Consider the following 115343-nt stretch of genomic DNA (forward strand, 5'->3'; position numbering starts at 1 on the left):
GCAATGGCCGCTCCCAGAGAGCGACCGTAAAAAATGAGCTTTTCGTACTTTGTGTCCAGGTTTGCCCTGGCCCATTTAAGGGTGCATTCGGCATCCTCAAAGAGCCCCTGCTCTGTCGGAGTGCCTGTGCTTTTCCCAAACCCCCTGTAATCGATCATGAGGACATCAAACTGTTTCCGCGTAAAATCAATAGAATAACGACCCCAACGGTTTAAATTGGCGGCATTGCCATGGAAATACACCACGAGGCCCTTAGGACTTTCAGGGGATTTAAAGTGAAGGGCATTTAAACTTTGATGATCAAAGGTAGGGATGAAATGCTCTGAGAATTGGTTCTCGAATACAAATTCATGATCCTTTCTCAGGCGTCGGGGTTGGAAAATGATGGTTTTTTGGAAGAGATATATCGCCGCAATGGAGCCGCCATACAAAAATATTATGCCTGCGAGGATAAGTGTTATGACCATAAAAAGTAAAAGTAGTAAATGCTCCGGTTGAGGCCAAAAAAAGGCTGGTTCAAAATAGAACCAGCCTCAAATAATGTTCATGGGACTAAAAATATTGAAAACACTTAGTCTGGTACAAAGTTACGAATATTATTGCCCGAGTCAATAGTTCAAATGTTAAAAATTCGGTTGCGTAACCCTTTGTATGGTTATTCAACTTCAAAAGTTTTTTCAACGCTGGTTCCGTTCAAATGAATAAGGACTTTATAGATGCCTTCGTAAAGGTAAAATTTTCCATTGGCGGCCCTTTCTATTTCGATTTCCCTGGCCTTGTTTTCATTGCCTTTATTTACAAATTTATTGTACTCAGACAAAGAAATCTTGTCAATGGAGAGGTCGTATTTTGCATAATTTAATCCCTTATTCGTGCGGTGAGTAAAAGCATAAAGCAATTGGCCTTCGTCTGTGCTGATTTCAATCGTTGCATTCCCATTTTCGGAGCTGTAAAACGGGATCTCCATTTCCGGTTCCGTTTCCGAATACCATGATTGACTGCCCCATCGGTTTGAATACCGTTTATTGGAAATGTCAAATGCAAAAAGTTTTTGGACTAAGATTTTAGCTGTTAATTGCTGTAAAGCACTGACATCTGCAAGAAATAAGGAGCGGCCATGGGTTCCGACCACTAGTTTTTTATCTCTTGGGTGTACGATGAGGTCATGAACAGGAACGGCCGGAAGGTTATTATTCATCAGCATGGTGGTTTCGCCTCTGTCCAGGGACACATAAAGCCCGTGGTCTGTTCCAATATAAAGCAGGTTCGGATTCACAGGGTCTTCCTTGATGACATTAACCGGTTCCAGGGGAAGATCTGTAGCTATTCGTTTCCATGTTACACCATAATCCTCTGAAACATAACACATAGGAGTGAAATTATCCCACCGATATCCGTTAAGGGAAACATATATCCTCGAAAGTTCAAATCCTGAAGCGAAAACCCGGCTGATCCACATGTCCTCCGGCAGGCCCGGAGTTATATTTTGCCATGAATGACCACCGTCCCTGCTGCAGTGCACCCATCCGTCATCGGTTCCGGCATACAGTAGTCCAAATTGCAAGGGGGATTCATGTATCGTAGTTAAGGTTGAAAAAGCCACATCGCCTTTTTTACCTCCTTTGGTCAGGTCGGGAGAAATGGGTTCGAAATTTTCGCCCATTGCCATGGAGCGAAATAACTTATTGGCCCCAAAGTATAAAATATCCTGATTGTGGACGGAAAGGTGAACAGGGGATTGCCAGTTCCATCGTAAAGGCCGTTCTCCCAGTTTGTGTTTTGGGGTAATGTAATCCGGTTTTCCAGTAGTCGTATTGACCCTAAAATAGTTCCCGAACTGAAAGCCAGTGTAAACAGTGCTATTGTCCCGGGTATCAACAGCCACTTGCATTCCATCTCCACCAAGAATCATTTCATAAGCGTAATGTCCTGATTGTTGCCAATCACTACTTTCCTTATGGTTATGGGGCCCTTTCCAGACTCCGTTGTCCTGCAAACCTCCATAAACATTGAACGGCTGATCCATATCCACCGCAATGGCATAAAACTGCCCAACAGCAGGTGAATTACATTTGATCCAGTTTTTACCGTCATCGTAGGAAATGTTGATCCCTCCGTCATTCCCCAGGATGAGGTGTTTGTCGTTTGCCGGGTTGATCCATAATTCATGATGATCCCCATGGACATTATCGCCATTTATTCCAATAAAGGTTTTACCGCCATCTTCTGACTTGAGTACAGGAACGCCCATCACGTAAATCTTTTCAGGGTTAATTGGAGAAACCCTGATTTGGCCGAAATAATAGCCATACGAATAGTAAATATCCTCCAGGTAGCCCTCATGGGTTTTTTTCCAGCTTTTGCCCTGGTTATCCGAACGATAGACCTGTAGTCCTACCACAGGTGTGTCGAAAAGCAAAGTATTGGCGTCCTCGACATATTCAACAAGCGCTATGGGTTTGATCTCCTCTTTTTCGATCATTTTTCGAATTTTTTCATAGGAATATTCGTCAGGAAAATTATTGTCGTCGAGGTAGTTTTTTACGGCAGTTTCTTCCAGTTTTAAGAAACTTTCTTTGTCCATGTTGCGCAACTGGTCTTTGGTGATGCCATCCTCTTTTTTTAATTCAGGCGGGCGACGCCCCTGGTGATCGACAGAAGCATAAATTACTGTATGTCCATTATGGGAGGTGATATCGAGTCCGATTCTTCCTGCATCCTGCCCGGTGGGGAAATCTTTTCCCATATCGATCTTTACCCAGTTAGAACCGCCGTCGGTGGTTTTGTAGATTCCACTTCCGGGACCGCTTTCTGAAAAATCCCAGGCATGTCGTTCCCGTTCCCAGGTAGAAGCGTATAAAACCTGTGGATCGTCGGGATCGATCACGAGATCAATGGCGCCTGTATTACTGTTTACAAACAAGGTGCGGTTCCATGTTTTGCCCCCATCCTCGGTTTTGTAAATGCCGCGCTCCATATTTGGAGAATATAGATGTCCTAAGACGGCCACCCATACCACTTCCGGGTTTTCCGGATGAATGACAATCCTGCCGATATGATGGCTTTCCCCAAGCCCCATATGACTGAAGGTTTTTCCGCCGTCCGTGCTTTTGAATATACCCGTTCCTGAATACGAGGAACGGCTCGAATTGACTTCTCCCGATCCCAGCCAGATAATACCATTTTTCCAATCTACGGCAATTGCGCCCAGGGACATAACCATTTCATTTTGAAACATTGGTTTGAAACTGGTGCCGTTGTTGTGGGTTTCCCATAGACCTCCAGAGGCGTAGGCGACAAAAAAATGAGTGGGATCCATGGGGTCAACAGCCACTTCAGATACACGGCCGCTTTGAACCACCGGGCCAATTTGTTCAAATTCAATGGCATTGACTAAACTACTGGCTTCAAGTTTTTTTCTTTGTTCAAAACTCGTGATTCTTTCCGTAGCCGGTGTGAAGGAAGGATGTTCATTTTGCGCCCCCAGGAATTGGGAGGTCAGCAGGAGGCATAAAAGGAAAATTGGTCTGTTCATTTTTGCGGTAAATTACGGAGACAATCCGTTAAAGCAAAAGAATAAAATCAGAAATATAAAAAAGGAAATGCCCTTCCGGAAATCGTTTCCGAAAGGGCATCTGCCTGAAAAGTGCCTTAAGCAGGCTTTTGTTCGATTTTTATTGCTTGATAAAACGTTTTACGATGACATTGTCTTCCGTTTCAATGGAAATAAAATAAATGCCAGGGTTAAGTTGAGAAATATCGATGGTTTCACTTTCATCAGTGATGATAACATCTTTCATCAACAAACCATTGAAGGAGAATACTTTGATCGATTTTACGTCCTTATCCGTGATATAACTCAACCTGTCTCTGGCAGGATTCGGGTAAACGATTGCTCCATCTTCGATTTCCTCCTCAAGGTTAAGTTCCGTTTCATTTTCAACCAGTTTGCTTAACTCATCAATGGTAACACGTGTTTCCCCTCCATTGGCCAATAAACCGGTTGGATTGGAAGCTGTTACCGTTACGGCATCGATGTAAATATAATCGGAGTTGTTACTTGCATCACACTGGAATCTGAATTGTGCATTGCTAGGGAAATTGTAACTGCTGCTGCTAAGCGTCACGGTAGCTGTATAAAACGTATTATTATTGAAACTTGTTCCCGAGGCATAGGCAGCTACGGTACTCCAGCTGGATCCGTTATAATACCTGACCCAGAAATCTTCTCCATTTTCCATGCTGTAGGCATAAAAATAGAAGGTGATATCTACCTGGCTGTATCCGGTAAGATTTAAAGAAGGCGATGTCATCGCTGAAGCAGTTCCGGAGTTGTCGCGCAACTGGATGGAATAATTTCCTTCATAGGATCGTGATCCTGAATAACGCGCACAATCACTTCCTCCGTCGGCCCAGCCGTCCCAGCCTGTTTCAAAATAACTGCCTAACAGTTCTGTAGAACCACCTCCACCGCCACTAAGGGTGGTAACGTTTATAGCCGTAGCAGAAGAAAGGTTACCAGCCGCATCTTTTGCCCTGACGGACATCGCATAAGTGGTGGCTGCGGTTAAACCGGAAACGGAATAAGAAGTACTTGTGGTGGTTCCGACCTGGGATCCGTCAACATATACATTATATCCGGTAACCCCGACATTATCGGAGGAAGCATTCCAGGATAGATTTGCTGATGTCTGTGTGATACTGGAAGCCGTTAAATTGGTCGGAGCTGTTGGCGCCTGGGTATCCGCAGCACTGAGTGTGGTTACGTTGATGGAAGTTGTTCCGGAATTATTCCCGGCAGCATCAAAAGCTCTTACTCCCATTGAGTAAGTGGTGCTGGCGGTGAGTCCGGTGATATTGGCGCTGGTTCCTGTTACGGTACCTACACTGCCCCCGTTAATAAATACTTCGTATCCGGTAACCCCCACATTATCGGAGGATGCATTCCAGGATAGGGTAGTAGTAGTCTGGGTGGTATTGGAAGCCGTTAAATTCGTCGGGTTAGTCGGTGCCTGGGTGTCCCCACCACCGCCACCGCCATCCACACAAAATGCTGTAGAGGCAGAGGATCCAAAACTACCACCCGTGACAATAGTCGTGGTGCCGCTGGAAAGTGTATAAGAACCGTTACCATAAGAACAGCAGATGCCATCCCCATAAGTATCGTTAATGGTGAATGTATAATCGCCGGCTGCCAGGGTAAATGACAAATTGATGGTAGAACCATCGGGCTGAGAAGCATAAGTTCCTCCGGATTGAACCGTAGTGCCACTTGAATTCTTGATGTTCCAGCTGGTTTCTTCCGGGTAGTTGTCAAAAGTAATCGAAAGATCAACAGTTGAGCTTACACACCCAATGGGGCCTGTGTAGGCTGCTCCTACACCCACCGCATACCATGCATTGGTGGTCGCAATAACTTCAGCAGATTCGGCACCGTATAATTCTTCGGCAGCCTGAATAGAATAGGTTCTCCAGTTGGCATACTGTGAAGTAGAAGTTAGGTAGTACCTTTCTGCTCTCCAGGTGATGGCCGCTGCTTTGTCGATGCCAATGCCTGTTACGCTGTAGCTGTCGCCATTGTCATTGGTACCTGATTTTCCAACGGTAAGGATGTAGAACCAGTGGTTGCCAACGCCGCTATTGTAATGAACGCCACCATTATCCCCTGTACCGGTGTACCAGTAGGTTCCATGGTAAGTATCGGGCTGAGAATGAGCATTTGGATTGGACATGGAACGGAAGGTGGTTCCGATTTCTGATCCCAAATTCCATAAATCTTTTGTGGTTCCGTAGTGAACGTTGGTGTAGTTTTCCACACAAGTTCCCCAAATATCACTTAAAGATTCATTCATGGCTCCCGATTCATAGGAATAGTTCAGGTTGGCTGTATATTCACAAAAGGCATGACCAATTTCATGGCCTGTGATGTCTACGGTTGTCAACGGGTTGTAAGTACCTCCTTTTCCGTAAACCATTACATAACCGGTCCAGAAAGCGTTGTCATTGTATCCTGCAGGATAGTTGAAGACCGCTTCTATATCCGTATTAACATAACTATTGATGGCTGCTCCGCTTCCGTTATAGCTATTTCTTCCAAAAGTGGTGTTAAAGAAATCATAGGTGGCTTCAGCTGCAAAATGTGCATCAAATGCAGCATTGTCTTTCGATGCATTGTTGTATTCTGCTGAAGTCCAGTTATTGTCATTGTCGGTGTATTCAGAGGAACCGTTCGGTACACCGGTGGTGCCGTTGGCACTGGTAGCGGTGGTGGCATCCCAGGTGAGGATACCGCTTCCCCTTGAGTAATCTCTCAAACGGAAACTTCCTGAGTTACTATCGGTATGAATGGACTGTGTACCCGAATAACGGGTAGCTGCGGTTCCAATGGCATCTGCCGTATGAATTTTAGAGTTTTCCTTGATGATCTCTCCGGTGATGGCATCCACATATACATCCGAGTTGTACAAAGGATAAGTGGCGTGAATTCCAAATTTATAGGCCAGTTTCGGTGCAGTAAGGCTTTCCTGGTCAGAGACAATGACGAGTTCTCCTTCCGGTCTGGTAAAGCCGGTCATGCCTAAAAAGCCGCCTTCGTCCCAGGCATAACGCTCTGCTCCGACATGGGCAATGGCCAGGTCAAAAGCATCGAGGGCTAAAATGACCGGAGTAGCATTGATCTCTTTGATTTTGCGGTAATTTCCTGTTAAGGAAACTACCCGGCCATTATTTGAGTGAATGCTCACCATGGAACCATCCACTTTTACTCCATTGAAATACTGCTGATACTTTTCGTGTGTGAATCCAAGTTCGTCCTGATCGCTGCTTAGCAACTGCATTTGGTCATGTTCTGATAATTGCAGGTACTCCTGAAACAGGACGTCTTTTTGGTCCGGGCTTGCATTGTAATTAAATTTAACAAAAGTGGGAAATTTTTTGCCTGAATCGGGCTTTGTGGTTTGTGCGAAGATTACAGACATCACAAAAACCGACATGAAAAAAGCAGATAGAAATTTTTTCATACTAGTGTGTTAAATGGTTAATAAATGTACCCTATCATATTAGAAATCCGATCGCAATTGTTTTGAAATATAATAAACAATCGGTATCTGATTGGGAGAATCAAACCCAAAGTAGGTAAATATTTCATTTTACATCATACATAAAGAAGTAAAAATATTTTTTTTATCAAATTTATTTTTTGGGGTGTAAAAAACAGGTAAACGAAAATATTATTGTTTTAATAACACTTTCTATTTTTAATTAAATGAAAACCAATGTATTATATAATTTTTTATTTAAAATAATTACATTAATTCATGTAATTTTATTGTTTGGAGCGTAATTTTTTTATCTGCCGCAAGTTAAATTTCGCTTTGCCGTCAAACAAAGTAGTTATAGACACTCTTTTAATTTTTTACTATGAAATTATATAGACTCCTGACTATTATTTCCTTGACAGCCTTCGGATGTTCGTCCACTATGCCCATCTATGAGAGTACCCTTGAATCTAAATTTTCCGACAACCAGGCGGGGATGCAACTAGATGAAACCAGCGACCTGAGCTGGCAGGTAACCAATGATGACCAATATTTATTTGTGCGGCTGGCTACGTCAAAAAGGACCACCCAAACCAAGATCCTCAGAGCGGGGCTGAAAATATATTTTGATCAGACCGGGCAAAAAGCCGAAACTACTTATCTCAATTTTCCCATTTTCCAGGAACGGCAAAGAACCTCCCGGGAAGAAATGGGTTCCAGACCGGGCAGACCTGGTCAGAATGAGGAAAGGCGGGCCTTTGATCTGTCGGGAATGATCGGGAAGACCCCACCGGATGCTTTGTTCGTAAGGGGAGAGGAACAAATGCCTTTCAATTATCTGTCTGACCAGGAGATTTTTAAGGTTGAACTTTCTGCCGACACTTCCGGCGTTCTTCATTTTTATGCTGCGATTCCTTTTGAAAAAATAAATCCGGAAGGACTTCAGGGCATTTCTAAATTGTCTTTAGGTATTGTTTCCGGTGCCTTTGAAATTCCGGTCAATACAGGAAACGGCATGAATCCTCCAGGAGGCGGGATGCCCGGAGGGAACCCCCGGATGGCCGAAATGCAAAAAAGAATGGCAGAAATGGTTGAGCCCGTCAAAATCTGGTCGGGGTTAAAACTCACTAAATAAATTTTGAACAACTTCAATTCTAAAACGAATTTAAATTTTAATGCAATGAGATATTTACGTTATACAAGAGTATTACTGATGCTGACATTTGCCCTGAGTTCAGTTTTTGTGTTCGGACAAACCAGGGGCGCCCAGGGCATTGTGGTGGGACAGGTTGTTGATCAAGGGACAAAGATTGGCTTGGAATATGCTACGGTTTCCGTATTTTCAGCTATTGATTCTTCCCTGATAAGCGGAGAGGTTAGTGATAAAAAGGGTCAGTTTATCATAAAAGAAATTCCTGAGGGAAGCTATTATATCAAAGTTAATTTCATCGGTTATGAGCCCCTTTTCCTGGATGGAATAATTATTTCCGCGGAAAAAAACCTTTTTGATTTAGGAGAGGTTAACCTTGTAATGGCTTCCGAAAACCTCAATGAAGTTACTGTATTAGGTCGGGCAGATTACGTCGTCAATAAAATAGACCGCAAAGCTTATAATATCAGCAAACTGGCCGTCGCAGAAGGGGGGTCCGCAGAAGAAGTGTTGCAGTTGATCCCCTCCGTTCAGGTGGATATTGACGGAAACGTCAGTTTGCGCGGTAGCGGAAATGTGACCATCCTGATCGACGGAAAGCCTTCAGGCATTTCAGGGGATAACCTGGCTTCTTATCTGGAGTCTTTGCCGGCCAATACCCTTGAAACCATTGAAGTGATCACCAACCCCTCCGCCAAATACGATCCGGACGGCATGGTAGGCATACTCAACATTATTACCAAAAAGAAAAAATTGACGGGAGTTCATGGTACTGTCAGTGCCTCCACAGGGGTGCCGGCCAGTCATAACCTATCGGCAATGTTTAATGCGAAAACCGGGCGCTGGAACTTTATGGTCAATGGAGGATTTAATTACCGTGGTGGATATAATAAAGGAACTACCTATCGTGAAAGTTATTTTGATGGAGATACCACTGTGTTGACTCAAAACACGGATGGCGATCGGACGGGACCCGGCGGAATGGTGAGATTGAGTACCGATTATTCCTTGTCTGACAAAACCACATTATCTGCCGGAGGTTCCTATAACCTTCGTAATTTTAAAATGACCGAAGACATTGTTACAAGAAATGGCTATCTTGGGGAAGATCCGTTCGATATTTATACACGGGACACGGAACGGAAAATGGAGTTTGGAATGTTTCGATACAATTTTGGTTTAAAGCACCAATTTGACACTGAAGGGCATGAACTGGTTGTCGATGCCAGCCAATCCAGGATGACCCATCAATTTTCGGGAACTTACGAAGAAATGCCATTGAGTATAGCGATGGAGCCTCTGAATTATGTTTCTTTCCGCCAAAATAACAGTACCCAGTCGGACGAGACCACCACAACCCTCCAGGCTGATTACACGCTTCCCCTTAAGCAGAATAATGCATTTGAGGCCGGCTATAAGAGTATTTTTAGGAACGACGGAAGTGATTTCTTTTCAGAATCTTATGACTCCCTGAGCAACCAGTGGATGGATGATGTTTTTTTGATCAATAATTTTATTGCAGATGAACAAATTCACGCAGTATACGGGGTTTATAAGCAGAACATCAAAAAATTCGGTTACCAGGTGGGACTTAGGTTGGAACAAGCGGTTCTGGATGCGGAATTGGTGACCACCAATGAAACTTTTCACAATGATTACCTGAGTGTATTCCCTACGATTCACCTGAACTATATACTGCCCCAAAGCCAGCAGCTTAAGGCCAGTTACAGCCGTCGCCTCGACCGGCCAAATCACAGGGTATTGAATCCTTTTGCTGACTATTCCGACCCGTACAACCTCAGGAAGGGAAATCCTTTCCTCCTGCCGGAATACATCGATTCTTATGAGGTGGAATATGAAAAAATTTGGGATAAATTCTCGGTTGGAACTACCGTTTATTACAAGCAAATCAATGGCATGATCAGTTCGATCAAAACCGTTGAGGGGGATGTTTCCACCACTACCTATGAAAACCTGGGAACCGGGATCAATTACGGTTTGGAACTGGTCTTCGGCGGCGACCTTGCAAAATGGTGGAACTTCACCTGGAGCTCAAACGGATATCGTACCGAATTAATTGGAGAAGGAAAAAATTCAGCACTCAGCACCGAAGGATTTGCCTTTAATACCAAACTGCTGACTAACTTTTACCTGCCTAAAAAGTTCAACCTCCAGTTATCTGCAGATTACAGGTCCCCAATGGTCGTGGCTCAGGGCGAGATCAGTGAGGTCTATTCAGTGGATTTTGCTTTGAGTAAAAAGATCATGAATGATAAAGGCTCTCTTTCTCTAAGAGCAAGAGATGTTTTTAATACCAGGGCCTATTCTTTTGTGAACGAAGGGGTTAATTTCTACCAGGAAAGTTATCGTAAAAGACAAAGCCAGTCGGTACAACTTGGATTTACTTATAGCTTTGGACGATTCAAAAATATGAAGGGCGGCAGAATGAATGGAAATGGAGAAGAAAGAGGAGGAATGGAAGGAGGCGAATCGATTGAAATAGATTAATGATCGGCATGTAGTCACTCAGTACCAGTCGGCAGCTAAAAGTGCTGGCTGGTACTGAGGACATACTATGATTAAGCTTTCGGCTTTTCTTCAGGAATTTTTTCAAAAGCATCTCCGCCTTCCACATCAAAATGAAGATCATTCAGATCACTGAAATTGAGATTGCCTTCGAGGCTGAGCATGACAAACTGGTCTTCTCCATCCACAAATAACAATACATTGGAAATTTTATCTCCGTCACTTTTTACCATGGCGCGGATGTTGTCGGTTCCTTCACGGATGCGCAGAATTTCTTCAAACGAATCTTTTTCTACGTCCTTTATGAGCTTGTTGTAATCATTGGATTTGACACCTTCAAATCCATCTACTACCAATACCCGAAGCTGGGAAACTTTTTTAAGGATGTTTTCCGCTTGTTCATCATCGACCTGGCTGCTGGCTAATTTGATCAACCACCCACGAACCTTAACATCGGTGACGTTTTCCTGGTGTTTGTATTTGTTGTAAAATTTATTGATGGATTTGGTCTGGCCGAATGCCGGCACAATGAATAAAAAGGCGAGGGCGATTATTAGGATATTTTTCATATTTTTTTAATTTATGAATGCTCATTTTACCCTTTTGATCCTGGAACAGCCATACTGTTTTTTATCTTGCCTGATGAAGATTCGGCGGGTGAGCATGCTTTTTTGAAGCGGGTGATTAAATGTTGGCCCGGTTCTTATTTTCTAAAAACCGGGCCATGAGCGGGCAGGTGATTACTAACTATTTCTATTTATCAATCTTGTTGATAAAATTAGAGACTTTTTCGAGTTGAATGTTTCCGACGAAACTGATGATGGCGAAGTCCGTATCCTCATCACCTCCGGTTCCGCCCCCGGCAAAGAGCAACATTTCGCGAATACTTTCATCCGGGCCTTGCTTGATGAAGATCTCTACGTTCTGCTTTTCTTTAGTCCTTACGGTCATAAGAACTTCGTAGTCTTTTGTGTTGATCTTTTTGCGGGCTTCATTATAAAATACATCGGGAGTTACGTCAGTAGTTAAAATTCTGAGCTCCTTCATGTCTTTGGCGATTTCCATCACGGCAGCCAATTCATCTTTATCTACATCTCCTTCTTCAAGGTTGAGGTTACTGAAAACCTTATCCATGATGTTGAAAAATTTCGGGCTGATGTAAACAACTGTAAAGCGCTCATCATCAACATATTGTTTGAAATAGGTGTCAATGGCATTGGATTGGGCATTGACCATTAAAGCTACTCCTAAAAAGAAGAGGGTACTAAGACTGATTTTCTTGAAATTCATTTTAATTCATTTTTATGTTTAACAATTGTCGGCTAACAAAAAGCCGGGTGATTTACCTACTTGAGAATTTGTTTCCAGTGAATCCGAGTTTTATTCATTTCCTTCGCTACTGTTCCTGCACCGACATTCATTTCATAGGAGGTTTTAGTGAGTGCCATTAGCGTGGCGCTATAAGCTTCCTCAGCCGTTTTTACCTCGTATTTGCTCCAGTCAATGGGTTTGGAGGCCAGTTCTTTTCCTGTTTTTTGTGGTGCTTCATAAAAATAATATGCCGCTAGAATAAAAAGCAGGGCCGCCGCTATTCGACTGAGGTATTTTATATTCAGATTAAAGCGTTTGGCAGTCCTCTGAGGCATCTCAATGGGGCTATTTATCCTGGCCATCAATTTTTCATCGAAGTTTTCAGGGAGTTGCTCGTCTCCGGCATCTTCAAAAAACCGGAACAAGGGGGCATACTCCTTAAAATCTGGGTGAACATCGCCGTAGGAGAAATAACTTTTCAGTTGTTTTTCTTCCTGCAGGCTTGTTTCTCCGGCAAAATATTTGTCGAGAAGTTGTTCTAATTTTGAGTTATTCATAGAGGCTCGATTTTAACATTTTTTGACGGATCGCTGTCCGTGCTCTGAACAGATAAATTTTCACCTGGCTGAGAGGGATATCCAGGGCGTCACTGATTTCCTGGTAACTGTAATCCTCAATATCTCTCAACTGCATGGCAGATCTTTGTTTTTCGGGTAATTCCTCCATCAGTTTTTTAATGTGGAGTAAGGTGTCTTTAGTCTGCATGATATTTTCCGGCGTATGATTGTCGGAACCATTATAGGTAACATCCAGCTCAACCACTTTTTTATGTTTCGATCTCAACTTGTCAATAGAGAGGTTTCTCGTCATACGCATACACCAGGCTTCCATATTTGAAATCTGATCCCACTCTTGTTTTTTTTGCCAGATCTTCACCAAAACTTCCTGTACAATGTCCTCCGCTTCAGTCGTATCAGACGTAATGCTGAGCGCAAACCTGTACAATTTGTTCTTTATTGGTAAAATAGACGCTGTAAAAAAATCCTGTGACATTTTCCGTAGTTGTTACGATTGAAAGACGATGCTATTTTAAAAAGGTTACAGAAAGATAATAAAAATTGTCGAGAGCAATATTTTGAACATGGAACTTTGAACAATCCCTCAATTTTCATCAAATCACTTTAAATCCAGGCACGTTAAAAATATTCCTCCTCCATCGCCATCGCCTCCGGCTTAATTATTTACCTTTGTTAGCGTTCAAAAAACAAACAATATCTCAATTCCGTTTATAATCAGTAATGAAAAAAATAGACAAATTATTGATCAAGTCCTTTATCGGGCCCTTTATCGTGACTTTCATGATTGCCACCTTTGTATTGCTCATGCAGTTTTTGTGGTTATATGTGGATGATCTTGCGGGAAAGGGATTGGGTATATTGATCGTTTTTGAGTTGTTGGGCTATAAATGTGTGGGACTTATTCCCATGGCTATGCCCCTGGCCATCCTTATTTCTTCGGTGATGGTTTTTGGTAATATGGGCGAGCGTTACGAATTGTCCAGCTTTAAATCAGGAGGAGTCTCCCTTTCCAGGATCATGGCGCCCATTATTTTTCTGGGCATCCTGGCCGCGATGTTTTCTTACTTTTCGAATAACTACCTGATTCCGGTTTCCAACCTGAAATTCGGATCCAGGATGTACGACATTCAACACCAAAAACCTGCTCTCCACCTGGAAGCTAATGTGTTTAATGACGATTTTACGGGTTTTGCCATCCATATCGATAAAAAGCATCCCGACGGGCACACCATTGACGGGGTATTGATCTATGATCACCGGGATGCGGGAAGCGGACTGCTTCGGGAGATCGTGGCTCGGGAAGGAGAAATGTATTCTTCTGAAAATGAAAAATATTTTGTCCTGAATCTGAAAGACGGCAACCAGTATGTTGAGCAGAAATCTGCTGTCAGGAAAGGAAAAAACCAGGGACAGAGCTACCCTTTTATCAGGACAAAATTCAAACGATGGACAAAACTGTTTGATTTGAGTGAGTTCGACCTCAGCCGGAGTGATGACGATGTTTTTAAGAAACATTACAAAATGCTCAACATTTCCCAACTGGCCGAAGCGGTGGATTCCATCGACATTTCCCTGGACAAAAAAAGAGTGAACCTTTCCAATCACTTGTCTACTTACATAAGCATTCTGGAGCGGGATTCCACCTACCTGGCCGAACTGGCGGCCCAATATGATAAACCCGAAGGTCCCCCCGAAGGTGTTGGGATTGAGCCTGATACCGTTTCTTTACCCGCGACGGAAGCACCTGTGATGACAACAGATACTTCCGACAAGCCGAAATCTCTCCAACAGGCCATTCAGGAGGCCCAGGCCGAAAAACTGACTCAATCTGCCCAACCGGCTACCATTAAGAAAGAAAGCGCCTCAGATTTGGCCGAAAGAAAAATTGCCAGGACGGTTCCTCCCCAAACCATTTCAAAGGCAACGCCTCCGACCAAACCGGTGGTGAAGAGGAAAACGAAATATACCGGCCCCATGCCACCGGAGCAGCATCTTGACAGCCTGGAGGCTTATACCTCCTTTATTCAGACTTTTGAAGACGAGGATGCTAAAAGACTTTTTGCCAAGGCGAAGAGTTCTATTCGCAGCATTAGGGGGCAGGCCGTCTCAGCCGTCAGAACGATTGATGACATAAAGGAGACCAAGGTCAAATACATTTTCGACCTGCATACAAAGTACAGCATGGCTGTGGTGTGTTTTATTTTTGTTTTTATTGGAGCCCCGATGGGTGCCATCGTGCGTAAGGGGGGATTCGGGTACCCCATCCTGATTTCCATCGTGTTTTTTATTATTTTTATTGTACTGACTATTTTCTGTAAAAAGATCGCTGAATCCTTTGTATTGGATCCGGTGCTGGCCGCCTGGCTTCCAGGAATAGTGCTTTTCCCCATTGGACTTTTTTTTACAACAAAGGCCATGAACGATTCGAAACTGCTGGATCCCGACCGATTTGCCAATGGATTGAAAAAATGGCTGACTAAAAAACGCCTTTTGAGGAATGAACATAGTTAAAGAAAACCGCTATTTTTTTGTTTTTTTTGGGGTGTTCCTTCTGGTCGCCGGGACATTCTTATACAAAATGGAACAAGGGGATGCGATTCTATATTTTAGTGAAAGGCGGACTGCTTTTGGAAATTTTTTCTTTAAATATTTTACCAAAGTAGGAGAGGAGTGGTCTTACCCCATTGTTCTATTGCTTCTTGTTTATGCATTTTCCCCCAGGAATTACAGACATTTTATTTATGTACCTTTTTTGGGAGGGCTGGTGGCATTAATCAGTTTTTATACTAAAAGCTATTTTCGTCACCCTCGGCCTGTCTTGTTTTTCGAGCACAACGGGACTCTGGATGAAATCATTAAAGTGGCTGATGTTACCTTGTATGGCGGAATGAACAGTTTCCCTTCAGGGCATACCATGTCAGCTTTTGCCCTTTACGCTTTCATGGCTTTTGTGGTGCCGAATAAAAAACTGGGCGGGACTCTACTATTTTTGACCGCCCTCCTGGTGGGGATATCCAGAATCTACCTGGTGCAGCACTTTTTGGAAGATGTTTATCTCGGGGCCGTGATCGGGGTACTGATTGGGATGGTGATGTACGGGGTGATGAATTGGATGGAGGGGAAGGTAGCCCGTGCCAAAAATGGTATATAAACGGAATGACGCTAACAGGGGCAAAGTTGTTTATTCAAAATTGAGGCTCGCTGTCGCTTGTCATCTGTTTCGAATCAACAAGTAATACCCTGCATATTAAGTATCCTGAATTCAGACAAAAAGGCACTTCCATAAAAACATGAGTCATCTTACCTTAGGGGCAGGAAATTAAATTTGGTAAATTTGAAATGAAAAAATAAGGAAGCGGCATAAGACTATAATGAGTCATTTGTCATTAAGACAGTTCGGGATAGCCAGTCCCGCTTCCTTTTCTCTGTTTCACCTCGGACAGTTTGTTAGGCAAAAAGCCTGAGTAAGATAGATGAGGCATAACAGAAGTTATTTTATCAACACAAATTTACCGATTTAGTATGAAACAATCTGATCGTTTTGTAGGAATTGACATATCAAAAGATAGTTTTGATGTCTGCGTTTTATCACAAGGGGCTCTATTAGAAGAAAGCCGTTTTAATAATGATGCTCAAGGTTGGCAAAAGTTTGCTAAAAACCTTAGTGATCAGGACTTATGCATAATAGAAGCAACGGGATCTTATCATGTAGGGTTGGCATTATATTTAGTTGAGCATGATAAACGTGTTAGTGTAGTCAACCCTTTGCGTGTAAAGTATTTTTCTCGATTGAATCTCAAGAGGGCAAAAACAGATAGGGTAGATGCTTATGTTATTGCCCAGTATGGCCAAGTATTTAAGCCTGAAAGTTGGACAGCTCCACCGACACATTTAAGACAACTTCAACAGTTAATGACAGTTTCTGCACAATTAACAAAACAAAAGACGGCATTAATCAATCAACAAAAAAACTTTGAACTTGTACCAGACCCCAGTAAAGAAGCCCTTGAAATAATAAAGTGCCAAATAGTAAAATTAGAGAAACATTTACAAGAAATACAATGCCTTATCAATAATAGCATTAAAGAACATTACAAAGAATTAGAGGCTTCTTTACGATCAATTCCCGGTTTAGGTCCCAAAACGGTAGCCACCTTAATCCTAATAACTGGAGGCTTTACCAAGTTTGGATCATATAAAGCTTTGATAGCCTATGTGGGGTTAGCTCCTCGGACATACGAGTCAGGAGTAAGTGTTAAGGGAGCTTCACACATCTGCAAGTTAGGGTCATCCTATCTTCGAAAGTTACTTTATGAATGTGCTTTAAGTGCCAAAAGGTTTAACCCTGTATGTAAGGAACTATTTGAAAGACTCTATATTGCAAAGAAAAAACCATTTAAAGTAGCCATGATTGCGGTGGCCAATAAGTTGCTGAAAATCGCTTTCACTATAGCTATAACTGGACAAAAATTTGATCCGGAATACAGACTAAAACATTATTTTGCCAAATAAAATTTTCTGATTTTCCGAAAAAAATTTGGAGATGAACACAGTTCATCCCGAATTTTCAAAAACTGTCTGAAATAGAAATTTTTTGATTATTTGAAGTATTTTTTAAATGTAAAAGTGAGTGGGCAAAAGGTTTGGGTTTTGGAAAAAAGTCATTTATTGTCGCAAAACACCTAACCCACGACCCAAACACTTCTAAATTTTGCGGTTTATTTCTTTTGAAAAAGAAAAATCCCGAATTTCATCTGATTAGATGAAATTCGGGATGACTCATGTTTATGTTCAGAAACTATGAAATTTCATTATGAAGTGGCTTTACTCGCCCGAATAGCTTCCAGGTATCGGTTTAATTGCTTCTTGACCACTGGGAACAGGAAGAACAATCCAATCATATTAGGGAAGATCATGGCAAAGATCATTGCATCTGAAAAATCCCAAATGGATTTCATATTAGCGGCAGCGCCGATGACGATGAATGTCAGGAACAACAGTTTGTAAACCAAATCGGCTGTTTTGCCTCTTCCAAATAAAAATTTCCAGGACTGCAATCCATAATAAGACCAGGAAATCATCGTAGATACCGCAAAAAGTACCACGGCAACCGTCAGGAATACGTTGGAATAAGGAATATATCGGGCAAAAGCCTGAGAGGTAATGCCGGCGCCTTCAAAGGAAACCCCATCGATCATAACTGCTCCAGATCCATCGCCGCCATATTCAAAGGCTCCTGAGAAATTGAAAATGATGATCACCAGGGCAGTCATGGTACAGATTACCACGGTGTCGATAAAAGGCTCCAGGAGGGCCACAAGGCCTTCAGAAGCGGAATATTTGGTTTTTACTGCAGAGTGGGCGATGGAGGCAGAACCGGCGCCAGCTTCATTTGAGAAGGCCGCCCTTTTAAATCCGATCAGGATTACTCCAAAAATACCTCCTGCTGCTGCTTTAACATTAAAGGCCTCTTTAATGATTAACGTGATAGCATCATCGAGTAATCCAAAATTACTGAAAATGATGTAAAGACAGGCAAGCAGGTAGAAGATGGCCATAAATGGAACGATCTTTTCCGTTACGGAAGCAATACGCTTTATTCCACCAATGATGATGATGCCCACGAAAAAAGCCAAAACGAATCCAATGATCGTCCCTGCACTCGTGCTTTGCATCCCCAGCAGATCCTTTAAAACGATAGTGGCCTGGTTGGATTGGGCGGCATTCCCCCCGCCAAAAGAACCTCCAATGGCGAATACGGCGAAAAGGACGGCTGCAATCTTTCCAAAGGTGGCAAACCCTTTTGCCTTCAAGCCTTTGGTAATATAGTACATAGGACCTCCGTAAACGGTTCCGTCTGGCCCGATATCTCTGTATTGAACGCCTAGCGTACATTCGACAAATTTGGTGGACATGCCCAATAAGCCGCAAATGATCATCCAGAAAGTGGCTCCGGGACCTCCCAATGCTATAGCGAGGGCAACTCCGGCAATATTCCCATTACCCACAGTGCCTGAAACAGCGGTAGCCAGCGCCTGAAAATGACTCACCTCGCCATGTTTGCTTTCATCTTTTATGGTATCCTTAATATCTCCGTCAATGGGCAGGTCTGTTTCTTCCAGGCCGGCTTCGTCCATTTCGTCGTATTTACCCCGGACAATACTTACCGCAAGGGGAAATTTTGTTACGTTGACAAACCCGAAATAAATCGTAAAAAACAAGGCACTGAATACCAGTAAAGCTAAAACAAAAGGCACGCCAAATACCTGGAAAAATATTAGGCTGGAGAAAAAATTGGAAATGGGCTCAAAGGCTTCATTAATTTTCTCATCAATCCCTTTTTCGGCGGTTTCCTGAGCAAAACTCAACAATGGCAGGAGTGCACCTGCGAATAACAGTAAGATTTTCTTCATGATCAATTTTTTAGTTAACAGGTCAGTCTGTGAATTGTAAATTAGTAAAAGGATAATTTAAAAACCGGATAATGATGAACAGGCATTTTGTGCATTACCGGAGTTTAATTTTGCAAAAAAAAATATTTTTCCTGATTGAATATACAATGGAAACGTTAAGATATTTTATTATTCGTTTTAAACAAAATATGGAGTGAAAATTTTGCATGAATCGCAATGCTCCATGCCGCATTTATTATTTTCCTCTTTTTAATCCGGTCAATTCTGTTTTGGTTTCCAATTGTCCTCTTTTGTTAAAAGTTTCTTGTTTGACCAGCCCAATGCCATTACAGTACCAGCTGACAATGTGATAATTTTTGGTGATCAGCATGTTTAGATTTACATCATAAGAAAATTTGACGCATTCGAAGGTGCCTGCTTCTGTGGTTACTTTTTCCGTGCCTTCGACTGTACGGTTGGTATGGTCAATAGCCATGGTGATGATGGTGATGCCATTTGTACCTGCTCGGATCTCGGTATGTATATCGGGCAATTCCTGTCCGGTGGTCAAGCTGGAGGGGAGTTCAAAAACATCCCCGCTGATGTTGATGTCCAGATTTTCCAAAGAGGTCTTCATGTTCGGAGCCATCACTTCTGTGATGCTCATATTAAGGTTGTTGTGTACACAGGATACTTCATAGGTCCCGGTGGAAATATCTTTTCCTTTTTTATCCTGGTTCAGAATTTGGATGACAGCGGACAAAGAACCGTCTGGATTGTTTTTTACCTCGTCAACGGTGTGGACGGATTTTCCGGTCAACTTCCCTTTTTCATCAAAATAGGAATAACCCAGCACCGTCTCGTTCTTAAAAGGAAAATAAGTCGAACACTGTTCCTGGCTCCAAAGCCGAATCAGGGAAAGAGTGAAAATTACCAGTAGTAACAAACGTTTTTTGAAGATCATAGCATGTAGGTTTAATCAAATGTTAGAGTTCAATATTTATGTAAATGTATGAAAGACAGGGGGATTTTCAAAATATCATTTTGGATTAAAATCGGATAGTCCTTTATGGTTATTCTGAAAGAAAAAGGTTTGTTTTATCTTAGAAATCCTGCCTTGTGTTGTGGAATACCGCTTGGAAAAGGACAAGAAGTCCATTGTATTGAAAAAAAAACTGTCGTCTCGAAAGAACCCCGAAACGACAGCAGCAGCTGGAATTTTCCACTTCATTCTTAATATCTCCAGCCTAATAAATTGAACACCCAATTGACCATGACATAAATCTGTATAGCCGCTTGCTATTACGATTGTAAAAGTAGGTACATTCCACAGGTAAGAAAATGATGAAAGTCAGTATAAAAAAGTGACTTTCATCAATTTTAATAAAAGAGATATTTTACGTTTTGACAATGTTATTTTTATTGCGATTTTTTATGAACTTCGGATAAAGTATAATAGCTTAGATAATTATTGGAAACTTGATTTCCTATTTGATGTAAAGAGCTCATTGTCAGTATATATCGATAAAATCATACCATTATGCGTTACGAAAAAATTGATAAAAATCTGTTTGTCGAGAACAGGAAAAATTTTGTTAAGCGGATGAGCGATCACGCCATTGCCATCCTCTCCTCCAATGATGTCATGCCCACAAATGCAGATGGAGACCTTGAATTTGTTCAGAATAATGATCTTTTTTATCTGAGCGGCATTGACCAGGAAGAAACAGTTCTCCTGATCTATCCGGATGCATATAATGAAGCCTACCGGGAAGTCCTTTTTATCAAAAAAACCGATGCACTCATGCGTCAGTGGGATGGGGATAAATTGTCTCCGGAAGAGGCAACTGAAATTTCCGGCATCCAAAACGTATTGTGGCTGGATGATTTCGAAAAATACCTTCAGTTGTTTGCCTTTGAGGCCGATACTTTTTACCTGGGGCACAATGAACACATCAAACGCATGACCAAAGATATGACTACCCGTGAGGATCGGATGATTCAATGGATCAGGCAAAAATATCCTTTGCATAAACTGGACAGGGTAGCGAAAATTACCCGACATCTTAGACCCGTCAAGTCAAAATATGAGATTGATCTCATAAAAAAGGCTGCGGAAATCAGTGCTTTGGCGTATGATCGGGTGCGCAAAGCGATCAAACCCGGGATTAAAGAATATGAACTGGAAGCGGAACTTGTTTATGCCCTGACCAAAAGCGGAGGGAACCGCCATGCATTTAAACCTATTGTGGCCAGCGGTAAAAACGCTTGTGCCCTGCACTACAATAACAATGATGACATCTGTAAGGACGGAGCGTTGCTTTTACTGGATTTTGGAGTGAACTATGCCAATTATAATTCTGACATTACGAGGTGTCTGCCGGTAAACGGTAAGTTTACGGCCCGGCAGGAGGCTGTGTACCGTTCTGTAAAACACTGTTTGCTGGAAGGCTCAAAATTGTTGAGGGCAGGTACCGTCCATAAAGAGTATGAATCTAAAATGGCCAAACTTGTTGAGGAACAACTGGTGGAACTTAAATTACTGGATGCGACAGAGGTAAGCAACCAGGATCCGGCCAAACCTTTATATAAAAAGTATTTTATGCACGGAACAGCCCATTTTCTCGGGTTAGATGTACATGATGTCGGCCTGTATAGTCGCCCCATGGAAGCAGGCATGGTGTTTACCTGCGAACCGGGCATCTACATCCCGGAAGAAGGTATCGGTTGCAGACTGGAAAATGATTACCTAATCACCCCTGGAGAACCGGAAAACCTGACAGAAGCCATTCCCTTGGAGTTTTAACAATGGCTCATTTGTGCTTCAGGGTTTTTTAAAAAATCCGTTTAAATCAGTTTTATCCGTTCCATCCGTGTTCAATAATGCTTCGATGGAACCTATAAACTGATAAAACAAATTCTAATGAAAAATGAATCCTTCCTTAAAAGGATCTTTTGGGTCAATGACAAAAGTATTCATGCCCGTAATATGAGCCGTGCCTTCCACCTGTGGAATGACAGCCTTAAAACTTCCAAAATCTAATGTTTCGATCACGCTTCCGCGAAACACACTTCCTGTGATGCTTTCGATCAGCATACTGGCTCCTGGCGGCATTTGGCCCCGGGCATGATGAATGGCCATTCTGCCTGAAACCCCGGATCCCGTGGGGCTTCTATCTACTTCTCCTTCTGCGAAAATACAAACGTTCCGGCTGTTTATTCCTGCCGTTACCGGGCCTCCAATAAAAATAGTGCCATACAGGAAACTCAGGTCTTCTTCAAAGGGATGAAGAACGTTTGGGTCGTTTTGCATGACAGCGCGTTTGATGTCCATACCGGTTTTTATGAGGAGGCGGTAATTTTCCGGAATGAGGTCAAGCCCCAGTTGATTGGCATCCACGTAGGCATAAAATGCCCCTCCGTAAGCAAGGTCATAAATAACTTCCTGCCCAAGGGGTTCCACATAGACCTTTCTGTCCAGCCCGACGACAAAAGATGGAACGCAGTGGAACCGAACCGATTGAACGGCACGGTTTGATAAACGGGCGAAAGAAGTGATTCTGCCGCAGGGGGCGTCTATCTTCAGTTCAACTTCCGATCCTTTAGCTTCTACCCAGCCCATTTCCACGGCCAGGGTGGTGATGGCGATAATCGCATGCCCGCACATGGTGCTGTATCCCTCATTGTGCATAAAAAGGATACCAAAATCGGCCTCGTGGTCATTGGGGGGGAGTAAAATACAGCCGTACATATCAGCATGCCCGCGGGGTTCATACATTAGGGCTCTGCGCAAATGATCATAATTTTCCTTCACATACCGGCGATATTCCAGCACATTGTTGCCTTTTAATTCAGGAAAACCCTCCACGATGAACCGCAGGGGTTCACCACCCGTATGCATGTCGATGGTTTTGATGGTTAACCAATCTTCGGGAACTTTAAAGGTTGTTTTAGTCAGGATATTTTTATAGGTATTCATTTTGCCTGTTTTTTGAATTTTTCATAATAATACGTTGCTGCTGCGAGGTCTTCCAGGGCATGGCCAACTGATTTGAAAAGGGTGATCTGGTCATCGTGTTGTCTTCCTGGTTTAATGCCTGCAGACAATTCAAACAAGTCCGCTTTTATATCTTCTGAACTCATAATTCCTTTTTGAATGGGAATGACTATATCGCCTGTTTCCTTCAATCCACCGGAATAATTGTCCAGGAAAATGTCTGATCGGGTAATTGTTTCGTCATCCGCTTCGCGCATATTTGGTTTATAGGAACCTACGAGATCAAGGTGCTGGCCGGGTTGGAGCAGCTTTCCTGGAAACAGCGGAGTTTCGGAAAGGGTGGCGCAGGAAATGATGTCTGCTTTCGGAACGTAATGATCCAGGGAATCTATCGCCTGGATATTAAAACCTTCCTGTTTCAACCGCTCACTTATTGCCTTTGCTTTTTGGTGGTTTCTTCCGTATATCCAAATTTGTCGAATGGGCCTTGTGCTGCAATGAGCGCGCACGAGGTCGGGGGCCAGGCTTCCTGTACCAATCATCAGGAGCGTTGAAGCGTTTTTCCTGGAGAGAAAATCAGCGGCCAGGGCCGAGGCGGCGGCGGTTCGTTTGTTGGTAAGTGTTTTGGCTTCGAGTATGGCCAAAAGGCTACCGCTGGGGGCATCAAAGTATAAATAGGTCCCCTGGATGGTAGGCAAATTTTTATCCCGGTTGTCAGGACTAATAGCTACAATTTTTACCCCGGCATTTTTTTCCGGTTCCCAGGCAGGCATCAGGAGCATGGTCGAATCTTTTGAATGACCGGGATTTGGGAAATCATGGTGATGCCTCATGGGCACTATCATTTTATGCTCAGCGAAAGCTGTTCTTAAAATTTCAACCAATTCTGGAAAAGAGGAATGATTTTCAATAAATGTGCTGTCGATGAAAGCAAAGTCCTGCATGGATTGATTTTGAGTAAAAATACCATTTCTTTTTAGTAAAGCAGATAAACCTCCCCACTCAGCACCTGGTCATAAAGTGTTCCGTCTTTTTGAATACCCTGGAATTCAAGTTGCCAGACATAGGTGCCGCTATTAAGGGCAGAGCCGTTGAAAGTACCGTTCCACTGTTCCTGTTGGTCTGTGGTCTCAAAAAGGAGGTTACCCCAGCGGTCGAATATCGTAAATTTCATGGATAAAATATCGGAACCATAAACCCCAAAAGTGTCGTTGATACCATCGTGGTTTGGACTGAATGCATTGGGAACATAAATTTTCGTGGGGCAGATATTGCGCAGCATAATACTATCCTCCCCGATGCATCCGTGAACGTCGGCAACCTGAACCGCATAACTTCCCTCTAAATCAACGGCGTAGGTAGAACCGACTGAACCGTCCTGCCATTCATAAGAAAAATAACTGCCCGGGTCAAGGGTGAATTGGGCATTGTTATTGCAGTAAATGGTGTCCGGCCCCAGGTTGGGTTTAGGGGTAGGGATAACTTCCACCCCCGTATAAGCAGGGAAGGTGGCACAACCGGAGACGATCCCGATCACGGCGTAATCACCGGACATTCCTGGCTGGGCATTTTCTACTATTGGAAATTGTTGGTCGGAAAAATAACCCTCGGGACCAGTCCATTCGTATAAAGCTCCGTCAATATCCGTGGCACTCAACTGGATGGTTTCTCCCTGGCAGATCAGTACATCATCGCCTGTATTCACAGGTTGCCGAAGGGTGATCAGCAAATCTTTGTACAAGGTATCCGAAACGTTCAGGCAATTATTGGTGAGGATCAAACTGACCGGGTAGCCTCCCAATTCAGGGTAAAAATGAGTGAATTCAGCTTCCGTTGAAGTGGTTCCGTCTCCCAAATCCCAAAGAAAAGAATACCGGATGGGAGAAAGCCCCGTATCGAAAAGGATGGTATCGCCCAGGCACCCTCCATCGGGGATTTTGCTCACATTAATCGTATTATAACTGGCGCCTGCGCTATAGGCATAAGATTCAACCTCTCCATAACCGTAAGCTGTGGCAATTACGCCACAACCCTCTGATATGATGGTATGTGTTCCGCTACTTACGGGTATTTTGGCATACGTAAATTCATCATTTAACCCTATCGTTTGGGTCAGGAAATTATCCCCAATAACGTTTCCGTCCAGAGTAACAAAAGGCACGTCATCGGTGGACATCACCACATTGATATAATTTTCGCTGATATTTTCAAAGGAGGAATTGTACAGGGTAATGGTATCTCTGGTTTGTTCCACACTGTTTAAAAGAACCATCGAGGGGTCTCCGGAATTGTGACCATTACAGCCACTGCCTATAAGGTATTGAGCCACGAGAACTGGGTGATTGGCTTCTATATAGGTGGCCTGGGATCTGGAAAACTCAACAAATTCTCCTGCATTGAGACTATAACTCACTGCCGAAGTTGAATGAACGGTAATGTTTGTGTTGTTTTCAGAGGCCAATATCCTGAAAATACCATAACTCATATAAATGTTGGGAACCGTGACAAATTGCCGGCCCCAGGCGGAAACGGGGTACATTTGTTCGAGGAGGTTATCGCGAGCGCTACATCCGGTAGGTACTTCGGTCCAGCGGTTTCCTCCAAAAAGGGCAAATGGTTTGTCGGCACTGACGTAGGAACCTGTCAGGTCGTCTGCGCCGACTGCCCCTTGTACCAAATAAGTCTCTCCCTGGTTAAGGACAACCTCAAAAGTGGTTCCTGCTGGTTTTCCAAGTTTTGTGTTGGCACTTACGGTTATGTTTAAAACGGTCTCGTCAGCGGTTCCCACCACCAGGAATTCCGAAGGGTAATCCACTCCCTGGATGTTTACCCCGTTGTAACTCATTACATAATAAGTTTCACCAATCGAAACCACTGGCAAAACTACGGATGCCTCAGACCTGAAGTTGTGATACTGATGAATATAAACCGAAACAGGAAGACCCGATGTCAGTCGGATTCCTGAAAAGGTGATTTCCTCCGAAGAAATGACTTCTGCGGAATTAGGCAGGGAAACAAGGGTAACCGTATTCGCAATAACGGAAAACGAAGTACTCCAGTTTTCAAGCGGCAAACTAACAGTGCCGGTAGTATTGTATTTGGAAGTGATCATCACCACTTTGGTGTTTTGATTGTCCCTATGCTGCATAAATCCAAACCAAAAATCTGTTCCTTCATTGGTTTGTGCCCTGAGGGGTCCAGTTGCAAGGAATAAATTTATACCCGCGATAATTAAAGTTATGAGATACTTTTTTTCCATTATTAAAATTATAACATTTTTCCTAAAAAGCAAGGTTTTTCGAAATAAGCCCGGCAGCGGCTGACCATTATATTCCTTCATTGGGGTAACAAAAATAAACAGGGATTGATTTAGGGTTGTAATTTTTATAAATCAATCCTAAAATTTTAATGCCATGAGCAACCTCAAATCATTTTTTTCAATTTCCGTATTTACAATGATGGTCTTATTTGTTTCAAACTGTGAAAAGCCGGAGGATAATCCCGGTCGCAATGAACCAACCATGATCGAACAGACTTTTAGCCTTGACCCAAATGGAACTACCTTGATGGAGACCTCCGAGCCCCGCAATGGTGTAATTAACGTCAGGTGCACAGGGGAAGTACCTATTGTTCTTAAGGTCAAACTAATTGCCGATAATGATGGAACTACCCGTACTGTGGAGAGAACGATAGCACCCGGTGAAGCCCTGATGGAAGAATTTCCCCAGATGCTGTCTATTAAAGCTTTTCTTATTCCCGGTATTCCTGTTCCTCCGGTAGCTACCCTTAATTTTATTGCGGTTTATGTTCCCACCAATGAAGATAATGGCTTTTCCGCTTCTGACTGGCTTTCAACGGGTACGGTTTGTTTGAATGGTGAGGTGGAAAGTGCCCCGGATCAGGATATTGATTGTCTTTGGTACAAGCAGACTCTTTGGTCAGCTGTTGCGGAAAGGGATATAGATCTTAATATCACCCTTACCGGAGCCCATGATATGACTGTTGAAATAGAAGGACCTGTCGGAATTTACCAGTCTTACTCTATTAGTGCGGCGCCGGCATTACCTCAATTCCAGACATTATCGGGAAAATGGGAAGGTGTTGTTGCGGTTCACATCCTTTGTCAGAAATCTCCCGTGAATCCATGTGGCAGTTGTGATTTTTCCTATGATTTGTGCTATAATTAAGAGATGAATCAATAGGTGTTTTCTCATCTGACAACCTGCCGGTCCAATAAAAAACAGAGGGCTTTTCCAAAAAGAAGGGCCCTCTGTTTTTTTATTGCAAAAATACTGGATGAAAAGCTCAAAAATCACCAAAATGTTCGGATAAAAATCATTGTAAAATACTAAAAATATCATTAAGATTGAATATTATTTGAACCGTATCGGTGAGGGTGTTTTTTTATTTTTGATGAACTAGCTAAACCTTTAGGGCGGCAAAAAATCCCATAATTGAACATTAAATTATTTATTCATGAAAAAGCTGATTTTCCTCCTTGTGTTGTTTTTATCCTTCGATGCTTTTGCTCAGGACCATGTTGTATTGAATTCAAATGAAATTATTTATGGCAAAATTTTAAATGATGAATTTGGTGCGGTGAAACTGGTGGTGGATAACGAAGGATTCAGTGATACCATTCAAATCCTTAAAACCCAGATCAGTAAGATCGTTTATTGTCCCGGTGCGGTATTCCACCGTCCGGTTTCTATTGCTTTTTCACCATCTATTACCTTTTTTGGAGTAAGAAGGCAATTAAACGATGTACTGGTGACCAATAATTTTGACGGTCTGTATGATAGCTGGTTGTTCGGACCCACAACCTCAGAGTTCCCTAAGGTTACTTCTTTTCTTTCCCTTGCGGTGGATGGGAATTATCGTGTGGGCAATAGTCTTGGATTTGGATTGAAATTCGGCCTTTTTAACCATATATTGGCCAAAGGATACAATTCAGAAAAGGGGGGGCATATAGCATTCAAATACAGTGATGTAGGGTTGATCCCTTATGTACGTTGGTTTAATTTGAATAATAAATTCCACCTGGATATCGGGCCCAGTTTCAATCTTGTCTCTTTGAGAGGAGAGGGTACCGTACCAGAGGTTTACCAGGAGGGTCCTGCCTCAGATAACCGGCTTTTCCTGGGAATGAATCTGGGGGCCGGAGTAGCTATTTATGAAAAAAGCCATTCCTATTTGCATTTTAATCTGACCTATCAACAAATTTTTGGCAAAGCAACATTGGATCCGGTTTATTACAAAGATTACCTGGAGATGACTAGTATGGTTATTCCCAGCCAGGAGATTCGGATGAGCCAATTTGCCATTGGTTTAAGCTATGGAAGAAAATTCAGGGAATTCTAATGTGGGATTTCCGTATTTTCTTAACTAATTGCTCCAATAATGGGCGCATATTTCCCAAGTGTCCCTTTACGGAGAATGATATCCAGTCCTGCGGATTGGAGGTGGGCTTCAGTCATTGGGGCGAAGTATTCCCAGGCTTTTGTGATTCCGCCTCCGATAACAACTCCCCGGGCCTTGGTACTAGTCAGCCATGGAGCCAAAAACGATGCCAGGTTTTGTGCGAAATCATCAAAGAGTTGCTTCGCTTCTTCATTTCCCTGGGCATAAAGGTCAGCAAGGGGTTTTACCCCTTTGATGGTCTTGCCGCTAAGTTTATGCCATGTATTTTCAAACCATCTCGTGGATAAAGATTCTTCGGCAATTCCTTCTCTGAAGGGCTGGTAATACAAATATCCTCCCTCCGGCATACCGGGACCGGAAAAGGTTGGGGTTCCCTTGACGAGAAAAGTTGACCCAAATCCTGTTCCCAGTGTAAGAATCCATACTCTGTCAATATTTTGGGCGGCTCCGAACCGGTATTCTCCAACGGCAAAGGCAGTGGCATCGTTTTTGAAAATGATATGGAGATTTTGACCGTCAGGAAGGTTATTTTTGAGGTATTCACGCACGTTGACTCCTTTGAGGCTATTGTACTTTGGCACGCCTTCAAATGAAGCAATGCCATTTTCATAATCAAACGGGCCGGGCATGGCAAAACCTATCGTTTGGATTTTTTTATCTTTATTATTTTGAAGAAAAGTTCTAAAAAATTCTGTCCATATCAGGAGAATTTCTTCTTTAGGACCGAGGGGGTCGATAGGTTGCTCGCGGTAGCTGTCGATAATGATCTCGCCGGTATCGCTGTTTACAATAGCTCCTGAAATGTGAGAGCCGCCAATGTCTATGCCAAGTGAGAATTCCATAATTTGAGTTCGTATGTTGATTAAGAACCGTTAAATTACGGAGTTCCCGGCAATTAACAAGGTTCACCCCAAATTTTGTTTTTTAAAATTCGGGGTGAATCCTGTTTCTTATGGAAATAAGCTCAATGATTAGGAAAAAGAGACCATTATCCAGACAATAATGGACAAAATAACCAAAGATGCGCTAATGTCAATCCAGTTGTAACTTAATTTGTTCTCTGTTTTGTGGTCATCAGAAGTCGTGGCAAAGGTAAGTCCGTGTAATTGTGATTCTGAAGGCACACCGGACAATAAACTAACCACTATGGCGATAAAGATACAGGTGAAAAAGAATAATGCGCCAAAAGTCAACCAGTTGAAATCTGCAATTTTATAAAGCAAGGAATCGATTGAATAGGAATTTTTAAATGTTTCAATCATTAATTTTCCCATTCCTAAAACCAATCCTGTCCCTAAGGCCGCAATGGAACCGTTGGCATTGATTCTTTTCCAGAAAATGCCTAATAGGAAAACAGCAGCAATTGGAGGTGCCAGGTAAGATTGGACTTTTTGCAGGTATTCATATAATCCGCTGGACAACATTGAAATAACCGGAATCCAGATGATCCCAAGCACTACCACAATAGCCGTCGCAATTTTGCCTATGTTCACCAGCTCCTTTTCAGGCTTTTCGGGATGTAATCTTTTGTAAATATCCAGCGTAAATAGCGTGGAACAAGAGTTGAATACAGAAGCCAATGAACTCATCAAGGCCGCCATTAATCCTGCCGCAACCAACCCTCTTAAGCCAGAAGGCAAAAGGTGGGTCATGAGCACTGGAAAGGCCTGGTCAGGTGTATCAAAAGAAATCACTCCTTTTTGGGACAAGCCCAAAGCAACGATACCCGGAACCAGGAACAAAAATACCGGGGTTATCTTAAGAAAAGCCCCAAAAATGGTTCCGCGCCGTGCTTCTTTAAGATTTCTGGCTGTCAAAACCCTTTGAACGATAACCTGGTCTGTACACCAATACCAAATTCCCACTATTGTACTGGTAATGACCAATGGCAACCAGGGAAAGTCAGGGTCTGAATTTGGCCTCCACATACTCATGTAATCCGGTGCATTGGCTGTTACCGTATTGACCATGCTAGACCATCCGCCAATTTCATTTATCCCGATAAAAGTCAAAGTTGCCGCTCCCAAAAGGAGAACAATGGCCTGAACGGCCTCTGTATAAACAACGGCTTTCATCCCTCCTAAAATAGTATATAAACCGGTTAAAACCACAGTAGAAAGCGCCCCAATCCAGAAAGGTATCCCCAGTAAGGAAGACACTACAATCCCTCCTGCATAAATAGTTACTGATACTTTGGTCAGCACATAAGCTATGATGGAAACGACAGAAAGTAACCAACGGGATCGGGAATCAAATCTCCTTTCCAGAAATTCAGGCATCGTAAATACTTTACTTCTGGCATAAAATGGCAGGAATAACCAACCCAGCATCAGAACGATCCATGAGTGTAATTCATAAATCAGCAAAGGGAGCTTATTCCCTGCACCGTTCCCTGCTAATCCAACAACATGTTCAGATCCGATATTTGAGGCAAAAATGGATGCGCCGACAACGAACCATCCTATATTTCGACCTGCTAAAAAGTAATCTGTGGTGTTTTTGTTTTTTTGAAGAATTACCCACCAGGCAATACCCAGCAGAATTAGAAAGTACAGACCGATAACGATCCAGTCCAGATTGTCAAGGCTCTTCATTAGTTTGTGTTTTAAGTATTAAAAAAGTCAATATTACTGTCCGTAATAGGCATCCTTTCCGTGTTTACGTTGGTAATGTTTATTGATTAAAGTATCTTTAAGGCGTGCCGCTTTGGGATTTACCTGTAATGTAAGGAAAGCCATCCTGGCGCATTCTTCGCAAACGGCGCTGTTATAAACAGCCTTGGCCACTGTTTTTCCCCAGGAAAAAGGGGCATGGCTACCCACGAGGATCATTTCGACTTCTTCATAGGAAAGTCCTCTTTCTTTCAGGCAATCAATGATCTGGTAACCGGTCATGTGTTCGTAGTCCCCTTCAATGTATTCATCTTTCATGGGAGGGGCACATGGAATATCTACCGTAAGGTGATCTGCGTGGGTGGTTCCAAAAATCGGCACATCTTTTATTGCCTGGGCCCATGAGGTGCCATAAGTGGAGTGTGTATGGACAATTCCTCCGATCTTATCCCATTCCTTATAAAGTACAGCATGAGTTTTGGTGTCAGAGGAAGGTCTCAGGTCGCCTTCAATCACTTTTGCGTCGTAATCGAGAATGACCATCTTATCGGGAGACAATTCTGCATAAGGAACCCCGCTGGGTTTGATGGCAAAGGCGGCCAGGTTCCGATCTACTGCGCTGGCATTGCCAAAAGTAAACAGCACCAGGCCCAACTCGGGAAGTTGCATATTGGCTGCATAAGCCTCCTCTTTGATGTGTTGGTATTTACTCATTTTTGCGTATGAGTTTTAATTTTGCGTTATGTAATGCTCTATTACCTGAGCAAGTTTACAATACTCCTGATAATATTTTTCATATTTCCTGGCATTTTCTTCGATAGGGTAGTATTCCTTGTCAAATCCGGAACCCATGTTCTCCATGGCCAGGCTCACATTTTCATAAAGGCCGGCAGCGGTGGCGGCAAACATGGCCGAACCCAGGGCGCAGGTTTGTTCTGAAGCAGCAATTTTGATGGGAATGTTCATCACGTCGGCCATCATCTGCATAATAAAAGGAGACTTTTTAGCCACTCCTCCTAGCCCTATAAGGCCTTTGATGGGAATCCCTTCCTCGATAAACCGGTCGACGATCTTTTTGGCGCCGTAACAGGTGGATTCTACCAGAGACCTGAAAATTTTAGGAGCATCGCTGCCCAGGTTCAGCCCGCTGATCACCCCTTTGAGTTGTTGGTTGGCATCGGGGGTTCTCCGGCCGTTCATCCAATCGAGGGAGAGGACATTCGATGAACCAATAGGTTCTTTTTCCGCTGCTGCGGAAAGGCGTTCAATCAGCTTTTCCCGTGCTTCTTCAATGAGTTTGGATTTTGTCTCCTCGTCTAAAAGGTCGCTCTCCCGGATCGCTTGTACGATAGGTTGCTCCAAAACCCTTCCAAACCAGGCATAGATATCACCAAAGGCGGATTGACCTGCTTCGAGGCCGAGCATGCCGGGAATGACAGAGCCGTCCACCTGTCCGCAAATACCTCCCACCAGTTTTTCTTCTCCTTCTGTTGGCGCTACGAGGATATCACAGGTCGAAGTCCCCATTACTTTACTAAGGTAATAAGGCTCGATCTGTCCGCCAACGGCTCCCATATGGGCATCAAAAGCCCCAACACCGACTACAACTTCCTTAGAAAGGCCTAGTCTTTCTGCCCATTCGGGAGCGAGTTTACCGGCCGGCACATCAGAAGTATAGGTTTCTTTCTGCATGCGATCCACCAAACCATCAAGAAGGGGGTCCAGTGCTACAAAAAATTCATTGGGTGGCAGGCCACCGAATGATTCGTGCCAAAGGGCTTTGTGACCGGCGGCACAACGGCTGATCTTCATTTGTGAAATATCCTCCCCTCCGGTTAACAGGAAAGGAATCCAGTCACAATGTTCCACCCAACTGTAGGCTGCTTTTCGAACACTTTGGTCCTCCCGGCTCACTTTTAAAATTTTCGCCCAAAACCACTCGGAAGAGTAAATGCCTCCCTCATACATGGTGTAGTCGATTTTCCATTTGGAGCAAAGCGCATTAATCTCTTCTGCTTCGCGGATAGCCGTGTGGTCTTTCCAGAGGACAAACATCGCATGAGGATTTTCGCTGAATTCCGGGAGCAGTGCCAGAGGAGTGCCTTGTTTGTTGACGGCCACAGGAGTGGAACCAGTGGTATCCACGCTTATGCCCACGATTTTCCGGGCTATTTCCTCACCGGCAGCGGACAGGCATTCTTTTATGGTTGATTCAAGACCTTCTATGTAATCCAGCGGATGTTGCCTGAATTGATTGATTGAAGGGACACAGTATAAACCTTCTTTCCATCTTTTATAATAGTGTACAGCAGAGGCTACTTCCTCTCCGTGCTCTGCATTGACAACTAAGGATCTGACCGAGTCACTCCCGAAGTCGACCCCAATCACGTATTTCATACTTCATTTGAATTTTCATGATAAAAGTAAAAGCCATACTCAGGTTCAAATATAAAATATTGTGCCTGAAATATGCACTATTATACAAATAAGTGTGTAAAATACATTTATTATTTAAAAAAATATGCTCTTTTTACCTTATTTAATTCTTCTTTTGCGCAGGATTCCCCTTTTAATGGGTTGCATTTAGGGTATAAGCAGGGGGGGAGTAATGGAAAGAGAGATGTGTTTTAAGATGAAAAGGGAAGATAAATTGGAAAGTTAAAAAAAGTAACTGCTATAGTTTAAACATAAACCCTTCAGACACTTTTCTGTCGTATTTTTCTTTATCGAATTTGTAAAGGAAAGAACCTTTTCTGGAAGATTCCATGTCTTTTTCCTCCAGTTTGATTAGAATATCAAGGGATTTTATTTTGTTGATAAAATTGCGTTTATCCAGTTCAATATTCCAGATGGCTTCGTATAGTTTTTGCAGTTGGCGCATGGTAAATTTTTCAGGCAGCAGCTCAAATCCGATGGGTTTGGTAGATGCCCTTAGCTGCAATCTTTGAATGGCTTGTTCTACCATCTGGTTGTGGTCAAAGATCAGATCCGGTGCTGTCCCCACTTTAAACCATTGGGCTGAATACTGTTGAATAAGTTCCTTGTTGTGGTCTTCAATATTGATCAGTGCGTAATAAGGGATAGAAATGGTTCTCTCACCGGGGTCCCTGTCCACTTCACAAAATGCACTCAGATCTTCCATATATATATCGTGAAATCCTGTGAGGTGATGTAAAATCCTGATCGCCGCATGGTCGAGGGTTTCTTCTTTTTTCAAAAAACCGCCGATCAGAGACCATCGGCCCCTTTCCGGTTCGAAATCCCTTTTAATCAGCAGAATTTTCAAATCTTCCTGGTCAAAACCGAAGATGATACAATCTACGGCCAACAGTACCCTGTCTTCTGATTTATAACTTGATAACATGCGAATAAATTAAGCGGCTCAAGGTAATAAGTTTTTAATAATAAATGTATTCAATAGCGTTTGAATTCTCTATTGCGCTTTTTTAGTTTTAAACACGAATGCCAACTTCGTGTAATTTAGCCCCAAAGGGGGAGCCGTTTTTTTGAAAAAAAAGAGGCTAAAGATGGTCATCAAATCTTTTTTTATAAATATGAAAAAATTGTTTTGTAATTAATTGATAATGTGAAAGTTATATGTGCCGCTTATGGAATTGTCGTTTTATTATGTTGTGAAATGGCTTTAACGGGTTAAATATTAAAGGTCTTTTTAAAAAAAGTCGAAATTATTTTTGGAAAATGGCAAAACCTTTTCATATATTTGGAAGTGTAAAAAATACACTTAATATTATCGTTTAAAATTGTATCAAATGAAAAAGACTAAACGATTGCCTTTTAAAGTCCCATTGTTAAATACTTCTGCGTGGAAGTTTATGATTTTCCACTCTTTTTCATTGACGGGATTATCGTCAATAATCTTTATGATTTTCCTCTTAATAAAATTGAATTCCTTCCCATTTTGAAGGATGTATCAGCTGCAGCCATTTATGGTGTTCCTGATCAACTAACCAGGTATAATTATAAAAAAAATCATTCATTAAAACTTATTATTATGAAAAGAATTAAACTAATGTGGTTTGCCTTTTTTGCAACAGCTTTTGCTGCATTGGGCATAATGGGGTGCGAGAAGTTGGATCTTTATTCAATTGATGAACCCTCTGATCTGCAGAGCAGGATCGATTCCATTGCAGCAGCGAATGCAAGCCAGAATACAGGGGACACTACTTACCTCACTATCGCTACAACGATAGTCGGACCTGAAGATAACAGTGCAGCCTGGTGGACAGCATTCTCTGATTATTTCAGCATTCCTACAAACAAACTATTGCATTTGGAGTTTGTTAATCACTCTTCCGGCGCTAATAACTGGAATAACTGGAATCTTGCTGTCGCCAATTTACCAGATCGTGATGCCGCTGACTATGCAGAGTACTTTGTTATCCGTTCTGATGCTTACGGCTGGGGTAACGGAGATTTTGATCTCAACCTGATGAGCCAAAACTATCCCGACACGGACGGTGATGGCGATATTTGGAACGATTTCCGTGCTACCATGGACGGTGCTTATGTTACGCTCGAAATTGACCACTCTGCTACCGGCAATGTATTTGTAACAGCCACTGCCGTAGGAACAAATGGTACGGTGCTTGTGGAAACGTATAATCAACCGGTTTCTGCCAATGAAGATATCGCGGCTTTCTTAATTTGCGACGGCAGTTATTTCGAGATGAAGAAAGCATATCTTCTTCCTTCTAAAGTAACTTTTGTAGAAGACGTTGACCCGGTTTCAATCGTAGTTGAAGGATATCCTGCCTTTGTTGAAATAGGCAACGAAGACTTCTGGGGTAATGCCATCGCTACGGTTACTTTCGCTGACGGTTCTTCCGCACAAGTAGATAAAGCAGATTTATCATTCACCGTGGTTCCTGATATGACTACAATCGGAGAAAAGACCGTCGTTGTAGCTTATAGCAAAACCAAGCAAGGCGCATATACCCAGGCTGTATCAACCTTCTACACGCTGGAAGTAACGAACTCTGTTACAAGCCTCGAGGTGACTACTTTGCCAGTCATAACCGAATACTATTTCTTCAGTAACGACTCTATAATATTTGACCGAACAGGTATTGTCGTAACAGCAACATATTCCGATGGTTCAACCGCTATCATTGATAATGCAGCCCTTCAGTTTGGCAAGATTCCGGCTGCCGAAGGTGCTCAGGTTGCTGTCATTTCTTATGTTGGAGCAATGAACACAGTAACCACGACTTGCCCGCTAACGCTTGTAATGGGTGTAGGTCAAGTAGGGGCCAATGACTTTTCGACCGGATGGTGGACGGCATTCTCTAATGAATATGCAGTCCCTTCAGGGTCGAGTACGACCATAAAAATGTACTGCTACTCCGACAATCTTGCTAACTGGCACAGCCCCAGCACAATTCTTCGCAAAGCTGACTTGACGGAATATGCTGTAGTTCGCATGGACAGCTTCGGATGGGGTGACGGCTATGGCACAGCTACTCCCACAAGTGACTGGAACTGGGATATATTCACATCCAGCATAAATGGATCTTACATAGAGATCACCGTTACAAACAATGGTGACAATACTGCTGATGTGCTATACAATGTTACCTATGCCAGCGGCGAAACCCATTTCCAGCAGTATTCGGGTATAACGGTAGACAGTGGTGATTTGAATTGCGCACTGGTACCAGAGTTGGCTTATCTCGTAATTGTTGAATAATCACCAGATCAAAAAATATATAAACCTATAATTATGAAATATTTATACATAATCCTGTTGGGATTGCTGGCGCTGACACCGGCAACTTATGCAGAAGGCAACGACAATGCCAATCTGATGTCAATGACTCAACCAGGCGACATAACAGTACAAGGTAACATCGTTGACGAAAACGGAGAACCGCTTACAGGTGCAACCGTAGTACAAAAAGGTACAACCAATGGTACCATTGCCGACATTGATGGTAACTTCTCCCTTTCTGTTCCTTCAGATGCTACGCTAGTCGTATCTTATATAGGATACAAAAGTATTGAAGTAAACGTTGGAGGAAGAACTGATCTGGGCACCATTTCATTGTTTTTGGATTTAACAGAACTCGACCAGGTGGTTGTAATAGGTTACGGTACACAACGCAAGGTTGACCTTACCGGGGCAGTGGCCGTTGTCAACACTGAAGAGTTAAAGAAAGTATCCCACTCAAACATCTCAACAATGCTAGAAGGAAAGGTGCCAGGCGTTCAAATCACAAGTGACGGACAACCGGGAGCCGATCCTGTGGTGCGTATTCGTGGTATAGGTTCGTTTGGTAGCACCGCACCTCTTTACGTTATAGATGGTGTGCCAATGGGAACAACAATTCGCGACTTCTCACCTAACGATATCGAAACCCTTCAGGTCCTTAAGGATGCTTCTGCTGCCGCAATTTATGGTTCAAGGGCTGCCAACGGTGTGGTTATCATCACCACAAAACAAGGAAAGAAGAACCAACCCATGAAGTTGGACTACACCGGCTACACTGGTTTTGATCAGGTGCAGAAAGGAGTGTACGATGTTATGGATGCTTACCAATATGCAGAATACCTTGCCATGGCATACGGTAACAATGGCTTAGAAGTTCCTGCCGGATACAATCCTGCAAGCGCGAAATATATTGATCCGGCCGAAGTTAACACAAATTGGTTCGATGAGGCCTTCAAAACAGGTATTCGTCAGAATCACAACATCAACCTCTCAGGAGGTGGTGCCAGCAATACTTACAACCTCGGGCTGGACTACTATGGCCAGGAAGGAACAATTGTGGGGGCCGGTCCTAACTTAAGCCGTTACACTGCCCGTTTAAACAATACTATGGATGTTAAATTTATCAAATTCCAAACCAGCATAGTGTATAGTTACAGTGATCAGGACAATATGGCTCTCAGTAACGCCAATGAATATGTACAGGGTCTTTATGGTGCACAATATCCCGTAATGGCTTCGGCCCTGCTTACCCCTCCATCCATTAAGGCTTACGATGAATCGACCTGGGTGCTCGATGACCAAATTTCTGCCGCATCAGAATACACTTACGATTCTTATGGTTATGGTACATACTATGACGACGTTCATGGAGACTTGCGTGTAACGAACGTTCTGCTCACGAATAGTTTATTGGAGCGGAACTCAAAAGTTGATCGCATTGTTGCTTCAGGCGCTGTAAATGTTGATTTCCTGGAAATGTTTGGACGCGAAAGCGTCAATCACAAGTTTGGTTACAAACTAAACTTGTCGTACAATAAGACTAATGTAAGGGACTTTACATTTGTGCCTGCATTTATGCAGAGTACGACAAACTACTTATCAAAGAGCAATGAAAAACTTACAGAGGGGTATCGCAGCTATTCTGGCGGTCTCATAGAAAACACTATCAATTACGATGGTAGATTTGGACGCAATCACATCAATTTGGTAGCCGGTCAAACATTCCAGCGCGAACTCTATCACAACCTTACAGGCACAGGTGTTAACCTGCCTGAACCATACTATCTCCAGGTGAGTAACGCCGACGATAGAACTGCAACAAGTTATGAAAGTGAACACGTGTTGGCATCGTATATCGGTCGTGTTATCTACGATTTTGATGAGAAATACCTTCTTTCAGCAACAGTACGTCGTGATGGTTCAAGCCGTCTTTCTGCAGACGATCGTTGGGACTGGTTCCCGTCAGTATCGGCAGGTTGGCGTATTGAGCGTGAAAGCTTTTTCCCTGTTGACGAATCGGTTATCAGTTTATTCAAGGTTCGTGGTAGTTATGGTGAACTGGGTAATGAGAACATAGGCGAATACCAATATATGGATATAATGGCGAGAGGAAACTACACCTATAGCTTTGGAAATAACAAGGTTACCGGCTCGACAATAACAAATTTTGTCAATACAGCCATCAGGTGGGAAAAGAAGAAAACGCTTGACTTTGGTCTCGACCTGAGCATGTTCAACAATAAGTTGGAATTTACTTTCGACTGGTATAAGGCAACATCAGAAGATCTTCTTTACAGTGTAGCAGTTCCAACCAATGCAGGGGCTGCCAACACAACAGTAACGATGAACGCAGCAACCATGGTAAACACAGGTCTTGAGTTCTTGCTTGGATATCGCAATCATGACCACCCTGTTAAATATGGCATTTCTGCAAACTTTTCCATCCTCAACAACGAGGTAACAAGTTTGGGCGTTTCAAACGAACCTCGTACCGATGGATACTGTCGTACAGAGGTAGGTCGTGAAGTTGGAGAATTCTATGGCTACGTTTACGAAGGTATCTTCCAGTCGCAGGAAGAGATAGATAACCGGGTCAACTCAGAAGGAGAATATATCATTCAGAACGGAGCACAACCGGGTGATGTTATATACGCCGATATTAATAACGACGGCCAAATTACCAACGCAGACCAAACATTCCTGGGTAGTGGTTTACCGGATTTCACTTTCGGCTTGAATGCAAATGTTCAATGGAAAGGTTTTGACCTGAGCATATCAACGTATGGAGCTGCAGGGTTCAAAGCGGTAGATTTTGTGGACGTCACATTGCGCAGTTCTTATTTTATACTTAACAAGAGCGTGGATCAATTGAATGCCTGGACACCGGAGAACACAAACACCGATGTGCCTCGTGTAGCCTACAAATCGACAGGTTCAATCACCAATGATATGTTCAGCGAGCGTTTTATACAAGATGCATCCTATTTAAAAATTGCCAACATCGAAATTGGTTATAATTTCCCTGACGGGTGGTTTGGGGGCTATGTTACCGGACTTCGTTTATACGTCTCAGGTCAGAATTTGGCCGTATTGTCCAAATATAGAGGTTACAACGTTGACTTCGCCGGAGGAACATTCACTCCTGGTTACAATTATGCATCGTATCCGACACCACAATCCGTGATGGTCGGAGCTCACGTATCATTCTAAAAATATAAATTTAAAACAATGAAAAGTTTAAATATAATTCTCACAATTTTGGTGCTGATTGGAAGCTTTACAGCCTGCAATAAGGAACTGGATGTCATTAATCCGAACAATCAGACCACCTACGAATTTGGCAATACAGAAACAGATCTGCAGGAGGCTGTTATCGCGTGCTACAATCCTTTGCGTTACGACGGTTCATTTTCCCGCGTAGGCTACACCTTGGATGCTGTGCGTGGCGATGAAGTATGGAACTCCTCTCAACAGTGGTATCTGGAGTACGACAACCTCAATTCTCCAGGTACAATTGGTATAGGTGACGAGTGGATATGGCGCAGTTTCTTCATTGTTGTAAACCACACCAACTTTGTATTGTCGAAAGTCGACGGCGTTAAAATGTCGGAGGAATCTTATAATCAGATAAAAGGACAGGCGCTCTTCCTCAGAGGCTTGGCATACTATGAATTGACCACCTATTACCAGACTGTTCCATTGCTTTTGGACTATGCATCTTATTCAGACATCAATACGATGTTTGCATCAAGCAATACACAGGACGAGGTGTTTGATCAAATTGAGAGTGACCTCACCTCGGCTATGCAATTATTACCCTCTAGGGATGAAGGTGGTGAATGGGCTTCGGGCCGGGCTACAAGCGGTGCTGCTGCAGGATATTTGGCTCGTGCCTTGATGTTTCGTCATAAATTTTCTGAGGCTTATGCCGTATTGAAAGACATCATCGAAGGTAATTACGGACATTATGAACTTACAGCCGACTATGGTGACAACTTTAAAGAGAATACGGAAAATAACTCAGAGAGTCTCTTCGAAATTCAATTTTTGAACTATGGCACAGGCGGCACTGAAGACGAGTGGGTTATAGAACTATTAACCTCGGAAGCAACCCAGGGGCACGCTGTAGAAAGCAATTACGCTTCCCAGGAACTGGGTAGCTGGGGTGACCTGGCTGGCGCACCATGGTTGTATAACCTGTTCAAAAAAGAGCACTGTACAGATGGGCGCCTTGATCCTCGTTTATACTGGACCCTGGTTTCATTCGAAGATGAATATAACAACTATACTGGCCTGAGTACTGCTGCATATCCTGGTGGAGATCCTCGTAGCAACATTGTTTATCAAGAAGAGATAACGGCCACTCCTCTATCCAATACTTCTCAAGGAGGTATATCAATAGCGAAGTTTACTAATGCGAGAAACAACATCTATAGGTCCATTACCAATGGATTGCATTGTGGAGTCAACTTGCGCCTGATGCGTTATAGCGATGTTTTACTGCGTGCAGCAGAATGCGAAAATGAAATCAATGGACCAACACAAGCTGCTATCGATTACATCAACGAAGTACGTCGTCGTGTTGCTCTTGAAGATCTTCAACTTTCAGACTTTCCGACTGCTGATCACCTTTTCGAACAAATAGCAAACGTTGAACGCCCTAAAGAATTCGGTTGCGAAAACGGACGCGGTATCGACTTACTCCGCTGGGGATTCTTCTACGATGCAAATCGTTTTGATCAGTTGGTTAAACATGCTTATTATAAGCTTGATGGCACTGCCTCAACAGAGGAGCTTACCGCTGAAACCGCTGATGCTTCTTCGTTCCAGTACTACTATAAGGGGCATGAATATTTTCCTATATTTCAATCAACCCTTAATGCCAACCCTAACCTGGTAGGTAACTCAGCAAACAATAATGAAGATAATGGACCTGCTTTCTTAGCTAAATGGTCGGTTCATCCTGTTGTAGAGTAGCCACTATTTTCGTAATTTTAAAACTTCCTTATCGGCGTAATTTTAATATGTTGATAAGGAAGTTATTTAATAAAAAAATATTAGAAATGAGTCTTAAGTCCCTACTGATTTTATCTCTTAGTATTGTTACTCTATCGTTTTCAGGGTGCAAAAAGGATGATATTGTACCTAAAGAGGAGGATCCTGATCCCGAAACAAATTTCACTATTCCAACATACGCCGACGACTATTCTTCGATAGCATCTTGGTCAAACCGAAATGAGTGGAATCTGGCTAACCTTCACGACCCGTCGGTTGCCTATTACGATGGATATTATTATATGTACGGCACCGATGCCTCGTATGGTAATGAGGCTGAAGGACATGGACATTTTCAAGGAAAACGTTCAACGGATTTGGTGAATTGGCAATGGATAGGGGGCCCTTTTTATGATGCACCCTCCTGGGTGGCCGACTCGCTCAACGCCATTCGTTCGCGTATGGGGCTCGATGTCATTGCCCAGGACAATATAAGATACGGTTACTGGGCACCGGTAGTACGCCGGGTCAACATTGGAGGACAAGATATCTTGCGCATGTACTACAGTATAGTTATTGATAACTACATCGAAACCGGCAAAGCCAACACATCAGCCAACTTTGATGGAAGTTGGACAGAACGCGCCTTTATCGGCATGTGTGAATCGTCCGATCCCGCCGGAGCTGTATGGACCGATAAGGGTTTCGTTACATGTTCATCATCAGATCGTGGTTTAGATTTCAGCCGCTCCGGTTTGTGGGATTGGAGTGCCTATTTCTACTACAACGCCATCGATCCTACTTATATAGTAACACCTGAAGGGACACATTACCTGATACATGGTTCGTGGCATAGCGGTTTCGCACTATTGCAAGTTGACGCCACAACAGGTAAGCCTCTCAATACCCTTGGCGAGCCTTACGCAAGCAATGTAAGTGAGCTAACAGCCCGGTATGGTGCGCGCATTGGGACACGCACGGCCTCGTCGCGCTGGCAAGGTAGCGAAGCGCCCGAAGTAATATACAAAGATGGTTATTACTATTTATTCATGGCCTACGATGGACTCGATGTACCTTACAACACGCGAGTGGTCAGAAGTACGAACATTGAAGGTCCGTACCTCGATATCACCGGGCGAAACTTTACCAACGGGGAAGGTGACTGTTACCCTATCGTAACCCACCCTTACAAATTCAATCTAAGTTACGGATGGGTAGGCCTATCACACTGTTGTATCTTCCAAAAGGAAAATACGGACGAATGGTTCTACATGTCGCAAGGACGATTGCCTGCCAACGTTGGCGGCAATGCCTACTCTAATGCCATTATGATGGGGCATGTACGCCGTATTGTATGGTGTCCGGCCTCTCCGGGCGAACCCGATAACCTGTGGCCAATAGCATTGCCCGAACGCTACGCCGCTGTGCCTGATTACGGTACTATAACCAAAGACTCTCTTGTAGGAACATGGGAGCACATCAATCTTAACTATAGCTATGCCCAACAAGATCACGCCTCTGCTCTAACCCTCAATGCTGACGGCACCATGTCGGGAGTACTGACAGGCAATTGGAGTTACGATGTGACAAAAAAGCAACTAACATTGGGTGAAGTTATTGTTTGCGTTGAACGTGAAGTAGATTGGGAAGCCACCCCACGTAGGGTAACATTTGTATATGCCGGAACTGAAAAAAATCTAAACGCAACATATTGGGGCAAAAAGACAAAATAACATTCAATAAATTATGAAAAAGCCATTAACGTTTCTGTTTATTATAACGCTGAGTTTCATTTTCCAGGACCTGGCAGCGCAGGAAAATACCATTGTAATGGTAAAACCCCAGGAAGATGCTCCTATCATCAGCAAACATATTTATGGACATTTTGCAGAACACCTCGGTAGATGTATCTACGGGGGGTTCTATGTAGGGGAGGATAGTGATATTCCCAATACGCAAGGCGTTCGGAATGATGTTGTGGAAGCGTTGAGAGCCTTGAAAATACCGAACCTTCGCTGGCCCGGAGGTTGTTTTGCGGATACCTACCACTGGAAAGACGGTATTGGTCCCAAGGAGGATCGCCCCTCCATGCTCAATATCTGGTGGGGCAATATAAAAGAGGACAATAGCTTCGGTACCCACGAATTCCTCAATATGTGCGAATTACTGGATACGGAACCATACTTGTCGGCCAACGTAGGTAGCGGCACGCCACAGGAATTTGCCGATTGGATCAAATATACCAATCATCCTGCTGGTTCAAGCCCCATGCCGGAATGGAGAGAAATAAATGGCAGGGAAGAACCCTGGAAAGTGACTTTCTGGGGAGTAGGCAATGAAGCCTGGGGCTGCGGAGGAAATATGACTCCTGAATATTACGCTAATGTTTATCGCAGATTCGCCACTTTTGCAACAGACTGGGGAAATTCGGATGGTTTGGTTCGGATCGCTTCAGGGGCCAGCAGCAGTGATTACAACTGGACGGAGGTATTGATGAAAAATATTCCGAAAAACCTGATCGAAGCCATTGCCCTGCACCATTATTCGGTGATCGATTGGGGCAATAAAGGACCTGCCACCGGTTTTACCGAGGAACAATATTTTACGATCATGAGCCGTGCGTTGGAAATGGAGGGGTTGATCTCAAAACATGTCGCCATCATGGACAAATATGACCAAGACAAAAGAGTCGCATTATTCGTGGATGAATGGGGCGGTTGGTATAATGTCGAGCCTGGAACAAATCCGGGATTTTTGTATCAGCAGAATACGATGCGTGATGCCATGATTGCCGGAGCGACCCTCAATATTTTCAACAATCACGCGGACCGCGTGAAAATGGCCAATCTGGCCCAGGCGATCAACGTATTGCAGGCTGTCATTCTCACTGATGAAGAAAAAATGATCCTTACCCCGACCTATTATGTGATGAAGATGTACACCGTGCATCACGATGCCCAATTGTTATCCGTAGATTTTAAGTCCCCGGAATATACGCTTGGGGAGGAATCTCTTCCTGCAATATCCGTTTCAGCTTCAAAGGACAAGGACGGAAAAGTACATTTTTCCATCGTTAATATCGATGCTAAAAAAACAAATACAGTCGAGCTGGATGTGAAAGCCCTGGGGCTTACAAAAGCTACCGGAACTATTCTGAAATCAGAGCAATTGCAGGATCACAATACCTTTGAGCACCCTGATAAAGTAAAACCATTCACTTTTAAGGATTTCAACCTTAAAAGTGGTAAATTAACCATTACTGTTCCCCCATTTTCTGTAGTAGTGCTGGAAGGGACTAGATAACAATTATGATTGATATGGTATTTTATTTATCATAACGGCATGCTTCCAACCGGTGGGGAATTCAGACGTTCTGTTTGTATTGATTCATTGTTTTACAATGGAAATGGAAGGATGAAACAGGTGAAGAAAACATTCAAAGGGGTGGGGGAAGTCGAATAACCAACACAAACCATGCAAAAAATATTATTTTTCATATTGGTCATAACTTTGAACTGGGCTTGTACATCTCAGCCATCCGAAGTGCCTGTTGATTCCGCTGATCAGCAAATCAGAAATATTTCGCTTCAGATCAACAATCCCATCATAAAGGACCAATTCACGGCGGATCCTGCCGCCCTGGTTTACCAGGACACCGTTTACCTTTATGCAGGACATGATGAGGCAGAAACGGATTTTCCTTTTTACAAAATGCATGAATGGCTGGTTTTTTCCTCCACGGATCTTGTACACTGGAAAGCATACCCAGTTCCTCTTAAGGTCTCGGATTTTGAATGGGCGAAGGGCGATGCCTGGGCTGCACAGGTCATTGAAAAAGGAGGCAAATTTTTTTGGTATGTGACCGTGTCCCATGGAACCATCGAAGGCAAATCCATTGGGGTGGCCGTTTCTGATCGCCCAACTGGCCCCTTTAAGGACGCGCTAGGAAAGGCACTGATTACCAATGATATGACTAAGGAAACAGATATCGACTGGGATGATATCGATCCCACTGTGTTTATCGATGATGATGGACAGGCTTACCTTTTTTGGGGCAACACGGTTTGTTATTACGCAAAGTTAAAGGACGATATGGTTGAACTTGACGGGCCTGTCAAAACCATCGAATTGCCTGATTTTACCGAAGCACCCTGGATCCATAAACGGGGTGACTGGTACTATCTTTCATATGCTTACCAGTTTCCGGAAAAGACGGCTTATGCGATGAGCGGTTCCATTACCGGCCCCTGGGAATTCAAGGGAATCATCAACGAACTGTCAGGCAACTGCAATACCAACCATCAGGCTATTATCGAGTATAAAGGAAAACCCTATTTTATTTACCACACTGGAGGTATTCAACCCTTTGGCGGCAGCTTCAGGCGGTCTGTTTGTATTGACAGGCTTTATTACAATGAGGACGGCACTATTAAAAGAGTTATAATGACTTCAGAAGGCATTCAGTAAAAAAATCACTCATGAGAATAAATATTTATTTTTCCAAGGCAATCATACATTTTCTAATACTGTTTATAGCCCTGAAAGGATCGACGGTTTCAGCTCAAACCCAAATCAGGGTGCATGACCCTGTTGTCATACAGGAAAAGGATACTTATTATTTGTTTTGTACAGGCAGAGGCATTTCGTGTTTCAGCTCGCCCGACCTGGAAAACTGGACCCGCGAGCCCTCCGTTTTTGAAACGAAACCGGATTGGACTGATCAGGTTGTTCCGGACTTCAAAAATCATATCTGGGCGCCTGATATTACTTTTCACAACGGGGTTTATTATTTATACTATTCTGTTTCGGCTTTTGGAAAAAATACCTCTGCCATCGGATTGGCTACGAACAAAACATTGAACAACAAGGCTGAAAACTTTAAATGGGAAGACCAGGGCATTATCATCCAATCCGTTCCGAACCGGGATCTTTGGAATGCGATCGACCCCAATCTTGTCTTTGATGATGAGGGTACCCCCTGGCTGACTTTCGGGTCCTTTTGGAATGGTTTGAAAATGGTCAAATTAAGCGATGACCTCAAGGCTGTGGCCAAACCGGAAACCTGGTTTACCGTTGCCCGCCGGGAACGAAATTTTGAACTGGAGGACAGCGATCCGGGGAATGCCGCGCTGGAGGCTCCTTTCATTTTCAAAAAACACGGATATTATTACCTGTTTTTATCCTGGGACCTTTGCTGTAGAGGGGAAAAAAGTACCTATAAGGTTGTCGTTGGAAGATCGAAAACCGTTTCAGGCCCTTATGTGGATCAATCGGGAGAATCTTTGTTTCAGGGCGGGGGAACACTTTTGGTCGAAGGCAATGAAAACTGGTACGGTGCAGGACATAGTTCCACCTACACGTTTGACGGGAAAGATTACCTTTTCTTCCATGCCTATGATGCAAAGGACAACGGTACGCCAAAATTAAAAGTGGCGGAACTCGATTGGACGGAGGATTTTTGGCCGGTTTTGAAAAAGGATGTCTTAAAATAACAAATGATGAGGCCGAAAAATTTATCCGTAATAGTTTACCCCTTGATCCTGTGTATAATACTTGGAGGATGTGAAACAGGAAAGAAAAATGCAAAGGAGGAGCCCGGCACTTTGTCGGGTGGGTATTATATTGAACCCGTTAATATCCAGCAAGTAAAACTTACCGATGACTTTTGGCTGCCCGTGATCAAAAGGGTACAGGAAAAAACCATTGAGTATGCCCTCGAAAAGTGTACTGAAGAAGGCCGTTTTGACAATTTTCTCATCGCTGGCGGAAAAATGGAAGGTTCGGTAAAAGGACAGATGCCTTTTGATGATACCGATCCGTATAAAATAATCGAAGGCGCTTCCAACTCCCTGATCAGCGCACCCAATGAAACCCTTGAAAAATTACTGGACTCGCTGATTTCCATCATCCAGATCGGGCAGGAAGCAGACGGATACCTGACTACCTGGCGGACCATCAACCCGGCTCAACCTCCGGCACCGTGGGTAAAAGTGGAAGAAGGAAAAAAATGGGAATCCCTTGGCGCCAGCCATGAATTGTATAATGCAGGGCATTTATTTGAGGCGGCCTATACCCATTACATTGCTACGGGTAAGAAAAATTTCCTCAACATTGCGCTGAAAAATGCGGACCTGATGGTTAATACCTTCGGGGATGGAGAGGTTAAAATCGCCATGGTGCCCGGTCACCAGATCATTGAAACGGGATTGATCAAACTTTACAAAGCCACCAATAACGAGGATTACCTCAAACTGGCGAAATATTTCCTGGACAACCGGGGCAACCCTGATCATCATGAATTGTACGGGCCTTATTCCCAGGATCACATTCCCGTCATTCAGCAAGATGAAGTTGTGGGGCATGCCGTCAGGGCCATGTATATGTATGCGGCCATGACTGATATCGCTGCCATTATGCACGATTCCGCCTATCACGCAGCAGCCGATAAACTTTGGCACAACATGGTCGAAAAGAAAATGTATCTCACGGGAGGTATCGGTTCCCGCCACGAAGGGGAAGCTTTTGGTGAAAATTATGAGTTACCGAATCTGACCGCCTACAATGAAACCTGTGCTTCCATTGGTGATGTGTATTGGAACCATCGGTTACACTGTTTGACAGGAAATGCTGATTATTTAGATGTGCTGGAACGAACCCTTTACAATGGGCTTTTGTCCGGCTTATCTCTTGACGGCACCAACTTTTTTTATCCTAATGCCCTTGAGTCAGACGGAGTTTATAAATTCAATCTTGGGGCATGTACGCGTCAGGGTTGGTTCGACTGTTCCTGTTGCCCGACCAATATAATAAGGTTTATTCCTGCGATTCCGGGATTGATCTATTCAAAGGCCGGTGACACTTTAATGGTCAATTTATATGCCGGAAATGAGGCAGTTGTTGAATTGAAAAACAATAAGGTAAAAGTGTCCCAAACCACCCAATATCCCTGGAACGGAAAGGTATTGATGAAGGTCGATCCTGAAAAGGAAGGAAATTTTACGCTTAAATTGAGAATTCCTTCATGGGCCCGTAACCAGGTGTTGCCCGGTGATCTTTACAGTTATCTCGAAAGGGTGGGTAATCTCTCCTGGATAGAATATGATGGCAAAAAAATCTTTACGGAAGGTGATCAAAAATATTTCATCATTACCAAAAACTGGAAAAAAGGTGACCAGGTGAGCATTGAATTCCCCATGCAGGTAAGGAAGGTGGCAGCCAATGAAAAAGTGGAGGAGGATCGCGGCAAGGTGGCCCTGGAATACGGTCCATTGGTGTATGCCGTGGAGGAAATTGATAATCAACAGCATTTCGACGCCATTTTGGTGGCGGACTCCGACCAGTTCGAGGTAAAAAAAGAGGAAACCCTGCTCGGCGGGGTCATTGTAATAGAAAATGAAAAACTGAAGGCCATCCCTTATTACGCCTGGTCCAATCGGGGAATAGGAAAGATGAAGGTTTGGTTACCTTATGTAAAGGAATAAATTAACTTGGATATTAATCGAAACCATTTAATAAATAAAATCAGCTACATAAATGATAAGACTATCAATCAAAACAGGCGTGCTTGTTGCCCTTTTGTTTGCCGGCTTTTGGGCGACAGGGCAAAAAAGCACTTTAGCGGTCGATGTTTCAAAATCCGTTACCAGGATTCAACCCACCATGTACGGCATCTTCTTTGAGGATATTAATTTTGCCGCGGATGGCGGTTTATATGCTGAAATGATCAAAAACAGGGGGTTTGAATTTGAAGAACCCATGATGGGATGGTTGCAACCCAACAGCGACAGGCATTCATTGAATATGAAATCCGGCATTTCCACCATCATCAAAACTTCAGGCAACAGCGCCAACCGCAATTACAACAGGGTACTGGTAAATGATCCTGAAGGTTATGTACTGATCAATGAAGGTTTTCGGGGGATGGGCATTATTGCCGGAGCCCAATACAACCTGACCCTGATGGCGGCCAAAGAAGAAGGCAACATCTCCAAAATTAAATTCCAGTTTATTAATGCAAATGGTAAGATCCTGGGTGAAACAAGTGTCACACCGGATGCTTCCGACTGGAAATCCTATTCTGCTGTCCTGGTGGCAAAAGAAACAGAGGCCAAAGCCAGGCTAAAAATTACATTTGAAGGCAAAGGAAGCATTGATCTGGATATGATCTCCCTGTTTCCCGAGGATACCTGGAACAAAAGGAAAAATGGCCTGCGTAAAGACATCGTTCAACTGCTTTACGATCTTCACCCGGGCTTTTTGAGGTTCCCCGGTGGTTGTATTGTGGAAGGCCGCACCCTTGCAAAGCGTTACCAATGGAAAAAAACGGTGGGCCCTGTGGATGAAAGACAAATATTGATCAACAGGTGGAATACCGAATTCAATCATCGACTGACTCCTGATTATTTTCAGAGTTTCGGGCTGGGCTTTTTTGAATATTTTCAATTGGCGGAGGACATTGGTGCGGAACCGCTGCCCATCCTGGGGTGCGGCATGGCCTGCCAGTTCAACACAGGCGAGTTGGTACCCATGGAGAAAATCGGTCCTTACGTTCAGGATGCCCTGGACCTGATTGAATTTGCCAATGGTCCGGTGGACGCTCCCTGGGGTAAGGTGCGCAGCGATATGGGCCACCCTGAACCCTTTAATATGAAATTCATTGGTGTTGGTAATGAACAATGGGGACCGGAATACATCAAGCGTTATAAGGTTTTTGAAAAAGCAATAAAGGAAAAGTATCCTGAAATGACTATTATTTCCGGGGCCGGACCTTTTCCTGACGGAGAACATTTTGAATACGGCATGGAAGAACTGGTCAAACTTCATGCAGAGATCATTGATGAGCATTACTACCGGCCGCCTTCATGGTTTAGGGAAAATGCTACGCGTTATGACAAATATGACAGGAACGGTCCCAAAATATTTGCCGGGGAATATGCGGCTCAAAGTGTGGCCATTGCAAGTCCTGATAATAAAAATAACTGGGAATGTGCGATGTCGGAAGCGGCTTTTATGACAGGCCTGGAAAGGAATGCAGAAGTGGTTGTCATGACTTCCTATGCCCCTTTGATGGCTCATGCAGAAGGCTGGCAGTGGACGCCGGATATGATCTGGTTCAATAATCTTCAGGCCTATGGAACGGCCAATTATTACGTCCAGAAACTATATTCCACCAATCGGGGAACGGATCTTCTTTCCATTACAAAAGACGGCAAAGCTGTCACGGGCCAAAATGACCTTTTTGCCTCCGCTGTCCGGGACGATGATAATGGCACGGTGATCTTCAAACTGGTCAATACTTCAGCTCAAAGCCAGGAGGTTGACATCCAGTTCTCCGGGGCCAGGCTTGACCAGGACGGTGTAGCGCTGATCCTCAAATCGGATCATTTTGATGATATAAATTCCTTTGAATCCCCTATGAAAATCAGCCCTAAAGAAAAACCTGTATTGGCCGGGAAAAAGATGGTGAATGTAACCCTTGATCCTCATTCCTTTACGGTGCTCAGATTTAAACTCAAATGAACATAATGGTCAAAACCCTTTGGGCGGGCAAAAGAATGCCGGCTCAGACGAAAAATTAGATTTTTATATTGAAAATATAGTTAGATATGTCAAATAAAGAACTTTGGTTTGTTACAGGAAGCCAGCATTTATACGGTGAAGAAACTTTAAGACAAGTATCGGCAAATGCCGCTCAGATCGTAAACGGACTTAATGCATCCCCCCATTTACCGGTAAATATTGTATGTAAGCCTATCGTAACCACTCCGGATAAAATCGCGGCGGTTTGCATTGAAGCTAATACGGATCATAACTGCGTTGGGGTGATCACATGGATGCACACATTTTCCCCTGCTAAAATGTGGATCAAGGGTTTGAGTATTTTGAAAAAACCCCTGTGTCATCTGCATACACAGTTTAATGCAGAGATACCATGGGATACGATCGATATGGATTTTATGAACCTCAACCAGTCGGCCCACGGCGACCGTGAATTCGGGTTCATTATGTCCAGGATGAGAAAAAAACGAAAAATTGTGGTGGGGCACTGGCAGAGTGAAAGTGTGCAGCAGAAATTAGGCGTTTGGTCAAGGGTTGTATTGGGCTGGGATGAAATGCAAAACATGAAACTGGCTCGTATCGGGGACAACATGCGGGAAGTGGCGGTAACAGAAGGTGACAAAGTCGAGGCTCAGATCCGTTTTGGTTTTTCTGTCAATGGCTACGATACTTCTGATGTCATGAAATATATGGATGCAGTCTCACAGTCAGCTTTGAACCAATTGATAGATGAATATGAAGCCTCATACACTTTAACGCCTCAGTTGCAGAAAAACGGCGCTAAGCGGGAATCTCTTGTCGAGGCCGCCCGCATTGAATTGGGACTGAGGGCTTTCCTGGAAGCCGGGGGTTTTAGGGCTTTTACCGATACTTTTGAGAACCTCGGAGGGTTCAGACAATTGCCCGGAATTGCAGTCCAGCGCCTGATGGCCGATGGATATGGTTTTGGAGCAGAAGGCGATTGGAAAACCTCCGCTTTGCTCAGGGCGATGAAGGTTATGGGACAGGGATTAAGTGGGGGTACCTCCTTTATGGAGGATTATACTTATCATTTCAAGCCCGACCGCTCCTACGTACTGGGGTCACATATGCTTGAGATATGTCCCACTATTGCTGAAGGGAAACCTTCCTGTGAAGTGCATCCTTTGGGAATTGGCGGGAAGGAGGATCCTGTGCGACTGGTATTTAATACGCCCTCGGGCACGGCCCTGAATACTTCCCTCATTGACATGGGAAACAGGTTTCGGTTATTGGTGAACGAGGTCGAGGCCGTTAAACGTGAGGCAGACCTGCCAAAATTGCCCGTGGCCCGCGTGCTGTGGGATGCCAAGCCCAACCTGGAAGATGCCGCAACCGCATGGATCCTGGCCGGCGGAGCCCACCATACGGTATTCTCGCAATCCCTTACCACTGAATATATGGAGGATTTTGCTGACATTGCAGGGATCGAATTACTGGTGATTGACGAGAATACGGTTATCCGTGATTTTAAGAATCTGATCAATGCCAATGAGGTTTATTACCACTTGTTCCAAAATGGAATGTAACCGATAAAACAAAAAAATTATGACAATGAAAAAAAAATTATGCTATAGTTTTATGCTCATCGGACTGTCCTTCAGTCTGGTCCAATGTAAAACGGATAAACCGTCAGAGGCTTCCGAAGGGGAAGAAGTGCACGCTGCGGTAACCATTGAAAAGGCTAACTATGGAAAAACGCCTGAAGGGGAAAGTGTGGATTTGTACACCCTGAAAAATTCCAATGGGATGGAGATCGACGTAATCACTTATGGCGGAATCATCACCAAATGGACCGCTCCTGATAAAGAAGGGGTTTATAAAGACATCGTTCTTGGTTATGATTCCCTGAGTCAGTACCTGGCAAGTAATCCTTATTTCGGTGCGATTATCGGCAGGTATGGCAATCGTATTGCCAAAGGAAAATTTACCATTGACGATATTGAATATTCTCTGGCCACCAATGATGGGCCGAACCACCTCCACGGAGGGATAAAGGGTTTTGATAAAGTCGTTTGGTCAGGAAGTGAACTGGTAGAAGACCATTCCGGTTCCCTAAAGCTTTCTTACCTGAGTAAAGATATGGAGGAAGGTTATCCGGGAAACCTGAATGTGGTGGTAACCTATACGTTGAAAGATGACAATACACTGGATGTACTCTATGAGGCTTCAACGGATAAAAAAACCATTATCAACCTGACACAACATTCTTATTTTAACTTGTCCGGCGATTTCACACAGACTATTCTGGGACATGAAATTATGTTGGAAGCCGACAGCTATCTCCCTGTAGATGCTACCCTTATTCCCACAGGAAGACTGGCGGATGTGACGGACACTCCTTTTGATTTCAGGATCGCCAAAACCGTTGGCAGAGATATAAACGCTGCCGATGACCAGTTGAAAAAAGGGCTTGGATATGATCATTGCTGGGTGTTGAACGACCAAAACAATGGAAGCAGGAGGGTAGCAACGGCTTACCATCCCGGAAGTGGAAGGTACCTTGAGATTTTTTCTGATGAACCCGCAATTCAGTTTTATACAGGAAATTTCCTGGATGGCACTTTGCCTATGAAAGGTGGAACAGGTACTTATGCTCACCGGACGGGATTTTGCCTGGAAACCCAACATTATCCGGATTCACCCAACCAGCCGGATTTCCCCTCAGTGTTATTGAATCCGGGGGATAAATACACCACGAAGACTTCATTTAAATTTTCGGTGAAGTAAATGGATGAAAATATAATGATACTTGGTTTGATTTGAATAAATTTAGGGAAGAGGGTACCTGAGGGACCCTTTTCTTTTTTGGCATCAATTTTTAAAATACCCAGGCGCAATGGCATTGACCTGGATATTGTGTTGAGCCCATTCGTTGGCGAGGGCTTTGGTAATTCCGGCCACTCCATGTTTGCTGGCAGTATAGGCCGGAACGGTAATGCCACCGGAATATGATAAAAGAGAGGCAATATTGATGATTTTACCTTCTCCATTTTTGATCATCTGTTTTGCAGTGAGTTGAGCCAGAAAGAAGGAGGCCGTAAGATTTACTTCAAGAACCCTGTCCCATTCTTCAAGAGGATAATCGATTGAATTAAATCGGGCTATCTTCCAGACATCTAAAACCATTTTATTCGCAGCGTTAAAAAGGGAATTCCTAAAAAAAATGAATTCTGCCCTGACAACACAAATTTTTTGATTAAATTCGGACCAGAAGAAGACAATGACATTCTTCATTGTAGATGAATCCAATTGGTTTAACCGGGTTGTGTTCCCTGAGTATCTTTTTCACAATAGGGATATTGATTAATGCAATTGCCATGTAACCTTATTTACCGCAGGAGGTTAATCCATCTTAAGTCTTTTCGTATTTAGTAAATTAGAAAAATTTAATTCATTACTCATGTACAAATACGTCATTTTTTTGGTATTGATTTTTGGCTTTGGAAATGTTTCAGAGGCTCAGACAGGTCTATTTACCAATATTGCCAATCGTCATACAACCTCCCTCAATGGTAAATGGAATTATATTATTGATCCCTATGAATTTGGATATTATGATTACCGGCTCAAGGCATACGACACCAATAATTCAGGGTCTCCGGCAGCCTATTACAATAATAGCAAGGCCCAAAATAAAATGGATCTGGTAGAATACAATTTTGATGAATCGCCTGTTATACAGGTACCGGGCGACTGGAACTCCCAGGAAGAAAAACTGCTTTATTACGAAGGAACCCTGTGGTATAAAAGATCATTTGATTACCAGAAATCAGGCGAAAACAACCGGGTTTTTTTACATTTTGGAGCGGTGAATTATATTGCTGAGGTCTATCTCAATGGACAAAAATTAGGCTACCATGAAGGAGGTTTTACGCCGTTCAGCTTTGAAATAACGGCAAATCTCAAGTCTAAGGATAATTACCTGGTCGTTAAGGTGAACAATAACCGTTTTAAAGAGGCGGTTCCCACCGTGAACACCGACTGGTGGAATTACGGGGGCATTACCCGGGACGTACAATTAGTGGAGGTACCGCCTGTTTTTGTGTTGGATTATTTTATCCAGCTAAAAAAAGGAACCCGTGATAAGGTGAAAGGATTTGTGCAATTATCGGAAAGTCGTATTGAGCAACTGAAATTGAACATTCCCGAACTGAATTTTTCCCAACAACTGCAAACCGGCCCTGATGGTAAGGCTTCCTTTGAATTTCAGCTCGACGATCTTTCCTTGTGGTCACCTGAAAGCCCTAAATTGTACGAGGTGGCCATCACAACAGGGTACGAAACCCTAAAAGACCAGATTGGCTTTAGAACAGTCGAAACCAATGGAAACAGAATTTTATTGAACGGATCGCCCCTTTTTCTAAGGGGGATCAGTTTGCATGAAGAAAACACCATGCGCGGCGGCAGAGCCTATGCCGAGGCGGATGCCCTTATAGCCTTTACCTGGGCCAAAGAAATGAATTGCAACTTTATCAGGCTGGCTCATTATCCTCACAATGAGCATACCATACGCCTGGCTGACCGGATGGGAATCTTGCTCTGGGAAGAAATCCCCGTTTACTGGACTATTGATTTTTCCAATGAAGCAGTGTATCAAAAAGCCCAAAAACAACTTTCGGATGTGATCACCAGGGATAAAAACAGGGCCTGTACCATCATTTGGTCGATGGCCAATGAAACGCCTCAAAGCGAGGCCCGGAATTCATTTTTGAAGAAGTTGATCGAACATACCCGCCGGATGGATGATACACGGCTGGTAAGTGCCGCCCTGGAGCACCGGGTGAACAGTGAAGGAGTAAACATTTTTGACGATCCAATTTCCAGGGAAGTTGATATTCTTGGGTTTAATCAATATACAGGTTGGTATGGTGGACACCCGGATGATATTCCAAATGTGAAATGGTTTTTTGACCAGGGCAAACCCGTGCTCATGTCTGAATTCGGAGCAGGAGCCCTGGCCGGGCATCATGGGGATAAATATACCCGATGGACGGAGGAATACCAGGAATATCTTTATGAACAGACTATTTTGATGATGAAAGGAATGCCTGAATTATGTGGGGTGACCCCCTGGATATTGGCTGACTTCCGTTCCCCCAGGCGAAACCTTCCGAAAATTCAGGACGGGTGGAACAGGAAAGGGCTAATCTCTAATTCAGGAGATAAGAAAAAAGCTTTTTTTGCGATGCAAAAATGGTATAAGGAAATTATGGAGCAATAGGATAAATAAAATGATTTACAGGGAAATGGTCCAACTCCTAAATGAAATTCAGTATTAAAAAAAAACAAACCGAAGGTAAACAGTACATTTTCTATGGAGCACTATCAAAGAAATCTCCCCATAATCGGGAATAAATTTTACCTTCAAAAAAGTGGGTGGATTTTACTTATGTTATTTTTTTTGAATACCGTCCCGGCAACCGGACAATGGCAGGCTGCCGTGCTTGCGGAAAATTCCTGGCATTATCGCCCGGGAATATCGCAGCCTGCGGTGGGCTGGCAAACCAATGGGTTTAATGATTCCTCCTGGGATGAAGGCCCCGGCGGTATTGGGTACGGGGACGGGGATGACAATACCCAAATTCCTCAAACGCTTTCCGTGTGCATGCGGAGAACGTTCGGTATTATCGACACGGCAGTTATCCACAATATGGTGCTTTATGCCGATTACGACGATGGCTTCGTGGCTTACCTCAATGGGGTGGAGATCGCCAGGGTTAATGTCGGCTCACCGGGAATCGTCCCGGCTTTTAATGAGCCGGCCAGCGACTTCCATGAAGCCCAAATGTACCAGGGAGGGCTGCCTGAAGCCTTTACGATCCCATTAAATGAGGTTCAGGGCCTTTTGAAAAACGGATCAAATACCCTGGCCATCCAGGTGCATAATGTTAGTCTGAATTCATCCGATCTGTCGGGCATCTTTTTTCTGTTGTTGAATGTCACGGACGGTTCATATAACTATCAGCCTTTGCCTTCATGGTTTATACCACCGCTGACATTTGGCTCTTCTAATCTTCCGTTGTTGTTTGTAGAAACCACCTCGGGGCAAGACATACCCGACGAACCCAAAATCGAGGCCCATTTGGGTATCGTGGATAATGGCTCCGGGAGCTTAAATTATCTCACAGATCCTTATAATGGTTATGATGGAAAAATCGGCATTGAAATAAGGGGATCGTCCTCCCTGGGTTTCCCAAAACATAATTTCAGCCTGGAAACCCGCCTGGAAAATGGCGAAAACAACAACGTGTCTCTTTTGGGCATGCCGGAAGAAAACGATTGGGTGCTGCACGGCCCTTATTCTGACAAAAGCCTGATGCGCAATGTTTTATCCTATCATATTTCCCGGGAAACGGGAAGGTATGCCCCGAGAACCCGTTGGTGTGAATTGTATGTCAACCAGGAATACCAAGGCGTGTACGTGCTGACAGAAAAGATCAAACGGGATGAAAACAGGGTGGATATTGCCACCCTCAACCCGGAAGACATCGCCGGGGATGAACTGACCGGTGGCTACATTTTCAGCCTGGACAGGGATGATGAAGGCCCGGGAACGGGTTGGAGTTCGCCGTTTACGAATGCCGTTTTTTTTAAATTCCAGGATCCGAACCCTGAGCAATTGATGCCGCAACAGAAGGATTATCTTCAGGACTATATCAATGAATTCGAAAGTGCGATGAGCAGCCCTGGTTATGCAGATTTTTATGAGAATTATATCGATGTGGATTCCTGGATCGATTACTGGATCGCCACCGAAGTTTATAAGCATATAGACAATTTTAAATTCAGTTTCTATATGTATAAACGCAAAGACAGCAATGGCGGAAAAATCCATTTCGGGCCACAGTGGGATATCAACCTGGGCTACGGCAATTTTGATTTTGCCAAGGATGACAGTCCGTACGGCTGGTCTTATATTTGGGCCAACCTGGGGTTCCTTCGACCGTTTTGGGTGCTTACGCTTACTTCCATTCCTGAAATCCAAAACCAGACCAATTGCCGGTGGCTGGAACTGCGTGAAGGATCTTTGCAAACAGATAGTCTTTTACAATTTATCGATGATAACGCTTTGTTGCTTGAAGCGGCCCAGGTGCGCAATTTTGAACGCTGGCCCGTTTTGGGGGAATATGTTTGGCCCAATAGTTTTGTGGGCCCCGATTACGCTTCGGAAGTCAATTACCTCAAAAACTGGTTGACCGAGCGGCTGGAGTGGATGGACGACAATATGCTGGGCGATTGCAGTGCGGTTTCCTCCAAAGATCCTGGAAACAGCGAATTTTCCCTGCAGGTTTTTCCCAACCCCTTTCATGGGGAGGTTAATTTTCTTATGCAAAATCCAAAGTTTCAAAAAGGCCGGCTTTTTATTTATGACCTTTTGGGCAGAAATATTGCAGCCCTGGAACTGACTAAACTGGAAAGACAGTCCTTTTCCTTCCCGGATAATCAGGAAGGGATTTACTTTTACAAACTGGTGGTGGAGCAACGTGTGGTGAAGGTGGGGAAATTGGTGAGGGAATAAAGGCAAATCGGATCAAAATTAGGTTGACTCCAAAGAATCAACCTAACAAATAAATAATCAACTGCTCTGTCACTAAAGCCAAAAAACTCAAAGAAGTTGATGGTAAATAGAGAACAGAACGTTCTGTTTACAGTGTTTTTTTTGTTTCACATGATTAGGTAGCCCTTATTACTTGCTTCGCACCCGCCTGACAATGATGTTATATAAAGCCTTGTAGGTATAAGTCAAATCGGTGAGCAGGGGGCGTTGTTGGTATGCTTCCAGGTACCGCCGTTCTATAGCCATTATGTCTTCAATGGAATTGGGAATTTCAACATACAAGGGAGGAATGAGCCCGGGTTTGAACTGACAGCGGTATTTTTTGAAGTCTTCAGGAAACAAGTTTAAATAATGCGGACTCACCGGGCGAACACCGAACAATTTTACATCTCCTTTTACCAGGTTGACCATCATGGGAAGTTCGTCCAGCCAGTATTTTCTTAGGAAGCGGCCCAAAGGGGTAACCCGCGGATCGTCTTTGAATTTGCATCCTGAACCAAAACCATTTTGCCTGAATATGAAATCCTGAATGTATTCAGAATAAGGGTGCATGGTACGCACTTTATAGACTTTTACAGGTTTCCCATATTGTCCGATACGTTCCAGGCAAATTAAGGGACCGGTAGACGGTTTATGGCTGAAGTCCGGTTGGCTTGTTTTTTGTGCGGCAAAAAAATGTTTTCCACCAATTTTTTTAGTACCTGACAAAGCGAATCCACAGGAGAAAAGCCGACCGTAGGCTTCTATTTCTGAAATGACCCGGCCGGTTTCTCCTGACAGGTGATAATAACGATTGACGATGGGTAACTTTGTCCAGAACTCTTTGTGAAAATAGGCAAAAAACCGACTAATAATGTTTAAAGGCCACCTTTGTCGGGCCATTAAACGTTGCTTTCGGTCGCATTGGGTTTCCAGACAACCAATGATAAATCCTCCGTTGCGAAGTTTTTGGTTTGCTGCTTTAAAAAAGGCATTGATATGGGGGATATCGTTGATTTTTACTAAACATACGATGCAGCCTAAACCGCTATTATTCATTCTTTTCCGGTTTACTGCATGGATGAAACTAAGTTCAGAAGCCTTTTTTACCAAAACCAGGTCTTCCTCCGCATTGATCTTAACCCATTTTTCAACGAATTTACGAATAGAGCCCGGTATCCTGATTCCTCTTCCCTGCCGATCATTATCAGGGGTTAGTGTTTGTTCATAGATCATGGCGTTTCTCCACGTTTGTTCACAAAGGATAAACTATTCCCGGACGGGAAGTTATCCCAAAATGGTTTCTCAGGAAGCCCAGGACAGCTAACAATACAAAGGCGGACCTAATAAAACTTCCTGTTAAAAGGGGAACATTTTTGTCTAAACTTAGTCTTTAGCGTAGTTGACCATTTTTAAAGACCTCGAGTTTAGGCATTGCAAACCAGGTGTTTCAATTAATTTGGGTAAGGTTACTTAAGGGTGATTACCATGGAATCAACCTTTTTCTACACCGATAAAATTAAGGGAATTCAGGCTCATTATCCTGCCATATCATCCCAAAATACTGACATTTAATAGGAGGTAACGCCCTGGTAATAATTAGAAAATTTACAGATTTTCAAAACATTAATAAATTTTAAAACAAATGAAAATAAGAGGCGGGTTTGAACCCATAATGGGATTCAAATAAGTGGGAGAAGTAATCAGAACGGGAGTAACCAATGGAAAGGGCTACTTCTTTGAGGGTGGAATAAGTGCCCGATTCAAGTAACGCCTTGCCTTTTTCGAGTCTGATTTCTGTTAAATACTCGTTAGGCGTTTTACCGGTCGCTCTTTTTAATTTGCGATAGAATTGCCGTTCACTCAAAAAAACTGCACCGGCCATATCAGAAACGGTAAGGTTGCGATCGCTCAAATGATCCACGATAAACTCATTGACTTCCATTAACCATTTGGAATGGTGAAAAAGAGGGGGCGGTGGAAAATATGTCCTGTTCATAGGTTTAAATTTCGGCTTTCTGTTTTAAGACCTTTTCAGGTTCAGCTTTTAATTTAATAAACCAGAATTTTATGATATTTTTTAGGTTTTGAGTCCATTTTTCTTTTAACCATAAGGGGTAAGAATCTGTCCAGCGTTGTGGGTGAAAAGTAAACATAACCTTTTCAGGAAGCTTATTTTTCTTTAAGGCGTCCAGTATATCATAGGTGGATCGGAACTTTAAATTGAAGTCGTTTTTTACCTTATCCCTTATGCTGAATTTTTGGCCGTCCCACCTTCTCCCGGTATCTGTTAAATAGCAAACCCGTTGGTAATCAACATCAAAATAGGGCTCGGCGGTGATGCCGTAATCCCTGTAGTTATAGGTATTCCATATTTTTTTGTTGTCGTGTCTCGACCTGGGACTGCCATGCATGCAAATACTGGAAATGGGAGCAATGCTCCTGAGTTGGGCTAAGTGACGTTCAAAATACGTAATAGCGAGAACAGGATTCCCATGGGCCAGCGCCATGTCTTCATAATGATAACCGATCTCATGACCCATATCCGAAATTTCCCTGATGATGTTTTTATCAAAACTCTGGGGAACAATCCTGAAAAAATAGGTTGCTTTAATGCCTTTCTTCTTTTGGATTTGCGCAAACTCAAGGGCATTTAACTTTCGATCATCCACATCATGTCGAAGCACCACCACCCGCTTTCCCTGAGTGCTTTGGAATTCCCGGAAGGTTTGGAATTTATAACCTGCCTGAATCAATTCTTCAAGCAGGATCTTATAGAGTTGAATCGAAAAATCTCTCATGATGGTTTAGTCTTCCCTGGGAATGATCAGGAAAGTAATTTTTCTTTTATCGTAGATATAATAAACGTTGAAGCATGCCCGTCGCCATAGGGTTTTTCTTCAAATTTTGCGGTTTTTTCGCCTTCAATACCTTCAAGGATGGCTTGTTCAGTGCGTTCCTTTATCAAAATATTGGCCCCGGCTTCCACCGTTTCCATCCATTCTGTTTCAGGGCGAAGGGTTACACAAGGTCTTTTGAGAAAAAAGGCTTCTTTTTGCACCCCGCCGGAATCGGTGATCACTTTCGCCGCGTTTTTTTCCAGGGTGATAAAATCGAGATAACCCACCGGGTCTTTTAGCATGATGTTTTTGCCCATGATTATTTTAAACTGATCAAGATTCTTTTTTAACCGGGGATGGACAGATAACAACACCTTTTTGTCGAGATGGGAAAAGGCACTCATAATTTCCTGTAACTGGCTGGCTTTATCTACGTTATAAGGGCGATGCAGGGTGCCCAGGTAATAATTGTATGGCTTAAGTTTTAGCTTTTGGAGAATACTATTTTTCTTTTCCGCTAATTCCTGCCCCATCAGTATCATATCGAACATGACATCACCGCTGAAATATGATCGCTTGGCAAGGCCCTCATCTTCCAGGTTCCTCATGGCCAGCCGGGTAGGGGCAAAAAGCAGGTCTGAAATATGATCGGTGGCAATGCGATTGATCTCTTCAGGCATTTTTCGGTTAAAACTCCTCAATCCTGATTCAATATGTACCACGGGAAGGTTTAGCTTCGAGGCCACCAGCGCTCCGGCAAGGGTGGAGTTTACGTCCCCGATAACCACCATGGCTGAAAAGCGATGTTCCATGCATAATTTTTCCAACTCGACCATGATTTTTCCCGTTTGCCAGGCATGGGATCCGGAACCGATATTCAAATGGAAGTCGGGTTTCGGAATCTCCAATTCATCAAAAAAGATATCCGACATCGATTGATCATAATGCTGACCGGTATGAACTATTTTAAAATCCAGTCCCGATGTTTTTTTGATTGTGGAACATAGAGGGGCCAATTTGATGAAATTTGGCCGGGCACCGACCACGAATAATAATTTTTTGGACATTTTTTTAAGATTCATTATACATTTTGGGGGGGGAGATGAACCCGGAGATTTAAATTTTCCAAGCCCGATAAGAAGATGGTTTAGGGCTAAAAAAATGTTGAGTTGTGATTAAAATATATATTTTTGTAATAATCATATTTGATACTTAATGGAAAAGAGACTGGTAATATTCGATTTTGACGGCACACTCACCCGTAAAGATTCTATGCTTGAATTTACCAGGTATTTTCATGGTGTTTTCCGGTTTTACATCGGGATGTTATATCTTTCTCCGATTCTGCTCCTTTATAAAGTCGGATTTATTCCCAATTGGAAAGCAAAGGAATTTTACCTCACCCATTTTTTTGGCGGATTGCCACTACTTGATTTTCAGCAGGCCTGTGAGCGTTTTAGCCTGGAAAAAATACCGGACATTTTAAGACCTTTGGGTTTCCATCGGTTAAAAGAACACCAGGACTATGGGGATGAACTGGTTATTGTCAGTGCGGCCATTGAGTATTGGCTGAATCCCTGGTGTCATCAAAATAAACTTTCCTGCATCGGCACCAGGCTCGCCCTTCAAAACGGGTTCATCAGCGGTAAAATTGAGGGAAAAAACTGCCATGGCCCGGAAAAAGTAAAAAGGCTTACGGAGGTTTATGATTTAAAAAAATTTAGTGAAATTATTGTTTATGGTGACAGTGATGGGGATCTTGAAATGATTAAAATCGCGACGAAATACCTGTACAAACCCTTCCTGGATTGATCATTGTTCTTCCTCCAGGGAGATTAGCATCAATTGCTTTTCCGGGTTGACGTATAAGACTTCATATTTATGGGATAGTGTACTTAGGAATTTTTCCAATCCTGGTTCTCTTTTGTAATACAAAGCCCCCAACAAGGTGGCGCCTTTTCCTTTTAGCTCATCAATTACCTGTTCATTCCATTCCCCTGCCTGGATAGACCAGCCTTGCAGACCGGAGTAATGATAAATTACTGGACTGAGGTCATTACCTCCTTTGTGGATAGTGTAGGCACCTGTCATAATGATCCGGGCAGCGCCGGGTGCCAGTTGGTTGATCTCCCGTGCCAGGATCCATTCCGGCTGATGGGAGGGCATCGATTTGTCCCGGGGTAGATATCGTTCAGGCTTTGAAACCGGTGCTATGGCTAAAATGGCAATGCAGCCTAAAATTGACATAAATTTTGCCCTTTTTGGATCTATACGCTTTATTTTTAAAGCCATGTTATAAATCATTATTCCAAACCCAATGGTGCCCAGGGACACAAAATAGGCCGCCGAAGGTATGATGGTCAGTTGACGATAATGGGTATCGTAATTTCCTTCTGCTACAATGATGAAAAAACAGCCAATGGCCAACAGGTAAGCGATGAAAAGCCCTCCTTTTTTGTAAAAGAGGGCAATAAAAACACCCAAAGCCATCATTAAGAGCCCGGCATTGCCTAAAAGCATCCTTCTCAACCGGGCATAAATTTCAATATACCAGTCTAAGGTGGAAAGCATGGCAATGGTTTGAAATTTGTTGTGCCCGCCAAACTTCCCGCCGAAAACGCCAAAAACATCAATGGAATTTTTTGAAAGATGATAGGCATAAATGTACCATAACAAAGGAAGGATCATTGAAGCGGCGATAGGCATGAATAGTCCCACATATTTTTTGAACTCAAACCTGTATTTTCTAAAATAAATCCATAGCAGCGGCAAAGCCAGGTACAGACTCGTAGGTTTTAGTGAAAGAGCTAAGGAGAATCCGATAATGAAAAATACCAAATTTATTTTTTTACGATAATCGATCCACTGGGCGAATTGGTAAATTGAAAAAACGGAAAAAAATATCATTACCGGCTCGGAAAACAAGTAATTTCTGTAAAAACTCCCCAAAGGGAATATTCCCACAAACAATGCGGTCGTCAAGGCTAATACTGTCCCGGATTCCCGTTTAACGAGTTTGTAAGAAAAGACAGAAAGCATCAGATAGGCAAGAAAAGTGGTTAGCCGGACGGAATATACATTTTGACCGAAAACAAGGTACAACAAACTGGCAAAATAGGGTACAATGGGCAATTCCATTGCCGTAACCCGGGGAGGCTCAGCAGGCCATGAAACCTCTGGTTTTAAAAAATTAAAACCGTTGTGGTAATAGTTGTCGGATATTGCCAGGTAGTCAATCTCCTTCCACTCGGTTCGGTCCAGCGGCGGAGTGTCGATAATAAGGAGTCTGGCCACCGCCGTCAGGATAAGAATTATCAAAAATATAAGATTTGCCTTTTTGCCGGAAATGCCTTTGTAATGAATTATATTTTCCATTTTGTGGTCAAAATCGAAAAAAGCATCTTTAATCCATTTCATTTTAAACAGGGCTATATTTTGAAAAAAACAGAATTGAAATGACCGAGAGAACCCAAAGCAATGCATTGATCAAAAATGGTTTGTCAGTAATCATTAATTTGGTAGGATCTCCGCCGTCTTTTTTGATATAAACCAGGTAGAGGTACCTGAACACGCCATAAATGGCAAGCGGTGTGGTGGCCAGTAGCCATTGGGTACCAAACCTGCTGACTACCTCTTCTGCCATGGTGTAAAGTGAGTAGGTCACAATGGCCGCTCCCGCACTGATAAACATGAGTCCGTCCAGGAAAGGCAGGCTATACTGCTCCAGTGATTTTCGGTGTTTTCCCGCTTCGGCCTGTAACATAGCGAGTTCATGACGCCTCTTTCCAAAGACCAGTAAAAGAGCCAGCATCAGCGTGCAGATAAAAAGCCAGGGAGACACGGCGACTCCAATAGCAAAGGCCCCCGCGACGGCTCTTAATAAGAATCCCATGGCAATGATCATCACATCCACCAGCACCACCTTTTTCAGGCCCAGAGAATAGGCTAAATTCATAAGAACATAAAAAATTAAAATAATGAATAAGCCTTGATTAATAATAAAACTGAGCACCAACCCAAGACCCATCAACAGGAATAAAACGAAAAGTGCAGTAGAAACGGGCAGGTTGCCCGAAGCAATGGGCCTGTTTTTTTTTACAGGATGTAAACGGTCTGCCTTTTTGTCGCGAATATCATTCATTAAATAAACGCCACTGCTCACCAGACAAAATGCGATAAAGGCTCCCACACTCAATTGAATGGCCTGGATATTTAAAAAAGAAAGGGAGAAGAACAACGCCGCAAAAACGAGAACATTTTTTGCCCATTGATATGGGCGCATGCTGATCAAAATATTTCTAATCATTTTCGGACTATTTCAAAGCGTTAACCACATCATTTCTTCAATGAGTGATGACCACTTTTTTGATGGAATTTTTTCTTTCGGATTCAAAAGAGAAAAGATAAATGCCCGTCGGGTAATTATTGAGGTCAAGATGGTTGATCCGGGACTTTAAGTTTTCCGTAATAATCAACTGTCCTTTTGCATTGTAAATTTTTAATATTACCGGGGTTTTGTAATCGTGAATTTCAATATTTAATTTGTCGGAAGAAGCGGGGTTTGGGTATATATTGATGAGCATTCCGGCCAAAGTGTTTGTAATGGAATTGACCAGAAGGGTATCGGGGAATATTCGGTACGTTTCAAGCCTTTGTTGCCCAATTTCCACAAAAAGGTTTCCTTCCTGAATGGTCGCGGAAGCCAGGTTGGTTTCCAGATGGGTTGTTTTCTGTGCAGCAAGAATTTCCGGATTGAAATCCAGGGTAGTGGGGTGATTTAAAGTATCCATATTCCACAGCCTCAGGATCAGCCCTCCGTTTTCCATGCCTTCTTCTGCAGGTTTCAAGGCCCATAAAAGAACATTCGGATCGCTGATGCTTACCAATGAAAAGGTGTCAGGGGGGAGCATAGGGGTTTGTCCACCAATTATTTTTGAGGCCAGTGGATTTTGATGTTCCATGGCGAATTTCATAGAATTTCCTGCGTTGAAAATGTCATTATAGGTTCGCAGGGCAAAAGAATTTTCAAATTCCGTGAACCCGTTTTGATTGGAAACATTTGGATCGCCAATGGGAATCATCATCCCGCCAATTAACACGTTGATCTGGGCTGCACTTTCATCTAGAAAATCATAGGTACTGTTCCCCAGTTTCATAAAAGCAGCTCCTACGTTGGAGAGCGTAATTCTTTTGTTTGGAGTGCCAATGTCAGCAAAATGATTGAGGGTTTGCCAGTCATGCCGGATGGGTTGATCCGGCCCGGCGTAATGACCTCCGTTGGAAACGTATTTTGCTTTTAGAATGGCCCCTAATTCTTCATGCCACAGGGTAGGGTTGTCCATGTCGAAAGAGAAGGCATAGGTTCTTATGTTGTCCCCAAAAGTTTGTGAAATTTGATTGGTAATATCAATCCTTTTTAATTTTTTGTAGAGGGTAAAATAACTGGTATGCTGTAATGGATGGCCGGAGGTACAGGCAATGGTTACGGAAACAGGTCCTTTATTTAAAACAGTGGTTTGGCCGTTTGTTCCGTTTCCCTGACCAAAGTCATTCACAAAACGGCCATCGGTTTCGGATACAAATTCTTCGGATCCGTTTTCTTTGTCGATCAGACTGGTAATGACGCCCTCCGGAGTTACGGTCAATCGAAAAAAAGAATTTTCAAAAATATTTTCCTCGAAAGTTGCCGCGTCTTCGGTTTGTGATGGAACTCTGTATTTTATTTCGAAAACTTTATACCCAAGCGCCGGAACATTTTCTGCAAAAATTTGGAGCATCTGTCCTTCGTCTCCTGCATTGAATTGGAAAGGAACGGCCATATTGCTTTGAAGGTCAATTACCTGGATATTTGCACTTCCGGAGTAATGGAGTTGAACTATATCCGACCGGGTCCAACCCAACCCGTTGAACACAAAAAAGCGTGTATTTGAATTTTCCAGGGGTATTTTTTGGGCTAAGGCTTCCAGGGAGGCCTGATAAAGGGAGTCCACATAATTTGACACCTGCTCCTGGAGCATAATATGCCAGTCATTTCGTTCGGCATAACAGCATCCTCCTAGTCCGAAATTGTGTTCCCAGTAAGCGCCTAACGCCATCCATGCTTTGGTTCGTGACGGGTCATTTGGAGTATAAAACCCTGGCTGAACCAGAGATACCAGACTCGCAAGGGCCTCAGCTGTGCGCAATTTTTCGACCGAATTCCGTATCTTGGCGGTAACGGGAGCCAAGGTTGCACAGTTGATATCCCATTCATTTCCGTAAGTTACCGATTCCACAGGCAGGGTTTCCGTGTTAAAAGAGCTTTCAAAATGCTCGAAAAAATCATGCTCGTTTGAAACGTACAATTGCCTGCTGTCATTGGAGTAGTACTCTGCAAGTTCAGGGAAATAACCCGCCAAAAGTTCTAAAAAATCCCCGGCATGGCCAAAAGCCCCTGCTATGTTGTAGGGGTAATTGATGGTGTTGCATTTGGCTTCACAACTGGCAATGGCAGAGGAAATACTTGTCGCTTCCGCATAACCACCCAACTTACCTCCCCCGGGAACTGCTGAATCAAGGGAGTACCATTTCATAAGCACCTTGCTGCCATCTAATCCCTGGTAATGGTAAATTTCATGTGGTCTGTTGGCCAAAAGGGACAAGGGAACTTTTGTCGCACATCCGCAGACTCCTCTCCATGAATATTTTGCTCCGGAACCGGCCCAAAGAGAAGCTAAACCAAGGGGAAGGGTTTGGTTTTCCATGCTTACCGCCATATTGATATCCAGGTTAAATTCACGTCCCAGTTGTCCTGACCAATACATACCACGTAATACAGCCTCAGTAGGCTGGCCGCCGTAAGTGGAAACCAGCCAGTTTAAAGGCAAACTCATATGACCGCTTTGAAGATGATCGATCAGCCGTTGGAATTGTTCGGGGGTTCTGTTTTGTCGGTAGGTATAGGCATACCAGGAACAGTCCAGGTTATATCGATTTTGATAAGGCCCCGGCATGTTGAGGGTAGCCTCTGTCAGATCGAGATGGAAATCTATTTCGTTGAGGGCAACCGACTCGTAATCTTGGGCGCTGGCCGACCAAAAAAAGTCGGTATGATTATCGTTGGCCAGATAAATGTGTTTGAGTTGTGCTTCAAGGTGTAAGGGAGTGAATAAAATAATGCATGACAAGTATAACCATAAGGGGCGCTTAAGCTGAAATATTCTGCACATTTGAAATGATTTTTTATGGAAAGGTTTTGGAATCAGGGTTTTACACGAAAATCTCCATTTTTTTGCCACTTATTGACAAATGAGAACTGTATCATATAGGTATAAAAAAAAGCGAGCCAAAGAAGAATAAAAGGAATAGTCAATACAAAATACCTGCTGATTGCCGCAACCAAAATGCTTCCTCCCAGGTAAATTAGGATGAACAAGGACAGGAAAAAAATCTCGGGAGGAATGGATTTTCGGTGTATCCATGCAGGAAAGAGACTTAATAAAAAGGGAGCCAACAGGAGAAAATGAGTAAAAAGGTATTTATATGTGGCCCAAACCTGATACTCGAAGGAACTCGGGCCATGACCGACCAACCGTAATATATTGGCGATGATATTTTTCAGATAACCCTTCGGGTTTTCCAGGATATTTTCTTTGGCGCGAGCGATCAATGCATCATTGCGTTCCACATAGGGGAGTTGAAAAATGGAATCAATGAATTGAACATGAACAGAGTCCACCTCCTGTCCTCTTCTTTCGTAAATACTGTCAATTGAAATGAAAGACCCAAATTCCCCGGGCAGGGATGAACTCATCCAGTACAACTGTTCCCCTCCGTTGGAAGAAAAATAAAAATGCCTGCCCGTAAGCGAATGGGTATAAACCAGGTAGGGGAGTACAAACAAAAATCCCAAACCCATGGACAACGCCCATTTTAATCCCGGCTTGTTTTTGGTGATTAAATAATAGATAAGGGATAGGATTAGCGTTACCAGGATGACGTAGGAAAAAATGTCTCTTGTCAGGGCCAGGTAACCCACCATCATGGCGGCTAAAATGATGTGGATTATTTTGTTTTTGGGGGAACGAGTCATTTTGATGATAAAATAGATAAATCCACACAATAAGAAGAGTGCCAAAGGTTCTGTATTGTTCCACTGAAGACGTATCAGCATAGGCCAGTATAACCCTAATGCATAGGCAAAAAGGGTGGCGCCTCGTTTGGGGAGATAAAACAACAAGCTTTTATAAAAGAAAATAATGGCAAAGAAAAAAAGAACGGCACTGACCATTTTGGGAGCCAGAGGCGGTAAATTGAGGGCAACAAAAGCCGCGAGATAGAGAGGGTAACCAGGTCCGTTGATGAGGTTCGGGTTATCAGGAGTGGTATAAAATCCTTGTGTAAGGTTTTCTGCATAGGCAAAATACCTTATTTCGTCTCCAAACAACGCACTTTGTCCCCTGGTAAGCACCAGGAAAAAATACAATAGAAGCAAGGGGAAAAACTTAAGTAAATCTTTCATGATTAAAAGCTTTGGTAAACATCAGGCCCTGTTTCTTTTTGGTTGTTATTGGATTCTTTTGGGTTAAATTTATTTTGGTTTTTCAACAGGGTAGTGTTTATATGAAAGAGTTCGTCGAAGTAGCGTTTGTTTTGGAGGGATAAAAAACCGGTACTCAAAAATTGCAATGAAGTGATCAGGGTTATTCCACCTACCATGAAAGAGTAAGGCCGTTCTTTGAATACGGTGGCTACAGCCAATCCGAAACGATCTTCAAAATTGCCAAGCACTAGTGGGATTTCAGGGAGAATGTTGAATGTCTGGATGAATATCCAGGCGATAATGTAAACGGAGATCAGGAGGAGAACCAATCCGATGCTCATAAAAAAAACATAGGGGCGGAAAATAAAACCAGACATGAGTCCGCCTGTTATTCCGTTGAAAATCCGGATGCTGGAGGAACGTTTTTTCCCTATTCTTTTTTGAAAACTCCAATCTAAATGTGCCGGAATTTCAATCACCCTGGCCCTGAGAATAAAACTTTTGAATATGATTTCGGGGTTGATGGCATAGGTGCTTGATTTCAGGTTTAGGTTTTTCAGGAAGTCCTTTTTGTAGGCCCTCACCATACCTGTAAAGGTGTTGATTCTTCCGGGAGCCATAATCCTCATGATCCTGTTTACCACTTTGCTTAATACCAGCCTGAAAACCGGGACAGCAGTATTTTTCCCACCTTTCATGTAAGGAGAAGCAATGACGATGTCCGCATCTGTTTCCTGTAATTTTGACAACAACCGGGCAATATGATCTTCGGAATAAGTAAGGTCTATGTCCATGACCACAATGTATTCTCCAGTGGCTTCCCTGAATCCTGTTTGAAGGGCTTTCCCCAGGTTACTGTTTACCCGGTGATGAAAAACCTTTACTTTTGGATTCTGCTGAGCGATTCTTTCTGCCAGCACTCCTGTTTCGTCTGTGCTGCCGTCATCAATAACTATAATTTCCCAGCCATATTCTTGTTCCAGCCCTTGCATATAGGCGCATAGTTTATGCAAATGATTTTCTATGATGGCCGCCTCGTTAAAAGCTGGAGTGAGGATGCTCACAAAAGGTATTTTAGGCTTTCTGATGTTGGGTTGAATGGTTATCTCTTCCACACCAGGTTCTGGCAAAATGGTACTTTTATCAGGCATGATGAGTTATTTTTTTTATTCCATGATCCTTTTGAACCGGTAGATTTTTTTCCGATGTTTTCGGATCCCGGGTTTTCATTGGTCTTTTTCCTGAATGGTGACTTTCCATTAGGGATTCATAATATTTACTCATATTGGTCAGTTGAAAATGTCGGTTGAGTTTTTCCATAACATGATTGAAGACCTCCACTTTGCGTTCGCTGCTGATATCCATGCCCGGGAAAAATTTAAGTTGGGGAATCTGGTCTCCTCCAATCAGGTCAAGGGGATGCAACAGGTAACTGGGCCGGGTCCGGGTCAATTGACACAATCGTATTGCCAGGTTTAGATAAAGATCCATCAGGCGTAATGACAAACCACTTAAATAGAGCAGGTAACTGAAATGAAAGGGTATTTTGATTACAGGAATGGTGGTAACGGGAATTTCCATTATGGTTTCTTCCCCGGGCAATTCCCATAAATAAGGTTTTACCGGGCGTAATCCGTCAGAGAAAGTGCCGAAGAGCTCTTTACGGGTCTCCCTTTCTTCTTTGCTCAATTTGGCGGTTCGGAAATAGTACATCCTTGCCAGGGGGCCGATGTAAGTTGGCAAGGTGGAGGCATCAAAGTGATAACCTCTTTCTTTGAGCACTTCGAGTAGCCCGGGACTCCAGCTGAACCCAGGGCCCCGAAATCCCTTAGTCAACTGGCCGGTTGCCTTTTCTATGGCTTCTTCGGTGAAGGCGATTTCCTCCGTGATCTTTTCCCTGGAAAAAGTATGCAGCCATGATTCGTGGTTAAAGGAGTGGTTGCCAAGTTCATGGCCATTTCGAACGAGCTCCTGGAGGTAGTCCTTGTTTTTTTCAAGCGCCGCATCTCTGCCTACAATGAAAAAAGTTATTTTAAGGTTCAGCTTATTGAGTACATCAACCACATGGGGAACAAAAGCATCGAGATAAGAAGGGTATTGATCCCAGCCCTGATCTCCGTGAATTTTCATATAAGTCCACTGGTTGTCAAGGTCAAGAGATAGGCTTGCCAAAGGTTTATGCATAAGTTTCATATTCTGTTTTGCGATTTATGGCTTTTTTAAGGAGCTCGGGTAAGGCCTTGTCAACAACCTGTAGGGTTTCGTTTACATTAAGGGTCCCGTTAACAATATGAGCGGAGTTTAAAATGTGAACTCCAGGAAGGGAAGTCGATACCGCGGGAAGTTTTTCCGAGTATTTGAGCGTAGGGAGCGCAAAGACATAAGGGGCTCTGCTTACCCTGAACGCGACCACATCCTCCTCAGATAAATGCGGATACATGTTGAGCAAACTGGACAGGAATAAGGTTTTTATCTGTTCGTCATTCCAATGAAAAATCGGGTTGCTGCTCTTGGCATAACGAGGCAGATAAATGAGTGAGTTGCCGCCAAAAAATTCGGGGTCAACAATATTGGTCATTTCGATGATTCCCGTAAATGGTGATTTGTCTGTCACGTTGGTAACGTAATAGGGGGAAATGCTCTTTTTGAGCAATAAGGACGCACAAATTACCCCGAGATATTCTATATTTTGATGCTGCTGAACTTCCCTGCGGAGTAAATCTTTGCATATTTCTGCCGCTATGGAGGAAGGGGTGGTGACGATTACCTCATTGAACAGATCCGGTTGATTTTTGGCTGTTTCCACCATAACATTTCCATAATAATCCCGGTAAATGCAGGTGACCTTATGAGCTGTTTTAACATGAACTCCCTGCTGAATCAGCTGTTCCTTGAAACGTTTTAAAATAGTTGCGTATCCTCCTTCCACATAACCGAACATTTCTTTTTTGAGCCCCGTCCGACGAGCCTTGTACATGCGCTGGATGGTTGTCCAAATAAAGGCAGCGGAAGTGTGTTGGTAGTTGTCTCCCAGTTTTGCCCTGAGCAGCGGCAGCCATATTTTCTCAAAAGTGTTGCTTCCTGACCATTTTTTTAACCAGTCTGCCACCCTGATATTTTCCAGCCGCTTCCAGTTTTTTATTTTGGAGGCGTAAAAAATAGTAAAGCCCAGCCTCAGTTTATCCAATATCGATAGGGGAGGGAAGCGTAAAAATTCCATGGTATTCGACATTGAGTATAGTTTGCCGCCGGTATAAAATCCGGTTTTGGTTTCCACCCAATTTATGGTTTCTTCCAAGCCGATCTCTTTCAGCAGGTTTCTCAGCGTGGTATCAGAGCGTAAAATGACATGGTAGTATTTGTCCCAAAAGTATTGATCCAATTTCCACGTTGAAGTGAGCCCGCCGGGGGCATTTGCTGCTTCCATCAGGGTCACCTCATGTCCTGCTTGAGATAGTTTATGGGCCAGGTACATTCCGAGCATTCCGCCTCCAACAATGCCCCAGTGTTTTTTAGAAATATTCATAACCATTTTTTTGTCAATGATAATTTCAACATTCTCTAAATAAGACAAAATTGCTTTGCTGCACAAAGAGCGAGTAATGGGATAAATCCTCGATAATCGTGCAGGGGGGCTACAGGTCCGGGAGGAACCAGGTCGCAGGCTGTGTTGCAACTGGCGGCCAGTTTTCGGATGTTTTTGAAATCAGCCTTGTTGTACGATTCGGTAACAAAATGATCGTTCAAAAACTGTATGGTCTGAACGACTTCATTGGAGCAGCCTTTTTCAACTATTTTAAAGGTATCATGAACGAAATCAATGAATTTCTTATCGGGTATTTTACTTCCGCGGCCGATTCCGGTGTAACTCATTTCAGCGGACTCCATGGTGGCTCTGTTGAACAAGTTGCAGGCATCAATAATTCCGTTTAATTTTTTGGCCCCACGGAGAATCCGCTCGATTTTTGTCAGGTAAATTTTATGTCCGGTAGCAAATAAAATAAGGTTGGCTTCCCGTATTGCCGCCTCCAGGTCATTGGTAAAATATTTGACCAATCCCGCTTTCAGGAGGTTCTGGTCGTCTTTTTTTACGAATGGATCGTGTAAGATAACTTCAACTTCCCGACCCATCAGTGCTGATGCTAATACGATCGAAGGAGAGTTCCTGGTGTCTTCGGAATTGAAACGGTAGGCAGTCCCTAAAATGGCGATCTTTTTATAACGGAGGGATCCGAATTTTCTTTCTGCCAACCGAATGGTTTCTGCCGGGGAAGCCTCATTGATTTCTCTTGCCTTGAGCAATAGGCTGTCAGAAGTGTCAGATCCGCTTTCGATCTTTCGCCACAAAAGCAGGATGCCGTCTTTGGGTAAACAATGACCACCCACACCCAGCGTTGGGATCAGTAAACCACCACTGGGGACGGCATTGGGATTAAATGAAGCCTCATCTTCAAGGGACAGCCTTTTGTTGACTTTATCACGTAGATGGTAAAAATCAAGGTCATGTTGATCGCAATACCTTACCACTTCTGTTGAGAAAGCTATACGAACATCACGATACGCATTTTCCAGGGTTTTGGTTATTTCGGCACTTAAGCTGTTGGTGATGAAAAGTTTTCCTTTTGTAACAATATGTTCGTAAACTGTTTTAATGATCCGGCCCGTTTCGGGGTGAAGTCCTGCAACGAGTTTGTCGGAATCGGAAATCCTTTCCACCAGCCTGCCCGGCATTACCCGGTTGGGGCTGTTGCCCAATAGGATATCTTGTCCTTCGATCAGTCCAAATTTTTCGAAATGTTCCTGAATGACAGTACCCATGGAGGAAGGGGCAAGGGTAGATTCAAAAACGATGACAGGAACTTTTTCTTCGGGCTTTTTTTGAAGAACTTCAGCTAATGCCGTAAGGGCTTCAAACATAGGGCCATAATCGGGTTCAAATCCCTTTTTGTCCGTTTGAACACAGATGAGGATCATGTCAGCATCGGCAATGTCATAATAGTGATGAGTGGCCGACAAAAGTCCTGCCGCTACAGCTTCTTTTACGATTTCTTCCAAATGAGGTTCTATGCCTCCGATGACAGATTGGCCGTTATTGATGGCATCGACTTTCCATCCGGAGTTGATCGAGTTACGTTGAACGACGACAACCTTTGCCGGGGTATCGGAATCCAGTTTAATACGTGCATGGGCAAGCAGGGCCGCCATGGGCATTCCTACAATGCCAGGACCGATCACTCCTATTTTGTTAAGTTTCCAGGAAACAGTATGGTTGTGATTGAGTAATATTTCCATAATTCTATTGGGATAGGTTAAAGAATTTTAAACAATTTTTTTGTCTATAAACTGCTGGAACCAAAGCTCCAGACAAAGAGCGCCCCAAAGGGTTCTGCCATAGGATCGTTCATTATCAATGAGTTGTTCCATTTTTTTTGGATCGAAAATGCCTCTCTTTTTGCAGTTCGGGCAAAGAAGTGTGTCTTTGATAAAATCAGACGCCCCGTTTTTGGCCCATATGGAAAGCGGAACAGGGAACCCCATTTTATCTTTTCGATTTAATATCTCAGGAGGTAAAATATTCCTGGCGGCTTTTTTGAGGATGTATTTCATTTCCCCGCCTTTGAACTTCATGGCTACGGGCATGGAGGCAATGAGGTCGACAATTCTTTTGTCGAGTAACGGGACACGGGATTCAAGGGAAACAGCCATACTCACCCTGTCTTCTACCTGCAGCAATCCGGGAAGGCTGCCAAACATGTCGAAGTTCGTCATTTTATTAAAATAGGACCTGGTGTCCGGGTGGTTAAACAACTGTTGGAAATTGCTGAATATTTGTTCCTTATTGTAACGTTGACGAAAATCTTCCGTGTAGAGATCAAGGGTGCTTTCACTTCGATCGATCAGGTGAAAATACCGACGATCCATGTCTTCGAAAGCGCCTGTTCTCCAGAAATTTCGCATCATGGGAACATACTGTTTTAAGGAAGGTAAATTGGGTACGATGGACTGAAGTGAGACAATGTGTTCTCCTTCGTCATTCGTCTCGTAAATGGCTCCCTTCAAGGCTTGTTCCAGGTAAGCGATGACGTATCGGGTGTATCCGCCGAATATTTCATCACCGCCCTGACCCCCAAGGATTACTTTCACTTTTCCGGAAGCCATTTTGGAAACCATATACTGAGGAAACAAACCCGGGCCAACCGTGGGCTCATCCATTTGGTAAATGAGTTTGGGCAGGACTTCAACGAAATCAGCCTCTGTCGGGTAAATTTTAAACATTTGGGCATTACAATGCCGGCCGACAAGATCGGCATAACCGGTTTCATCAAATTCGGAACCTTCCCGGAATGCACCGGTAAAAGTTCTAAGGCTATCAGGAACATGCCGCGAAGCGAGTAGGGTCACGATGCTGGAATCTATCCCACCACTGAGGTAGGTCCCCAGCGGAACATCACTCCTCAACTGGATCTTAATAGTGTCTTCCAGGAGCCGTTGGAGTTCGTACACAAAATACTCCAGCGTATGGTGAGTATCAATCCGGAAGGTGGGCTCCCAATATTTTACCAGCCTGTTTTTGAGGGAATCATTTAAATCAATGACCAAAAAGTGTCCGGGTAATACTTTGTTTATATTTTTAAAAAGTGTTTTTTCTCCCAGCACAAACTGGAAAGTGAGGTATTCGTTTAAAGATTCCTGGTTGAACTCTGCCTGCACATCAGGATGGGCCAAAATGGCTTTGATTTCCGATGCGAATATATTTTTTCCTTTGTCGTAATAGTAATAAAGCGGTTTGATGCCAAAATGATCCCTGGCGGCAAGGAGTAATTGTTTTTTTGTGTCGTAAAGCAAAAAGGCAAACATCCCATTCAGCAGGGCTATGGCATCTTTCCCGTATTCCTGGTACATTTTCAGGATCACTTCAGTATCCGAATGGGTTTTGAAATGGTATCCCTTTTGAACCAGACCCTGACGGAGTTCTACATAATTATAAATCTCTCCGTTAAATGCAATGGTGCAATCGTTATCGGTCATGGGCTGGTGTCCGCCGGAAAGATCAATGATAGATAACCTTTTATGAAAAAATCCAATTTGATTTTCAATGAAGATGCCTTCATCATCCGGTCCCCGGTGATGCAGGGTATCGCCCATTTTCTTTAGCAACTTTGCATCTATTGGCAAATGCATTTTATGATGTATGGCTATGATTCCACACATAGGGTTAATTTTTGAAATTTGTGAGCCAAATTTTCATTGTTCCGGAAGGTTAAGCATTTGGTTTCTGCTTTGTGGATAGTATTCTACAAACCAAACCATGAACGCTGCCAGGTTAATTTTATCCCGGAGTAATTTCTGACGTCGGGCCTGCCATTGTTCTTTGAGATCAGGGAGCTTTAAAAGTTCATTTAGCTTTTGGAGCAGTTTTTCGAAATCATCAGGATGGAATCCAAAGGTCAGTCCGTATTTTTTTTCCTGTTCCTCCAGGTAAGAAATTTTGCCAGCGAAAGTGTTGCACCTGAGGGATGGAACGCCCATGACTGCAGCTTCTGAGGTCATCGTCTGGCTATCGCCGAGGAACAGGGTGGCGTAGGCCATTAATGAATGGGCCTTCTCGGGCGATACGGTCATTTGGAATGGCTGTAATTCCGGTTCTATACCCCGTTCGGTGGTGATTAAAATTTTTCCGTGGGGTTTTAAAACCTCAATGAGTTTAAGCTTTTGACTGAGGCTTAACCCTTTTATTCCTTTATCATGATGCGCCTTAAAAACATTGAATCTCATGATGAAAAACTTCTCACCCGGCTGCAGCCCTATTTCGTTTAACACGGAAGGATCCGGCTTGAAATGATCAGGGTGTAAATAGGCCAGTTCATGATATCCCGGATAAAAAATGGTGTCTTGCCGTTTCCGTTTTCCTTTTAACACATCCGGAGAAAGCAAACTCGATGCAAAAGGATTGACATATTGGGTGACTAGTGGTTGTACTTCGTCATCATCATCATCAAAAACGATGGATTGTATCCTGGAAATTCTCGATACATGGGCTATGGTTACGGAGGTTCCAATGACAATGGCAATGTCATGTTTTTTACAGAATTTCCATAAAATGAAATCGTACCAAAGCTGTTTAAGGATTTTCCCGAAAAGCCCATCAGACTTTTTAGGAAAGACTTTATACCTGAAACCGTAGGCATCCAACAGCCTTTTTGCCATGGGAATATCCTTGACGGTCCAAAAGACCTGATGCCCTTTTTTTGAAAGTTCGTTGGCCAGATTTTTGTAATAATGTACATGAGCAGGATGGCCGATATCAATCAGGACTTTCATATTGATTTTTTTAATAAATCATTGTAAGGGAGAAAACTCATAGCACTACTTCAGGCTTTGATAAATTTTCAAACCCCATTTTCCGCATGCATAAAGCGGCTTGTTGATTACAGTTAAGAACCTGCCGTACGATACCATTTCTCCACCAAAAGGAGCTTTGAAATCACGAACGCCATAAGGCTGATCTGGCTGGCCGGCCCCCATGAAATCCATGTGTTTGAACCTGTTTTTTAAACCATAATCGATAGAAGCCCAGGCTGCCAAAACCCCGGCGAAAACACCTGGGGCAACATCTTTCAGCCCACAACGGAACCAATCGTAAATTACCTTATCCTTGAATATCGGGCAAAAAGCGCCGCCGATTATTTTTCCGGAATAGGAAATCACGAACAACTTGCCAGTCCCATATTCCCATCCCTTCAAAAAAAGGTCAATGCCGGGGATCGGTTTTTTAACTTTTTCCTCGTAGAGTTTTTTGAGGATTTGGTAAAATGCTTTTACTTCTGATGCTGATTCAGCCTCTTTGATTCTGGCACCTGACGTTATACTTTTGGTTATTTGCCTTCTTTTGTTTCCTTGCATTCTTTTTAACACCGCCGATTCATTATCCAATTTTACCAGGAAATTCAAATAAGGCTGGAACTGAAAGCCATGGGACTGGAAGCTCTCCTGCATTTGAGAAAGGTCGAAAAGATTCCTGAACTCAATAAAAATAGCCCGCCCGGAAGCATGATTCATAAGGCCATCCAGTAAGGGACAGAGGGTATCATTGTCATTAGTATCTTTAATAAGCGGGCCTCCCAATACGATCAGTCTACGTGACAACCAGGATTTTACCCCTTTGCCGTTGGATTGAAAAACTCCCAGAAGTGACCCGCTTATTTCAAAGTTTTCGTTTATGGCCAGCATGAGAATGGGAGCGAATTCGTCCACGGCGTCAGAAAGGCTGAAAAAGTCAGCACTCTGAAAGTAGTTGCCATCAATGTGCTGATCCACAAACTGTTGGAAGGCTTCAAAATGATCGCCAGAGGCAAAGCCCTGATAGTCTGTGTATAATTTAATGCTCGTCATTTCCCGGGATTAATCAATAAATTCACGATACCATTGCTCCAAATGGATCCATTTCCAGATATCCCGGGCATAATTTCCCTGATGCTGGAGATGCTTTTGATAAATGGATTGAATTTTCTTTACATCCAATATTCCATGTGAGGCCAAAGATTCTGAATGGATCAAGTCGGTTATATATTTTTTAAAGACAAGGGTTCTGAACCACTGGTCTTCCGGGGTGTCGAAGCCCATTTTATCTTGTCTTTTCCGGATGGATTCAGGGAGTACTCCTTTCATGGCCTCCCTGAGAATGTATTTATTTATTCCCTTTTTAATAATGAGATCCCCCGTCAAGGCCAGCGTTTTTTCCACCAGGCGGTAATCCAAATAAGGGACTCTGGCTTCCAGGGAATAAAACATGGCATTGCGGTCTTCCCACTTTAAAAGGTGCTCAAGTTTGTATTCAAAATGATTGATCAAAGCATCCTGTAAAGAAGAGGATCCGTATAAATTTTCTGCGACTACATTCGAAACAGTTACATGTTGATGGTAGAAATTAGGGGCCAGGTAACTTTTTTCGCACGCCCGCATCCTGGTTCGTAAGGTAGCCGGTAAAAGGAAAAAAATCAGGCTTTTAATCCCAAGGAGTGATTGATGATTTGAATAATAATGGGCCATTTCGGTGGCTAACTGACCTATTTTACCTTGTAACAGGAGCGCTTTAAAATGGTAGCCAAAAAAATAGTGGTAACCCGCCAGGATTTCGTCGGCCCCTTGTCCGTCAAGGGTCACGGTGACATGTTTACCGGCCAATTGCATGACCTTAAACTGGGCGTAAGGGCCTGTACTGGGAATGGGCTCTCCATGTGCCTTTACAAAACATTTCAGATCATCTGTGAGGGTTTGGGCCGTAGGAGTGGTGAAAAACATATTTTTCAAGAGAGGTTTGAATTCCTGGATGAACTTCATTTCATCTCCCGTTTCACCATTCCCGTAAACGGCGGAGAAGGTATTCAAATCTTCTTTCAGGTAATCTTGTAGTAATATGGAAACGATCCCGGACGAGTCCAACCCGCCACTCAAACAAACTCCTACGGGGACATCACTGCGTAACCTCAATCCGATGGCCGAGCTCAGTAAAGCCTTAAATTCTGAAGGATCCGAAAAACCTTTTGCCCGGGCCACACTTTTTCGCAAATCATACCATCGAATGGGTGAAGCGTGAGGATCTGAATCGTTGAGGGTGATTTTATGCCCGTGCTGAAGTTTTTTTATCTCTTTAAAAAAAGTATGTTCAGTTTGATCGGTACGATTAAAAACCAGGTACTCAAAGATGCTTTGTTCGTCCGGTGCAGGTTTGCCGGGAAGCAACTTCAAAAGCGGTTGAATTTCAGAAGCATAAGCGAAGTATTCGTCGGTATGCAGGTAATAGAATGGTTTGATCCCATATCGGTCGCGGGCTAAGAAAGCAGTCTTTTTATGCCTGTCGTAAATGGCCAATGCCCACATTCCATTAAACTTGTCTAAACATGCTTCTCCCCATGCTGCAAAAGCGGCCAATAAAACCTCTGTATCGGTATTGGTTTTAAAAACATGTCCCAACAATTTCAGCTCTTCCCTCAATTCGATATAATTGAAAATCTCCCCATTAAAAGTACATACATATCTTTGATCAGGAGAAAACATAGGCTGGTGGCCGGACGCTGATAAATCCAGTATACTCAGCCGGACAAATCCCATGCCTATTGGGTCTTCCATAAAAATTCCTTCGTCATCCGGCCCGCGATGTTTTATCGTTTCCATCATTGTACGGATGAGTTGTTCCGAAACGCTGGTTTGATTAAAATTTATGATTCCCGCTATTCCACACATTGACTTAAAATAAATAATATGGAAGAAAAGAGTCCTCTTTTACCTTTCCAAAATATGGGTATAAATGTCGAAAATTCTCGAGGCTACTGAGGGTGAATCAAGCTCCAACTCAATGATTCTTTTTCTTCCCTGTGTGCGATCGTTTTCCTTTGCAAAATCAAGGGCCATTCTTAATTGCGCTGCAAAATCTTCAGGGTCAAAGCCGGCGATAAAACATCCTGCTGTTTTCCCCATAATCCATTTTACATCTCCCACATCGGTGGATACAATCGGGCAGTTACACGCCATGGCTTCCTTGATTACGTTTGGGGAACCCTCGTGAAAGGAAGTCAGGATCATTACCTCTGCTGCATTGTAATAATGAACCAAATCTTTATGGGCGATATCATTAAGTGGGATGAATTGAATGTCGGGCACACCGGTTTTTTCCAGGGCCTGTTTAGCCAGGGGGAAATTTTTTTCCGCCCGATCCGGGTTGGCCACAAAAATAACCAATTTGTTTTCGTTTGGAATGCCCAGCTGCTTTTTTGCCGCTGATTTTGATTCGGGATAAAAAAGGTCAATATCTACTCCGTTGGGAATCACGGTGGCTCTTTTTATGCCTGATTTTTCTTGCATTTCCCGGGATTTTACAATGGAAAAATCGTAAAATTTTTGAGCAAGAAATGCATTTAAACGTGCTAAAAGCAAACTGGTTCGGGTCACTCGTTTATCCTTTGTATTCGTTCCGAGCAGGTCATCCCCCATAAAAGAAACCATCACCTTTTCACTCCGTCGTGCAAGAAATGAAATGATCGCTGCCAGGCCATAATGGGCATGAATGATATCATATGGGTTCGTATTCAACACTTTTCTCAATTTGAATATAGCCTGAGTATATCCTTTAACCCCCTTCTGGTCAATCGTAAAATAATCCAGGGATAATTGAAGCCTTTTAAGAGATTCTCCCTGGGCGAGGACTATGGTATTCGGGCCTTTATTTCTTGTTCCGCTGCTTACAAATAATACGTTCATGGGGTGACCGTTTTTTTCGGGATGATTTCGAGATATTTATACTTCCCATTGCTGGAAGGAAGTATTCTATCTTTGTATTCTATTGAAAATGGAACCTCGAAGGGATGCAACAAAACGGATAGCTGACGGTGAAGTTCTTTAGCGTCAGGTTTTTCTTTTGCCTCGAAAATGAATTCCAGGAATGTTCCGTTCCAGACGACTTTATGTCGGGTGATTTGTGGAAATCTTCGGAATAGGGTGCCTCCAAAAATATTTACCGGATGAATTTTTTTGCCGTTGGGCAATGTGATAATATCTGAACTTCTCCCCTGGATTTTCTTAAACCAGGCAAAGGGAAATTTGGCTTGGGGCTCCGGTTCGTGCAGTTCGTCCACCATGTCCCCAATCCGGTACCTGATCATAGGCATACCGTAATTATTCAAATCGGTAATCAATAAATTTTTCATCCCACTAATTTCAGAGGCTTCGGTTTCAAGGATAACATGGGGATCAAGGACATAATAACGATCGTCATTCACCGGGCGTGCCGCCATGCCCAATACTTCTCCCGAACCATAAAGGTCGCCTGTCGGGGCCAGAATTTGTTCGATTAATTTTTGTTGGTATGGTTCAAGATTTTCAGCGGTGGTGAGCACTTGTTTTAGGTTTTTTAAGTGAATTTTTTCTTCCTGGCAATATCGTGCGAAATCATAAATTGAACTGGAATACCCATCAATGGACCGAGGATTGAACCTGACAATTCGTTCAGCCAATTCGGGAATTTGTTCCGGGTCATTCAAAAGTGTGGAAGCAATGTTTTTTTGATGGAATAACAGGTTTTTTAACTTCGAAGGGATAGTATTCCAACGCTTAATTGATGTTTGGTTGCCCCAAATATGTACATTGCTTTGGCCGGGGTTCCAACCTGACATATTCCAAAGCGCATAACCGGCGGCCATTCCGGCACTCAATCCATCTGTATCGGTGTAATAGTTAATCGGAATTCCTGTTGTTCCACTGGAACTTCCTTTATGCATATTTTTGAGTGGGAAATAGGAAGAAATCAGTTCTTCCTGCTTATTTCGTAAGGTGTCTCTGTCGAGAATAGAACATTTTTTTAAATCTGAAGGCGTTTTAATATCGTGGGGCCTTATTCCAAGTCGGTTCCATTCAGCCCTATAATAAGGGACCGTATTCAAGGCATATTCGATTAATTTTTGCAGCCGTTCTGCTTGATAAACCTCGACCTGATCTCTTTGCCATGATAATGTATTTTGAAAAAATCGATACCATGGATATACCTTCAGCCCTTTTGCCTTGTCCAGCGTTTTAAGCAATATCATAGGAGTATTCATCAATCAGGCTTTGATATATGGCAGCAGAGATCATATTTTCAAAATTCATCTGATCGGTGCGCCATGATTCATGAAATTGTTGCTCATAGAACCGGGGATTGAATAGTTCCGGAGCAAGGGGGATTTTTTGAAGTTCCGGAAGACTCGCTTCCGTGTTTTCTATTGAATAGTCAGGAATGGCGCCCGGCTTTTTTTTCATCAGTTTTCGAATAGTGAATCCAAGGGCAATCTGTATCGGACCGGCAGGAGTTAAAAAATATCTCGGTTTATAGCCCCTGTCAAGAGGTAAATCCAACCACCCGGGGGCCGTTCTTTTCAGGATATGAGCATAGAGTACCTGCCCGTGGTACCTGTTGAAAGGGTTGTTTTCCCTGTATTCACTGTAAACCCCTGCCATACCCGTTTTAAGTAAAACTTCAATAAACCTGAAGCTGAGGAATGGAGCTCTGTGGTTGAGGAATTGTCGTTGAACGGTTATTTCCGGGCCAAAATATTTGGAAAAGACTTCTTCAAATAAATAAATGTAAAATCTTTTGTTGGCAGATAAATGCCCGGGAAGATTGCTCAGGTAATCATAAATTTCATCAAGCAGGGGGTCTATCCACCGATCAACGAGGTTGGGAGACAAATACTTTGTCCCCGCGGAAGCGAGTATTTGTTTCCGAAGCTGACTTCTGTCCGGATTCTCAAAAAGATTAAAAAGCAGTGCTGAGGTCATCACTCCCGGAACTTTCATGGAACGGATAATTTCACTTCCGAAATTTCCGGAAACGAGATACCTGGTATCCTTCAGGACCGTTTGCAGGGCGTAGTAATAATGGGCACGTGAAATATTTCCCAATCCATAACTTCTTGTTAAAAATTCCATTCCGTTTTTCCAGAAATGTTGTTTTGTATAGGTTTTGTCAAGGATCAATGGCTTATGTGTAATACCCATTTCACGGCTGATCAGTAATGGGATTTTAACATCCATTGAAGTTTCCGATCCGTAAGAGTAGGTGAAAAAAGAACGATTCATTTCCATGGCAACCGAGATCGACGTTCTTCCGTCAAACCCACCGGTCAGGGTAGCGCAGAAGGGGGCAACGGGAATAAATTTCCTGGCTTGTTCGATAAACATTTCAGCTAAGTGATCCAATGATCTGGTCCAGGGCACGGGATTTTCAACATAATAATCTGAAATATGGGTATGCCTGGAAAAGGACAAATTATCCTGATAAACCAGTAGATGGTTAGAAGGAACAGTGTTTATTTGTTTGAGCGGGGTGCGGGTAAACAGAGGATAATAAAAAAGAGCTTTTTCCAGATAATATTGTTCATCAGGGGTCCATTCTACCGCTTCGGTCTGCCTTAACAGATCAAACGATGAGGAAATGATGAGCAGATTATTGGAGGATAAATAATAAACCGGGAGGATATTAAACATGCTGCTACTGATGACCAGTTGCTTTTTTTGCTCATTCCAGTGCAAAAGAAAGTAAAAACCATCCACCGCACGAATGAATTTTCCGAATTTCCCATCTTCCAGGATGGAATGAAATGTCTTTCTATCCAATGAGGGATACACAGGATCTCCTAAAATCCACGAAAATCCGTTTTTATGCTGAACGAACTCAAGGGTTGAATGGTTATCCGCCTCCGAAAATATTATTTCCGGTGCAGCCAACAGGCGACCCGATTTATCTATTCGCAGGTAAAAATCCATAGTTTTGATTAGTCCTGGTTTTGAAGATACTTTTCATCCCCGGGACACATTTTGAGTTTTGAAAAGATGGTATAATCGCTGGATGTCTTTCCATGGGGGGCGACCAAGGTAGCATCCTAATTTATAGCGGACTTTAAGCAAAGAGAGCAACCTGTTGTGGCGAACATGAAAAATGCCGATCCTGGTAGGTATTCGTTCCAGGCAATCAGGAGTATTTTGTTTGCTTCCTGAGGTGGTTGCCAGATAACCGCCCTGGATGGCTAACTGATGTGCGGTAGCATTGTGATCTCCATGAGGCCAGCATAAGAACTCCACTTTTTTCCCAAGCTTTCTTTCAATAATTTTTTTGGATTCCATTATTTCGTAGGTAATCCTTTTTTTATAAGCATCCTCATCCTCTACGGCTACGATCAAAGAATGGTTATCCAGATATTGCTGATAAACGGGCGCTACTAATTTGAAAGCGTCCCTGAAATTATAATGATTGAAGTTGTAATGGCTCAAAGTGGAAACGCACTGGTTGACGAAGTCCGGGTTTATTTCTATTTTTTTCGCTATTATACTTGATCGCTCCTCAAAAAGCGGGAATCCGTAAAGAAGCAATCTTTCAAATTTGGGGTTAGCAATGTGAAAAGGTTTTTGGTTCAAAAACCTGTTTCCGGCCGCATATAAAACATCTTCTCCGGGGTGATGAAATCCTTCAAGTTTACCTGAAACGAAATATTTAGTGTGTGACATGGTATGCGACTGAATGTCGATGAGGCCGGATGCTTCCATTTTTTTCATTTCTTCCCAGGACAAATGCCCCGGGAGATTAAGATCTTCCAGGGATACGTTCCCGGTCCAGTAGTCTTCAAGGTTGGGGCGGATCAGATTTCGGGGGTCTGCCATTTCTGGGTTCACAAACAGGGTGGCAGGGATGTCATATTTTTTGAGCATGGGAAAAGCCCAAATCCAATTGTCCAGGTACCCGTCATCGATCGTAATCACTAATGGTTTTTTAGGACTATTTTGTAAACCTGCCCGGATGTTGTAAAATGCTTTGAGGGAGATAAGATTGAAGTTATTTTTAAAATATTTTAGCTGATCTTCAAAAAAAGGTAATTCAAGGGTCAGGAAATTCCGCTTCCATCCGGGGTTTACTGGCCCCACCGAATGATAATAAATAATGGGAATGGAAGGCTTAATTGAATGAGGCATATAATTGTTCAAGGGTGGCAATATGTTGTTCTTGCCCAAAGCGATCCTTAAATTCCGCTCTGGCCTTTAGGGTGGCGGCTTTCATTTTCGGGAATTGCCCAATTTTCGACAAAATGTTTTCTTGCAGTGTATCATCCAGGGGAACGATAAATTCCGGGTAGTGCTCAAAAATTTCCCGCATACTCGGGATATCCGAAACAATTATCGGGGTTCCACAAAGAATGCTTTCTACAGCAACATTCCCAAAAGATTCGTATTCAGAAATGAAGAGCATCATATCTGCGGATTGGTAAGCTTCGGCAATATTTTTCCTATAGCCCATGAAGTGGATCACCTCCATTAATTCCAAATCTTTGACATACTTTTGCAGTGATTTTTCAAGCGGGCCCGATCCGTAAATAAAAAACTGAACACCAATGTTTTGTGAATGAATTTTAGCTGCCACTTCCAGCCATTGCAATATGTTTTTTCCCGGAGCCAGCCGACCGCAGTAGCTGATCTTTAGCGGCCCATTCACTTTTTTTTCAATGGGATGAAAAGTATCAGAAGAAAAAGGATTATAAACCACCAAAATTTCTTTTTTATAGGCCATGGCTTGTCTGAAACAGTCCCGGCTATACCGGGAATTGGCTATTACCCTGTAATTTTTGCTCAGGGCCAGCTTCCAGAATGGTTTTCGGATTTGTTTTTCCCAGGCATTTTTCCAGTATATGGTTCCGTGAACAGAATATATAAGTTTTTTAACACCAGCCAATCTCAGTATCAGCAGGTTGAGCGGCCCTATGTTAAAGACGTGAAAGAGCTCGTTTTGATGGCTCCGGGCATATTTCCATAGTTTCCAAACCGCCTTTCTGTTTTTATGACTTCCGTATAAAAGAGTGATATCCTTGCCTTCATACACGTTTGCTTGACCATCCAAGGGGGGCCTGACCACAAAGCATTGAATGGCTTTCTCAGATAAATTTTCGATTATTTTGGGAAGCAGGACTTCAATCCCGCCCGGCTGGGAAGTAAGATGTACAAAGTGTATCATGTGGGAAAATCGGCAAATGTCTTTACTGATTTTTTTATGGGCTTAGAGGCCAAATCTTTTTGGACAGGGACATGATTTTCTTTTTTTACCATAAAGGATTTTTGATAGACCAGGGAACCAAAGCTGAAAAATAAAGCCTGGATGATCCCCAGGTTGGTAATTTGGTAAAAAGTAAAGTGCTGCCCGGAAGAGGAGTGAATTAAAAACCACCCCAGAAATACAATATTGAAAACCAGCAATGTCCTTTTTAAAGGATTTTGCCTGGGTAGCTTAAAGCTCCTGAGAAATATTTTTCCATTGAATACAAGAAAAAACCACCCCATTAAAAAAGCCCCGACGATTCCGGAATGCAATAAAATATTTTGATTGGCTACATGACCGTCGGCAAAATGAAAAAAATCATCTGAAAATCCAAAACCCGTTAGCGGGGATTCTCTCCACTTTTTCATCACCCTTGGGCCGCGTTCGTTTAATCTCAAAAGGGTACCTCCGGCAGTAATGTCGCCCTGCGCCATGGCATCTAAAGTCCACATGCGATTATAGGCGTTATGGATCTGGATATTGACGGCGGGAATCGATATCAGAACAAAAAGTATAAGGGTGACTGCCAGGAAGGTTTTTAGCAGGTGTTTGAAGCTGAATGTGGAGACAAAGATCGCATATAAGACGATGATCATCGAAAATCCAATGATCCATCCCCTGGTTGCCGAGAGAAAAACCGTTAGGTAATCGGCCGCAATGATGCCTGTCAGGTATAGCGGTTTGAAATTATGGTCTTTGGTGGAAAGGAAATAAAGGGCACCAAAAAAGGTGATGATCAGGATACAAAAGTTGAATAATCCACGATAAATCTGCTCTTCACTGATTTCAAAAAAATCCTGTCCCCCTAAAATGAACCCAAAAACCTGTGCGGGTTCCCTTCCCATGGTGATGGAAAAGAGCTGAGCTCCCAGCGCAAAAAAAGCTACGGGAAAAAGATAGGCCATGATTTCTCTAAACTGACTTTCTTCCTTTATCAATCTCGGGATGGAATAAAAAAGAAACAATGGCACAAGGTATTTCACGACTCTGAATTGAACATTTAACGCTCCTGATAAACCAATTACATACCCCTGGATTACCAAAAAAAGGAGGTAAATAAATATAATGTTCAGTTGCATCGAAAAAAACGGAAGTTTGGCGAGGGGGGCTTTTCTTGCTTTAAAAAGGGTGATTAAGATGTAAAATTGTACGACTTCTATGGCTGGAAGGCCCGGGATTACTGAAAATACGGCTTCCCAGGTGCCGAGGAGTCCAAAAAATCCATCGGATAATACCAGGAAGTACGCCAGCCAAAAAGCTTCGTCTTTAGCATAGAAGTATGCAACTAAGGTACTCAAAAAGAAGAAAACCGAAATGGCCCTGGGGGCGAAATAATGCAGGCCAATCGTCGCCAGGATCAATACAAAAAACAGGATGATTTTCCGTCTCACAGGGGCCGTTTTTGGATCAAACTGGATGAGAACCTATTCATAACCAAGCGCCTTAAACATTTGATGGGCATTGTTTTTCGGAGAATATTTTTCGGTAATGATTTTTTTCATCCAGGCTACTTTTTCTTTTCGATCGGCTTCGTTTTGCAGGTAAAATCGGGTTATTTCATTTATTTCATCGTAAGATTTTGGGGCCGGAAGCTCAGCGTGAGCCGGAAATATTTCGTCAAGATCATTTTGCCATTCCAGCAAAGGAAGCGCACCTGATCCCAATGCTTCGTATAACCTGATATGCACCCCGTTAATAAGCCCTGGGTTGCCATCCACAGGAACTATTTTAGTAGCATTAAGGAGATCATTGAGATAGTCTGTGTTATAATATTGGCTTTTGAGTCTGAAATGCGGCTCCAGATTGGGAAAAAAAGAAAACCACCTTTCCCAGTGTCGGTTGCCATGGATTTGCAGGTCATGGTCTGAAAAATAATTTAAGAATTTTGCTTTTTTATAACCCCAATTGTCGGTGTAACACATTCCTACATAAAGAATTTCTGATTTTAATTTTTGGTAAGAAACTTCAGAAAGTTGTTTCTCATAATAATGGCTGGAAGGAATTCCTGCCTGGAAAAAATGGACGTTTTTCAATCCCATTTTTTTGAGCTGACTGACCCAAAAAGTGTCGGGGGCAAAAATGGCATCGGCATAATTCAACAAGGACAAGTAATACCGGTTGAGCGAAGTGTAAAGCGGATGGTCGCCCAGGAAAAATGCGATTTTTGATTTTCGCTTAAAATATTCCAACGTTTCCGGAAGCAACATTTCGTTATTGTATATAAAAACCAGGTCAGGAAGCCGGCGGTCGTAAACTTGCCTGTAATAGCGGTTGATTTTATCCATAAAGTAAGTTTCCCAGCGGACTCGCCATTTATTGGGCAGCCGAAAAACCTGGACGTTGAATTGAATCTCCCATTTTTTCAGGGTGGCATTAAAATCAATCGGATATACCTCAGCCTCCCAAACCTTGAATATTTCTTTAAAGGAATGAAAAAGACTATAGCGTTCCGGGACAAAAAAAAGGACTTTCATAAGTGAGATGAGAGATCGCTGACTTTTTTAAAGTATGCAGAAGCAGTCAGGCTCATCAATACATAGTCCCAATATTTACCGTGCCTGAAAAAGTATTGGGGAAACCGGCCGGTTTCCTCAAATCCTAATTTCCGGTAAAGATCATAGGAACCGGTGTTAAAGTCGGCAACCCTTAAGTAAACCAGGTTCATATTGTAATGATTAAAAAGGAAGTAGAGGAGCATTTCATAAGCCTTTTGTCCATAACCCATTCTTCTCATCCCGGGCATGATGTCCAGTCCAACCTCACAATTGTTATTTTGGAAATCGAGGTGTTGAATTCGCAATCGGCCCAGGATAAAAGAATGGTCATCTGCCTTCACAATTACGTATCTTTTGTCATTTTTTTGGTGATGTAAATTTTGCCACCATGCTTCCTGTCCAGGCTCATCTATAAAATCGATGGAAGCCAGGTTAAGGAAAGTGTCTGGATCATTATGCAATAATCTCAGGGATTCCAGGTCTTTTCTTTCAATGGCTCGAAAAGCCAGTTCCTTATACTTAAACATTTTCAAATACTTTTAATACAGCTTCGGTCACCCGTTCCATTTCGGAATTTGATAAAGAAGGGTAGATCGGAATTCTCAAAAAGCGCTTAAAAAAATGAACCGAACCCGGGAAATCCAGGTCTGTTCCCAGGTGACGGTAATATCTGTTGCGATGGAGTGGAGTGTAGTGAACATTGGCCATGATTCCTTCTGCCTGTAGCGCCTCCATGATCCAATTTAGTTTACCCGGAGGCACCAATAGACCAAAAAGGTGCCAGTTGGTTTCAGCCTCCGCTGTAACTTTGGGAAATTCCAGCCCATCAATGCCTGATAAATTTGAAATATAATAGGAGGCAATTTCTTTTCTACGGGCGTTCATTTCCTCCAGGCGTGAAAGTTGGGTGATGCCAAGCGCCCCGTTGATATTGGACTGTACGTAACTGTTCCCTTTATCAACGTATTGATAATATCCCTGTCGATGACTATCCGATAGAAAAGCATATTTATCCGTACCTTTTTCCCGCATGATTTTTACCCTGTCTGCAATGTCATCATCGTTGGTCACAAGGGCACCTCCTTCCCCTGTGGTCATATTTTTGGTGCCATGAAAGGAGAAGGTGCTGACAACAGCCTGGTGGCCGGTATATTTTCCTTTGTATTTTGCCCCAATGGATTGGGCGGTATCATGCACTACATAAAGGCCATATTTTTTGGCAATGGCGTTTATCTCATCCATTTCTGCAGGGTTGCCAGCATAATCGACAGGACAAATAGCGACGGTTCTGGCGGTAATATAGGATTCGAGTTTTTCCACATCCAGGTTGCCGTTATCCGGGTTTACATCTGCGAGCCTGACATTTAAGTGATTGAGTATTGGCCCCAGGGCTGTACTGGTGTAGGTGAAGTTCGGGATGATCACCTCGCTGTTTTCCGGGAAAGTTTTCACCATGAAGGCCAGGTCAAGCGCTGAAGTGCAGGAATTGAGGAATAACACATGTTTTACGCCAAGAAATTCACTGAGTCTTTTTTCGAAAAGGCGGCAGGCCGGGCCATCCCCGCTGACGAAGGTGCTGCGTAGCGCTTCAGAAACGGCCGTTATATCGTTTTCAATGATAGAGGGTTTATGAATGGGGATGGGCCTTTCAGAAACAGGCTTTCCTCCTTCGATGGCAAGTGTGGAATCTGTAAAGATCATGATTGGTGATTAAATGAGTGATAATTGATTTTTTTCATACCATTTTATGGTTTCCGCCACCCCTGCTTCAAAGGGAATGGAGGGCTGCCAGTTCAATAATTTTGCTCCTTTGGATCCGTCAACAGTTTTATACGGGGCTCCGTCAGGTTTGTCCGGATTGAGTTTAATGTCTCCCTGATAACCTGTTAGTTTTTTGATGAGGCGGCTCATTTCAAGGATGGAAATTCCGGAACCTACGCCAATATTAATAAATTCCGTGGTCGCAGGCAGGTCTATACTCCTGATCATAGCTTCAGCACCGTCATCAACATGCAACCATTCCCTCACAGGCTTTCCCGATCCCCATACCTCTACGAAGGGGGCATTTATCCTTTTGGCTTCTACAAATTTCATAATCAGCGCCCCGAGTGCATGGGATCGTTCGGCTTCAAAATGATCCTCAGGTCCGTACATATTGGACAAAACGATATTGATTACATCCAGCCCATATTGGCGGTTATTGGCCCAGGAACCCACCCAGAAAGCCTTGCGCACGAAGCCATAAACCATAACGGATTCATGAAGCGGGCCGTCCCATATTCCGGACTCCTTAAAAAAGGTTGCTTCCCCTGGATAAACGCAGTTGGAAATGGGATTGACCATCCTTTTTACTCCCGTCTCCCTGGTGGCGCGCAGCAGATTTACGGTCATTAATAAATTGTTTTCAAAAATATCGGCAGGATACTTTAATCCAAATTGAATACCTCCAACGAATGATGCACAGTTGAGTACCAAATCAGGTTGGGTATTTCGGAAAAAAGAGATCGTTTGTTCATAATCCCGAAGATCAACTCCTAGGCTCAGAGAAGTTAAAACGGGATTTTCTCCTCTGGCCATTAGTTTTTTAGCCACGCGTCTGCCCAGAAATCCTGTGGCTCCTGTAATTAATATTTTCATCACATGAAATCTTCTACCTGGTTATGAATGACAAATCCTCCCGTTTTTAACAGGTGGTTTCGTTTGATGAGTTCAAGGTCATTTTCCACCATTTCCGAAATTAAATTTTCAAGAGAATACCTGGCACTCCATCCCAGTTTTGTGCGTGCTTTGGCGGGGTTACCGATCAGCAGGTTTACTTCAGTGGGCCTGAAATAAAATGGATCCACGATCACAACAGTCTGACCCGGGAACAGATGTTTTGGCTGAATGCCTGTCTTTTCCTCAAAAACCTCAAAATCAATGGTTTCAATGAAGGCTTGTTCATTTTTCCCTTTTCCAAAAAATTGAATATTGATGCCTGTTTCGTGAAAAGCCTTTTGCACAAAATCGCGTACTGAAGTCGTTTTTCCCGTTGCAATAACATAATCATCGGGTTCTTCCTGCTGGAGCATCAGGTACATGGCTTCTACAAAATCTTTGGCGTGCCCCCAGTCCCTTTTGGAATTCAGGTTACCTAAAGAGAGTACTTTTTGGAATCCCAGGGCAATATTGGCTACGGCACGGGTGATTTTTCGGGTCACAAAAGTCTCTCCCCGTAGCGGAGATTCGTGGTTAAAGAGGATGCCGTTGCATGCGAAAATATGGTAAGCCTCGCGGTAGTTTACGGTGATCCAGTGGGCATAGAGTTTTGCCACTCCATAAGGGCTTCTCGGATAAAATGGGGTCTTTTCAGTTTGCGGGATTTCCTGCGCCTGCCCAAATAGTTCGGAAGTAGAGGCCTGGTAAAATCTTATCTTCTCTGTTAGCCCGAGGATCCTGATGGCTTCGAGAATTCTAAGGGTGCCCAGGGCATCCACGTTGCCTGTGTATTCAGGGGTATCAAAACTGATCTTAACATGGGACATCGCCCCAAGATTGTATATTTCATCGGGTCGAATATCCTGGATGTAGCGAATGATGTTGCCGGTGTCAGAAAGGTCTCCGTAAAAATAGTGGAACCTGGGAACGATTTCCTGGCGGTCATTGGCAAACAGGGCGTCTATTCGTGTCGTATTAAAGGAAGAACTCCTTCTTTTCATGCCCCATACTACATATCCTTTTTTTAGCAAAAAGTCTGCTAAGTAAGCTCCGTCCTGGCCCGTTATGCCGGTGATTATGGCTGTTTTTGACATGGGAAAGCTTTTTTTGATTTTATTTTCTACTGTTTTAAAAGCAGGTTAATGCCTCAATAAATGGATCGTTTTCGGCAGAATAACCTGGAGAAGTACTTGCATCTCTTCTGTTTTGGCAAACAGGTGAAGTCCGAAGTAGACCACTAACCCGCCACCGGATGCCAAAATGACCAAGAAAATTCCGGTAATGGGGGTAAAATTTAACAAACACAGGATTAGCAGGCCGGTAATGATGCTAAAGAAAAATGTAGCGGAAACATCTTTTACCTGTTGGTAAAGAGAGTATTTCAGAAATATTTTTGAGTAGTATGCATTGATGAACAGATTGATATAGGCCGCGATGACTTCCCCGATCACCAAACCGTATATGCCGAATTGGATGCCTATGATAATGGCCAGGGTGATGGTTATTTTTTTGATGATCTCCAGTTTTAATCCAAGGTCCGAACGCCCCAACACCAGTAGCATATTCAGGTTTATTTGGCTAAAATGATAGGTAATTCCTGAGATACACAGCAGATGAAGAAAAGGTACCGCGGGCAGCCATTTTTCACCGATCAGCGACAGGATAAGTGGTTTGGCCAGTACCCCGAGCATGACCATCGCGGGGATCACAATAAATGAGCTCATTTTGATGACCTTTCTGTAACCTGCTTTCAGCCGCTCCCTGTTGTCCTGTAGTTTTGATAAAACCGGGTAGGTGATTTTTTCCAGGGTTCTGAACAGGGTATTGATAACCATATTTGAAAAATTGGAAGCCTGGGTGTAAAAACCAAGGGTGGCACTGGAATAGAATTTCCCAATAAGCAGCTTGTAAATTTGCTGGTAGAATTTATCCAGCAAGCTCGATAGTAAAATCTTATACCCAAAACCAAACAATCGTTTGAAGGATTCCTGGTGGAAAGTCAGGACAGGCGTCCAGGGTTTCATTATCCAAAGCAGGGTTGTATCTATGAGAGCCATGAGTAGAATTTTTGCCACCAGGCTCCAGACCCCGAAACCATTCAACGCCAATAGAATGGCGACTCCGCCAGAGATCAAAACCGCCACCAAGCGCACCTTCGTTTGGGTTTTAAAATCGATCTGGTGGGTTAACTGGGCGCGTTGAATGATGGAAAAGGCAAAAATGATCAGGTTAATTCCCATCAGCCTGACGATCAAAGTCAATATCTCCTGGTCAAAAAGTCTTGCGATGGCCGGAGCAGCTAAAAAGAGGATGATATAAACGATGATTGCCGAAATAAGATTAAAAATAAAGGTAGTGGATTTGTCCATTTCTGAAATGCTTTTTTCCCTGACCAGTGCCGGGAAAAAACCGCTTTCCACAAAGGTGGAACAGAGCTCAAAGAAAACCATTACCATGGCCACCAATCCAAAATCTTCTGGTAACAGCAACCGGGCCAGGATGATCGTAATGATAAAATTCATTGTGCTGCCGCCTAGTTTGTCAATGGATAACCAAAAGAAGGCATGCATTGACTGATCGCTTAGGGATTTATCCATGGTATTTTATTTCCATGTTGTTTTTTATCCGCTACACCTCAAGGTCATGAGGTTGAAAAGTTTTTTCTTTTTCTTTTGCCTTTCCAGACGCTATGTCTATTTGCCTTTCCTTTTTTTCGTCCGGATCGGGCTTCAGGGGGTTCCTTCTTTTCTTAGAGGTTATTACTTTTTGAAATAATGCTTTCCACCATTTTTTCGGAAGCTCCTCTTCTTCAAAGTATCCCTGGGAATGCCCGTATCCCTTTTCGTACCCATACCCATATCCATACCCATATCCGTACCCATATCCATAATTATAACCATAATTATGCATCCCGCTCAATTTTACACCGTTGAGCACAATAAAAGGTTTGGGGAGTTTTTGTTTTTGGTAAATATCTTCGACGATCTGCAATTGTCCCTGTCGCGTTAGGCCTGCCCGGACTACATAAAGGGTAGCCTGGACGAGATCCTTCATCTGAAAGGCATCTGCTACAAGACCCACGGGCGGGGTGTCCAATACGATAAAATCATAACTTTGCTTAAGTTGGTTGATCAGTTTAGGCAGATGAGGAGACAAGATTAATTCACCGGGATTCGGGGGTTTGGGGCCCCTGGTAATGATGTCCAGGTTGGGATGTATGCCGCTGTTCCTGATAATTTCAGCAGGGTTTAGCAATGGGTCAACCAAAAAGTTAACCAGCCCTTGCTTGTTATTTTTGATGCCCAGGTAAAGATCCTGCTTCGGTTTCCTGAGATCAAGTTCCAATATCAATACCTTTTTGCCAGTCAGGGCAATGGTCATTCCCAGGTTGAGGGCGATAAAAGATTTTCCCTCTCCTGACATGCTCGAAGTCACAATGAGCGTCTTCAATGCTTCTCCCGGGGTAATATAGGAAAGATTAGTTCGTAACAACCGAAACATTTCTGCTGAAACGGACCGGCTGTTTTCCTTTATGATCAAATGCTGTTTTTGCCGGCTGAAAGCCAGCATACTTATCATGGGAACATTGGTTACCCTTTCAATATCTTCCTTGAAATTAACTTTGTCGTTCAGGTTGTCCAGCAAAAGGGCTAACCCCGTGGGCAGGGCAACTCCAAGAAACATGGCAATGAGCCAGATTTGGGCTTTTTTGGGGCTGATGGGCTGTTGAGGAATCGTCGCCGGTTCAATAATTTTACCATTAGCCACGGTGATGGCCAGGGAAATGGCCGATTCTTCCCTTTTCTGGAGTAAATAGAGATAAAGATTTTCTTTAATGTTTTTTTGGCGTGCAATTTCTAATAATTCTCTCTCTCTTGTTGGGAGGCTCCTCAATCGGCTTTCCAGCATATTTTTTCTTTGATAACTGGCATGGCTTGCAATCTGAAGATCGCCTTTAATGGCTCGGATATTTTCAATGATGGTTTGCCGGAGATTCTGTATTTGCTTTTCCATGACTTTTAGGTCAGGATGAGAAGGCCCCAGATCACTGCGCATTCTGCCACTTTCTGCCAATAATTGGTTGAACCGGGTCAATTGATTGGAAAGGGTAAGGTTGGTAATACTAATATTGGTGGGGACGAACTCAAAAGCCTCTTTGTTTTTGACCAGGAAGTCTTCAATAGAATTCAGTATTTCGAGTTGCACATCTTTTTCAGAGAGTTCTTTTGAATTGGTAGCAATCTCGTTCATCAGGATGCTTCCTTCTGAGCTCAATTCAGTCATGCTGAAACGGCTTTTGTAGGCTTCTACATCTGATTCAACTTCTGACAGCTCTCCTGCGATCATTTGAATGCGTTCGTTGATCAGGTCGATCGAATTTTTGTATATTTGGTTTTTCTCATCGACCGAATTGCTGTTGTAAGAAGAGATCAGTTCCATGAGAATATCATGAGCTCTTTCCGGAGAGGCATCCTTTATCATGAGGCTAAGGGTGCTGGATTCTTTTCCAATAATGGCTATTTCAAGGTTTCCCAACAGATTGATCGCCCGCTTTCTGACAGGAAGAATAACAATCGTAACCGCTTCATGCATTTCCTGGCTCCGGTCTCTCGCCAGGGTGAGAGTACCTGTTGGCAATACCAGCATTTTTCCGAATTCACCCCAATATTTTTGTTTTTTTATTTCAATGCTGTATCCGCCAGTGTTATCCGGACGAACTACACCTGTCAGGCTGTTTTTTTCGGCAGTAGGTTTCCAGTCCAGGATTTGTATGGGTGTGTTTTGGTATAAATCTACCTCACGCAGCCCTTCCCTTGAGAAGTATTGGTATTGAAGATTCAATTTTTCAACCACCGAGATCATTAACGGGGTAGATCGAAGCACCAGCATTTCATTTTCGAGGTTCTTCATTTTTCTGCCCAGCCCAAGATCGCTGAACAATCCCTCCTCGCTTAGCTGACCTGACTTTTCATCATCTTTAATAAGAATACGGGCCTCCGCTTTATATTTTGGCTCGGTTTTTTTTAAATAATAATAAGAAGAACCCATTATCAGTGGAAATACAATTGCGAATACATACCAATATCTCAAGGCTTCCCCAAAAAGTTGCCTGATATTGAATTGCTCGTCTTTCATGACTAAATGATTTTGCGAAAAATGGTTTTTGTCGGGTTGGTGTAGTTTTATTTTGAAAGAGTAGTACCTAATACGAAAGTCAGCAAGCTCACCATCGGGATAAGAATTCCGGAATATCTTTGGAGGAAATCGCCCTGGGTGGCGTATTGTTTGGCTCTGAGTGGTTCGATATATAAAATGTCGTTTGGACTGAGATAAAAATAGGGCGATTCAAAAATGGATTTGTCCTGTGTATTGATGCGGCTAAATTCCCGGGAACCTGCTCTTTCACGGATCACGAGAACCGAGTTCCTTCGAGCATAAGGGGTGAAATCTCCTGCCATACCAATGGCCTCCAGTATGGTAAGACGTTCGTTGGGAATAATATAAGTGTTGGGGCGGTTCACTTCACCGAGTAGGGTAACCCGAAAGTTTAAAAACCTAACCTGGATGGAGGCATCAGGGATGAATTGCACCAGGCTGTCGGTAATATTTTGGCGCAACTGCAGGATGGTTTCCCCTTCGGCTTTAATTTTGCCAATAAAAGGAAGATAAATATTGCCTTCCTCGTCCACGCGATAACCTTCCTGTGCTCCTAGGGCCCTTTCCCCCGAGGCTCCGACCGCTGCTTCCCCCCTTTGATAAAAAGCCCTAACCGTTTCAGGATTCCTGCTGGCCACCTGGATGTTTAAAATATCATCTGTTTTGATCTTTAAGACCGGTAAACTATCGATCTTTATCAACTCATTTTGCATCTCGGTGAGCATCATCATTTCAGGATGCTTAACGCTGCCACACCCAAAGCACAGCCCCGTTAAGAGTAATATGAAAATGCGTAAAAAACAGCGACAATTCATGATTTAAGTTTTAATTATGATGATGTAAATCCTGCTCCTGGAACGGGGATTCCTGGCGGTATGCTTCCGGTTTGAAGGGGTGCCGGCTTTGAGGCAAAAGTGCTAAGGGGTGGAACTCACCGGTCAATCCGACGGGGAAGGCATTCCGGATGTGGTACGCAATTTGAATGGCTTTGGATGCCTCTGCCAGACCAAAGCCATTTCCTGCCAGGATGGCCTCATAACTTCGGGTATGCAGATCGGTAAAGCCATCACTGAATTCTATCTTTCGATCATCCAGCGTAAGGGATCTGTAGGTGGTCATCCCATTATTTTTGACCTCGTTGGGAATGGTCGCATAATTAATACTCAAAAACCAGCGCACCCGGGCTTTTTCCAGTTCGAGGTACCCGGCGGCCCGGTCATGGGTATGAATGTGGACGATGTTGCTTTTTACATCCCCAAAGATCCAGGTCAGCATATCGAAAAAGTGGATGCCGATATTGGTGGCGATACCTCCCGATTTTTCAAGGTCTCCTTTCCAGCTTGAATAATACCAGTTGCCTCTGGAGGTGATATAGGTTAGGTCAATATCGTAGGTTTTATCAGGCGGAGCAGCCTCCACTTCCCGCTTTAATTTTAAAAGGGAAGGGTGTAACCTCAATTGCAGGATAGTATAGATGTTTTTACTGCTTTCTTCCTCCAGGTAGCGCAACGCATTAATATTACGTGGGGTGAGCATCAATGGTTTTTCACATATTACATGCGCACCCACCCGGAGGCCAAAACGTATGTGTGCATCATGTAGATAATTTGGGGTACAAACACTGACATAATCTATCGGATCCCCTCTGCGGATGAGTTTGCAAACGTGTCGGTCAAAACGTTCAAACTCCGTAAAAAATGCCGCTTGAGGAAAATACCGGTCCATAATTCCCACGGAGTCGTTTTTGTCCAGGGCGACGATGAGGTTATTACTGGTTTCCAATATGGCCTGCAGGTGACGCGGAGCGATATAACCGGCAGCTCCAATGAGGGCAAAGTTCTTCATGATTGTTCATTTTTTAGGATAAAAAAAGGGAGTCAAGACCTCCAGTTCACTAGAGGAAATGCAAATTTGTTTCTGGAAGGAAAGTAGATGAAGGTGGGGGAGAAGGCTAAAAAGCAAACGCTTTAAAGTGGGGAAACCATGGCATTACGGCTTCGCCTTTGATAAGTCGCGGGAGACTTATTCCATTTTAAGGTGATGATTTTTTTTGTTCACAGTTGATCATTATACAGTTGATCATTCATTGATGTATAAATACATCACAGTGCTATTGATAAATTTTAGCCGGTTTGTCATTGGGTCTTAGTTTTCTCAATAATTTTCGATCTACTTGCATCCGCAGGGAATATCCTGTATGTGTTAATTCAACCTGGAAATTTTTTTTGTTATCCGGATGGAGTAAAATGCCTCTGATACCTGTAAGGTTTCCACCAATAATTTCGACCAGATCTCCTTCATGGTACGCATTTGACTCCGCCTCAACCTCAATTCCTTCTCCAAGAATCCGCTGAATGAGTTTTATTTCATCTTCAGGGATGGAGATCAATTCATTGGAAAACCTTACGAAATTGACCACATCGGGGGTTTCAAGGACAGGAACATAATTTTTTTTGGTGATCCGCACGAAAATATAACAACTGATAAGCGGTAGATTCACCACACGGACTTTCCGCGTATAACGCCTGGTGAACTGTTGCAAAGGGAGATATGATTCAATGCCTTTTTTTAAGAAACTTTCATGAACCGCTTTTTCCCTCTTGTATCTTAAATAAACAGCAAACCAACGAGGCAGGGATTCGTCCAAACCATATTTGTTATTTTGTTTCATTGTTATTGATTAAAAAACCAAAGTTGAGGCGTAGAAACTTCCTTTAAAGAAAAAAGAATGATGCAAGGATTAACTCCTGGAGCAAAAATCAGGAGGAGAATGACCCGGACGGGTCAAAAAACGGTAAATGAGGGAGCTTTGTTTGTTCATCAATTTTGGTTTTTTCCAAATAATTACGTCAATTAACCAAATTTCAGGTTATTAAGTCAGTTAACGAGGGTGGGGGAGATTAAAACTAATTATCACCTTTTAGGTAAAAAATATAACATTGGATGAACAATATATGACTATTGGGTGGCAACAAAAGGAAGGGGGAGGTAAATGATTACTATTGCGGCAAATTTATAGTTTATTTATATAAGAGTCAATTTAATATTAAATTTTCTTTGCATTTATTTTATTTAAAAACCATTTAACTATTTGGTGTGATTCCACCTGTTTATGGGAAATTCCCTTCACAAATTGGCCTCAAAATCAATATTCCCAAAGGGTTGAATATTTCGGGTTAGCTTCTACAATTCTACGACACCCTTCTTTTGATAGAAAAACGAATCAGCTACATAGTGGTTTTGCCAAAGAATTTTCTAAATTTATGCTCGCCCTTTTTAGAAGACCAGATAAAAATCGCTTTCACCAATAATAATCAGTATTCATTGTCCCTTGACCTTCTTTTTTTTTTTCATAAACCAGCTTGGAAAAAATCTAAAACAGGTTTGCAATGCTGATTAGACGGACTTTAATTTCTTGAAAAATTGATTTCAAAACAAAACGCCACAACTGGCTCTAAACCACAAAATTATGTATTTTAGTACTTTAGATTACGTCGTTTTTGTCGGGTACGCATTGTTTATCGTAGCCTTAGGGTTATGGGTTTCCCGAAAAGGAGGGAAATCAGCGGAGGACTATTTTCTTGCCAGTAAATCCTTGCCCTGGTGGGCTATTGGTGCATCGTTGATCGCGGCCAACATTTCCGCTGAACAATTCATTGGCATGTCGGGATCAGGTTTTGCCATTGGACTCGCTATTGCTTCTTATGAGTGGATGGCGGCAATTACCCTGATCATAGTGGGTAAGTTTTTCCTGCCTATTTTCATCAAAAAGGGGCTGTACACTATCCCTGAATTTGTTGAACAACGGTATGGCACCAATCTAAAAACCATTCTTGCCGTTTTCTGGATCGCCCTGTTCATTTTCGTCAATTTAACCTCGGTCCTCTATTTGGGGGCTACGGCACTGGATACGATCATTGGTGACGGCAGCGGCTCATTATTTATGACGGCCATCATCGGACTGGCGGTATTTGCAGCGGCCTATTCCCTGTGGGGAGGCCTTTCTGCAGTGGCGTGGACGGATGTGGTTCAGGTCGTCCTGCTTATCATCGGTGGATTGATTACTTCCTTTATAGCCCTTTCCCACGTAGCCCCGGACGGGAATATTTTTACCGGGTTTAAAGTGATCTATGAAGCGGTACCCGAAAAATTCTCCATGATCCTTCAGAAAGGAGAAATCATTACCCCCAACGGAAAAGATGCCTGGTGGGATCTTCCCGGCTTGGCGGTATTGCTTGGTGGTATGTGGGTGGCCAATTTATATTACTGGGGCTTTAACCAGTACATCATCCAGCGTACCTTTGCGGCCAAGAGTTTGAAAGAATCTCAAAAAGGGATCGCTTTTGCTGCCTTTTTGAAATTGATCATTCCATTGATCGTCGTTATTCCGGGAATCGTGGCTTATGTGTTGAATGCCGGACCTGATGGGGTGGTAACGGCAGATTCTGTTGATCCTTCCTTTATTGGAAAAGGAGGCAATTTCATCAATGACAATGCCGCGCCCTGGTTGATTAAATCATTTATTCCTACCGGGTTGAAAGGTTTGGTACTGGCAGCTCTTGCGGCGGCCATCGTTTCCTCCCTGGCCTCCATGCTGAATTCAACAGCAACCATTTTTACCATGGATATTTATAAGCCTTATTTTTCAAAAGGTACAGGTGAGAAAAACCTGGTAAAAGTAGGACGTATCACTGCAACCGTTGCTTTGATCATCGCTGTTATTTTGGCACCACAGTTGAAAAACCTCGGTCAGGTATTCCAATACATCCAGGAATATACAGGGATCGTAAGCCCGGGTATCCTGGCCGTATTTATGCTGGGGCTGTTCTGGAAAAAGACGACCAACAATGCTGCCATTTGGGGGGTCATTCTTTCCATCCCCATCGCGCTTTATTTCAAGGTGGCTCCGAATGAATGGTCTGACAGTGCCTTTTTCTTTGAATTACCTTTCATGAACCAGATGTTCTGGACCTGGATTCTTACTATGATCATCATGGTGGTGATCAGTTATATTGAAAAGAAAGGAGCAGATCACGAAAAAGGAATCGAACTGTCAAAGAGTTTGTTTGCCACCAGTCCTGCCTTCAATGTAAGCGCCATTGTCATCAGTTTGATTTTGGTGGCATTGTATGCGATGTTTTGGTAGGAAAAATCTAATACCATGGATTCTTAAATGAATCAGGATGCCGTCTTTCCCAATCCCGGGAAAGGCGGCTTTTTTTTTAACGCTTTTAAATTTCACCGATTAATATTTTTTGTAAATGATAGGGGGCTTTGTAGGGATTGGGCATCTTTTCAATAAAAGGAGTGTTTTGGACCTTTCATCATTATCCGGCATCTGTAACAAAAAGCTTTTTTTTATCGTCCTGTTGCTGGGATTAGGAGTTTAAAAAATGGCTTTTTGAGGCTGTAATCCTTGAAACTTTCCCTTTGGTACTGGTATGTCTTACATAATCGACATTTAAGAACTTGAAAATCAACCTAATAACATGAACTTTTTGGGCTTGTTCCGGTGGTTGATCGAAAATCCGGAGTTTTTTATCTAATTGGTTGGGATCTGTCCCGGAGACGGAAGAATTTTACGAACCAAAGTAAATTTCCTCAGATGCCAATTTTATTCAGGATACCGAAATTTAGAATATCCCCTCCATAAAAAACAACAGAAGTTTTAATCATCAATACATTACGAAATGGAATCACCTGGCATGGATCGAAGGATCGAAAAAAAGAAATGGAGTACCCAAAGAATTTTATACCTGGCCGGAATAGCCTTATTATTCTTACTAGTCTTTTTTGTTTTTAAAAACCTCAATAAAAAAGTTTACAAACTGGATCCATCCAAAATTTCAGTAAAGAAAGTCGAAAAAGGAGATTTTCAGGATATGATCCTTATCGATGGAGATGTGGAACCCATAAAACTTGTTTTGGTCAATACCCTGGAAGGAGGCGCTGTGGAAGATATCTTTATCGAAGACGGTGTCAGGGTAACGAAAGGTACACCGCTTTTGCGATTGAGTAACCCTTCGGTTACCCTCGGGTATATGAACCAGGAAACTGCTATTGTGGAACAGATCAATAACCTCAGGAACTTAAAACTGTCGCTTGAAAAAGATCAAAGAAATCTTGCCGAGTCACTGATCGACAGCGAAAATAATTTCCTGCAGGCCCTTCGCTCTTTCAAAACGGATTCGGCTTTGTTTGTTCAGCATGTCATTGCCGAGAATGACTTCATCAAAATCAGGGATGCTTACGATTACCGGCTTAAAAAGCGGGACTTTATGGAAATTAATGTTAAGAAAAGCGAGGAAGAGAATAGAATTCAAATAAAACAGATCAATAACTCTGTGGCCATGATGGAACAATACCTTGAACTGATCCATGAGAATATGGAAAAGATGCTGGTCAAAGCTCCGGTCAGCGGTATGTTGTCTTCTTTTGATCCCGATCTTGGCGAGTCCTTCCTGCCCAACCAAACTGTTGCAAAAATTGATGTTCAATCCGGTTTTAAAATAAACGGGCAGGTCGATGAATACTATTTAAATAAAGTACAAACAGGGCAACGTGCCCGGTTTTCATTTGATGGACAACTGGTCAACCTGAAGGTGGCAAAAGTGTTGCCGGAAGTGGTGAACAGGCGTTTCCAGATAGAATTGGAATTTGAAGGTCAGATCCCCAAAAACATTTCTATTGGTCAATCCTTGCAACTCAGGCTGGAACTATCGGATACCCGGGAATCCATAATGATCCCTCGTGGCAATTATTTCCAGTCTTCGGGAGGCCAATATGTATACGTGCTTGATGATGAGGGAGAGGCTCACAAGCGGTATATCAAACTCGGCAGCCAGAACCCAAGCTATTATGAGGTTTTGGAAGGCCTTGAGGTTGGGGAGCGGTTCATTACCTCTTCCTATGATGAGTACAAAAATTTTGAAACCATTGTGATTAATAATTAAACCTGTTTCTGTTTGAGATTCCAGGGGGCGATTTGTATCCCGGGCCGTCGCAGAAACCTAAAACTCGACTTATGATAAAACTGGATAAACTAACCAAGGTATACCGGACGGATGAAATAGAATCCACGGCATTGAACGAAGTAACCTTCGAGATAAAAAAGGGTGAGTTCGTTTCCGTTATGGGCCCTTCAGGCTGCGGAAAATCGACTTTATTGAATGTGTTGGGGTTATTGGACAAACCCGACAGGGGGAGTTATGAATTTTTGGGCACAGAAGTGGCTGGATTCAGTGAAAAAGAACGATCTGACCTCCGCAAGAAAAACATAGGTTTTGTTTTTCAAAACTTTAACCTGATCGATGAACTGACCGTTTTTGAAAATATTGAACTGCCGTTAATTTACAATAAAATTGGAGCTGCCGAACGTAAACAAAGGGTAAATGAATTGATTGAAAAGATCGGGATTTCCAGCAGGGCCTCGCATTTTCCCCAACAATTGTCCGGAGGGCAACAGCAGCGGGTGGCCGTGGCAAGAGCCCTGATCACCAAACCTCCTTTGATTTTGGCAGATGAGCCCACGGGTAACCTCGATAGCAAAAATGGTAATGAAGTGATGGATTTGTTGGTCGAATTAAACCAGGAAGGGACTACTATAATCATGGTGACTCACTCGGCACATGATGCTGGTTTTTCAACGAGGACCATCAATTTATTGGACGGTCGCATTGTACCTGGGAGCCAGAACATTGTTTCTGCTCTTCCTGCCTAGGTTTTGAACAGAGGGTACTTTCATTCTTTTCCTAACCTAAAATCATTGAAATGTTTAAAAATTATCTAAAAGTGGCTTTCCGAAGCCTCAATAAGAACAGAATCTATGCTTTGATCAACATATTGGGTCTTGCATTGGGTTTAACGGTCACCATTCTTGTATTCATGTTTGTCAAGGACGAAATGAGCTATGATAAACACTGGAGTGATGCGGATCGTATTTACAGGACAGGGATTAAGGCCAATATGATGGGGCAGAAAATGGATGCTCCGGTATCTCCAAACCCTATGGCTGCAGCCCTCCGAAGCGAATTTGCCAACGTTGAAACAGCCACCAGGGTGCAGTCGGGAAGACAGGAAATCCTGATGCGTTACGAGCAAAAAAAAGTGTACATCCAGCACATGGCCCAGGCGGATAGTGCCTTTTTTAAAGTTTTTGATTATGAATTTGTTCATGGGAATCCGGAAACGGCATTGAAGGAAGAAAATGCCGTTGTGTTGACGGAGGAAACCGCACGGAAGTTGTTCGGAGACAAAAATGCGATGGGGGAAATTGTAAATTATGACAACCGTCGCGATTGTATTGTAAGGGGGATTGTGAAAGCGCCTGAAGGGCATGCTCATTTTCAATTTGACATGTTTCTGGCTCAAAATGATTTCCAGAATATTTGGATCAGCAACAATTTTTATACTTACGTGAAATTAAAAGAGGGGGCTGATTTTGGGCAGTTTCAGGAGGAAATGAAAGCCAATTTCATGAAAAAAATTGAGCCGGATGTCGAACGCTTCCTAAAGATCACGGTGGAGGAATTTTTCAAACAGGACAATACCTTTGAATACCAGTTGCAGCCGTTGACGGATATTCATTTGTATTCTCATAAGGACTGGGAGATACAGCAAAACGGATCCGTTACCTATGTGTATGTTTTTATTGGCATTGCTTTGCTCGTCATCCTTATCGCTGGGATCAATTTCATGAACCTTTCCACGGCACGATCCGGAAAAAGAGCCAAAGAGGTTGGTGTCAGAAAGGTAGTAGGGGCTTCCCGGCAGATGCTGATCGTACAATTTTTAACCGAGTCGGTCATCCAGGGATTTATAGCCTTACTCATTGCTTTTGGATTGGTCAGATTATTCCTTCCGGGGTTTAATAATGTCATGGAAACCGACCTTATCCTGGTGAATGATCATTTTGGGCAAACGGTCCTTTTTTCCTTTTTGGTAACCCTGTTTTATGGATTGTTTGCCGGAAGTTACCCGGCCTTGTTCCTTTCTTCTTTTTTGCCCTCTGCCGTATTGAAGGGGGATTATACTAAAACAAAAGGCGGGGCAAACTTAAGAAAGACCCTGGTGGTCGTTCAATTTGTAGCCTCCATTATTTTGATCATCGGCGTCATGATCATCTATAAGCAAATTTCCTATCTGCAACATAAAAATGTGGGATTTGAAGGGGAAAATGTTTTGATCGTGCCTATTCAGACAGACCAGATGGCACAGAATTTCAGGAATTACAATGATATATTTCTAAAAAATCCCAATGTTCTCCATGTTTCCAGGGCTTCTTACTACCCGGGGGATACGCCGAATCAAAACATGTACGCCCTGGAAGGAAGCGAAGAACAGCTGCCTTTATGGAACCTTGAGGTAGATTATGATTTGTTCAATACCCTCGGAATAGAGTTGTCGGAAGGTCGGCTGTTTGATCGGGAAATGGAGGCCGATTCAGTACCTTATTTTATACTTAATGAAACGGCTGTTGAGAATTTGAACATTGAAAATCCCCTTGGCAGAAGGATGGGTGAATACATTAATCAAAACGGGGATTTGAGGTTTGGCAATGTTATAGGCATCGTGAAGGACTTTCATATCGAAGGATTCGACCAGCCCATTCGCCCGATGATCATGACGGTAAGCAACAATGTTTGGTTTGCCTCCTTTAAAATAGCGCCCGACAACAAAAATGCCACCATTGACTATATTGAAGCCGAATGGAACAAACTGGAGCCCAGTCACCCGTTTCGCTATCAGTTTTTGGATGACAAATTTGGCGCATTGCTCAGGCAGCAGGAAAATTTCGGGCGCATGTTTTTGTTCCTGACCATTTTGGCGATAATCATTTCAGCCATGGGGCTTTACGGCCTGGCTTCTTATACGGCCGAACAACGCACAAAGGAAATAGGCATTCGAAAAGTGTTGGGCGCTTCTGTCTGGCAAATCATGAATATGCTGACCAAAGATTTCATCAAACTGGTACTCATTGCCAATATTTTTGCCTGGCCTGTTTCATACCTCATCGCAAAGGATTGGTTAACTAATTTTTCTTACCAGATTGATATCCCGATATTACCGTTTATCCTCGCTACAGTGGTGGCGGTGGTGATAGCAGTACTTACAGTAAGTTCGCAAGCCTATCAGGCGGCTAATGCTGATCCGGTGGATGCTTTAAAATATGAGTGAAGGAAATGACTTCTATGCAAGATTGAGATAAAAAAACCGCTTCTCAGAATAATATGGGGGCGGTTTTTTATTGATCATTTCTTTATGATTATCCTTGTTGTTTTGTCAAAATATTTACTCCCCCGAATAATAAACCCTAATCCCCGAAATAACCGGACAAGCCTTTGAATCTTCAATATTCAAACGAATAGCGGTTGCCGTAATATCCGGCAAGCGTAGCATACGTTTGTAACCAATAGTCGTTTCTTTAGCAATTTCCACCCAGCCATCAGTTGTTTTGGCTTCTAAAGAAAAGGCCTTTACCCGTTGACCTAATGGGATATATTCCTGGATCAGGAATCGGTTGAAGGTCGTCTCTTTGTCAAAAAGGAGGGTTAAATTGGCTTGAATGACTTCATCTTCGGTCGCCCAATAGGTATTATCGTTTCCATCAACCGTATTGTTTCCTTTGTAGGCTGTTCCACGAACGTTGCTTGCCTCAACTTTTTGTCCTTTTGCCAAATCTACGGCAAAATCTTTTTGTAGTCTGGCCGCAAGTTTATTCAATTGTTCCACATCATTTTCATGGATCAGGCCTCTTGTGTCAACGGGAAAATTGAGTAAAAGGGAACCGTTTTGCCCGACGGAATTATAATAAATGTCGAGCAGTTCGGGCAATGATTTAACCAGGGAATCCTGCTCCGGATGATAATACCATCCCGGACGGATGGAAACATCGACTTCCGCAGGCACCCAATGGGTCCCGTTTTCCTGTCCTGGGGAATATCGGGAACTGTATTCAGGCATTCCGCCGTAAATGCTGTCACGCATCAGGTTGGACCAGGTGGTAGGGTAGGCATGGCCCTGCTCATTTCCCACCCAGCGGACGTCAGGCCCGGCATCGCTGAAAATCACTGCATTGGGCTGGAATTGCCGGACGAGTTCATAAGTGGCCGGCCAGTCGTAATAGGTCAGTTTATCGACCCTGCGTTCTTCATTGGCGCCGCCGTAATAACCGGTTCCTCCATTGGCACCGTCAAACCACACTTCAAATACTTCGCCGTAGTTGGTCAGCAATTCAGTCAACTGGTTCCTAAAGTAGGTGATATATTCGGGTTTCCCGTAATCGGCATGATTCCTGTCCCAGGGGGAGAGATAAACCCCGAATTTAAGGTCATAGGCCTTGCAAGCCTCGGAAAGTTCCTTCAAAACATCTCCCTGGCCATTTTTCCAGGGCGAATTTTTAACAGAATGTTCGGTGTATTCAGAAGGCCATAGGCAAAATCCGTCATGGTGTTTGGCGGTGAGGATAATGCCTTTCAAACCTGCTGATTTGCATACTTTGGCCCATTGCATGCAATCAAGTTTCGTTGGATTGAATAACAGTGGATCCTCGCCTCCGGTCCCCCATTCCATGTTGGTGAAAGTATTCATATTAAAATGAATAAAAGCATAAAATTCCAAATGCTGCCACGCCAACTGGCGATCTGATGGGACGGGCAGTACAGGCGGCGGCGGGGGAGTGCTGCAACTGAAAAGGAGAAAGAGATAAGATAGAGATAGTAGAATTTTGTTCATAAAAGCAAAGCTTATTCAATCAAAAACAATAATACAATTTTAGTATACTTAATTTTTCAAAGCCTCTTCTTCCTCTTTTTTCTCCTCTTGCCAGGGCACCAATTTTGAGGGGTAGTAATTGATTCCCATTATATCGAAACGTGTTTTTTGTTTTCCAAGGCGTACTTTATACTCTTCCCAGCCCCGAATGTCTGTTGGCGACCAGCCGATCTCTGCATAACCGGGTAATCTTGGAAAGATCATATATTCAACCTCAGCCATATTCGTGACCGTTTCACTCCATAAAGGGGCTTCGATACCGATGATATTATCTTTTCCGATCCCTTCGGCAATGGTTGCCAAATCCCAAATATAGGCACTATCCACTTCTATATAGCCGGCCCAATGTAAACCGAGTTGTGTCGTGGAATCGTATTGCATATCCAGGTAAGCTTTATGGGCAGGGGAAACGAGGACTTTCGCTCCTTGTTTTACTCCGTTTTGAGCATTCTCGACTTCTGCCCACCATTGTACCACGGTATTGGGCAATAATTTTGCGTGGGCAATTTCATCCCATCCCATTACCTTTTTACCCTGTTTTTCAACGATTTCCTGCGCTCTGTTGATGAACGGAATATAATCTTTTAAAGGAGTCACATGGGATTCGTCTCCGCCGATGTGGATGTATGCTCCCGGGGTTAAGGCCGCCAGTTCCGTGAAAACATCTTCGATAAATTTATAGGTAATTTCCTTATTCGTGCACAAAGTGCTGAAGCCCACTTTTATGCCTGTGTATAGTTCGGTAGCCTTACCGTCACAATTTAATTCAGCATAAGAAGCCAGGGCGGCATTGGTATGCCCGGGCATATCTATTTCCGGAACGATTTCTATAAAACGATCCTGAGCGTATTTTACGAGGGCTGCATATTGATCCTGAGTGTAAAACCCACCTTCTCCGCCACCAACTTCGGTGCTTCCTCCATGGGCGGTGAGGTTTGGCCATGACTTTATTTCAATGCGCCATCCCTGGTCATCTGAAAGGTGGAGATGCAGCCTGTTCATTTTAAACATAGCCAGGTAATCGATAAATTGTTTGACCTCATCCGGGGCAAAAAAATGACGGGCCACATCCAGCATAGCCCCTCTATAACCATAAGTGGGCTGATCCTTTATCGTACCTGAAGCCACCAGCCATGGACCGGGTTGAGTGATGTTTTTTTCAATGGCGGGAGGCAATAATTGCCGCAAGGTTTGTACGCCGTAAAATATGCCTGCGCTTGTATTCGCCATAATGCTAATTCCTTCGGGGGTAACCTCTAATTGATAACCCTCTTCGCCAAAATCGGTTCCGTTTGAAAGATTCAAATAAATGTGCCCTTTACCAGGTTTATCCTCTGAAGTGATTACTTTCATGTCAAGCCCTGTGGGAGGGTTGATCATGTCCGCAAGGTAGTTGCCCACCCATTGCAGTTGTTGATCAGCACTGCCTAAATAGATATCCGTTTTTGCAGTCAATTCAAAGGATAATCCGGTGGCAGTAAGCGTTAGCGGTTTAGGGATTATGTTTTCTTTGGATAAATCTTTTGGGACAGGTTCCCTGGTGGTGCAGGAACTGATGGCGAAAAGCAATAGATTGATTAAAAGCAGAGGTAATAAAGTACGTTTTTTTGACATAACTATTTGATTGTTATAATGTTGTAATTTTTTTTAATATTTTGATGCATTTTTTAAATCGGTTGTTAATTAAAATTCCGCTCACATTGAGATAATGAATAAAAGTGGCATGATTTGCTCTCGCAGATTACGCAGATGGACGCAGAATAAAGCGTGTCGCAAAAAAACAGCAAAATTCAGCGAATCCTGCAGAATCTGTGTGAAATAAAAGGATATTTGGGAACAATTTACGGTAAATGCTAAACTTTTTTAAGGTTATATTATTTACTTTTAGTGAAACTACTGCTGTCACAGTTCTGAAAGGAAAGAGATAACAAAATGATGAATTTAAATATAAAAGACACTTTTAATAAAGAGCTTCCTGCCGATCCTAACCTAAGCAATTCCAGGCGACAGGTTTTTGAGGCTTGTTATTCTTATGTAACACCTAGAATTCCTTCCCAACCGGTATTGGTGCACGCAGCGGACGATATGGTCGAAGCCATCGGATTGAGCAAGGGAGCGGAAAAAACCCTGGATTTTTTGCAGGTATTTTCCGGGGCCAAAGTTCTTGAAGGAACGGAGCCTTATGCCATGTGTTACGGCGGGCATCAGTTTGGCAATTGGGCCGGCCAGTTGGGCGATGGCAGAGCCATTAACCTGGCAGAAGTCGTCCATGAAAACAAACGTTGGGCTTTGCAATTGAAAGGAGCGGGCGAAACGCCTTATTCCCGCACTGCAGATGGGCTGGCCGTTTTGCGTTCCTCCATCCGCGAACATTTGTGCAGTGAGGCCATGTTCCATTTGGGCGTGCCCACCACCCGGTCGTTGTCGTTGATATTGACGGGAGACCAGGTGATGCGGGATATGTTGTACGATGGCAATCCTGCTTACGAAAAAGGGGCTGTGGTTTGTCGGGTAGCGCCTTCGTTTATCAGGTTTGGCAATTTTCAAATATTTTCAGCGCGGAAGGATTTGGCCACCCTGCGGCAATTGGCAGATTATACTATCCGTCATTTTTTTCCAAAGATTGAAGCGGGAACGAAAAACGGGTATATCCAATTTTTCCGGGAGGTTGCCCAACGGACTTTGGATATGGTTATTGAATGGCAACGCATAGGATTCGTTCATGGGGTCATGAACACAGACAATTTTTCTATATTGGGTTTGACCATTGATTATGGTCCGTATGGGTGGCTGGAAGGTTATGATCCCAACTGGACTCCAAACACCACCGACAAAGATCAGCGCCGTTACCGTTTTGGCAATCAGCCGGGGATCGCCTTTTGGAACCTGGTTCAATTGGGTAATGCACTTTATCCGTTGGTGGAAGAGGCTGAGCCTTTTGAGGAAATACTGGAGCAATTTAAATCTGATTTCGCAGTGAAGTACCCGGCGATGATGCGCAGTAAACTGGGCTTGCAAAGTGAAAAAGAAGGAGATCATGAATTGATAGCAGCATTGGAAAAGCAACTGCAGGCCACCGAAACGGATATGACTATTTTTTTCAGGCTTCTTTCCAAAGTGAAAAAAGGACAGGAGGTTGGTCATCCTTCTGATTTTTTAACGCTTGTTAAAGATGCTTTTTACACGCCGGAGGAATTGAAGGATGAGGTGGAAAAATCGTGGGGAGAATGGTTTGAAAAATATGTAGCAAGATTGGGGCTTGAAGTTGACTCCGATGAAGCACGTGAAATAAAAATGAATGAGGTGAACCCCAAATATGTGTTGCGAAATTATATGGCTCAACTGGCCATAGACAAAGCAGATGAGGGAGATTTTTCCTTAATCGACGAACTCTACGAATTGCTAAAAAACCCTTACAGCGAACAGTCTGAAAATCAAAAATGGTTTACCAAACGCCCGGAATGGGCCAGGGAAAAAGTGGGGTGTTCGATGTTGTCTTGCAGTTCTTAAAATACAGGGTGAAAAATTAATATTCTAAAATAAACTTGGACAAGTTCTGGCCTTGATTCAGGGCTAATTTTTTGCGTAATCGGTAGCGGGCAATTTCTACCCCACGCAGGGAGATGCCCATTAGGTTGGCAATTTCCTTGGTATTTAAATTGAGTCGCAAAAGCGCGCAGAGTTTTTGTTCATTGGGCGTAAGTTCCACGAATTCATCCCTCAATCGGATCAGGAAATCTCCATGAACCTGATCAAAATGGTATTCAAACTGTTCCCAATCTTCCTGTAGCCGCAGTGTGGTATCTATTTCTTTAACTATTTGCAGCAGGGATTGCTGTGTGTCTTTATTTTTCCCTTTTCGGTTTACCACCTTCAGTTTTTCTTTAATAGCTTCAATAAACTCATTTTTTACCACCAGATTCATGGTTGAAGCTGCCAATAGGTTGTTAAGATGCCGCAATTCGCTTTTCATTTTATCGTCTTCGAGTTGCAGCAGTTCTTGTTCTTTTTGTTGCTCTACTTCGATGAGTTTTTTCTGTTTTTCTTCGAGCTCATGTTGCTTTGCTTCTTCAATTTTTGTGGCTTTCCTTTTATAGCGGCGATTTTGGTGCAGATAGACAAGGGAAAGGACTGAAATCCCAAGAATTAAATAAATAAGTTTAGCTAATAAACTTCTGTAAAAAGGCGGTTTTACAGTCAGATACATGGGCTGGCTGGTTATTATTTCGCCCAGGTAGTTTCGGGTTTGCACCATGAACTCATATTGACCTTCTTTAAGATTGGTGTACTCTTTAATGGTAGCATTAGTCCATTCTCCATAATCTTCATCAAAGCCTTTTAAAATATATCGGAATTGCTGATTATTGACCGTATTGAACTGAAATGATTCCACCTCAAATTGCAAAACCTTTGCTCTGTGTGAAACGGTCAATTGTTCCAGGTTCTCCGGCTTTTTTTCAAAAGGTTTTTGGGCATACAAAATACTATCTTCCGCCACACTAAGTACCTTGCTTACGACAAGTGGTTTTTCCACTGCTATCCGATCTTCTGATTCAGGCCTGTAATGAATAAATCCTTCCTTGGCATTGAACAATACTCCATCATCCGTATTCACCGAAACATTCAGGAGGTCATTGTTAAAAGAATAACGAAATTGAAACAAGGAGGAAGGCACAAATATATAGTTGCTGGGACTGATTTGTTTAAATAACCCCATAAGATTTTCAGTAAACACATGAATATTTTTTTGCTTGTCCTGCACCAGCAAAAAAACTTGTTGGTCTCCGATAACGTCAGCAATAAACGCGGACTTGATAATCCGATCGGTTGTTTTATCAAGCAGATACACGCCTGCTTTGGTAGCCAGGTATAGCTCATTGTCGATATGGCTCAATATAATTTGTTCATCAATAGGAGAGTCATAGGCATCTGACACCTTGTTTACTGTAGCTTCCGTTAATTTTTCGGTCAACTTCAATTGATACAAGCCTTTGTAAAACTGCCCCACCCAAAATCTTCCCAGATGGTCTTCTTCAAAAAAGCGGCTTGATTCGTTGAAACCGCTGATTTTCTGAATAGCTTCCAATTCCATGTTTTCATTTATCCTGAAAAGGAACAATCCAGAGTAAGTGCCGCCAATGGCAAATTCAGGGTTTGACCGCAATTGTTTTACCTGCCACAAACCATCTGTAATGGCTATACGTTTTGCTTTGCCATCGCTTAAAAGAAACAAACCGGTGTGATGCCCGGCATAAAGCTTCCCGGTGATTTTTTGCATCCCATAAGCAGGTCCTTCCGTTCCTTCTAAAAAAATGCTTTGTGTAGTATTTTTTGGTAAAAAATAAATTCCATTAGAAGTAGTATAATAAGTGCCTTCCTCCACCTCA

The 115343-nt window shown here is 43.1% G+C and carries 80 protein-coding genes (2 of these 80 running past the window's edge); 27 read left to right on the forward strand and 53 right to left on the reverse strand.

Annotation, left to right across the window (positions count from 1 at the left end; translation table 11 throughout):
• The 3 genes from H6571_00615 to H6571_00625 all read right to left on the reverse strand — a co-directional run.
• Positions 1-467, reverse strand: the 5' portion of a protein-coding gene (locus H6571_00615; GenBank protein MCB9322218.1) for an alpha/beta hydrolase. 373 nt of this gene lie to the left of the window's left edge; only the first 467 of its 840 coding nucleotides appear in the window; its start codon is at positions 465-467; its stop codon lies beyond the left edge, outside the window.
• 188 nt (positions 468-655) lie between these two features.
• Positions 656-3535 carry a glycosyl hydrolase gene (locus H6571_00620; GenBank protein ID MCB9322219.1) on the reverse strand — a complete coding sequence of 960 codons (2880 nt, stop codon included), beginning with the start codon at positions 3533-3535 and terminating at the stop codon, positions 656-658.
• A 139-nt stretch (positions 3536-3674) separates the two neighbouring features.
• The gene (locus H6571_00625; GenBank protein MCB9322220.1) at positions 3675-7019 is read right to left on the reverse strand and encodes a M4 family metallopeptidase; all 3345 of its coding nucleotides are present in this window, start codon (positions 7017-7019) and stop codon (positions 3675-3677) included.
• Between the two features lie 400 nt (positions 7020-7419).
• Between H6571_00625 and H6571_00630 the strand changes: the two genes are divergently transcribed.
• Both H6571_00630 and H6571_00635 read left to right on the forward strand, forming a co-directional pair.
• Positions 7420-8172 (forward strand): hypothetical protein, encoded by a 753-nt coding sequence (locus H6571_00630; protein ID MCB9322221.1) that lies wholly within the window; start codon positions 7420-7422, stop codon positions 8170-8172.
• Positions 8173-8217: 45 nt separating this feature from the next.
• Entirely contained in the window at positions 8218-10695 is a 2478-nt protein-coding gene (locus H6571_00635; protein ID MCB9322222.1) for a TonB-dependent receptor, read from the forward strand.
• A gap of 71 nt (positions 10696-10766) precedes the next feature.
• Here the strand turns inward: H6571_00635 and H6571_00640 are convergent, their stop codons facing one another.
• The 4 genes from H6571_00640 to H6571_00655 form a co-directional block, all read right to left on the reverse strand.
• Positions 10767-11282, reverse strand: a complete 516-nt coding sequence (locus H6571_00640) for a DUF4252 domain-containing protein (protein MCB9322223.1) — start codon at positions 11280-11282, stop codon at positions 10767-10769.
• A gap of 184 nt (positions 11283-11466) precedes the next feature.
• A complete protein-coding gene (locus tag H6571_00645; GenBank protein ID MCB9322224.1) occupies positions 11467-12003 on the reverse strand; it encodes a DUF4252 domain-containing protein in 537 nt (178 codons plus the stop codon).
• A gap of 56 nt (positions 12004-12059) precedes the next feature.
• Positions 12060-12581 carry a hypothetical protein gene (locus H6571_00650; GenBank protein ID MCB9322225.1) on the reverse strand — a complete coding sequence of 174 codons (522 nt, stop codon included), beginning with the start codon at positions 12579-12581 and terminating at the stop codon, positions 12060-12062.
• Positions 12574-13077, reverse strand: coding sequence for an RNA polymerase sigma factor (locus H6571_00655; protein MCB9322226.1), 504 nt, complete (start codon positions 13075-13077; stop codon positions 12574-12576). Before H6571_00655 ends, H6571_00650 begins: the two co-directional genes overlap by 8 nt.
• Before the next feature lie 245 nt (positions 13078-13322).
• Here H6571_00655 and H6571_00660 point away from each other — a divergent pair, with 245 nt between their 5' ends.
• The 3 genes from H6571_00660 to H6571_00670 all read left to right on the forward strand — a co-directional run bounded on the left by H6571_00660 (position 13323) and on the right by H6571_00670 (position 17114).
• Positions 13323-15113, forward strand: coding sequence for an LptF/LptG family permease (locus tag H6571_00660; GenBank protein ID MCB9322227.1), 1791 nt, complete (start codon positions 13323-13325; stop codon positions 15111-15113).
• Positions 15100-15753, forward strand: a complete 654-nt coding sequence (locus tag H6571_00665) for a phosphatase PAP2 family protein (GenBank protein ID MCB9322228.1) — start codon at positions 15100-15102, stop codon at positions 15751-15753. The genes H6571_00660 and H6571_00665 overlap by 14 nt, the downstream gene beginning before the upstream one ends.
• 371 nt (positions 15754-16124) lie before the next feature.
• Complete coding sequence (locus H6571_00670; GenBank protein MCB9322229.1) at positions 16125-17114, forward strand: IS110 family transposase; 990 nt, start codon at positions 16125-16127, stop codon at positions 17112-17114.
• 299 nt (positions 17115-17413) lie between these two features.
• Here H6571_00670 and H6571_00675 read toward each other — a convergent pair whose 3' ends face one another.
• Positions 17414-19015 carry an alanine:cation symporter family protein gene (locus H6571_00675; GenBank protein MCB9322230.1) on the reverse strand — a complete coding sequence of 534 codons (1602 nt, stop codon included), beginning with the start codon at positions 19013-19015 and terminating at the stop codon, positions 17414-17416.
• A 235-nt stretch (positions 19016-19250) separates the two neighbouring features.
• On the reverse strand, positions 19251-19958 hold the full coding sequence (locus H6571_00680) for a hypothetical protein (GenBank protein MCB9322231.1): 708 nt from the start codon (positions 19956-19958) through the stop codon (positions 19251-19253).
• 576 nt (positions 19959-20534) lie between these two features.
• Between H6571_00680 and H6571_00685 the strand changes: the two genes are divergently transcribed.
• Positions 20535-21800, forward strand: coding sequence for an aminopeptidase P N-terminal domain-containing protein (locus H6571_00685; GenBank protein MCB9322232.1), 1266 nt, complete (start codon positions 20535-20537; stop codon positions 21798-21800).
• Positions 21801-21914: 114 nt separating this feature from the next.
• On the opposite strand, the gene H6571_00690 is transcribed toward H6571_00685, so the two are convergent.
• Genes H6571_00690 through H6571_00700 form a run of 3 tightly spaced genes read right to left on the reverse strand, consistent with a single transcriptional unit; the run spans position 21915 to position 26250 of the window.
• Positions 21915-22973 carry a proline racemase family protein gene (locus tag H6571_00690; GenBank protein MCB9322233.1) on the reverse strand — a complete coding sequence of 353 codons (1059 nt, stop codon included), beginning with the start codon at positions 22971-22973 and terminating at the stop codon, positions 21915-21917.
• Positions 22970-23935, reverse strand: coding sequence for an ornithine cyclodeaminase family protein (locus tag H6571_00695; protein MCB9322234.1), 966 nt, complete (start codon positions 23933-23935; stop codon positions 22970-22972). The genes H6571_00690 and H6571_00695 overlap by 4 nt, the downstream gene beginning before the upstream one ends.
• A 32-nt stretch (positions 23936-23967) precedes the next feature.
• Positions 23968-26250: a gliding motility-associated C-terminal domain-containing protein gene (locus H6571_00700; GenBank protein MCB9322235.1), complete on the reverse strand. Its 2283-nt coding sequence runs from the start codon at positions 26248-26250 to the stop codon at positions 23968-23970.
• Positions 26251-26404: 154 nt separating this feature from the next.
• On the opposite strand from H6571_00700, the gene H6571_00705 reads away from it, so the two are divergent.
• Positions 26405-27178 carry a hypothetical protein gene (locus H6571_00705; protein ID MCB9322236.1) on the forward strand — a complete coding sequence of 258 codons (774 nt, stop codon included), beginning with the start codon at positions 26405-26407 and terminating at the stop codon, positions 27176-27178.
• A 289-nt stretch (positions 27179-27467) separates the two neighbouring features.
• Entirely contained in the window at positions 27468-28352 is an 885-nt protein-coding gene (locus H6571_00710; protein MCB9322237.1) for a hypothetical protein, read from the forward strand.
• Between the two features lie 20 nt (positions 28353-28372).
• Here H6571_00710 and H6571_00715 read toward each other — a convergent pair whose 3' ends face one another.
• From H6571_00715 to H6571_00735, 5 genes are all read right to left on the reverse strand, one after another.
• Positions 28373-29254, reverse strand: a complete 882-nt coding sequence (locus tag H6571_00715; protein MCB9322238.1) for an ROK family protein — start codon at positions 29252-29254, stop codon at positions 28373-28375.
• Positions 29255-29383: 129 nt separating this feature from the next.
• A complete protein-coding gene (locus H6571_00720) occupies positions 29384-31006 on the reverse strand; it encodes a sodium/solute symporter (GenBank protein MCB9322239.1) in 1623 nt (540 codons plus the stop codon).
• A 33-nt stretch (positions 31007-31039) separates the two neighbouring features.
• The gene (locus H6571_00725) at positions 31040-31738 is read right to left on the reverse strand and encodes an L-ribulose-5-phosphate 4-epimerase (protein ID MCB9322240.1); all 699 of its coding nucleotides are present in this window, start codon (positions 31736-31738) and stop codon (positions 31040-31042) included.
• 15 nt (positions 31739-31753) lie between these two features.
• The gene (locus H6571_00730; GenBank protein MCB9322241.1) at positions 31754-33421 is read right to left on the reverse strand and encodes a ribulokinase; all 1668 of its coding nucleotides are present in this window, start codon (positions 33419-33421) and stop codon (positions 31754-31756) included.
• A 277-nt stretch (positions 33422-33698) separates the two neighbouring features.
• Positions 33699-34388: an NUDIX hydrolase gene (locus H6571_00735; GenBank protein MCB9322242.1), complete on the reverse strand. Its 690-nt coding sequence runs from the start codon at positions 34386-34388 to the stop codon at positions 33699-33701.
• Positions 34389-35036: 648 nt separating this feature from the next.
• On the opposite strand from H6571_00735, the gene H6571_00740 reads away from it, so the two are divergent.
• The 11 genes from H6571_00740 to H6571_00790 all read left to right on the forward strand — a co-directional run bounded on the left by H6571_00740 (position 35037) and on the right by H6571_00790 (position 54053).
• Complete coding sequence (locus H6571_00740; GenBank protein MCB9322243.1) at positions 35037-36731, forward strand: hypothetical protein; 1695 nt, start codon at positions 35037-35039, stop codon at positions 36729-36731.
• A 33-nt stretch (positions 36732-36764) separates the two neighbouring features.
• Positions 36765-39962 (forward strand): TonB-dependent receptor, encoded by a 3198-nt coding sequence (locus tag H6571_00745; GenBank protein MCB9322244.1) that lies wholly within the window; start codon positions 36765-36767, stop codon positions 39960-39962.
• Positions 39963-39980: 18 nt separating this feature from the next.
• Entirely contained in the window at positions 39981-41729 is a 1749-nt protein-coding gene (locus tag H6571_00750) for a RagB/SusD family nutrient uptake outer membrane protein (GenBank protein MCB9322245.1), read from the forward strand.
• An 86-nt stretch (positions 41730-41815) separates the two neighbouring features.
• Positions 41816-43480 (forward strand): glycoside hydrolase family 43 protein, encoded by a 1665-nt coding sequence (locus H6571_00755; protein MCB9322246.1) that lies wholly within the window; start codon positions 41816-41818, stop codon positions 43478-43480.
• A gap of 13 nt (positions 43481-43493) precedes the next feature.
• On the forward strand, positions 43494-45050 hold the full coding sequence (locus H6571_00760) for an alpha-N-arabinofuranosidase (protein ID MCB9322247.1): 1557 nt from the start codon (positions 43494-43496) through the stop codon (positions 45048-45050).
• Positions 45051-45221: 171 nt separating this feature from the next.
• On the forward strand, positions 45222-46214 hold the full coding sequence (locus H6571_00765; protein MCB9322248.1) for a family 43 glycosylhydrolase: 993 nt from the start codon (positions 45222-45224) through the stop codon (positions 46212-46214).
• A gap of 11 nt (positions 46215-46225) precedes the next feature.
• Entirely contained in the window at positions 46226-47239 is a 1014-nt protein-coding gene (locus H6571_00770) for an arabinan endo-1,5-alpha-L-arabinosidase (GenBank protein MCB9322249.1), read from the forward strand.
• A gap of 6 nt (positions 47240-47245) precedes the next feature.
• Positions 47246-49228 carry a glycoside hydrolase family 127 protein gene (locus H6571_00775; GenBank protein ID MCB9322250.1) on the forward strand — a complete coding sequence of 661 codons (1983 nt, stop codon included), beginning with the start codon at positions 47246-47248 and terminating at the stop codon, positions 49226-49228.
• A 52-nt stretch (positions 49229-49280) separates the two neighbouring features.
• Positions 49281-51266, forward strand: a complete 1986-nt coding sequence (locus H6571_00780) for an alpha-L-arabinofuranosidase (GenBank protein MCB9322251.1) — start codon at positions 49281-49283, stop codon at positions 51264-51266.
• 86 nt (positions 51267-51352) lie between these two features.
• Positions 51353-52852 (forward strand): L-arabinose isomerase, encoded by a 1500-nt coding sequence (gene araA, locus H6571_00785; GenBank protein ID MCB9322252.1) that lies wholly within the window; start codon positions 51353-51355, stop codon positions 52850-52852.
• 19 nt (positions 52853-52871) lie between these two features.
• Positions 52872-54053, forward strand: a complete 1182-nt coding sequence (locus H6571_00790) for a galactose mutarotase (GenBank protein ID MCB9322253.1) — start codon at positions 52872-52874, stop codon at positions 54051-54053.
• Positions 54054-54137: 84 nt separating this feature from the next.
• On the opposite strand, the gene H6571_00795 is transcribed toward H6571_00790, so the two are convergent.
• A complete protein-coding gene (locus H6571_00795; GenBank protein ID MCB9322254.1) occupies positions 54138-54560 on the reverse strand; it encodes an SDR family NAD(P)-dependent oxidoreductase in 423 nt (140 codons plus the stop codon).
• A gap of 166 nt (positions 54561-54726) precedes the next feature.
• Between H6571_00795 and H6571_00800 the strand changes: the two genes are divergently transcribed.
• The gene (locus H6571_00800; GenBank protein MCB9322255.1) at positions 54727-56547 is read left to right on the forward strand and encodes a beta-glucuronidase; all 1821 of its coding nucleotides are present in this window, start codon (positions 54727-54729) and stop codon (positions 56545-56547) included.
• A 93-nt stretch (positions 56548-56640) separates the two neighbouring features.
• Entirely contained in the window at positions 56641-58845 is a 2205-nt protein-coding gene (locus H6571_00805) for a CotH kinase family protein (protein ID MCB9322256.1), read from the forward strand.
• A gap of 168 nt (positions 58846-59013) precedes the next feature.
• On the opposite strand, the gene H6571_00810 is transcribed toward H6571_00805, so the two are convergent.
• From H6571_00810 to wecB, 4 genes are all read right to left on the reverse strand, one after another.
• A complete protein-coding gene (locus tag H6571_00810) occupies positions 59014-60099 on the reverse strand; it encodes a sugar transferase (GenBank protein MCB9322257.1) in 1086 nt (361 codons plus the stop codon).
• Positions 60100-60499: 400 nt separating this feature from the next.
• Complete coding sequence (locus H6571_00815) at positions 60500-60862, reverse strand: helix-turn-helix transcriptional regulator (GenBank protein MCB9322258.1); 363 nt, start codon at positions 60860-60862, stop codon at positions 60500-60502.
• 4 nt (positions 60863-60866) lie between these two features.
• Positions 60867-61664: a hypothetical protein gene (locus H6571_00820; GenBank protein ID MCB9322259.1), complete on the reverse strand. Its 798-nt coding sequence runs from the start codon at positions 61662-61664 to the stop codon at positions 60867-60869.
• Between the two features lie 26 nt (positions 61665-61690).
• Entirely contained in the window at positions 61691-62770 is a 1080-nt protein-coding gene (wecB, locus tag H6571_00825; GenBank protein MCB9322260.1) for a UDP-N-acetylglucosamine 2-epimerase (non-hydrolyzing), read from the reverse strand.
• A gap of 148 nt (positions 62771-62918) precedes the next feature.
• On the opposite strand from wecB, the gene H6571_00830 reads away from it, so the two are divergent.
• Entirely contained in the window at positions 62919-63515 is a 597-nt protein-coding gene (locus tag H6571_00830) for an HAD-IB family hydrolase (GenBank protein ID MCB9322261.1), read from the forward strand.
• Here the strand turns inward: H6571_00830 and H6571_00835 are convergent, their stop codons facing one another.
• From H6571_00835 to H6571_00970, 28 genes are all read right to left on the reverse strand, one after another.
• Positions 63516-65120, reverse strand: coding sequence for a glycosyltransferase family 39 protein (locus tag H6571_00835; GenBank protein MCB9322262.1), 1605 nt, complete (start codon positions 65118-65120; stop codon positions 63516-63518).
• A gap of 1 nt (position 65121) precedes the next feature.
• Complete coding sequence (locus tag H6571_00840) at positions 65122-66009, reverse strand: decaprenyl-phosphate phosphoribosyltransferase (protein MCB9322263.1); 888 nt, start codon at positions 66007-66009, stop codon at positions 65122-65124.
• A gap of 37 nt (positions 66010-66046) precedes the next feature.
• A complete protein-coding gene (locus H6571_00845) occupies positions 66047-68911 on the reverse strand; it encodes a T9SS type A sorting domain-containing protein (GenBank protein MCB9322264.1) in 2865 nt (954 codons plus the stop codon).
• Between the two features lie 32 nt (positions 68912-68943).
• A complete protein-coding gene (locus tag H6571_00850; protein MCB9322265.1) occupies positions 68944-70203 on the reverse strand; it encodes a hypothetical protein in 1260 nt (419 codons plus the stop codon).
• 2 nt (positions 70204-70205) lie between these two features.
• On the reverse strand, positions 70206-71375 hold the full coding sequence (locus H6571_00855; GenBank protein MCB9322266.1) for a glycosyltransferase family 2 protein: 1170 nt from the start codon (positions 71373-71375) through the stop codon (positions 70206-70208).
• Positions 71368-72408, reverse strand: a complete 1041-nt coding sequence (locus H6571_00860; GenBank protein MCB9322267.1) for a polysaccharide deacetylase family protein — start codon at positions 72406-72408, stop codon at positions 71368-71370. Before H6571_00860 ends, H6571_00855 begins: the two co-directional genes overlap by 8 nt.
• Complete coding sequence (locus tag H6571_00865) at positions 72401-73750, reverse strand: NAD(P)/FAD-dependent oxidoreductase (GenBank protein ID MCB9322268.1); 1350 nt, start codon at positions 73748-73750, stop codon at positions 72401-72403. The genes H6571_00860 and H6571_00865 overlap by 8 nt, the downstream gene beginning before the upstream one ends.
• Positions 73751-73785: 35 nt before the next feature.
• The gene (locus H6571_00870) at positions 73786-75516 is read right to left on the reverse strand and encodes a nucleotide sugar dehydrogenase (GenBank protein ID MCB9322269.1); all 1731 of its coding nucleotides are present in this window, start codon (positions 75514-75516) and stop codon (positions 73786-73788) included.
• Between the two features lie 27 nt (positions 75517-75543).
• Positions 75544-77436: an asparagine synthase (glutamine-hydrolyzing) gene (asnB, locus tag H6571_00875; protein ID MCB9322270.1), complete on the reverse strand. Its 1893-nt coding sequence runs from the start codon at positions 77434-77436 to the stop codon at positions 75544-75546.
• Positions 77437-77469: 33 nt separating this feature from the next.
• On the reverse strand, positions 77470-78546 hold the full coding sequence (locus tag H6571_00880; protein ID MCB9322271.1) for a DUF354 domain-containing protein: 1077 nt from the start codon (positions 78544-78546) through the stop codon (positions 77470-77472).
• A 45-nt stretch (positions 78547-78591) separates the two neighbouring features.
• Positions 78592-79617, reverse strand: coding sequence for a hypothetical protein (locus tag H6571_00885; GenBank protein ID MCB9322272.1), 1026 nt, complete (start codon positions 79615-79617; stop codon positions 78592-78594).
• A gap of 9 nt (positions 79618-79626) precedes the next feature.
• Positions 79627-81468, reverse strand: coding sequence for an asparagine synthase (glutamine-hydrolyzing) (gene asnB, locus H6571_00890; GenBank protein MCB9322273.1), 1842 nt, complete (start codon positions 81466-81468; stop codon positions 79627-79629).
• A 39-nt stretch (positions 81469-81507) separates the two neighbouring features.
• Positions 81508-82482, reverse strand: a complete 975-nt coding sequence (locus H6571_00895) for a glycosyltransferase (protein MCB9322274.1) — start codon at positions 82480-82482, stop codon at positions 81508-81510.
• A complete protein-coding gene (locus H6571_00900) occupies positions 82479-83816 on the reverse strand; it encodes a phenylacetate--CoA ligase family protein (protein ID MCB9322275.1) in 1338 nt (445 codons plus the stop codon). The genes H6571_00895 and H6571_00900 overlap by 4 nt, the downstream gene beginning before the upstream one ends.
• On the reverse strand, positions 83791-85521 hold the full coding sequence (locus H6571_00905; GenBank protein ID MCB9322276.1) for a hypothetical protein: 1731 nt from the start codon (positions 85519-85521) through the stop codon (positions 83791-83793). Before H6571_00905 ends, H6571_00900 begins: the two co-directional genes overlap by 26 nt.
• Before the next feature lie 33 nt (positions 85522-85554).
• Positions 85555-86721 carry a polysaccharide deacetylase family protein gene (locus H6571_00910; GenBank protein ID MCB9322277.1) on the reverse strand — a complete coding sequence of 389 codons (1167 nt, stop codon included), beginning with the start codon at positions 86719-86721 and terminating at the stop codon, positions 85555-85557.
• Positions 86705-87754, reverse strand: a complete 1050-nt coding sequence (locus H6571_00915; GenBank protein MCB9322278.1) for a glycosyltransferase family 4 protein — start codon at positions 87752-87754, stop codon at positions 86705-86707. Before H6571_00915 ends, H6571_00910 begins: the two co-directional genes overlap by 17 nt.
• The gene (locus H6571_00920; protein MCB9322279.1) at positions 87751-89226 is read right to left on the reverse strand and encodes a hypothetical protein; all 1476 of its coding nucleotides are present in this window, start codon (positions 89224-89226) and stop codon (positions 87751-87753) included. The genes H6571_00915 and H6571_00920 overlap by 4 nt, the downstream gene beginning before the upstream one ends.
• Positions 89227-89259: 33 nt before the next feature.
• Positions 89260-90309, reverse strand: coding sequence for a glycosyltransferase family 1 protein (locus H6571_00925; GenBank protein ID MCB9322280.1), 1050 nt, complete (start codon positions 90307-90309; stop codon positions 89260-89262).
• Entirely contained in the window at positions 90306-90857 is a 552-nt protein-coding gene (locus tag H6571_00930; protein ID MCB9322281.1) for a GNAT family N-acetyltransferase, read from the reverse strand. Before H6571_00930 ends, H6571_00925 begins: the two co-directional genes overlap by 4 nt.
• The gene (locus H6571_00935) at positions 90850-92031 is read right to left on the reverse strand and encodes a DegT/DnrJ/EryC1/StrS aminotransferase family protein (protein MCB9322282.1); all 1182 of its coding nucleotides are present in this window, start codon (positions 92029-92031) and stop codon (positions 90850-90852) included. Before H6571_00935 ends, H6571_00930 begins: the two co-directional genes overlap by 8 nt.
• 9 nt (positions 92032-92040) lie before the next feature.
• Positions 92041-92967, reverse strand: a complete 927-nt coding sequence (locus H6571_00940; protein ID MCB9322283.1) for an NAD-dependent epimerase/dehydratase family protein — start codon at positions 92965-92967, stop codon at positions 92041-92043.
• Positions 92967-94121 (reverse strand): GDP-mannose 4,6-dehydratase, encoded by a 1155-nt coding sequence (gene gmd, locus H6571_00945; GenBank protein MCB9322284.1) that lies wholly within the window; start codon positions 94119-94121, stop codon positions 92967-92969. The genes H6571_00940 and gmd overlap by 1 nt, the downstream gene beginning before the upstream one ends.
• 45 nt (positions 94122-94166) lie before the next feature.
• The gene (locus H6571_00950) at positions 94167-95624 is read right to left on the reverse strand and encodes a lipopolysaccharide biosynthesis protein (GenBank protein MCB9322285.1); all 1458 of its coding nucleotides are present in this window, start codon (positions 95622-95624) and stop codon (positions 94167-94169) included.
• A gap of 31 nt (positions 95625-95655) precedes the next feature.
• On the reverse strand, positions 95656-98163 hold the full coding sequence (locus H6571_00955) for a polysaccharide biosynthesis tyrosine autokinase (protein ID MCB9322286.1): 2508 nt from the start codon (positions 98161-98163) through the stop codon (positions 95656-95658).
• Between the two features lie 47 nt (positions 98164-98210).
• Complete coding sequence (locus H6571_00960; GenBank protein MCB9322287.1) at positions 98211-98999, reverse strand: polysaccharide biosynthesis/export family protein; 789 nt, start codon at positions 98997-98999, stop codon at positions 98211-98213.
• 10 nt (positions 99000-99009) lie between these two features.
• Positions 99010-100029: a Gfo/Idh/MocA family oxidoreductase gene (locus tag H6571_00965; protein ID MCB9322288.1), complete on the reverse strand. Its 1020-nt coding sequence runs from the start codon at positions 100027-100029 to the stop codon at positions 99010-99012.
• 265 nt (positions 100030-100294) lie between these two features.
• A complete protein-coding gene (locus H6571_00970; GenBank protein ID MCB9322289.1) occupies positions 100295-100855 on the reverse strand; it encodes a UpxY family transcription antiterminator in 561 nt (186 codons plus the stop codon).
• A 798-nt stretch (positions 100856-101653) separates the two neighbouring features.
• Here H6571_00970 and H6571_00975 point away from each other — a divergent pair.
• The 4 genes from H6571_00975 to H6571_00990 all read left to right on the forward strand — a co-directional run bounded on the left by H6571_00975 (position 101654) and on the right by H6571_00990 (position 108360).
• On the forward strand, positions 101654-103330 hold the full coding sequence (locus H6571_00975) for a sodium/sugar symporter (GenBank protein ID MCB9322290.1): 1677 nt from the start codon (positions 101654-101656) through the stop codon (positions 103328-103330).
• A gap of 544 nt (positions 103331-103874) precedes the next feature.
• Positions 103875-105137 (forward strand): efflux RND transporter periplasmic adaptor subunit, encoded by a 1263-nt coding sequence (locus H6571_00980; GenBank protein MCB9322291.1) that lies wholly within the window; start codon positions 103875-103877, stop codon positions 105135-105137.
• Between the two features lie 71 nt (positions 105138-105208).
• Positions 105209-105904 (forward strand): ABC transporter ATP-binding protein, encoded by a 696-nt coding sequence (locus tag H6571_00985; protein ID MCB9322292.1) that lies wholly within the window; start codon positions 105209-105211, stop codon positions 105902-105904.
• 50 nt (positions 105905-105954) lie between these two features.
• Positions 105955-108360, forward strand: a complete 2406-nt coding sequence (locus H6571_00990) for an ABC transporter permease (protein ID MCB9322293.1) — start codon at positions 105955-105957, stop codon at positions 108358-108360.
• Between the two features lie 114 nt (positions 108361-108474).
• On the opposite strand, the gene H6571_00995 is transcribed toward H6571_00990, so the two are convergent.
• Entirely contained in the window at positions 108475-109917 is a 1443-nt protein-coding gene (locus H6571_00995) for an alpha-L-fucosidase (GenBank protein MCB9322294.1), read from the reverse strand.
• 48 nt (positions 109918-109965) lie between these two features.
• On the reverse strand, positions 109966-111570 hold the full coding sequence (locus H6571_01000; protein ID MCB9322295.1) for a beta-N-acetylhexosaminidase: 1605 nt from the start codon (positions 111568-111570) through the stop codon (positions 109966-109968).
• A gap of 321 nt (positions 111571-111891) precedes the next feature.
• Here H6571_01000 and H6571_01005 point away from each other — a divergent pair, with 321 nt between their 5' ends.
• The gene (locus H6571_01005) at positions 111892-113466 is read left to right on the forward strand and encodes a YdiU family protein (GenBank protein ID MCB9322296.1); all 1575 of its coding nucleotides are present in this window, start codon (positions 111892-111894) and stop codon (positions 113464-113466) included.
• A gap of 16 nt (positions 113467-113482) precedes the next feature.
• Here H6571_01005 and H6571_01010 read toward each other — a convergent pair whose 3' ends face one another.
• Positions 113483-115343, reverse strand: partial view of a hypothetical protein gene (locus H6571_01010; protein ID MCB9322297.1) — the 3' portion only. The gene runs 848 nt beyond the window's last position; 1861 of the gene's 2709 nt are visible here — the last part of the coding sequence; its start codon lies beyond the right edge, outside the window; it ends in the stop codon at positions 113483-113485.

It is taken from the genome of Lewinellaceae bacterium (genome assembly GCA_020636105.1).
Lineage (GTDB): Bacteria > Bacteroidota > Bacteroidia > Chitinophagales > Saprospiraceae > BCD1.

What these genes read in the sequence shown, in the direction of transcription:
- H6571_00620 (MCB9322219.1), bottom strand. Translation starts at nt 3,535, where the DNA reads ATGAACAGACCAATTTTCCTTTTATGCCTCCTGCTGACCTCCCAATTC.
- H6571_00625 (MCB9322220.1), bottom strand. Translation starts at nt 7,019, where the DNA reads ATGAAAAAATTTCTATCTGCTTTTTTCATGTCGGTTTTTGTGATGTCT.
- H6571_00630 (MCB9322221.1), top strand. Translation starts at nt 7,420, where the DNA reads ATGAAATTATATAGACTCCTGACTATTATTTCCTTGACAGCCTTCGGA.
- H6571_00635 (MCB9322222.1), top strand. Translation starts at nt 8,218, where the DNA reads ATGAGATATTTACGTTATACAAGAGTATTACTGATGCTGACATTTGCC.
- H6571_00640 (MCB9322223.1), bottom strand. Translation starts at nt 11,282, where the DNA reads ATGAAAAATATCCTAATAATCGCCCTCGCCTTTTTATTCATTGTGCCG.
- H6571_00645 (MCB9322224.1), bottom strand. Translation starts at nt 12,003, where the DNA reads ATGAATTTCAAGAAAATCAGTCTTAGTACCCTCTTCTTTTTAGGAGTA.
- H6571_00650 (MCB9322225.1), bottom strand. Translation starts at nt 12,581, where the DNA reads ATGAATAACTCAAAATTAGAACAACTTCTCGACAAATATTTTGCCGGA.
- H6571_00655 (MCB9322226.1), bottom strand. Translation starts at nt 13,077, where the DNA reads ATGTCACAGGATTTTTTTACAGCGTCTATTTTACCAATAAAGAACAAA.
- H6571_00660 (MCB9322227.1), top strand. Translation starts at nt 13,323, where the DNA reads ATGAAAAAAATAGACAAATTATTGATCAAGTCCTTTATCGGGCCCTTT.
- H6571_00665 (MCB9322228.1), top strand. Translation starts at nt 15,100, where the DNA reads ATGAACATAGTTAAAGAAAACCGCTATTTTTTTGTTTTTTTTGGGGTG.
- H6571_00670 (MCB9322229.1), top strand. Translation starts at nt 16,125, where the DNA reads ATGAAACAATCTGATCGTTTTGTAGGAATTGACATATCAAAAGATAGT.
- H6571_00675 (MCB9322230.1), bottom strand. Translation starts at nt 19,015, where the DNA reads ATGAAGAAAATCTTACTGTTATTCGCAGGTGCACTCCTGCCATTGTTG.
- H6571_00680 (MCB9322231.1), bottom strand. Translation starts at nt 19,958, where the DNA reads ATGATCTTCAAAAAACGTTTGTTACTACTGGTAATTTTCACTCTTTCC.
- H6571_00685 (MCB9322232.1), top strand. Translation starts at nt 20,535, where the DNA reads ATGCGTTACGAAAAAATTGATAAAAATCTGTTTGTCGAGAACAGGAAA.
- H6571_00690 (MCB9322233.1), bottom strand. Translation starts at nt 22,973, where the DNA reads ATGAATACCTATAAAAATATCCTGACTAAAACAACCTTTAAAGTTCCC.
- H6571_00695 (MCB9322234.1), bottom strand. Translation starts at nt 23,935, where the DNA reads ATGCAGGACTTTGCTTTCATCGACAGCACATTTATTGAAAATCATTCC.
- H6571_00700 (MCB9322235.1), bottom strand. Translation starts at nt 26,250, where the DNA reads ATGGAAAAAAAGTATCTCATAACTTTAATTATCGCGGGTATAAATTTA.
- H6571_00705 (MCB9322236.1), top strand. Translation starts at nt 26,405, where the DNA reads ATGAGCAACCTCAAATCATTTTTTTCAATTTCCGTATTTACAATGATG.
- H6571_00710 (MCB9322237.1), top strand. Translation starts at nt 27,468, where the DNA reads ATGAAAAAGCTGATTTTCCTCCTTGTGTTGTTTTTATCCTTCGATGCT.
- H6571_00715 (MCB9322238.1), bottom strand. Translation starts at nt 29,254, where the DNA reads ATGGAATTCTCACTTGGCATAGACATTGGCGGCTCTCACATTTCAGGA.
- H6571_00720 (MCB9322239.1), bottom strand. Translation starts at nt 31,006, where the DNA reads ATGAAGAGCCTTGACAATCTGGACTGGATCGTTATCGGTCTGTACTTT.
- H6571_00725 (MCB9322240.1), bottom strand. Translation starts at nt 31,738, where the DNA reads ATGAGTAAATACCAACACATCAAAGAGGAGGCTTATGCAGCCAATATG.
- H6571_00730 (MCB9322241.1), bottom strand. Translation starts at nt 33,421, where the DNA reads ATGAAATACGTGATTGGGGTCGACTTCGGGAGTGACTCGGTCAGATCC.
- H6571_00735 (MCB9322242.1), bottom strand. Translation starts at nt 34,388, where the DNA reads ATGTTATCAAGTTATAAATCAGAAGACAGGGTACTGTTGGCCGTAGAT.
- H6571_00740 (MCB9322243.1), top strand. Translation starts at nt 35,037, where the DNA reads ATGAAAAGAATTAAACTAATGTGGTTTGCCTTTTTTGCAACAGCTTTT.
- H6571_00745 (MCB9322244.1), top strand. Translation starts at nt 36,765, where the DNA reads ATGAAATATTTATACATAATCCTGTTGGGATTGCTGGCGCTGACACCG.
- H6571_00750 (MCB9322245.1), top strand. Translation starts at nt 39,981, where the DNA reads ATGAAAAGTTTAAATATAATTCTCACAATTTTGGTGCTGATTGGAAGC.
- H6571_00755 (MCB9322246.1), top strand. Translation starts at nt 41,816, where the DNA reads ATGAGTCTTAAGTCCCTACTGATTTTATCTCTTAGTATTGTTACTCTA.
- H6571_00760 (MCB9322247.1), top strand. Translation starts at nt 43,494, where the DNA reads ATGAAAAAGCCATTAACGTTTCTGTTTATTATAACGCTGAGTTTCATT.
- H6571_00765 (MCB9322248.1), top strand. Translation starts at nt 45,222, where the DNA reads ATGCAAAAAATATTATTTTTCATATTGGTCATAACTTTGAACTGGGCT.
- H6571_00770 (MCB9322249.1), top strand. Translation starts at nt 46,226, where the DNA reads ATGAGAATAAATATTTATTTTTCCAAGGCAATCATACATTTTCTAATA.
- H6571_00775 (MCB9322250.1), top strand. Translation starts at nt 47,246, where the DNA reads ATGAGGCCGAAAAATTTATCCGTAATAGTTTACCCCTTGATCCTGTGT.
- H6571_00780 (MCB9322251.1), top strand. Translation starts at nt 49,281, where the DNA reads ATGATAAGACTATCAATCAAAACAGGCGTGCTTGTTGCCCTTTTGTTT.
- araA (MCB9322252.1), top strand. Translation starts at nt 51,353, where the DNA reads ATGTCAAATAAAGAACTTTGGTTTGTTACAGGAAGCCAGCATTTATAC.
- H6571_00790 (MCB9322253.1), top strand. Translation starts at nt 52,872, where the DNA reads ATGACAATGAAAAAAAAATTATGCTATAGTTTTATGCTCATCGGACTG.
- H6571_00795 (MCB9322254.1), bottom strand. Translation starts at nt 54,560, where the DNA reads ATGAAGAATGTCATTGTCTTCTTCTGGTCCGAATTTAATCAAAAAATT.
- H6571_00800 (MCB9322255.1), top strand. Translation starts at nt 54,727, where the DNA reads ATGTACAAATACGTCATTTTTTTGGTATTGATTTTTGGCTTTGGAAAT.
- H6571_00805 (MCB9322256.1), top strand. Translation starts at nt 56,641, where the DNA reads ATGGAGCACTATCAAAGAAATCTCCCCATAATCGGGAATAAATTTTAC.
- H6571_00810 (MCB9322257.1), bottom strand. Translation starts at nt 60,099, where the DNA reads ATGATCTATGAACAAACACTAACCCCTGATAATGATCGGCAGGGAAGA.
- H6571_00815 (MCB9322258.1), bottom strand. Translation starts at nt 60,862, where the DNA reads ATGAACAGGACATATTTTCCACCGCCCCCTCTTTTTCACCATTCCAAA.
- H6571_00820 (MCB9322259.1), bottom strand. Translation starts at nt 61,664, where the DNA reads ATGAGAGATTTTTCGATTCAACTCTATAAGATCCTGCTTGAAGAATTG.
- wecB (MCB9322260.1), bottom strand. Translation starts at nt 62,770, where the DNA reads ATGTCCAAAAAATTATTATTCGTGGTCGGTGCCCGGCCAAATTTCATC.
- H6571_00830 (MCB9322261.1), top strand. Translation starts at nt 62,919, where the DNA reads ATGGAAAAGAGACTGGTAATATTCGATTTTGACGGCACACTCACCCGT.
- H6571_00835 (MCB9322262.1), bottom strand. Translation starts at nt 65,120, where the DNA reads ATGAAATGGATTAAAGATGCTTTTTTCGATTTTGACCACAAAATGGAA.
- H6571_00840 (MCB9322263.1), bottom strand. Translation starts at nt 66,009, where the DNA reads ATGATTAGAAATATTTTGATCAGCATGCGCCCATATCAATGGGCAAAA.
- H6571_00845 (MCB9322264.1), bottom strand. Translation starts at nt 68,911, where the DNA reads ATGTGCAGAATATTTCAGCTTAAGCGCCCCTTATGGTTATACTTGTCA.
- H6571_00850 (MCB9322265.1), bottom strand. Translation starts at nt 70,203, where the DNA reads ATGAAAGATTTACTTAAGTTTTTCCCCTTGCTTCTATTGTATTTTTTC.
- H6571_00855 (MCB9322266.1), bottom strand. Translation starts at nt 71,375, where the DNA reads ATGCCTGATAAAAGTACCATTTTGCCAGAACCTGGTGTGGAAGAGATA.
- H6571_00860 (MCB9322267.1), bottom strand. Translation starts at nt 72,408, where the DNA reads ATGCATAAACCTTTGGCAAGCCTATCTCTTGACCTTGACAACCAGTGG.
- H6571_00865 (MCB9322268.1), bottom strand. Translation starts at nt 73,750, where the DNA reads ATGAATATTTCTAAAAAACACTGGGGCATTGTTGGAGGCGGAATGCTC.
- H6571_00870 (MCB9322269.1), bottom strand. Translation starts at nt 75,516, where the DNA reads ATGGAAATATTACTCAATCACAACCATACTGTTTCCTGGAAACTTAAC.
- asnB (MCB9322270.1), bottom strand. Translation starts at nt 77,436, where the DNA reads ATGTGTGGAATCATAGCCATACATCATAAAATGCATTTGCCAATAGAT.
- H6571_00880 (MCB9322271.1), bottom strand. Translation starts at nt 78,546, where the DNA reads ATGAAAGTCCTGATTGATATCGGCCATCCTGCTCATGTACATTATTAC.
- H6571_00885 (MCB9322272.1), bottom strand. Translation starts at nt 79,617, where the DNA reads ATGACGAGCATTAAATTATACACAGACTATCAGGGCTTTGCCTCTGGC.
- asnB (MCB9322273.1), bottom strand. Translation starts at nt 81,468, where the DNA reads ATGTGTGGAATAGCGGGAATCATAAATTTTAATCAAACCAGCGTTTCG.
- H6571_00895 (MCB9322274.1), bottom strand. Translation starts at nt 82,482, where the DNA reads ATGAACGTATTATTTGTAAGCAGCGGAACAAGAAATAAAGGCCCGAAT.
- H6571_00900 (MCB9322275.1), bottom strand. Translation starts at nt 83,816, where the DNA reads ATGAATACTCCTATGATATTGCTTAAAACGCTGGACAAGGCAAAAGGG.
- H6571_00905 (MCB9322276.1), bottom strand. Translation starts at nt 85,521, where the DNA reads ATGGATTTTTACCTGCGAATAGATAAATCGGGTCGCCTGTTGGCTGCA.
- H6571_00910 (MCB9322277.1), bottom strand. Translation starts at nt 86,721, where the DNA reads ATGCCTCATTCAATTAAGCCTTCCATTCCCATTATTTATTATCATTCG.
- H6571_00915 (MCB9322278.1), bottom strand. Translation starts at nt 87,754, where the DNA reads ATGATACACTTTGTACATCTTACTTCCCAGCCGGGCGGGATTGAAGTC.
- H6571_00925 (MCB9322280.1), bottom strand. Translation starts at nt 90,309, where the DNA reads ATGAAAGTCCTTTTTTTTGTCCCGGAACGCTATAGTCTTTTTCATTCC.
- H6571_00930 (MCB9322281.1), bottom strand. Translation starts at nt 90,857, where the DNA reads ATGTTTAAGTATAAGGAACTGGCTTTTCGAGCCATTGAAAGAAAAGAC.
- H6571_00935 (MCB9322282.1), bottom strand. Translation starts at nt 92,031, where the DNA reads ATGATCTTTACAGATTCCACACTTGCCATCGAAGGAGGAAAGCCTGTT.
- H6571_00940 (MCB9322283.1), bottom strand. Translation starts at nt 92,967, where the DNA reads ATGAAAATATTAATTACAGGAGCCACAGGATTTCTGGGCAGACGCGTG.
- gmd (MCB9322284.1), bottom strand. Translation starts at nt 94,121, where the DNA reads ATGTCAAAAACAGCCATAATCACCGGCATAACGGGCCAGGACGGAGCT.
- H6571_00950 (MCB9322285.1), bottom strand. Translation starts at nt 95,624, where the DNA reads ATGGATAAATCCCTAAGCGATCAGTCAATGCATGCCTTCTTTTGGTTA.
- H6571_00955 (MCB9322286.1), bottom strand. Translation starts at nt 98,163, where the DNA reads ATGAAAGACGAGCAATTCAATATCAGGCAACTTTTTGGGGAAGCCTTG.
- H6571_00960 (MCB9322287.1), bottom strand. Translation starts at nt 98,999, where the DNA reads ATGAATTGTCGCTGTTTTTTACGCATTTTCATATTACTCTTAACGGGG.
- H6571_00965 (MCB9322288.1), bottom strand. Translation starts at nt 100,029, where the DNA reads ATGAAGAACTTTGCCCTCATTGGAGCTGCCGGTTATATCGCTCCGCGT.
- H6571_00970 (MCB9322289.1), bottom strand. Translation starts at nt 100,855, where the DNA reads ATGAAACAAAATAACAAATATGGTTTGGACGAATCCCTGCCTCGTTGG.
- H6571_00975 (MCB9322290.1), top strand. Translation starts at nt 101,654, where the DNA reads ATGTATTTTAGTACTTTAGATTACGTCGTTTTTGTCGGGTACGCATTG.
- H6571_00980 (MCB9322291.1), top strand. Translation starts at nt 103,875, where the DNA reads ATGGAATCACCTGGCATGGATCGAAGGATCGAAAAAAAGAAATGGAGT.
- H6571_00985 (MCB9322292.1), top strand. Translation starts at nt 105,209, where the DNA reads ATGATAAAACTGGATAAACTAACCAAGGTATACCGGACGGATGAAATA.
- H6571_00990 (MCB9322293.1), top strand. Translation starts at nt 105,955, where the DNA reads ATGTTTAAAAATTATCTAAAAGTGGCTTTCCGAAGCCTCAATAAGAAC.
- H6571_00995 (MCB9322294.1), bottom strand. Translation starts at nt 109,917, where the DNA reads ATGAACAAAATTCTACTATCTCTATCTTATCTCTTTCTCCTTTTCAGT.
- H6571_01000 (MCB9322295.1), bottom strand. Translation starts at nt 111,570, where the DNA reads ATGTCAAAAAAACGTACTTTATTACCTCTGCTTTTAATCAATCTATTG.
- H6571_01005 (MCB9322296.1), top strand. Translation starts at nt 111,892, where the DNA reads ATGAATTTAAATATAAAAGACACTTTTAATAAAGAGCTTCCTGCCGAT.